Origin of the sequence: Campylobacter hyointestinalis subsp. lawsonii (assembly GCF_013372165.1) — a bacterium.
Classification (GTDB): Bacteria; Campylobacterota; Campylobacteria; order Campylobacterales; family Campylobacteraceae; genus Campylobacter; species Campylobacter lawsonii.
On sequence record NZ_CP053828.1, the window covers coordinates 460219 to 575561 of the forward strand.

At 32.6% G+C, this 115343-nt stretch carries 104 protein-coding genes, 6 tRNA genes and 4 pseudogenes (1 of these 114 running past the window's edge); 56 read left to right on the forward strand and 58 right to left on the reverse strand.

What is annotated here, in order from left to right:
* Positions 1 to 83 precede the first annotated feature (83 nt).
* The 5 genes from CHLWT_RS02385 to CHLWT_RS02405 all read left to right on the forward strand — a co-directional run bounded on the left by CHLWT_RS02385 (position 84) and on the right by CHLWT_RS02405 (position 4888).
* A complete protein-coding gene (locus tag CHLWT_RS02385) occupies positions 84 to 1673 on the forward strand; it encodes a DUF262 domain-containing protein (RefSeq protein WP_258521929.1) in 1590 nt (529 codons plus the stop codon).
* 77 nt (positions 1674 to 1750) lie between these two features.
* Positions 1751 to 2134, forward strand: coding sequence for a 30S ribosomal protein S12 (gene rpsL, locus CHLWT_RS02390; protein WP_086298233.1), 384 nt, complete (start codon positions 1751 to 1753; stop codon positions 2132 to 2134).
* Positions 2135 to 2203: 69 nt separating this feature from the next.
* Positions 2204 to 2674 carry a 30S ribosomal protein S7 gene (gene rpsG, locus CHLWT_RS02395; RefSeq protein ID WP_063998571.1) on the forward strand — a complete coding sequence of 157 codons (471 nt, stop codon included), beginning with the start codon at positions 2204 to 2206 and terminating at the stop codon, positions 2672 to 2674.
* 12 nt (positions 2675 to 2686) lie between these two features.
* Positions 2687 to 4762 carry an elongation factor G gene (gene fusA, locus CHLWT_RS02400; RefSeq protein ID WP_063998570.1) on the forward strand — a complete coding sequence of 692 codons (2076 nt, stop codon included), beginning with the start codon at positions 2687 to 2689 and terminating at the stop codon, positions 4760 to 4762.
* 49 nt (positions 4763 to 4811) lie between these two features.
* Positions 4812 to 4888, forward strand: a tRNA-Arg gene (locus CHLWT_RS02405).
* A gap of 271 nt (positions 4889 to 5159) precedes the next feature.
* Here CHLWT_RS02405 and CHLWT_RS02410 read toward each other — a convergent pair.
* From CHLWT_RS02410 to CHLWT_RS02420, 4 genes and pseudogenes are all read right to left on the reverse strand, one after another.
* Complete coding sequence (locus CHLWT_RS02410; RefSeq protein WP_112000185.1) at positions 5160 to 5474, reverse strand: hypothetical protein; 315 nt, start codon at positions 5472 to 5474, stop codon at positions 5160 to 5162.
* 460 nt (positions 5475 to 5934) lie between these two features.
* Positions 5935 to 6336: pseudogene (locus tag CHLWT_RS09665) on the reverse strand (methyl-accepting chemotaxis protein); the annotation flags it as partial.
* A gap of 777 nt (positions 6337 to 7113) precedes the next feature.
* A pseudogene (locus CHLWT_RS09670) lies at positions 7114 to 7893 on the reverse strand (PDC sensor domain-containing protein); the annotation flags it as partial.
* Positions 7894 to 8044: 151 nt separating this feature from the next.
* Positions 8045 to 8121, reverse strand: a tRNA-Arg gene (locus CHLWT_RS02420).
* Between the two features lie 186 nt (positions 8122 to 8307).
* On the opposite strand from CHLWT_RS02420, the gene CHLWT_RS02425 reads away from it, so the two are divergent.
* Positions 8308 to 9519 carry a multidrug effflux MFS transporter gene (locus tag CHLWT_RS02425; RefSeq protein WP_112000706.1) on the forward strand — a complete coding sequence of 404 codons (1212 nt, stop codon included), beginning with the start codon at positions 8308 to 8310 and terminating at the stop codon, positions 9517 to 9519.
* 243 nt (positions 9520 to 9762) lie between these two features.
* Here the strand turns inward: CHLWT_RS02425 and CHLWT_RS02430 are convergent.
* The 10 genes from CHLWT_RS02430 to CHLWT_RS02475 form a co-directional block, all read right to left on the reverse strand.
* Positions 9763 to 9849 (reverse strand) — tRNA-Leu (locus CHLWT_RS02430).
* Between the two features lie 80 nt (positions 9850 to 9929).
* Entirely contained in the window at positions 9930 to 10094 is a 165-nt protein-coding gene (locus CHLWT_RS09400; protein WP_244948807.1) for an HU family DNA-binding protein, read from the reverse strand.
* A gap of 143 nt (positions 10095 to 10237) precedes the next feature.
* Positions 10238 to 10978, reverse strand: coding sequence for a YaaA family protein (locus CHLWT_RS02440; protein WP_112000707.1), 741 nt, complete (start codon positions 10976 to 10978; stop codon positions 10238 to 10240).
* Positions 10975 to 11463, reverse strand: a complete 489-nt coding sequence (locus tag CHLWT_RS02445; protein WP_111975572.1) for an HIT family protein — start codon at positions 11461 to 11463, stop codon at positions 10975 to 10977. Before CHLWT_RS02445 ends, CHLWT_RS02440 begins: the two co-directional genes overlap by 4 nt.
* Positions 11460 to 12242, reverse strand: coding sequence for an indole-3-glycerol phosphate synthase TrpC (gene trpC, locus CHLWT_RS02450; protein WP_111968435.1), 783 nt, complete (start codon positions 12240 to 12242; stop codon positions 11460 to 11462). The genes CHLWT_RS02445 and trpC overlap by 4 nt, the downstream gene beginning before the upstream one ends.
* Positions 12239 to 13531, reverse strand: a complete 1293-nt coding sequence (locus CHLWT_RS02455; RefSeq protein WP_112000708.1) for a tetratricopeptide repeat protein — start codon at positions 13529 to 13531, stop codon at positions 12239 to 12241. The genes trpC and CHLWT_RS02455 overlap by 4 nt, the downstream gene beginning before the upstream one ends.
* Positions 13504 to 13890, reverse strand: coding sequence for a YkgJ family cysteine cluster protein (locus CHLWT_RS02460; RefSeq protein ID WP_063998561.1), 387 nt, complete (start codon positions 13888 to 13890; stop codon positions 13504 to 13506). The genes CHLWT_RS02455 and CHLWT_RS02460 overlap by 28 nt, the downstream gene beginning before the upstream one ends.
* On the reverse strand, positions 13881 to 14579 hold the full coding sequence (locus CHLWT_RS02465) for a tRNA1(Val) (adenine(37)-N6)-methyltransferase (protein WP_112000709.1): 699 nt from the start codon (positions 14577 to 14579) through the stop codon (positions 13881 to 13883). Before CHLWT_RS02465 ends, CHLWT_RS02460 begins: the two co-directional genes overlap by 10 nt.
* Entirely contained in the window at positions 14576 to 16495 is a 1920-nt protein-coding gene (locus CHLWT_RS02470; RefSeq protein WP_112000710.1) for a coiled-coil domain-containing protein, read from the reverse strand. The genes CHLWT_RS02465 and CHLWT_RS02470 overlap by 4 nt, the downstream gene beginning before the upstream one ends.
* 9 nt (positions 16496 to 16504) lie before the next feature.
* Positions 16505 to 17455, reverse strand: a complete 951-nt coding sequence (locus CHLWT_RS02475; protein ID WP_112000711.1) for an NAD(P)-binding domain-containing protein — start codon at positions 17453 to 17455, stop codon at positions 16505 to 16507.
* Positions 17456 to 17534: 79 nt separating this feature from the next.
* Here CHLWT_RS02475 and CHLWT_RS02480 point away from each other — a divergent pair, with 79 nt between their 5' ends.
* The 4 genes from CHLWT_RS02480 (at position 17535) to CHLWT_RS02495 (ending at position 19829) form a co-directional block, all read left to right on the forward strand.
* Complete coding sequence (locus CHLWT_RS02480; protein ID WP_112000712.1) at positions 17535 to 18758, forward strand: glutamate-5-semialdehyde dehydrogenase; 1224 nt, start codon at positions 17535 to 17537, stop codon at positions 18756 to 18758.
* Positions 18759 to 18924: 166 nt separating this feature from the next.
* Positions 18925 to 19521 carry an outer membrane beta-barrel protein gene (locus CHLWT_RS02485; protein WP_112000713.1) on the forward strand — a complete coding sequence of 199 codons (597 nt, stop codon included), beginning with the start codon at positions 18925 to 18927 and terminating at the stop codon, positions 19519 to 19521.
* A 142-nt stretch (positions 19522 to 19663) separates the two neighbouring features.
* Positions 19664 to 19738 (forward strand) — tRNA-Gln (locus CHLWT_RS02490).
* A 16-nt stretch (positions 19739 to 19754) separates the two neighbouring features.
* Positions 19755 to 19829 (forward strand) — tRNA-Met (locus CHLWT_RS02495).
* 60 nt (positions 19830 to 19889) lie between these two features.
* Here the strand turns inward: CHLWT_RS02495 and CHLWT_RS02500 are convergent.
* The 9 genes from CHLWT_RS02500 to CHLWT_RS02535 all read right to left on the reverse strand — a co-directional run bounded on the left by CHLWT_RS02500 (position 19890) and on the right by CHLWT_RS02535 (position 27458).
* Positions 19890 to 20753 carry a tyrosine-type recombinase/integrase gene (locus CHLWT_RS02500; RefSeq protein ID WP_151062163.1) on the reverse strand — a complete coding sequence of 288 codons (864 nt, stop codon included), beginning with the start codon at positions 20751 to 20753 and terminating at the stop codon, positions 19890 to 19892.
* Positions 20743 to 22218 (reverse strand): replication endonuclease, encoded by a 1476-nt coding sequence (locus tag CHLWT_RS02505; protein WP_112000766.1) that lies wholly within the window; start codon positions 22216 to 22218, stop codon positions 20743 to 20745. The genes CHLWT_RS02500 and CHLWT_RS02505 overlap by 11 nt, the downstream gene beginning before the upstream one ends.
* A 1-nt stretch (position 22219) precedes the next feature.
* Positions 22220 to 23386 carry a type II secretion system protein GspD gene (locus CHLWT_RS02510; RefSeq protein WP_034961458.1) on the reverse strand — a complete coding sequence of 389 codons (1167 nt, stop codon included), beginning with the start codon at positions 23384 to 23386 and terminating at the stop codon, positions 22220 to 22222.
* Positions 23319 to 24464 (reverse strand): zonular occludens toxin domain-containing protein, encoded by a 1146-nt coding sequence (locus CHLWT_RS02515; protein ID WP_112000764.1) that lies wholly within the window; start codon positions 24462 to 24464, stop codon positions 23319 to 23321. The genes CHLWT_RS02510 and CHLWT_RS02515 overlap by 68 nt, the downstream gene beginning before the upstream one ends.
* Positions 24465 to 24472: 8 nt before the next feature.
* On the reverse strand, positions 24473 to 24886 hold the full coding sequence (locus CHLWT_RS02520; protein WP_112000763.1) for a hypothetical protein: 414 nt from the start codon (positions 24884 to 24886) through the stop codon (positions 24473 to 24475).
* 9 nt (positions 24887 to 24895) lie between these two features.
* Entirely contained in the window at positions 24896 to 26269 is a 1374-nt protein-coding gene (locus CHLWT_RS02525; RefSeq protein WP_143211769.1) for a hypothetical protein, read from the reverse strand.
* Positions 26270 to 26400: 131 nt separating this feature from the next.
* Positions 26401 to 26529, reverse strand: a complete 129-nt coding sequence (locus CHLWT_RS09530; RefSeq protein ID WP_255199062.1) for a hypothetical protein — start codon at positions 26527 to 26529, stop codon at positions 26401 to 26403.
* Between the two features lie 244 nt (positions 26530 to 26773).
* Positions 26774 to 26986, reverse strand: coding sequence for a hypothetical protein (locus tag CHLWT_RS02530; protein WP_112000761.1), 213 nt, complete (start codon positions 26984 to 26986; stop codon positions 26774 to 26776).
* A gap of 70 nt (positions 26987 to 27056) precedes the next feature.
* On the reverse strand, positions 27057 to 27458 hold the full coding sequence (locus CHLWT_RS02535; RefSeq protein ID WP_034961470.1) for a hypothetical protein: 402 nt from the start codon (positions 27456 to 27458) through the stop codon (positions 27057 to 27059).
* 305 nt (positions 27459 to 27763) lie between these two features.
* On the opposite strand from CHLWT_RS02535, the gene CHLWT_RS02540 reads away from it, so the two are divergent.
* Positions 27764 to 28000 carry a hypothetical protein gene (locus CHLWT_RS02540; protein ID WP_059425349.1) on the forward strand — a complete coding sequence of 79 codons (237 nt, stop codon included), beginning with the start codon at positions 27764 to 27766 and terminating at the stop codon, positions 27998 to 28000.
* Positions 28001 to 28504, forward strand: coding sequence for a restriction endonuclease (locus tag CHLWT_RS02545; RefSeq protein ID WP_112000760.1), 504 nt, complete (start codon positions 28001 to 28003; stop codon positions 28502 to 28504). It begins immediately after the preceding gene.
* A 24-nt stretch (positions 28505 to 28528) separates the two neighbouring features.
* Here the strand turns inward: CHLWT_RS02545 and CHLWT_RS02550 are convergent, their stop codons facing one another.
* The 7 genes and pseudogenes from CHLWT_RS02550 to CHLWT_RS02575 all read right to left on the reverse strand — a co-directional run bounded on the left by CHLWT_RS02550 (position 28529) and on the right by CHLWT_RS02575 (position 33934).
* Entirely contained in the window at positions 28529 to 28804 is a 276-nt protein-coding gene (locus CHLWT_RS02550; RefSeq protein ID WP_086248962.1) for an addiction module antidote protein, read from the reverse strand.
* Positions 28798 to 29094 carry a type II toxin-antitoxin system RelE/ParE family toxin gene (locus CHLWT_RS02555; protein ID WP_086248961.1) on the reverse strand — a complete coding sequence of 99 codons (297 nt, stop codon included), beginning with the start codon at positions 29092 to 29094 and terminating at the stop codon, positions 28798 to 28800. Before CHLWT_RS02555 ends, CHLWT_RS02550 begins: the two co-directional genes overlap by 7 nt.
* A gap of 158 nt (positions 29095 to 29252) precedes the next feature.
* A complete protein-coding gene (locus CHLWT_RS02560) occupies positions 29253 to 29855 on the reverse strand; it encodes a tyrosine-type recombinase/integrase (protein ID WP_425321210.1) in 603 nt (200 codons plus the stop codon).
* Positions 29832 to 30181 (reverse strand): annotated as a pseudogene (locus CHLWT_RS09675) (helicase-related protein); the annotation flags it as partial. The gene CHLWT_RS02560 and the pseudogene CHLWT_RS09675, both read right to left, overlap by 24 nt.
* Before the next feature lie 372 nt (positions 30182 to 30553).
* A complete protein-coding gene (gene feoB, locus CHLWT_RS02565) occupies positions 30554 to 32665 on the reverse strand; it encodes a ferrous iron transport protein B (protein WP_112000333.1) in 2112 nt (703 codons plus the stop codon).
* Positions 32662 to 32895 (reverse strand): FeoA family protein, encoded by a 234-nt coding sequence (locus CHLWT_RS02570; RefSeq protein ID WP_059432757.1) that lies wholly within the window; start codon positions 32893 to 32895, stop codon positions 32662 to 32664. The genes feoB and CHLWT_RS02570 overlap by 4 nt, the downstream gene beginning before the upstream one ends.
* A gap of 133 nt (positions 32896 to 33028) precedes the next feature.
* Entirely contained in the window at positions 33029 to 33934 is a 906-nt protein-coding gene (locus CHLWT_RS02575; RefSeq protein ID WP_112000332.1) for a cation diffusion facilitator family transporter, read from the reverse strand.
* Positions 33935 to 34004: 70 nt separating this feature from the next.
* On the opposite strand from CHLWT_RS02575, the gene CHLWT_RS02580 reads away from it, so the two are divergent.
* The 3 genes and pseudogenes from CHLWT_RS02580 (at position 34005) to CHLWT_RS09685 (ending at position 36560) form a co-directional block, all read left to right on the forward strand.
* Positions 34005 to 34277 (forward strand): metal/formaldehyde-sensitive transcriptional repressor, encoded by a 273-nt coding sequence (locus CHLWT_RS02580; protein WP_034963273.1) that lies wholly within the window; start codon positions 34005 to 34007, stop codon positions 34275 to 34277.
* A gap of 318 nt (positions 34278 to 34595) precedes the next feature.
* Positions 34596 to 35438: pseudogene (locus CHLWT_RS09680) on the forward strand (nitrate- and nitrite sensing domain-containing protein); the annotation flags it as partial.
* A 513-nt stretch (positions 35439 to 35951) separates the two neighbouring features.
* Positions 35952 to 36560 (forward strand): methyl-accepting chemotaxis protein, encoded by a 609-nt coding sequence (locus tag CHLWT_RS09685; RefSeq protein ID WP_235598100.1) that lies wholly within the window; start codon positions 35952 to 35954, stop codon positions 36558 to 36560.
* A 35-nt stretch (positions 36561 to 36595) separates the two neighbouring features.
* Here the strand turns inward: CHLWT_RS09685 and argH are convergent, their stop codons facing one another.
* The 4 genes from argH to CHLWT_RS02605 form a co-directional block, all read right to left on the reverse strand.
* Positions 36596 to 37984 (reverse strand): argininosuccinate lyase, encoded by a 1389-nt coding sequence (gene argH, locus CHLWT_RS02590; RefSeq protein WP_111970559.1) that lies wholly within the window; start codon positions 37982 to 37984, stop codon positions 36596 to 36598.
* A 108-nt stretch (positions 37985 to 38092) separates the two neighbouring features.
* Positions 38093 to 39670 carry a phosphoenolpyruvate carboxykinase (ATP) gene (pckA, locus tag CHLWT_RS02595; protein WP_258521930.1) on the reverse strand — a complete coding sequence of 526 codons (1578 nt, stop codon included), beginning with the start codon at positions 39668 to 39670 and terminating at the stop codon, positions 38093 to 38095.
* A 147-nt stretch (positions 39671 to 39817) separates the two neighbouring features.
* A complete protein-coding gene (locus tag CHLWT_RS02600; RefSeq protein WP_112000330.1) occupies positions 39818 to 41623 on the reverse strand; it encodes a biotin/lipoyl-containing protein in 1806 nt (601 codons plus the stop codon).
* Positions 41624 to 41648: 25 nt separating this feature from the next.
* A complete protein-coding gene (locus tag CHLWT_RS02605) occupies positions 41649 to 43028 on the reverse strand; it encodes a sodium-dependent transporter (RefSeq protein WP_244948792.1) in 1380 nt (459 codons plus the stop codon).
* A 298-nt stretch (positions 43029 to 43326) separates the two neighbouring features.
* Here CHLWT_RS02605 and CHLWT_RS02610 point away from each other — a divergent pair, with 298 nt between their 5' ends.
* Positions 43327 to 43530, forward strand: a complete 204-nt coding sequence (locus CHLWT_RS02610) for a YqaE/Pmp3 family membrane protein (protein ID WP_111947861.1) — start codon at positions 43327 to 43329, stop codon at positions 43528 to 43530.
* A 256-nt stretch (positions 43531 to 43786) separates the two neighbouring features.
* Here the strand turns inward: CHLWT_RS02610 and CHLWT_RS02615 are convergent.
* The 3 genes from CHLWT_RS02615 to ciaB form a co-directional block, all read right to left on the reverse strand.
* Positions 43787 to 43872, reverse strand: a tRNA-Leu gene (locus CHLWT_RS02615).
* 37 nt (positions 43873 to 43909) lie between these two features.
* Positions 43910 to 44212 carry a F0F1 ATP synthase subunit C gene (locus CHLWT_RS02620; RefSeq protein WP_063998532.1) on the reverse strand — a complete coding sequence of 101 codons (303 nt, stop codon included), beginning with the start codon at positions 44210 to 44212 and terminating at the stop codon, positions 43910 to 43912.
* A gap of 110 nt (positions 44213 to 44322) precedes the next feature.
* A complete protein-coding gene (ciaB, locus tag CHLWT_RS02625; protein ID WP_112000328.1) occupies positions 44323 to 46143 on the reverse strand; it encodes an invasion protein CiaB in 1821 nt (606 codons plus the stop codon).
* A gap of 137 nt (positions 46144 to 46280) precedes the next feature.
* Here ciaB and msrB point away from each other — a divergent pair, with 137 nt between their 5' ends.
* Positions 46281 to 47300 carry a peptide-methionine (R)-S-oxide reductase MsrB gene (gene msrB / locus CHLWT_RS02630; RefSeq protein ID WP_176320853.1) on the forward strand — a complete coding sequence of 340 codons (1020 nt, stop codon included), beginning with the start codon at positions 46281 to 46283 and terminating at the stop codon, positions 47298 to 47300.
* A gap of 80 nt (positions 47301 to 47380) precedes the next feature.
* Positions 47381 to 47791 (forward strand): acyl-CoA thioesterase, encoded by a 411-nt coding sequence (locus tag CHLWT_RS02635; protein WP_063999012.1) that lies wholly within the window; start codon positions 47381 to 47383, stop codon positions 47789 to 47791.
* A gap of 36 nt (positions 47792 to 47827) precedes the next feature.
* Here CHLWT_RS02635 and CHLWT_RS02640 read toward each other — a convergent pair whose 3' ends face one another.
* From CHLWT_RS02640 to CHLWT_RS02670, 7 genes are all read right to left on the reverse strand, one after another.
* Positions 47828 to 49444, reverse strand: coding sequence for a cation acetate symporter (locus CHLWT_RS02640; RefSeq protein WP_112000327.1), 1617 nt, complete (start codon positions 49442 to 49444; stop codon positions 47828 to 47830).
* Positions 49441 to 49773 (reverse strand): DUF485 domain-containing protein, encoded by a 333-nt coding sequence (locus CHLWT_RS02645; protein ID WP_112000326.1) that lies wholly within the window; start codon positions 49771 to 49773, stop codon positions 49441 to 49443. Before CHLWT_RS02645 ends, CHLWT_RS02640 begins: the two co-directional genes overlap by 4 nt.
* A 242-nt stretch (positions 49774 to 50015) precedes the next feature.
* Positions 50016 to 50198 (reverse strand): hypothetical protein, encoded by a 183-nt coding sequence (locus CHLWT_RS02650; RefSeq protein ID WP_059432467.1) that lies wholly within the window; start codon positions 50196 to 50198, stop codon positions 50016 to 50018.
* 61 nt (positions 50199 to 50259) lie between these two features.
* A complete protein-coding gene (locus tag CHLWT_RS02655; RefSeq protein WP_170253201.1) occupies positions 50260 to 51978 on the reverse strand; it encodes a Na/Pi cotransporter family protein in 1719 nt (572 codons plus the stop codon).
* A gap of 51 nt (positions 51979 to 52029) precedes the next feature.
* On the reverse strand, positions 52030 to 52764 hold the full coding sequence (locus CHLWT_RS02660) for an EI24 domain-containing protein (protein ID WP_112000324.1): 735 nt from the start codon (positions 52762 to 52764) through the stop codon (positions 52030 to 52032).
* Complete coding sequence (gene dut / locus CHLWT_RS02665) at positions 52761 to 53456, reverse strand: dUTPase (protein WP_112000323.1); 696 nt, start codon at positions 53454 to 53456, stop codon at positions 52761 to 52763. The genes CHLWT_RS02660 and dut overlap by 4 nt, the downstream gene beginning before the upstream one ends.
* Positions 53457 to 53519: 63 nt before the next feature.
* On the reverse strand, positions 53520 to 54035 hold the full coding sequence (locus CHLWT_RS02670) for an ATP/GTP-binding protein (protein WP_111947869.1): 516 nt from the start codon (positions 54033 to 54035) through the stop codon (positions 53520 to 53522).
* Positions 54036 to 54122: 87 nt separating this feature from the next.
* On the opposite strand from CHLWT_RS02670, the gene CHLWT_RS02675 reads away from it, so the two are divergent.
* Positions 54123 to 54536 (forward strand): pyridoxamine 5'-phosphate oxidase family protein, encoded by a 414-nt coding sequence (locus tag CHLWT_RS02675; RefSeq protein WP_111968410.1) that lies wholly within the window; start codon positions 54123 to 54125, stop codon positions 54534 to 54536.
* Here CHLWT_RS02675 and CHLWT_RS02680 read toward each other — a convergent pair.
* The 5 genes from CHLWT_RS02680 to CHLWT_RS02700 all read right to left on the reverse strand — a co-directional run bounded on the left by CHLWT_RS02680 (position 54519) and on the right by CHLWT_RS02700 (position 61125).
* The gene (locus CHLWT_RS02680; protein WP_244948793.1) at positions 54519 to 54956 is read right to left on the reverse strand and encodes a response regulator; all 438 of its coding nucleotides are present in this window, start codon (positions 54954 to 54956) and stop codon (positions 54519 to 54521) included. The two genes, CHLWT_RS02675 and CHLWT_RS02680, sit on opposite strands and share 18 nt — an antisense overlap.
* Positions 54957 to 54977: 21 nt before the next feature.
* Positions 54978 to 58070, reverse strand: coding sequence for a histidine kinase dimerization/phospho-acceptor domain-containing protein (locus CHLWT_RS02685; protein ID WP_112000322.1), 3093 nt, complete (start codon positions 58068 to 58070; stop codon positions 54978 to 54980).
* On the reverse strand, positions 58054 to 58809 hold the full coding sequence (locus tag CHLWT_RS02690; RefSeq protein ID WP_063998521.1) for a hypothetical protein: 756 nt from the start codon (positions 58807 to 58809) through the stop codon (positions 58054 to 58056). Before CHLWT_RS02690 ends, CHLWT_RS02685 begins: the two co-directional genes overlap by 17 nt.
* A gap of 71 nt (positions 58810 to 58880) precedes the next feature.
* The gene (uvrC, locus tag CHLWT_RS02695; protein ID WP_112000321.1) at positions 58881 to 60689 is read right to left on the reverse strand and encodes an excinuclease ABC subunit UvrC; all 1809 of its coding nucleotides are present in this window, start codon (positions 60687 to 60689) and stop codon (positions 58881 to 58883) included.
* Positions 60676 to 61125, reverse strand: coding sequence for a hypothetical protein (locus CHLWT_RS02700; protein ID WP_063998519.1), 450 nt, complete (start codon positions 61123 to 61125; stop codon positions 60676 to 60678). Before CHLWT_RS02700 ends, uvrC begins: the two co-directional genes overlap by 14 nt.
* A gap of 226 nt (positions 61126 to 61351) precedes the next feature.
* On the opposite strand from CHLWT_RS02700, the gene guaA reads away from it, so the two are divergent.
* The 7 genes from guaA (at position 61352) to CHLWT_RS02735 (ending at position 70682) form a co-directional block, all read left to right on the forward strand.
* Positions 61352 to 62884 (forward strand): glutamine-hydrolyzing GMP synthase, encoded by a 1533-nt coding sequence (gene guaA, locus CHLWT_RS02705; protein WP_112000320.1) that lies wholly within the window; start codon positions 61352 to 61354, stop codon positions 62882 to 62884.
* 19 nt (positions 62885 to 62903) lie between these two features.
* The gene (locus CHLWT_RS02710) at positions 62904 to 63671 is read left to right on the forward strand and encodes a uroporphyrinogen-III synthase (RefSeq protein ID WP_373924814.1); all 768 of its coding nucleotides are present in this window, start codon (positions 62904 to 62906) and stop codon (positions 63669 to 63671) included.
* A 257-nt stretch (positions 63672 to 63928) separates the two neighbouring features.
* On the forward strand, positions 63929 to 65176 hold the full coding sequence (gene purD / locus CHLWT_RS02715) for a phosphoribosylamine--glycine ligase (RefSeq protein ID WP_112000319.1): 1248 nt from the start codon (positions 63929 to 63931) through the stop codon (positions 65174 to 65176).
* Positions 65173 to 65628, forward strand: a complete 456-nt coding sequence (locus CHLWT_RS02720; RefSeq protein ID WP_063998515.1) for an RDD family protein — start codon at positions 65173 to 65175, stop codon at positions 65626 to 65628. Before purD ends, CHLWT_RS02720 begins: the two co-directional genes overlap by 4 nt.
* Positions 65618 to 67807, forward strand: coding sequence for an LPS-assembly protein LptD (locus tag CHLWT_RS02725; RefSeq protein ID WP_112000318.1), 2190 nt, complete (start codon positions 65618 to 65620; stop codon positions 67805 to 67807). Before CHLWT_RS02720 ends, CHLWT_RS02725 begins: the two co-directional genes overlap by 11 nt.
* Positions 67804 to 68484 carry a sodium:proton antiporter gene (locus CHLWT_RS02730; RefSeq protein WP_112000317.1) on the forward strand — a complete coding sequence of 227 codons (681 nt, stop codon included), beginning with the start codon at positions 67804 to 67806 and terminating at the stop codon, positions 68482 to 68484. The genes CHLWT_RS02725 and CHLWT_RS02730 overlap by 4 nt, the downstream gene beginning before the upstream one ends.
* Before the next feature lie 11 nt (positions 68485 to 68495).
* Positions 68496 to 70682 (forward strand): polyribonucleotide nucleotidyltransferase, encoded by a 2187-nt coding sequence (locus CHLWT_RS02735; protein ID WP_111970540.1) that lies wholly within the window; start codon positions 68496 to 68498, stop codon positions 70680 to 70682.
* Positions 70683 to 70940: 258 nt separating this feature from the next.
* On the opposite strand, the gene CHLWT_RS02740 is transcribed toward CHLWT_RS02735, so the two are convergent.
* Complete coding sequence (locus CHLWT_RS02740; protein WP_034963832.1) at positions 70941 to 71300, reverse strand: histidine triad nucleotide-binding protein; 360 nt, start codon at positions 71298 to 71300, stop codon at positions 70941 to 70943.
* 117 nt (positions 71301 to 71417) lie between these two features.
* Between CHLWT_RS02740 and pheS the strand changes: the two genes are divergently transcribed.
* The 8 genes from pheS (at position 71418) to efp (ending at position 81265) form a co-directional block, all read left to right on the forward strand.
* Positions 71418 to 72410 (forward strand): phenylalanine--tRNA ligase subunit alpha, encoded by a 993-nt coding sequence (gene pheS, locus CHLWT_RS02745; RefSeq protein ID WP_112000316.1) that lies wholly within the window; start codon positions 71418 to 71420, stop codon positions 72408 to 72410.
* A complete protein-coding gene (gene pheT, locus CHLWT_RS02750; protein ID WP_112000315.1) occupies positions 72407 to 74746 on the forward strand; it encodes a phenylalanine--tRNA ligase subunit beta in 2340 nt (779 codons plus the stop codon). The genes pheS and pheT overlap by 4 nt, the downstream gene beginning before the upstream one ends.
* Positions 74743 to 76020 carry a 3-phosphoshikimate 1-carboxyvinyltransferase gene (aroA, locus tag CHLWT_RS02755; RefSeq protein ID WP_111970538.1) on the forward strand — a complete coding sequence of 426 codons (1278 nt, stop codon included), beginning with the start codon at positions 74743 to 74745 and terminating at the stop codon, positions 76018 to 76020. Before pheT ends, aroA begins: the two co-directional genes overlap by 4 nt.
* Positions 76010 to 76846, forward strand: a complete 837-nt coding sequence (locus CHLWT_RS02760) for a 4-hydroxy-3-methylbut-2-enyl diphosphate reductase (RefSeq protein ID WP_063998508.1) — start codon at positions 76010 to 76012, stop codon at positions 76844 to 76846. The genes aroA and CHLWT_RS02760 overlap by 11 nt, the downstream gene beginning before the upstream one ends.
* Before the next feature lie 98 nt (positions 76847 to 76944).
* Positions 76945 to 78621, forward strand: a complete 1677-nt coding sequence (locus CHLWT_RS02765; protein ID WP_151062162.1) for a 30S ribosomal protein S1 — start codon at positions 76945 to 76947, stop codon at positions 78619 to 78621.
* Positions 78622 to 78624: 3 nt separating this feature from the next.
* On the forward strand, positions 78625 to 79098 hold the full coding sequence (locus tag CHLWT_RS02770) for a hypothetical protein (protein WP_063998506.1): 474 nt from the start codon (positions 78625 to 78627) through the stop codon (positions 79096 to 79098).
* A gap of 3 nt (positions 79099 to 79101) precedes the next feature.
* Positions 79102 to 80679: a phosphoglycerate dehydrogenase gene (gene serA, locus CHLWT_RS02775; RefSeq protein WP_063998505.1), complete on the forward strand. Its 1578-nt coding sequence runs from the start codon at positions 79102 to 79104 to the stop codon at positions 80677 to 80679.
* Between the two features lie 16 nt (positions 80680 to 80695).
* Complete coding sequence (efp, locus tag CHLWT_RS02780; protein ID WP_034963843.1) at positions 80696 to 81265, forward strand: elongation factor P; 570 nt, start codon at positions 80696 to 80698, stop codon at positions 81263 to 81265.
* A gap of 32 nt (positions 81266 to 81297) precedes the next feature.
* On the opposite strand, the gene CHLWT_RS09540 is transcribed toward efp, so the two are convergent.
* A complete protein-coding gene (locus CHLWT_RS09540; RefSeq protein WP_258521927.1) occupies positions 81298 to 81537 on the reverse strand; it encodes a SelT/SelW/SelH family (seleno)protein in 240 nt (79 codons plus the stop codon).
* A 395-nt stretch (positions 81538 to 81932) separates the two neighbouring features.
* On the opposite strand from CHLWT_RS09540, the gene CHLWT_RS02790 reads away from it, so the two are divergent.
* The 13 genes from CHLWT_RS02790 (at position 81933) to CHLWT_RS02850 (ending at position 98215) form a co-directional block, all read left to right on the forward strand.
* Positions 81933 to 82475, forward strand: a complete 543-nt coding sequence (locus tag CHLWT_RS02790; protein WP_111985176.1) for a DJ-1 family glyoxalase III — start codon at positions 81933 to 81935, stop codon at positions 82473 to 82475.
* Between the two features lie 636 nt (positions 82476 to 83111).
* Positions 83112 to 83357, forward strand: coding sequence for an RNA-binding regulator (locus CHLWT_RS02795; RefSeq protein ID WP_111999956.1), 246 nt, complete (start codon positions 83112 to 83114; stop codon positions 83355 to 83357).
* Positions 83358 to 83513: 156 nt separating this feature from the next.
* Complete coding sequence (gene dnaE, locus CHLWT_RS02800; protein ID WP_111999951.1) at positions 83514 to 87506, forward strand: DNA polymerase III subunit alpha; 3993 nt, start codon at positions 83514 to 83516, stop codon at positions 87504 to 87506.
* 527 nt (positions 87507 to 88033) lie between these two features.
* The gene (locus CHLWT_RS02805; RefSeq protein ID WP_111999950.1) at positions 88034 to 89932 is read left to right on the forward strand and encodes an FTR1 family iron permease; all 1899 of its coding nucleotides are present in this window, start codon (positions 88034 to 88036) and stop codon (positions 89930 to 89932) included.
* Between the two features lie 2 nt (positions 89933 to 89934).
* Positions 89935 to 90456: an iron transporter gene (locus tag CHLWT_RS02810; RefSeq protein WP_034960820.1), complete on the forward strand. Its 522-nt coding sequence runs from the start codon at positions 89935 to 89937 to the stop codon at positions 90454 to 90456.
* Between the two features lie 91 nt (positions 90457 to 90547).
* On the forward strand, positions 90548 to 91918 hold the full coding sequence (locus tag CHLWT_RS02815; protein ID WP_111999949.1) for a Fe-S-containing protein: 1371 nt from the start codon (positions 90548 to 90550) through the stop codon (positions 91916 to 91918).
* Positions 91919 to 93163 carry an ABC transporter permease gene (locus CHLWT_RS02820; protein ID WP_111999948.1) on the forward strand — a complete coding sequence of 415 codons (1245 nt, stop codon included), beginning with the start codon at positions 91919 to 91921 and terminating at the stop codon, positions 93161 to 93163.
* Complete coding sequence (locus CHLWT_RS02825; protein ID WP_111974842.1) at positions 93150 to 94277, forward strand: ABC transporter permease; 1128 nt, start codon at positions 93150 to 93152, stop codon at positions 94275 to 94277. Before CHLWT_RS02820 ends, CHLWT_RS02825 begins: the two co-directional genes overlap by 14 nt.
* A gap of 3 nt (positions 94278 to 94280) precedes the next feature.
* The gene (locus CHLWT_RS02830; RefSeq protein ID WP_104064056.1) at positions 94281 to 94943 is read left to right on the forward strand and encodes an ABC transporter ATP-binding protein; all 663 of its coding nucleotides are present in this window, start codon (positions 94281 to 94283) and stop codon (positions 94941 to 94943) included.
* Positions 94940 to 95437, forward strand: a complete 498-nt coding sequence (locus CHLWT_RS02835; RefSeq protein ID WP_104064055.1) for a TlpA family protein disulfide reductase — start codon at positions 94940 to 94942, stop codon at positions 95435 to 95437. The genes CHLWT_RS02830 and CHLWT_RS02835 overlap by 4 nt, the downstream gene beginning before the upstream one ends.
* Before the next feature lie 71 nt (positions 95438 to 95508).
* Positions 95509 to 96483 (forward strand): agmatine deiminase family protein, encoded by a 975-nt coding sequence (locus CHLWT_RS02840; protein ID WP_111969086.1) that lies wholly within the window; start codon positions 95509 to 95511, stop codon positions 96481 to 96483.
* Positions 96480 to 97349 carry a cation diffusion facilitator family transporter gene (locus tag CHLWT_RS02845; protein WP_111947896.1) on the forward strand — a complete coding sequence of 290 codons (870 nt, stop codon included), beginning with the start codon at positions 96480 to 96482 and terminating at the stop codon, positions 97347 to 97349. The genes CHLWT_RS02840 and CHLWT_RS02845 overlap by 4 nt, the downstream gene beginning before the upstream one ends.
* A complete protein-coding gene (locus CHLWT_RS02850; RefSeq protein ID WP_111970529.1) occupies positions 97346 to 98215 on the forward strand; it encodes a carbon-nitrogen hydrolase in 870 nt (289 codons plus the stop codon). The genes CHLWT_RS02845 and CHLWT_RS02850 overlap by 4 nt, the downstream gene beginning before the upstream one ends.
* A 366-nt stretch (positions 98216 to 98581) precedes the next feature.
* Here CHLWT_RS02850 and gltS read toward each other — a convergent pair whose 3' ends face one another.
* The 5 genes from gltS to CHLWT_RS02875 form a co-directional block, all read right to left on the reverse strand.
* Positions 98582 to 99802 (reverse strand): sodium/glutamate symporter, encoded by a 1221-nt coding sequence (gltS, locus tag CHLWT_RS02855; protein ID WP_082858087.1) that lies wholly within the window; start codon positions 99800 to 99802, stop codon positions 98582 to 98584.
* A gap of 84 nt (positions 99803 to 99886) precedes the next feature.
* On the reverse strand, positions 99887 to 100507 hold the full coding sequence (locus CHLWT_RS02860) for a M48 family metallopeptidase (RefSeq protein ID WP_111999947.1): 621 nt from the start codon (positions 100505 to 100507) through the stop codon (positions 99887 to 99889).
* Positions 100483 to 101805 carry an MATE family efflux transporter gene (locus tag CHLWT_RS02865; protein ID WP_111999946.1) on the reverse strand — a complete coding sequence of 441 codons (1323 nt, stop codon included), beginning with the start codon at positions 101803 to 101805 and terminating at the stop codon, positions 100483 to 100485. Before CHLWT_RS02865 ends, CHLWT_RS02860 begins: the two co-directional genes overlap by 25 nt.
* Positions 101802 to 102749 carry a sensor histidine kinase gene (locus CHLWT_RS02870; protein ID WP_111999945.1) on the reverse strand — a complete coding sequence of 316 codons (948 nt, stop codon included), beginning with the start codon at positions 102747 to 102749 and terminating at the stop codon, positions 101802 to 101804. The genes CHLWT_RS02865 and CHLWT_RS02870 overlap by 4 nt, the downstream gene beginning before the upstream one ends.
* Positions 102743 to 103402: a response regulator transcription factor gene (locus CHLWT_RS02875; protein ID WP_111947902.1), complete on the reverse strand. Its 660-nt coding sequence runs from the start codon at positions 103400 to 103402 to the stop codon at positions 102743 to 102745. The genes CHLWT_RS02870 and CHLWT_RS02875 overlap by 7 nt, the downstream gene beginning before the upstream one ends.
* Before the next feature lie 151 nt (positions 103403 to 103553).
* Between CHLWT_RS02875 and CHLWT_RS02880 the strand changes: the two genes are divergently transcribed.
* The 9 genes from CHLWT_RS02880 (at position 103554) to CHLWT_RS02920 (ending at position 114015) form a co-directional block, all read left to right on the forward strand.
* Positions 103554 to 105050, forward strand: a complete 1497-nt coding sequence (locus CHLWT_RS02880; RefSeq protein WP_244948794.1) for a SulP family inorganic anion transporter — start codon at positions 103554 to 103556, stop codon at positions 105048 to 105050.
* 112 nt (positions 105051 to 105162) lie between these two features.
* A complete protein-coding gene (locus CHLWT_RS02885; protein WP_111999943.1) occupies positions 105163 to 106464 on the forward strand; it encodes an MFS transporter in 1302 nt (433 codons plus the stop codon).
* 3 nt (positions 106465 to 106467) lie between these two features.
* On the forward strand, positions 106468 to 108396 hold the full coding sequence (gene abc-f, locus CHLWT_RS02890; protein WP_111995572.1) for a ribosomal protection-like ABC-F family protein: 1929 nt from the start codon (positions 106468 to 106470) through the stop codon (positions 108394 to 108396).
* Positions 108397 to 108418: 22 nt separating this feature from the next.
* Positions 108419 to 109792, forward strand: a complete 1374-nt coding sequence (locus CHLWT_RS02895) for a sodium-dependent transporter (RefSeq protein WP_176320877.1) — start codon at positions 108419 to 108421, stop codon at positions 109790 to 109792.
* 54 nt (positions 109793 to 109846) lie between these two features.
* Entirely contained in the window at positions 109847 to 111046 is a 1200-nt protein-coding gene (locus CHLWT_RS02900; RefSeq protein ID WP_111999942.1) for a M48 family metallopeptidase, read from the forward strand.
* A complete protein-coding gene (gene prmC, locus CHLWT_RS02905; RefSeq protein ID WP_111999941.1) occupies positions 111033 to 111833 on the forward strand; it encodes a peptide chain release factor N(5)-glutamine methyltransferase in 801 nt (266 codons plus the stop codon). The genes CHLWT_RS02900 and prmC overlap by 14 nt, the downstream gene beginning before the upstream one ends.
* 8 nt (positions 111834 to 111841) lie before the next feature.
* Positions 111842 to 112315 (forward strand): DUF4149 domain-containing protein, encoded by a 474-nt coding sequence (locus CHLWT_RS02910; protein WP_111995569.1) that lies wholly within the window; start codon positions 111842 to 111844, stop codon positions 112313 to 112315.
* 61 nt (positions 112316 to 112376) lie between these two features.
* Positions 112377 to 113672: a UDP-N-acetylmuramate--L-alanine ligase gene (murC, locus tag CHLWT_RS02915; RefSeq protein ID WP_063998485.1), complete on the forward strand. Its 1296-nt coding sequence runs from the start codon at positions 112377 to 112379 to the stop codon at positions 113670 to 113672.
* Position 113673: 1 nt separating this feature from the next.
* The gene (locus tag CHLWT_RS02920) at positions 113674 to 114015 is read left to right on the forward strand and encodes a hypothetical protein (protein ID WP_111999940.1); all 342 of its coding nucleotides are present in this window, start codon (positions 113674 to 113676) and stop codon (positions 114013 to 114015) included.
* Positions 114016 to 114055: 40 nt separating this feature from the next.
* Here CHLWT_RS02920 and CHLWT_RS02925 read toward each other — a convergent pair whose 3' ends face one another.
* The gene (locus tag CHLWT_RS02925) at positions 114056 to 114799 is read right to left on the reverse strand and encodes an ABC transporter ATP-binding protein (protein WP_063999007.1); all 744 of its coding nucleotides are present in this window, start codon (positions 114797 to 114799) and stop codon (positions 114056 to 114058) included.
* Positions 114786 to 115343 carry the 3' portion of an ABC transporter permease gene (locus CHLWT_RS02930; protein ID WP_111968671.1) on the reverse strand. Its footprint extends 177 nt past the window's final position, so 558 of the gene's 735 nt are visible here — the last part of the coding sequence; its start codon lies beyond the right edge, outside the window — the gene reads right to left on this strand; the stop codon is at positions 114786 to 114788. The genes CHLWT_RS02925 and CHLWT_RS02930 overlap by 14 nt, the downstream gene beginning before the upstream one ends.

A 115343-nucleotide genomic window follows, 5' to 3' on the forward strand; every position in this document is an offset into this window, starting at 1 on the left:
AGAGTCAAAAATTTCTTATACCAGAGTATCAAAGGCCTTATAGATGGAAAATTGATGAGTGTCAAACGCTTTGAGATGATATTATAAATGCGTTCTATGAAAAGAAAGACAATAAGAAATTTGAATATTTTTTGGGCTCAATTGTAAGTTTTGAAAATGATCATGGTGATTTAGAAATCATAGATGGACAGCAAAGAATTACAACTTTAACCTTGCTTTTTAGAACATTTTTTGAGAGCCTAAAAAGCGAAGGTAAAAAAGATGAATTCCAAGATGATTTTGGTAAATTTATTTGGAAAAAGATTAGAAATGAAGGCTTTGTTTTTGATGAGCCCTATTTAAGTTCGCAGGTTATTACTGACAAAGATAAAAAAGTATTAGAATATATTTTAATAGAAGATATTGACATTGAAAAATTAAAAAGCTTCAACTCTAATTATGCTAAAAATTTTATCTTTTTTCATGATGCTATAAATGATTTTAAACTAAAAAACGCCTCTGGGTTTCCAAATTTATGTGATACTATTTTATCTGATACATTTTTTGTATTGTGCGTGACCTGCGATAGTAAAGAATCAGCAATGACTATTTTTAATACTCTAAATTCTCGTGGTATGCCACTTTCAAATGCCGATATTATAAAGGGCCACATTTATGAAAATATAGAAAATAAAGAAGAATTTGCTAAAAAATGGCAAGAAATTAGCTCAAAATTTGAAGAATACAGCCCCAAAGAAGATATGAGCGTGCTTTTTATTCAGGCAATGCACGCAATAAGAGCTTTACACAATCACACAGACAGCACTACTCCAAGCGTGTTAGACTTCTTTACCAAAAATAAAAAGTTTAATTTTGGAGCAGAGGATAAATATCTTGTAGAACAAGAAAAAATAAAAGAACTTATGAATTTTATAGAAATTCTAGTTTATTTTTGGGGAGCACCTGAAGCATATTTAAGCCAAAAAGCTTACAGATATTTTAAAATTCTTTGTTTGTATCAAAATGATATGTGGAGATTTTTTGTGGCTTTTTTGGTTTGGAGAAACAAGAATAATTTTATAAAAGATGAATTTAATGAGAATTTTAATAAAGAATTCGAAATTTATCTACTTGAACTGCTAAAAGCAATGACTGTTAAAATTCTAAATAATAAAACAAATGCAAATGAAATTAAAGATTTAGTTTTTAAAATGAACGCAGAGTTAAATCAAAATATAAATTTTTCTTATAGTAAATTCTTGCCAGAGGGATTTTTAAATAATTTTTCTAGTAGTGATAAGAATATCAAGCCAGACGCTAGAAAAGTAAAATATCTTTTATATTTATATGCTCATCTTTATGATGATTTTTCTAGTGATATAGAAAGCCATAAATTAGAAGTAGAGCATATTTTACCTAAAACTTGGCAAAATACGAATTTTGATGAGTGGAACGAGATAAGTCACTCACAATATTTAGAACAAATAAGTAATAAAATTTTGCTTAACAAACTAACAAATATTAAATGCGCTAATAACTTTTTTTCTTTAAAACAAGAAAAATATAAAGAGAATCATAACTCACAAGAGGTAAAAGAGCTTGGCAATAGAGAAGATAAAATTTGGTCAAAAGCTGATATAGAATCTAGAAATAAAGCAATAGAACAGGCTTTAAAAAATTTTATAAATAAATAGAATATATTTCATCTTTAATTAAGTAAAATTTGAGTAAAATAGCGACTTTTTAGTAAATTTAGTTGAAAGGAAAAATTGTGCCAACCATTAATCAATTGGTCAGAAAAGAACGCAAAAAAGTGATCGTAAAATCGAAATCACCAGCGTTAAAAGAGTGTCCTCAAAGAAGAGGAGTTTGCACCAGAGTTTATACAACAACTCCTAAAAAACCAAACTCAGCTTTGAGAAAAGTTGCCAAAGTAAGGCTAACAAGTGGATTTGAAGTTATCAGCTATATAGGCGGTGAAGGTCACAATCTACAAGAGCACAGCATCGTGCTAGTGCGTGGTGGTAGGGTAAGAGACTTACCAGGTCTTAAATATCATATTGTCCGTGGTGCGCTTGATACAGCTGGCGTGGCTAAAAGAACTGTTTCACGCTCTAAATATGGTGCTAAACGCCCAAAAGAAGCTAAAAAGTAATCTTTTAGGACGCAGACTAGCCCTTAGATATGGCTTAGTTTGAGTAAAATTTAAATTTGAAGGAAAGTTATGAGAAGAAGAAAAGCCCCTGTTAGGGAAGTAATGCCTGATCCAATTTATGGCAATAAAGTTATAACTAAATTTATTAATTCACTTATGTATGATGGCAAAAAAAGCGTAGCTACAGAGATTATGTATGGTGCGTTAAAAGCTATAGATTCTAAAGGTGGAGAGCTAAAAGGTATAGATGTATTTAATAGCGCTATTGATAATGTAAAACCTATTATGGAGGTTAAATCTCGTCGCGTTGGTGGTGCTACATATCAAGTGCCAGTAGAGGTCCGCCCAGCTCGCCAACAAGCCCTAGCGATCCGTTGGATTATCAGCTTTGCTCGTAAAAGAAGTGAGAGAACAATGATAGAAAAATTAGCCGCTGAGTTGCTAGATGCATCAAATTCAAAAGGTGCTTCATTTAAGAAAAAAGAAGATACCTATAAAATGGCAGAAGCTAATAAAGCATTTGCTCACTATCGCTGGTAATAAGGAGAGTTTATGTCAAGAAAAACTCCATTAAATATGGTTAGAAATATCGGTATCGCTGCGCATATCGATGCTGGTAAGACTACAACTAGTGAGAGAATTCTATTTTTTACTGGTATGAGCCATAAGATCGGTGAGGTTCATGATGGTGCTGCTACTATGGACTGGATGGAGCAAGAAAAAGAGCGTGGTATTACGATTACTTCTGCTGCGACTACTTGTTTTTGGAAAAACCATCAAATCAACCTTATAGACACTCCAGGACACGTTGATTTTACTATCGAAGTTGAAAGATCTATGCGTGTTTTAGATGGCGCTGTAGCTGTATTTTGTGCTGTTGGTGGCGTCCAACCTCAAAGTGAGACTGTCTGGAGACAAGCTAATAAATACCGTGTTCCAAGAATGGTATTTGTAAATAAAATGGATAGAATCGGTGCGAATTTCTACAATGTTGAAGAGCAGATCAAAAACCGCTTAAAAGCAAATCCAGTGCCTATCCAAATTCCAATTGGCGCTGAAGATGAGTTTAAAGGCGTGGTTGATCTAATCAAAATGAAAGCTATTGTTTGGGAAGATGATACTAAACCAACTGATTTTGTAGAAAAAGATATCCCAGCTGAACTGCAAGAAAAAGCTAATGAATATCGTAATAAAATGATCGAAGCCGTTGCTGAGACTGATGATGCTTTGATGGAGAAATTTTTTGGTGGCGAAGAGCTAAGCAATGAAGAGATTAAAAAAGGTCTTAAAGCGGGTTGTCTAGCTATGACAATTATCCCTATGCTTTGTGGAACTGCATTTAAAAATAAGGGCGTTCAGCCACTTCTTGATGCGGTTGTTGATTACTTACCAGCTCCTGATGAGGTTGAGGCTATTAGAGGCGAGATGGAAGATGGAAGAGAAGTTATCGTAGATAGCACAGATGATGGTGAATTTGCCGGTCTAGCCTTTAAGATTATGACTGACCCATTTGTTGGACAGCTTACATTCGTAAGGGTTTATAGGGGACAGCTTGAGAGTGGAAGTTATGCTTATAACTCAACAAAAGATAAAAAAGAGAGAATCGGCCGCTTACTAAAAATGCACTCAAATAAGCGTGAAGAGATTAAAGTGCTTTATGCCGGTGAAATCGGTGCTGTAGTTGGTCTAAAAGATACTTTAACAGGTGATACTTTAGCTAGTGAAAAAGATAAAGTTATTCTAGAGAGAATGGACTTCCCAGAGCCAGTTATTAGTGTAGCTGTTGAGCCAAAAACTAAAGCAGATCAAGAAAAAATGGGTATAGCCCTAGGCAAATTAGCTCAAGAAGATCCAAGCTTTAGAGTTAGCACTGATGAAGAGAGTGGTCAGACAATCATCGCTGGTATGGGCGAATTGCACCTTGAAATCATCGTAGATAGGATGCTAAGAGAATTTAAAGTAGAAGCAGAAGTAGGCCAACCGCAAGTTGCTTATCGTGAAACTATCAAAAAGACAGTTGAGCAAGAGTATAAATACGCTAAACAATCAGGTGGTCGTGGTCAATATGGTCATGTATTTTTACGCCTTGAGCCACTTGAGCCAGGAAGTGGATTTGAATTTGTTAATGATATCAAAGGTGGGGTTGTACCAAAAGAGTATATCCCAGCTGTTGAAAAAGGTTGTAATGAAGCACTTCAAAGCGGTGTATTAGCAGGATATCCGGTTGAAGATGTTAAGGTTACACTATTTGATGGTAGTTACCACGAAGTGGATTCATCTGAAATGGCATTTAAACTAGCTGCATCTATGGGCTTTAAAGAGGGTGCTAGAAAGGCTGGTGCTGTTATTCTTGAGCCTATGATGAAAGTCGAAGTAGAGACTCCAGAAGAGTATATGGGTGATGTAATAGGCGATTTAAATAGACGCCGTGGTCAAATAAACTCAATGGATGAAAGAGGTGGAAATAAGATAGTTACTGCTTTCTGCCCACTTGCTGAGATGTTTGGTTACTCTACAGATTTAAGAAGTCAAACTCAAGGTCGTGCATCATACTCAATGGAATTTGATCACTATGAAGAAGTTCCTAAAAATGTTTCTGATGAGATAATTAAGAAAAGAAACGGTTAAATTTAACTCTAAACCGCCTAGCTTTTAGGCGGTTTTTCCGCAGTTTTTTGTCCTCATAGCTCAGCAGGATAGAGCGCAGAATTCCTAATTCTGAGGTCGTGAGTTCGAATCTCGCTGGGGACACCATTCTATTCAATTTTTATTATTAGGACTTTATTTGACACGGCATTCAAATGGTATATTGGTTCTTGATTCTATTAAATGACTTCTTTTGATGCATATGTTCATAGATCATTTTATTTGGGCTAACCTGTCTCAAAGTATATCTATGAGTGTTTTGTATTTTTCTGTAGCGGATAGTTTTTTATTTTTATCTGTATGCTGGCTGTGATCAGCAAAACAAAACGTGGGCTTAATACATCGTGGATGAGAAAAAGGGTATTTAAATATGGCTATTTCATATAGGTACGATTTTGTTGCTTACGGTTTTTTCTGTTTTGTTTTTGCATGATTTACACGGTAGTCTAGCTATCGTTGTTAAGCACGAATTGACAGGTTGAGCATTGACTTTGATCTTGGCAAATGCTCCGTCATGGCTAGATGTTTTGCCTATATATATGTTTTTAATGCTGTTTTGATCGTTTTTTCTATCAATGTTTGTTAGCAAATTTGGACTGATTTTATGTCTATTTTGATTGATTCTTATCAGCTCTTGGATGGGAGTTAGGGAATTTATACTTGATATATATCCTAGTGAGTCTTGGATATTCAAGCTTTTATTTAGGATCGCTTCGTTGTATAAACGTCATAGCTTTTTGCTTTGTTCATATCTTATAGTATCAAAATAGTACTAAATTTGCTAAATTTTAATTTTTCTTCAGTTGTCGGTAAACATAGCTTGGAGTTTTATTCGCTTCTTCTTTTATTTTGGATAAATTTATAGAGCAAGTTTAATATCACTTATTATAGTTTCAAAAGTAATACAGCCCTATATGCTATAAATACGAGCACTCAAGCAGGGCAAATATACCATAACAAGATTAAAATAGCACATTTCCAGCTGCTAGATTTTCATATAAAATTTCTAATAAGCGTTATAGCTACCAAGAGTTGTACTGCGTAAGCTCTTGTTAGTAGAGTATTTGTTCATATTGTCGTTGGTAGCCAAGACCTATTTTTAGGCTAAGTTTGATAATAAATTTTCAATAAGTGCCAAAAAAGGCACTTATTTCTTAAAATTTCTTCTTCTTAACTTCATTAACTATAATATCAGCAATACCTTCTACTTCTTTAGTAACTCTATTAGTATCACTTGCTATAGTAACATTTTGTTTAGTTAGCTCATCAACACTTACTACGCTATGACTTATTTGATTTATAGCTTCTGTTTGCTCATTGATACTTTGAGATACTTCATTTATGCTTTGACTTAAGATATTTACATTTGCTTCAATCTCTCCTAGAGATTTTTGAGTTCTCTCAGCTAGTTTTCTAACCTCATCTGCAACTACTGCAAATCCACGTCCATGCTCTCCAGCCCTAGCTGCTTCAATGGCTGCATTTAGTGCTAAAAGATTTGTTTGATCAGCAATATCTCTTATGATAGTTATGATGTTTTTGATATCTTCGCTTTGTTTTATAACTTCAGCAGTTCTTTCATTTATAGCTTCCATAGAACTACTCATCTCTTCAACAGCGGCTGCACTTTCTTGAAGACTATCTGATTGAGATTTGGTTGAAGTATTTAGATTATCTACTAGAGTTTTTAGACTATCTGCTTTTTCTTCTAGATTATTTGCTTGAGCTAGGTTATCGTTTAGCATCTTTGTGATCTCATTACCAAGTAGATTAGTTACTTTTTCTACTTCACCTTTAGCATCTGGTATCTTGCTAGTGAAGTCTAAATTTTTAAAGCTATCAAATGTGTTTTGAATAACGTTTATATCGCTTCCTATCTTTTGTTCTAATGTAGATAGCATTTTATTTAATACATCTTTTAATTGATTTAATCCTGGTGATGCTGGTTTAGAAGTTATTCTTACACTTAGATTTCCGTTTTCTACCTCTTTTGCTCTTTGAAGAGACTCATTTACAGCGATAGAGTCTTGATTTAAATTCTCTTTGACTAAATTTATGTTTTCATTGATCATTTTAGCCATTACTCCAAACTCATCATTAGAGTTTATTTTTATATCTTTTGGATTGTTATTTTTGTTGTTTAGGAAGTCAAAGAAGTTTTTGAGACCGTTTTGGATAATCTGTATAGGTTTTAAAAATCTTTTTACTAAAATATATATTATTAGTGTTCCCAATATAATAAATATTATAGATATGATAATATTTTTGTAAAGTATATCATCAGTCTTTTTGCTAAAAAACTCTACATCTACATTGCTACAAATAATCCAATCGTTTATTCCAAATGGAACACATCTGCCAAGTTTTTTAGATCCGTCTTCATGTGTGTATGGAAGCCTACCGTATTCATCTATATTGTTAGCTTTGTAATTTTTGAGAATTTCTTTTGTAGCATTTAATATTTTTCCTCTAAAATCGCTAAGTGGATGCATTAGTAGTTTTGCATTTTTATCCATTAAAAGCATATATGCTCCTTCGGCGTTTCCTAGTTCATTAAACTCTTTTTGTATCCCATCAATCGTAAAATCTGCACCTACTACGTATAATAGTTTATTATCCTTATAAAAAGGAGTCGCTGCCGTTATTATCTGTTTTTTTGTTACGTTATCGATATACGGTTCTGTAATTAACGTTTTTCTTAAATTTGCTGCTTCTTGATACCAGTTTTGTTTTCTAGGATCGTACTCATCAGTCGGGAGCCCAGAATTTCCATCCGAAGCTACAATCATTCCGTTATCTTGATATGCTATATACATTGCTTCAAAATCCATTGAGCTATTGATATTTTTGAGTATATTTTCAACTTCTTTATAATCATAGTTATTTGAGCTAAATAGCTTTGATAAATTTTCAATACCTACAATGGCTTTTTTAAACTGTGTATCTAATAACATCTTACCAGCTTGTATGGATTTTGCTCTTTCACTTGATAAGAGTTGAGTCGTATTTACTTTTGAATTTGAATAGTTTATATATGTTAAAACTATAAGCAGAATCATAAATAATATGGATACTCCAATCGATACTTTTGTGGCAAGCCCTCTTTGTTGCATATATTATTCTCCTAATAAATTTGTATAATTACAAGCAAATAAGTAAGTAAGACCATCACATTTTAGTTAGACCACTGATAAATTTTGAATTTTCAATTTATCAAGTCTCAAATTTGCTTGTAATTATATAAAATTTATTAAAATAACAAAATGGTGCGCCCTAGAGAATTCGAATCTCTGACCTTTTGAACCGCAATCAAATGCTCTATCCAGCTGAGCTAAGAGCGCACTAATAAAAAAGAATGCAAATTATATACAATACTTCCTTAAAAAAAGCAAAAATATAGCTATAAATTTGATTTTTGCATATAACATAGTTGATATGTAATTATAAATGATTTTATTTATCAAAATATCAAATTATTTTAAGTAAAAAGTGATAAAATCGCACTCAAACTTTGACTAGGATCATGAATGAAAGAGCAATCAAGTGCATTTTCTAAATTTAAACTCATAATAACCTTAGCTTTTATGTCTTCTCTAGCTCCACTATCCACTGATATGTATCTACCAGCTCTTAGCGAAGTCCAAAAAAGCTTTGCTACAAGCTCATTTCTAACTCAACTCTCTTTAGCTTCATTTTTCATAGCATTTTCGCTTGGACAACTGATATATGGACCTATAAGCGATGTCTATGGACGCAAAAAATCTCTTTATATAGGCGTTTTAGTTTTTATACTTTCGAGTGCGGCATGTATTAGCTTTGATTCTATTTATGCTTTTATATTTTTTAGATTCACTCAAGCATTAGGCGGATGTGTTGGCGTAGTCATTGCTATTGCTATAGTCAATGATAAATTTAACGTCAAAGAAGCCGCTGGAATATTTGCTTTGATGATGGTAATATCGTCTTTAGCACCTATGCTTGCTCCTACCTTTGGTGGTATATTTTTAGAATATTTTTCTTGGCAATTTATATTTGGTGTGCTGTTTGGGCTAGGAGCAATACTGCTTTTAATGATAATATTTTGGCTAGATGAAAGTGCAAAAATAGATAAAACACTTAGCCTAAACCCAAAAGCACTATTGCAAAACTATAAATTTATACTAAAAGATAGAAGATTTAGGATATACATATTTTCAGCCGGATTTGCGATGGCTGCAATGTTTGCGTATATTACTGGATCTGCTTTCGTATTTATAGAACACTTTGGATTAAGTGCAAGAGATTATGGAATTTTATTTGGAATAAATGCCTTAGGATTTGCGATATTTGCAAATATAAATGCAAAAATAGCACAAAAAATCTCGCCTTATCAAATTTTACCATATGGATTTTTAGCGATGCTATCTCTAAATATTTTATTGATAATTTTTGGTTTTATGAGACTTGGATTTGTTTATGTAGAAATTTGCTTATTTTTAATCATCGGCTCACTTGGCTTTATAGTGCCAAATACAACAACTCTTGCAATGGCAAGATTCAAGCAAAAATCAGGCTCTGCATCGGCCGTTTTAGGTACGGTAGAGTTTGCTATGGCCGGGATTATATCCTTTGTGGTAGGAGCACTTAAGGCAAATCATCCACTATCCCTTGCCATAGTGATGGCGTCTTGTGTTTTGATGGCTTGCGTGGTCTATTTTTCTTTGAGAAAAAAGAAATTTAGTATAAAAAATAGACAATAATATTAAATTTATCGCTACTAAGTATTTAAATTTAATTATCTAATAAATGAAAAATGTTTATATAAATAAGACTTTAATTGCTTATTTATAACCTTATCTTAAAGAAAGCTTATATCAATCAAATTATGTTTTTACCATTATATAAAAAGCATAATGATTTATTTTGTGGAAAATCGTAAGGAAAAGTTCGAACCCTTAATTAGCTCAAATATCTGTAAAATTCGGGGTTAATAGAGAAGTTAATGGTGCCCAAGGTCGGACTCGAACCGACACACGGTTGCCCGTACAAGATTTTGAGTCTAGCGCGTCTACCAGTTTCACCACTTGGGCTAAAAATTTAGAATGGCTATTCTACTATAAGATAGATTAAATTTTGTTTAATCTATCTTAATTGCTAACAGCCTAATTAACTATTTTTTATTTCCGCATTTTTTAATGCAAACACTAGAAACTGTCTCTTTCAAACCTTTTCCAACTTTAAATTTAATAGATTTTGTAGCAGGAGTTTTGTAGGTTTTGTTACTTCTATGAACTCTAGCAACCTTATTAACAACGCTAAAAGAGCTAAATCCTATAAAATTAACTCCATCTCATTTTGCTAAAGATTTGGTTATCGTCTCTATATAACTGCATCAACTACGCCAGCCGTAGATTTTGTAATTTTGTTGCCTATTTTCATAATTTTTTTTAAATTTTCTATTTATAATATTTACTAAATTTATGTAGTAATATCAAATACAATTTCGCTCTTTAAGCCTTTTCTTATAATACTGCAAACTTTTAAGCCATCAATGTTAAGATCATAAAAATCCTTGATGGTTGAAACAGAATTTAACGCAACACTTCTTAAAACTATACCTCTATACGCTTTTGCCCAGTGGCTTACAACCTTACTATCTTTTTTAAATTTAAGCGTCAGATACGGCTTTTTTATCTCATAAAATTTATCATAGAAACCTGCTCTTAAATCCAAAATATCCTCGTCTTGTAAATATTCATCTAAAGCTAGACTAAAATTGTCTTTATAAAATTTATCAAAAATAAAACCGGGGGTATTTTCTCCTTGTTTTAGCTTGTAATCCACAACTTCGTCTTTGGCTAAAATGGGACCATATAAATTTGAAAATATAATAACATTTTCATCTATAAATTCTTTTGAAATTTGAGTTAAACTTCTGTATTTTAGATAGTCGTACGCCACGCCATCGTATCTTAAAACTGCTTTCATTACAGGTTTTAAAAATATATCTTCGGTGTATTTTTGGATATCAAAATCTTTTTTAAGCCCAAAAAGTTTTGACACTTCATCTTTTGAAGCAGTCTTTATAAACTCATTGTATAAATTTAAAACATAAAGTCTTTTATCGTATAAATTTGAAAATAAAAACGCTTTATCGTCTAAATTTTTAAGCTCACCGCCGGGTGTTTTAGACTCGCTTGGCGAAAATAAAATTTTCATTTTATTATCTCTTTGAACGCATCTTTTAAAGCTTGATATTGTTCATAAAACGGAACTCCATGGATCCTAGTATGACCGATAGTAGTTATGAAATTCGTATCTCTGTTCCACCTAGGAACAAGATGATAATGTATATGTTCTGCGATCCCAGCCCCAGCAGCAGCACCTAAATTCATACCTATATTTACGCCATTAGCGTTTAAGTATTTTTTCAATATACCAACACCGATTTGAACAAAATGGCTCATTTCGTGCCACGTCTCATTATCTAGTGTCTCTACGTTGTCGATATGCTCATATGGGATCACCATAAACTCGCCTAAAGTATAAGGATAGCGGTTCATGACGCCAAAGCAGTGTTTAGCTCTAAAAATAACAAAATTCTCATCATCTTTGTTATCACTGCTTACTATGTCACAAAAAGCACAACCCTCTTGCTTATTTTTAAAATATTCACTTCTCCAAGGTGCAAACTCATGTTTCATTTTTTACCCCTTATATTATTTACTGCTGCATAAATATCTGATTGTCTCATAAAATGCTCACCTATCAAGAAAGCATCGACACCTAAACTCTCTAAATTTACAATATCTGTGTGTGTTCTAAGCCCACTTTCTGCTACTATGATCTTATCTTTTGGGATAAGCGGGATTAGCTTCTTGCTAAGAGACATATCCATCGTAAAATCTTTTAAATTTCTATGATTTATACCTATTATATTTGCACCCACAAATAAAGCTTTATGAAGATCGTCTTCATCGTGTATTTCGACCAAAACTTCAAGATCAAGATGGCGTGCGTAATCAAATAATTCTTTTAATTTAAATTTATCCAAGGCTTTTGCTATAAGCAAGATAAAATCAGCTCCATAAACCCTAGCTTGGGCTATTTGATACATATCTATTATAAAATCTTTTCTAAGAATCACAGTATTAGTAAATCTCCTAATAAGCGTTAAATACTCTAAATCTCCTAAAAAATATAACGGCTCAGTCAAGATAGAAAACGCACTAACTCCAGCTTTTTCATACTCAAGTGCTATAGATAAAGGGTCAAAATCAGCTTTGATAACTCCTTTACTAGGACTTGCTTTTTTGATCTCAGCTATGATATTTGCGTAGCTATTTTTCTCGCTTAGAAACGGTTTAACGTCCCTTGGTTTAAACGATGAGATTATCCCTTTTTCTAAGAGCTCAAATGGAAATTTGGCTTTGTATATATTTAAATTCTCTTTTGTCTTAGAAATAATCTCATCTAAAATCATCGTTTTCCTTTTTTATAGCATTTATCTATGGCTATTTTATGATCTTTTGCCTCTTTGGTATTCATAAATTTAGTATCATCTCTGATCTTATCTAGCCAGATCTTAGCTTCAGTGCAATTACCTAGCTTGTAATATCCCCACGCGATAGAATCAATGATATAAGGCGAATTTGGCTCTAATTCATAAGCTTTTTTTACGAGCTCTAAACCTTTTTTTATATCTATATTATGATCTATAAGCAAATATCCATAATAATTATAATACACACCACTATTTAAAACATACACAGATTCTTCAAAAAGCCTAGTTATCATAGAAAGTTCAAATTTACCAGTATTTTTACCATTTTTTTCATATTTATACACCGCCATTTTGGCTAAAAACTCGGGATTTTTCGTCTCTTGATATATCTTTTGAGATAAGGTATAAGCATGCTCAAACTCACTTAAATGTGAGTAAATTTCTATTAGAGCCAAATTATTAAAGCCATACTCTTCTAAAATCCTTTTTGCATTCATAAAATCTTTTTTATAAACCAAAATTTCAAGCTCTTTTTCTAAGAATTCAACTTCCCTAAAAGCCTTATAAAGCTCTTCATAAAGTTCCGCCATTGAATCAAGTTCGCCACTAGATGAATATAAATTTAAAAGCGTAAAGCAAGCCGGCTTTGAGCATCCATTTTCATATATCCAGTCTTCTAAATACTTTATAGCTGCTTTTGTATTATCAAATTTATTTTCTAATACATCTACTAATTTTAGAAGATTATTTTCACTTGCGTCTAATTCATAAGCTTTTTTAAAGGCATTTAAAGCCTTTTTAGGCTCATCTGAAAAGATATAAACTCCACCTAAAATAGCATAATTCGTAGCATTTTTCCCATCTTTTTTAATCAGTTCATTTGCCAAAGACTTTGCAGAGTTTATATCGTAAGTCGATACAAAATATCCTATTTGCATTCTTAATATATCAAGATCATTATTTATATAAATCTTTGCTTCGTTCATAAGCTTATCTAATATCTCATCTTTTGTGACAAATGCAAGCTTTAAAGCCTCTTTTAGATAGCTTATATCATCTGTTATCTTATAAAGTTCATAGAATTTTCTTATCGCACTCGCATTTTGCTCATCACTGACTAAATAAAACGCATTGAATGTTTCTAGATAAATAGTATTATTTACATCTACGTTATTATAAATTTGTACTTTATTTGCGTTTATAACAGCTTTATTAGAGCAACCAACCAAAAATAGAGCAATTACTGCAATTGCTTTACACCAATACATTCTTTCTCCAATTCTTTAAAATTTTTCTTAAAATAATCCCAAAATGGAAATGTCATACACTGCTTAGGTCTAAGCTCATAAATTCCGCAATTTTTGTGAGTTTCATCAAAAAAGATACAAGCATAGCCGTTATTATACTCTTTTTCCTTTAAACTATAGCGATTGTTGGCGTTATAACAAAATATTTTCTTAAATTCATCATCGCTCATTCCAAAAAAAGTCGCTATCTTAGATATCTCATCATTGCTTATCCAGATATATCCACTCTCTCCAGTGCAGCATTTTCCACCGCATATCTGACAAAATGATGGATCAAATTCATACTTAAAACCATCTTTTTTCTCTATGTTTATTTGCATACAAAAATCCTACTTTGAGTGTTAGCTTTATCAAATACCGCTTTTGCTTCTTTGCTATATCCAAACTCATCAAAAACTATCAAAGGCGGCTCTATCTTAGTCATTGATTTTGAGCTTTTTTTAGCCTCAAAAAGCGCTAACTTAGACTCTTTTGATATTTTAGAATGCACCAATCTAAATCTAGTAAGATTTAGTTTAAAGCAAGCAAGCCCACTTACGACTTCTCCAAGTCTCCTTGCATCATAACAAAAATAAAAAACTCCGCGTGGCTTTAAGAGAGAATTTACGCTTTTTAGCAAATCATCAAATTTAAGATTTCCGCTGTATCTGCTGATATTTATATGCTCATTGCCACTTTTTGTGACTTCATCTATATAAAAAGGCGGGTTTGAAACTATAAAATCAAACTTATTTTCGCTTTTAAATTTAGAAATATCATCACAAATAACGCGAATTTTCAGTCCATTTTCATCTGCATTAAATTTTGTAATATCGCGATTTATCTCTTGAATATCTAAGCTAGTTAGACTTAGTTTAGAAAAATCTCGTTTTAACAAAAGCCCAAGTATCCCAGAGCCGCATCCCACATCTAAAAGATCGCCAAAAAGTCTATTTTTTGAGATAAAATCATACAGAAACAAAGAGTCGCTGTTGTATCTATATCCATTTTCTAGCTGATACAGCGTCATTTATAAACTCTAATCAAAAATCCATATCCGCTTTTTTCAAATTTGATCTCTTTAGCATAAACTATCTTTAGTTTTGAGCCAAATTTAGATTTTAATGGTTCACTTGCCAAACTCATAATGCTAGTAGTAGATCTAAGCTTTATAGACGACAACAAGGCTGTTTGATTAGAATCTATATGTTTGAACTCAGGGATAAGAGATATTATTTCGTAAGTCGCCTCAGCGCCATATTTTTTAATCAAATCATTAAATTTACTTTGACATTCTTTTGTCATAGCATTATCTTCAAGCTCACATTTTATCTCATAAATGCTTTTTTTACCATTCAAAGACGAAGTGGAAGTCATATTAAAATCAACGATTTTCAAATCCTTAATAATGCTTTCATAATGCTCTTTTAGCTTGTCAAGTTCCATTTTCATATCTTTGTCTTTTTGTAAGACAAGTTCTTTTGACTTTTGTAAATTCTCTTCTGCAAATCTTTTTAAATTTTCATTTTCAAGTTTTAGTTTTGTGATATCTTCGTTTAAGATCTCGTAATTTTTTATCATTTTACCATCGGTTTGACTTTTTATAAGATCTTGTATTTGGGCGTTTAACTCTGATATATTCGCATCTTTTTGTTTAAGAGTTTGCTTAAAACTACTTACGTTTTGATCAAATTCAGCTTTTAGTCTATTTTCATTTTGTTCTATAAATAGAGCTTTATCCTTCAATGCTTGTAAAGATTTTGCATACTCTTTATCTTTAGCTTCTAAATCACTTCTAAATTTAGTTTCCATACTAGAAATTCTAGCATTAAGTAGCGATATAGTAGCGTTTTGCTCTACTATGACTCTTAAAAAATCATTTTTTATATCATTCACCTTTTTTTCTTCGGCGTCTTTATGTGTTTTTGCTAAATTTTGCTGAAAGATAGCAAACTCTTTTTGCTTATCTTCTTTATAATTTTCATACTCATTTGCCAGTTTTAAATACTCAGAACTTTTTAAATTTAACTCGTCAAAATACTCTTTTTTTTGTGTTTCAATCTCATTTTTAAGATCTTTTAGATCTTGTAAATTTTTCTTTTGAAGTTCTAAAATTTCATTTGTGTGAGATGCTAAAAGGTCATTTATCTTTGCTTCTTTTTGCAAGATACTTTGTTCTAGCTCGTTTTCTCGTATCTTTTTTTCTTCTATCTGTTTTGTTAGATCATTTATACTAAATGCCATTGATTTTTTAAGAGATTCTATCTGTTCTAACAAATAACGATTTTTTTGTGATAAATCAGAGTTTTTAAGCCTTTCTTCTTTTGTAGAAGTCGCGATCTTATCATCAAAATTAAGAGCGGATTGCTGTAATTTTTTTTGATAAGTATCGATTTGATTCTCAAGGCTAACTATCTTTTGGTCATAAGCTTTTATGGTTAAAAGATTTTCTTTTTGAACTTCATTTATCTTTTTTGTTAAATCGTTGATATTTTTGTAATGCTGCTTTTCGACATCATTCATAATCTCTAAATTTTTTGCATTGATCAGTTTTTTTTCATTATCAAAACTATTTTGCTGCTCTCTTAATTTTGTCATTATAGCCCAGTTTTTATTCATAAACTGAGCGTTATCTTCAAACAAAAGTCTATTTTTCTCTCTTAGCAGACGGATCTGTGCTTTAAGCTCGTCTATGCTTCCTTCTATGCTTTGATTATCATCTATATTGAAATTTTTAGCATAGCTATCTACTGTAAAGTACTCACCATATTTGTCAAGCTCATCTTTTTTGATATACCAATCTTGCTCGGTTTTTGGCAGATCAAAGAAGTTTAAAGTTCTAGTTTGCGTATCTTGCTTTTGACTAGAATCACTATCACAACTGACTATGGCGACGCAAAACAGAGCAAAAAACGTAGTTCTTATAACAGTTTTTTTAAATTCCAACATATAGCCTTATTTTGATTTCATTATATAGCTGATCACCGTGTGAGCATCGTTTAAAGCTACAACTATACTTCCGCCACTTTTGCTTGCTATATCTCCACCTACAAAAAGACCTGGGGTTTTAGTTTGTAAATTTTCATCGAGTATAGGCTCATTATCCTTAAGCTCAACGCCACATTTTTGTAAGAAATCAACCGGAGTTGAGCCACCTATTGCATAGATTATTCTATCATAAATTTCATTAGTAGAGTTATTAAATTTAACATTTACTTTTCCATTTTCATTGTCTAACCCTACTATATCTACACCAAGTTTCAGCTCTAATTTGCCAGCTTTGTTATACTCAAAAACCCCAGCTTCGTTTATCTCATTTAGTCTAGTAAATTTATCTTTTCTATAGCATAAAGTTACTTTGTTGCATTTACTAAGCTCAAGTGCGTACTCAGCAGCTGAGTTTCCGCCACCAACTACAAGAATTTTCTCACCACAATTACAGCTATTTAAGTTGAAATTTACAACTTGAGTAAGTGAAGGCGGGATCTTATACTCTGGTTTATTTGGTCTGCCCATTTTACCGATACCAATCATCACGTTTTTAGATTTAAAAGTTCCTTTTGAAGTCACTACTTCAAATATTCCGTTATTTTTTTTGACGCTTTCGACTTCGCTATTAAACATAGCATCTATTTTTCCATCATCAAGCAATCTATCAAAGTAGTTTAAAGTACTCTCTTTTGTACCATCGAAAAACTCTACACTTCCTTTGGTTTCGCTTTCTAGACCTTTATAGACTTTATCAACTCTTTTTCCGTCTTTGTAAAACTTACGAATGGTTTGTGAGTGATTGTCACCTTTTTCTAAAAGTAACACGTTTTCAAAACCATTGTGCTTAGCCTCGACTATCGTAGCTATACCACAAGGTCCGCCTCCTATGACGATGATATCATAAACATTTTCCATATTTGTCTCCGTTATTATTTATTATAAAGCATATAAATTGTAAAATTTAACAAAATTTCCTTAAAGAATAGGTAAATAAATGAAAAATTTACTCAAAAATTTAAAAAACACTTCAAAGTCATTATTGTCATTAACACAAAATGAGAGAAAAGCAGTTGTTTTAGAGATAGCTAGGCAAATAGAGTTAGAAGCAGACAACATAAAATCCGCAAACGATATAGACTTAAGCTTAGCTTCAAATCTATCATCTGCTCTATTAGAAAGACTTAAATTTGATAGATCTAGAGTGCTTAGTTTAGCTCAAAATATAAAAGACATAGCAAGTCTTCCTGAAGTGATCGGGATAGTTGAACGCGGATGGTGTGCAAAAAGTGGTATAAATATCGAAAAGATAAGCATACCTATAGGAAATATCTGCACTATTTATGAATCTAGACCGAATGTAACAGCCGAAGTCGCCGCTCTATGTATAAAAAGTGCAAATGGATGTGCCCTAAAAGGTGGAAAAGAAGCTAGAAATACAAATTTAGCTTTGATTAAAGCCATCAGTACGGCTTTGAAAAACTGCGATCTAGATGAAAACTGCGTTGTTTATCTAGATATTGATAGAAATGAAGTAGGCGAACTTATAAAAATGGATAAATACTTAGATCTGATCGTTCCAAGAGGCGGAGAAAGCTTAGTTAAATTCGTAAGTCAAAATGCGACAATACCAGTCTTAAAGCACGATAAAGGGCTATGCCATATCTATGTAGATGAATTTGCAGACTTAAATAAAGCTTTAAAAATTTGCGTAAATGCGAAATGTTCGCGTCCTAGCGTATGCAACGCCGCTGAAACCATGCTGGTACATAAAAATATAGCCGAGTATTTTTTACCACTTTTAAAAACTGAGCTTGATAAATTTGGCGTAGAAATTTTTGGATGCGAAAAATCAGCAAAGCTAATCCCTTGTAAAATCGCAAACGAACAAAACTATTCTACAGAATATCTTGATTTTAAACTAAATTTAAAAATAGTAAATGACCTAGATACCGCTTTAGAACATATAAGTAAATTTAGCTCAGGACATAGCGAAGCGATCATTAGTGAAAACTACAGCATTTGCGAAAAGTTTTTAAAGCTAGTAGATAGTGCTTGTGTTTATGCGAACGCTTCTACTAGATTTAGCGATGGGAGCGAGTTTGGGTTTGGCGCAGAGATAGGGATCAGCACAAATAAACTGCACGCAAGAGGCCCAGTAGGACTAAAAGAACTCACTACTTATAAATATATAATCCGCGGAAATGGGCAGATAAGATAAGTCTGCCTTTGGAAAAATTTACATTTTTTTACTACTTCGAATATAAAAAAACTTAAAGCTAATATTTTTTATTAAAAATTTATTATAAATAATCATATTTTAAGCTTAGATTAATGGGGGGGGGTATAATTACATTTCAATATTTTAAAATAAGGAGATAGATAGAATGAGAAATTCTACTTTAAAAATTTGTCTTGTTGCCTCTATGGCCTGCTCGTTTGCACTTGCTGAGGGTGCATTTATCGGTGTTGAGAGTGATTACTCTTTTAAATCAAATTTAAAAATAAAAGGCGATGATGGAGAAAAAGAAACTTTCAAAAAAGCTCAAACTGGAATTGGCATAAAAGGCGGTTATGATTTTGATATGTATAGAGTTTATGGCTCTTATGTTTATGATTTTCAAACTAGCAAAACAAAAGTCTATGAAGACGGAACAAGTTTGGAACTAAAATGGCTAACTCATAAATTTATCGTTGGAGCCGACTATACTCCATCTATAACAGATAATTTTAAACTAGCAGTTGGTCCATATACTGGCTATTCTAGATTGAAATTAAAAGACGACGAAGGAGAAAAATATAACACAAATGGCTGGATAATAGGTGCAAAACTAGGTGGAATTTACTCAATCGATAAAAATAACGAGCTAGAGTTTGGCTTCAAAACAGACAGAACAGATTACAAAAAAGTATCGAAATTTGAATTAAAAGATGTAAAAGAGACAAACTATGGCTTATATTTAGGATATAACTATAAATTCTAATAGCCAACTGGATCATAAAACTATGATCCAGCCAAACTAACTTTATAATACAAGTAAAATTTATTTTAAATTTTGAATATTTTTTGCCAAAATGCTTGACAAAGCATAAAAGATATAGTATAATTCCTGCTCATTTTGAGATTGGGGTATAGCCAAGCGGTAAGGCAACTGGTTTTGGTCCAGTCATTCAGAGGTTCGAATCCTCTTACCCCATCCACTCAAATCATTCTTATCGCGAGATAGAGCAGTGGTAGCTCGTCGGGCTCATAACCCGAAGGTCGGAGGTTCAAGTCCTTCTCTCGCAACCAAATAAGCATAAAATCATCTTTTAAAGCACATTGTTTTAAAGCTTAAAATAATCTTACTTTTTATTTTACAGAATTTAGTATATTTTCGATTGTTTCTTTTGATTTTTTAATATTTGTAGTGATGTATTTTTGTGTAGTAGTTATATTTGTATGACCCAAACTTACTTGCTCAACTGGTAAATTTAAATAATTGATAGAATAAGTAGCGATTAAGTGTCTTATATCGTGTAATCTTATTTTAGGTAAATTATTAGATTTTAATAAAGTATTCCAAGAACGGCGTAAATCAACAAATTTATTATTAGTATCTGGATTAAGAAAAACATAGGTATTTAGTAAATTTAACTTTTTAGCTTTAATATATCTTTTATAAAGTCTGTTATAAAGCTCATCACTCATAGTATAAAACATATCACGCTTAGCTTTATTAATTTGGCAAGGTATTTTATAAGTTCTATTTTTCAAATTTAAATCAGACCACTTAAGAGATAAAACTTCGTTTTTTCTTCTACCATGCAAAAGGAAAAAGAAGATATCAGCAGTTGGATTTATGTTATTAACAATAGCATTAATAATCCTTTTTTGAGTTTTTACACCATAGTCAAAATATACTTTATTATCAAATTTAGGAAGTTCTACAAAATCACAAGGATTTTTATCTATAAGTTCAAGTTTCATAGAAAATTTGAATATAACCCTTAATTTTGTAAGTATATTTTTAACAGTTTTTATCTTATAATCTTGTTTGATAAGATCATTACAAAACACTTGAATATCTAGAAAAGATATTTTACTTACATCTCTTAATCCCAAATTTGGTTTAATATGTTTATTATATGTAGCAACATCGCTTCTTAAGGTGCTAGGACGTAAAAGAAGCTCATAATATTTTATATACTGATTAAAAACTTCATTAAAAATCATAATATCTTTTATTCCTTTCAATAAAACTCTCAATAACAGGCTTATTGAGATTATGAATTTCGTTTGTTCCTACGATAAATCCTAAATCACGCTTAATAAGCTCATTTTCAACATAAGCTAAATGTTGTAAATTTGAGTTAAAAGTATCAAGGTTTTTATAATAAGTAATAAGAGTGTAATCTTTCATTCTTTTTATTGGAAGTTCTGTAGGTTTAATAAATTTATACTCTTTTTTAGCTTTTATAGTAGGTTTATCAGTAATTTTATATGGAGTTGGATTTTGTTCTTTAGTCTCTTTTTGATAGATATGTATAATATAATCTTTGATTGTATGTTTCATAATGCCATTTTCATAAAGTATAGTTTCTGTAGTTTGTATGTTTTCAAGGCGAAAATATTGTTTATCATAGCTCCACTCGCAAACCCAATCAGGATTATCTTTCAAAGTACAAAGATTATAAAAATCCCTAAAAAAGAAGTTAATTTTACGATATATCCAAAGCGGAATTTGGTGACGTGAGCTAATAAATTTGCGAACTTTATATTTTATATACCAAGCAGAATTAAGATCTAATTTATCATTTTTATCAAAGTTAATAAAACTTTTATTTATATATTTTAAAACATATCCAGTAGGATTACTTAAAGTCCATTGAAAGCCATTTATTTCGCCATTTTTAATCTGCTCTTTAGAGAGATAATTAACTTTTAAATTTTGTGGAGCATAAAAAACATCTTTAAAAGTTTTATATATGAATTCGTGTGCGTATTCAGGATAAGAAATAAGAGCGTGTATGTGTGGAACACCGTCGTTTTTATGCGGTTCAAAAGCTCTTATATAATATTTTTCAATACCTTTAAATTTAGTATGAATACGCTTTATAAATATATTCCATTGATAATTTAATAAATCAATTAAATCTTTTATACCGATAGAATAAGGATTAAACATCATCTTGTATTTAAAATCATAGCTTAAAAGGCTTCTATCTTTAGGCTTAAAACGGCTAAAATCGCCTTTGAGAGCGTCACGAAAGCAACCATTTAGAGTTATTGTTAAAAATGATGATTTTAAGCCTTTATTGAATGCAAAATCAGTAATGGTATTTACGCGGTTATTAAGTTCGGCGTAATATTTTGGGCTTAAATTTGAAGACATAGAAACATCAAGAAGAGTTTTTACTTCGCCAGTTTCTTTGTTTATTTTATAAATTTGATTTTTAAGCCATTCTTTTTGATTTTGTATTTTTAGATTTGATATTTTTAAATCATTTTTTGATACTCCAAAAGGTATTTTAATGTATGGCTTTATGTTTTTCGCTACGCTCAAACTTAAAGCTGAGAGTTTTTTATTAATTTGACAAGGCGCCCCCTGTTCGCACGCAGTCGCAGGCTCCTGCGCGCTCATTGTGGCGCTTGGGGCGCCATAATTAAATAAATTTATATCAGTATTTAAGTTATTCATTTTAAAAAACTTCTATTGTAATAGTAAGTATTGAATTTACAAATTCTTTTTTAGTAGTAGAAAAAAGATATTTTAAAAGCCAAATATCTTTTAATAGTGGAACGCCAGAAGTATAAGTAATTTCATTTTCTTGATTAATGCCACTTAGAACAAGGATATCGCCTTTTTTAAGTTTATAAGTTGATTTTAACTCTTTTTTGCTTGTAGTAGGTGTCAAAGTATCAGAATTGCTTAATAAATTTTCAAAGATTAGATGAATATCAACGTCAATGTTGTCATTTATAATGATAGGCTTTAAAGTAAGCTTTAAGCCGACATCTTTATAGCTATAATTGCTTTGTTGCTGAGTTTGAGCATTTGTGATATTTGTAGAAGTAGTAAGATATGGAATTGTCTTAACATTGCTAAAAAATACTTCTGTATTATTTTTAGCAACTAAAAAAGGGCTAGATTTTATTTTAGTGATATTATTTGTATCAAGAAAATTCAAAACACCATAAAATTGATCTGATTTATTTGTTACATTAGTATTTTGAGTATAAGGAACCGTCATAAGATTAAAAAAATACCTAAAATCTACGCTATCAACACCTTTTATAAGTGAATTTATCTCTGTGCCACGACTTTTTAAATCACTTAAATTTGTTTCAAGTATAGTTACTTTAAAATTAACCTGTTTTGCTACTTTATTATCAAAATTATCTGAATATGAAAGTATTTCAGAATAAATTTTATCAGTACTTTTAAAAACGACTGCGTTATCTTGACTTATGTATGTAGAGTTTTTATCGTATTGATTTAGCATAGCATCAATCTCCTTATGGCTATTATTTTTAAGTTTTATGTAATAAAGATTTTCTGGCTCTTCTTCTTTGTTGGTTGCGTTTTCATCGATTATAATAGGCTTATCGACGTAATAAAAAGAGCCTAGTTTTAAAAAGCGTAATCCTTGAAGCTCAACCATTTTTTTAAATATTTGCAAACTGATATTAGTTGTTTCTTTAGGAGTAAAAAAGTAAAAATCAAGCGGATTTATATCGCCACTTATCAAAATTTCGCTTTGTGTAGAACTAGAAACGATATTTGCAAATTCTAAAAGGTTATTTTTGATTTGATCTGCTTGTATTGTTAGAGCCAAAGCCACTAAAAAGGCTATTATCTTTTTCATCGGTATTTCCTTTATCATTAAATTTGATATTAAGAATTTTAAAAACATCATCTTTTAAAAAATAGATAGACGTTTCAACATTTGAAATATTGTATTTTTTAGTTTCATACAAAATTTCAGTCTGATTTAGAAGAAATTTGATAGCTCGTTTATCAAATTTATCATTTGAATTTGGAAACGAGCAAGTTAAATTTATACAATTAATCTCATAGTAAAATATTTCTGAAGTATTGATTTTTTTAGAAATTTGACCAAAAGTATTATTTTTAGTAATAGGAAATGCAGTATCTGTAGTATTTTGGATATTTGAATTTTGTATATCTTTTTTAGGAGTATCTGGAGTGATAGAATTTACAAAAATAGCAAATGCAACAATACAAAAACCAAATATTATAAGAGAGATAAAAAGGTATTTTTTAACAAAGCTTGTTCCTAGTCCGTTTTGTCCAGAATGGTATAAATTGAATATTTCTTGATTAAAATCTATATGAAAAGTTTTAATAATGTCTTTTTGATAAAGTTTGTAATTTGAGTATTGTATATATCTAAATTTCTTTGAAAAGAAGCGTTTTGAGCTATCAACAGCACGGTAGAAAAACTCAGCTATTCTTTTGTATTCGTTATTTACAAGGCTTAAATCCTGAGTAATGAAATATAATTCTTGGTATAAATGGCGATGATAAGTAAGCCACCAAATAAGGACTTCGTTTTCTTTTTCGTTAAAAAAGTTGTGTATTTCATCTATAACAAATATAGCATTTAGTAAATTCAGTTGTTTTGCAGTTTTGATAAGTTCTTCATCAGTAGCTTTTTCAAATTTGTATCTGTTAAAAAGTATAGTCAAACTAGATAATATATTCTCAAAGTCGAAAGGAATAATCTTATCTGATTTATCAAATTTAAACTCATTTATATTTGTATAAGCAATATCATAAATTTTAGTAACTTTTGGTTTTATAAATTGTTTTAAAAATCCTTTTGGCTCTTTAGTTTGTTTTATGAATTTATCCCAAAGAATATAAACGCCATAATAGCTCTTACCGCTTCCAGGATTACCAACTATATAGTGGATAGCCATTATTTGACCTATGATAATTTTGATATAACAAGAGATAAAATGCTTTCACGCATAAACAAAAGTCCTCTAACGGCATATTTTGATGCGATGAAAGAAAGCATAGTATTAAAAGGAACGGAAAAAATAACAAAAGCATCATAAAAAGCATTTAAAAACCCAAGGCTAGACAATATATCAACAAAATAACCGACTATTCCACCGCTATTAATCATTTCATTAATATATTTAATAATATTATTAACATTGTGATAAAAAAATAAAATAATGTCTAAAAGAAATTTAACGTAAGTTAAAAACAAGCCAAAAATCATACCATTGATAGTAAGAACAGCTAAAAAAGCAGAAATTGAAGTTATTTTATTAAATAAATATGTTATAACAAAACCTATTAAACCAAACAAATATCCGATTACTTGAAGCATGTTTAAATCCTAAATAAAAAATAACAATATAAATCTATATATAACGCTTAAGAACATATAGCTAAACAATAAGAAAAAAATAGCATACGTTAAAGGTTTAACATCAACCATTAATTTACAAACATCAAAATTAATATTAGGAACATTAGATATTTTTAAATCTAAAGTTTTTGGACAACTAGTTACGACGGTTTTTTTATTTATAGATTTAACACCGCCACCTAAAACATTTATAAGACTTAAATAATTTTCTTTAAAACTTTTTAAACTATCAGTAACATTTTTAACACCTTTAGAGAATTTTTTATTTATTTCTTCGAGTTCATCACTATATTTTTCTAAATCTTCGCTATAATCTACAGGTTCGCTATCACCTTCAAGTTCGCTATCACCAGCAGAAGAACTACCGCCACCAAGATTATTATTATTATCAGGATTTTTTGGTTTATCATCTGGTTTCGGATCTGAACTGTCTGGTTTATTTCCCGGATCTGTTGTAGCGCTACCGCCTGGAACTGGTTTAGGATCTGTTATATCGCCACCGCTTGAACCACTACCAGGATTTATAGGTTTATCAGGATTTGTTGGTTTTGTAGGATTATTAGGATTTGTTGATTCTGTAGGTTTATCATCAAAAATGTTATCAGGTGTTTTTATCTGAGTAGCATTATCACAATTAGAATAAATAGAACCTTTATTATCTCCAACAAAAGCACCGCTTGAAAAGGAAGAACCTGAAAAATTACAAAGACACTTATACAAATCATTATAATTTTTAGAAGTAGAGCAATCAGCGCAACTGCCGTCAGAAAAACCTATCTTAATCACTCCGTTTTTAAAATCATATTTAGTACAATCAGTATAACACATACCCTCCGAATTTAATTTATCACCTTTATTGCAGGTTTTACAAGTTCTAGTATTAGGATCAAAAGTACCGCCATTAGGACAACTATAATATCCACGAGATGCATAATACCTCTCTTGAACTCTAATGGCTGGAGTTGCCACAAATTGACCTTTACAGTTATAATCAGTGAATGTAGGATCAACTTCATACTTCTTAATAATAGAAGAAGAACCTAGATAAAAGGAAACAACGACTTTACCATCTAAAGAAGAATAACGAGAGTAAAAAGGGGAACAATCTTTGTAAGTAGAGTAAGTATCGTGAGGATAAGAAGATTCGATAGGGAAAAATTTATCCCCTAATACAAAATAAAAAAATCTTTCATCTTTACTAGTAATGATTTCACCTTCTGTTTCGAGAGGAATTTTATAACCAGTGTAAGAAGGTTCTGAACCAACAGGCAAATAAGTTGCGCAATAAGCAAAATTTACAAATAAAAAAGGGAAAATAATTATTTTAAAAATAGACTTCATACTATTTACTTCATAATTTTATTTGTAAAAATAGTAAAAACAAGCAAAATAGGAATGCAAGATAAAGTAAAGTAAATAAAAATAGTAAAGAAATAATCAAAACTTGGCACACTAGTTATTTCAAGCATTATTTATCCCTTTAAATTTGATATTATTAAAAAGGTTACAAGCATTACACAAAAACCGCATAAAATAGCAGTTTGAGCCATAAGAAAATGATATTCATTTAAAGGCAAATTTGTAAGATTATGTATATCCATTTTTGAAGCCTTTTATTCTTTATTGAAAACGGAAAAAGCAAATAAAGTAGATTTAACAATAAAACAAGCAACGATAAGAACTCCAAAGTAAGAATTTATAAAAATAGCTAGTTTTGTAAAATCAATATCCATTTTATTTACCTTTTTTTAAGACTGACGCCCTGCGGTTGTCTGCTGAAATTCGCCTTAGTTGTTATTTCAGAGAGAAACAAATTAGGGCGAATTTCCAGCTTGAAATTTGGAATTATCTTCCAAAAAGAGAAAGAGCTTTTTTAGCACCCCACATACCAGCAACAGCGATAATAACAAGCCCAAAAACAGACATAAAAGGACTTGCATCAAGAGAACCGCTAACTTTACCAGTGGCCTCATCTACTGTTACGGCAGCACTTGCAAGACTAGATAAACTCATAAGACCAAAAACGCCTGTTATTACCTTAGTTTTAAGATTCTTCATCTTAAACTCCTTAAAAAAATATTTGAGATTAAATCTCTATCAAACCCCTAAAAAGGGGCTTTGTAGAAATTTACTTTTTAACTTCTTTTAACTTTTCAAGTTCTTTATCTAAGCCTTTGATTTCTATTACGCTTACTTCAAATGAACCATCATTTTTACGGATAGGTATGTCACCATTAATATAAATAGGAGAATTTGAAATTAAAGAAGTTTGTATTAGATTTGCGATTTGTCCTGCTTTGGTATCAGTTTCACAATTGATTTTAAAGCAAAGTTGTCTATCGTAACTATTTGCAAAGCCTGTTTTTTCATTCTCAGTAGTAGCTTGGTATATGTTTGTAGCAAAAATACGAACACTCGGACCATATTCTATTACTTCACCATTGTCGTTTTTCATACTTCCGCTAGAAGTAGCTTTGACAAAGCCTTTTGTGACCTCATAACTTATGCTGTATTGTTGTTGAATAATCACGGTAAATCCTTTAAAATTTATTTTTCGGTATAAATTAGGGCTAGAGATCTACCGATAAAAAACTAGCCCAAGCAGTTTAAAGCCTTACTTAGGGCTGGTTAATATCGCTCAACCAAACGCAAAAGGAAATTACCAAAAAGCGGCTTACTCTCATCTCTTTACTCTGACTGCGTTTTTTGGTTGGTTTGTAAAAATTTCATATTTATGATAGAATTTAACAAATATGAAATATATTCAAATATCACAATGAAATTATTTCATAAATAAGCTTAATTTAAAATAAAACAATGAAAAGTTTTCATATAATGGTAAATAAAACAGAATTAGCAAAAGAGCTACAAATAGAGATTAGAACACTGTATAACTGGGAAAAAAATAGACCAGCATTATATAAATTTTTAATAAAAAATTTTCAAAAAGAAAATGAAAGTAATTCAAAAATCAAAGAATTAAATGAATATTTTTCAAGATTAAGCGAAAAAGAACAAGAATTTTATATATCAGATATAAAAACAAGACTACTAAAAAAGGAAATAGAATAAATGGTTGAATATATTATATATTTCGGACTTGGAAGTATATTAACTAGTGGATATTTTTATATAGAGATAAAAAAATTAAACAAACAAAAAGAACAAGAAAAAATAGAAAAAGAAAAATATATAGAAGAATTAAAACAAGCAAATATAGACAAAGGGATTAAATATGAATTTCAGATAGGAAGACATTTTAAAGGGTTGGGATACAAAGTATATATGAAAGGGGTGAAAGAAGGAAAAAAAGATATGGGAATAGACATAATAGCATATAAGGATAAAGAAGTATTATTAATACAATGCAAAAATTCAATATATCCACTAAAGCAAGATATAATAAGAAAATTTATAGGAGATTGCCATATGTATGAAAAAGAAAATAATAAATATTTAAATAATAAAATTATAAAAAGAGTGATAGTTTCTAACTCAAATATGGATAAAGGATGTGAATTATACTTTCAACAACATAAAGTAGAGTGTAATTTTTTACAAATTAAAGAAAATTAACGGCTTATATGATTTAAATAAGAACTAATTGCAACTAAGTTTATAATCAAGTGCATTTAGGATTTTAAATATACTTTCAAATCTAGGTTTAGAATTAGGTTTAAACATCTTATAAAAGCTTTCCCTATTTAAATTTGCTTTTTTTGCTACATTCTCTAAGCCTTCGGCTTTGGAAATATAAAATATAGCTCTTTTAAGCTCCTCGATATCGCCATCTGCCAAAACTTGATTTAAATACTCCTTTCTCATTTCTGAATTATTCAAAAAATCAATAGGATCAAATTCTTTCAATGCTAGCATTTTAATTCCTTTAATAAATTTTTAGCTTTTTGTATATCTCTATCTTGACTTGATTTATCACCACCACAAAGAAATATAACTAAAACACCATTTTGGATAGTATAATACAATCTTATCCCACCTGAAACAAAAATCCTAAGCTCATATAAATCAATATCTATACTCTTAAAATCGCCCAAATAATCATCATTTTTTATCTTGTCAAATCTACGCAATATAGCCGATTTAACTTTATAATCAGATAAAGAAAGATACCATTTTTCAAACTGCTTAGTATATTTTATTTCCATAACAAAAGTGTATAAAAATATAGCTTAATAGCTAATTATATAAGCTCAAAAAACTCATAACCCGAAGGTCGGAGGTTCAAGTCCTTCTCTCGCAACCAAATAAGCATAAAATCATCTTTTAAAGCACATTGTTTTAAAGCTTAAAATAATCTTACTTTTTATTTTACAGAATTTAGTATATTTTCGATTGTTTCTTTTGATTTTTTAATATTTGTAGTGATGTATTTTTGTGTAGTAGTTATATTTGTATGACCCAAACTTACTTGCTCAACTGGTAAATTTAAATAATTGATAGAATAAGTAGCGATTAAGTGTCTTATATCGTGTAATCTTATTTTAGGTAAATTATTAGATTTTAATAAAGTATTCCAAGAACGGCGTAAATCAACAAATTTATTATTAGTATCTGGATTAAGAAAAACATAGGTATTTAGTAAATTTAACTTTTTAGCTTTAATATATCTTTTATAAAGTCTGTTATAAAGCTCATCACTCATAGTATAAAACATATCACGCTTAGCTTTATTAATTTGGCAAGGTATTTTATAAGTTCTATTTTTCAAATTTAAATCAGACCAATTAAGAGATAAAACTTCGTTTTTTCTTCTACCATGCAAAAGGAAAAAGAAGATATCAGCAGTTGGATTTATGTTATTAACAATAGCATTAATAATCCTTTTTTGAGTTTTTACACCATAGTCAAAATATACTTTATTATCAAATTTAGGAAGTTCTACAAAATCACAAGGATTTTTATCTATAAGTTCAAGTTTCATAGAAAATTTGAATATAACCCTACCGCTTCTTTGTTCTAAATCGCTCGGACGCCAAGGACAATCTAAAGGTGTAAGGCTACAATTCTTTTTTGCACATTTGTTCCAGCACCCATTTTTTGTGTTGATCCAATTAAAATTCTAGCTTTTCATGAATTTATATCTGCAAAAAGTTGCCCTTTTTGTAAATCGGTTTTTGCATCATGAATGAAACAAATTTCATTTTGTGGAATACCTTTTGCGACAAGTTTTTTTAAGATATCAGTATATACATCAAATTTTGCTTGTTCTGCTAAGAGTTCATCAAGGCTTTTAATCCAATAGAGCTAACCCGCCTTAAATTTAAAAAAGTAAAGTAGCCAAAGCCCATTAAATCTCTATTCTAAATTTCATCAAGGAAAATGACTACAAAAATGCAAGTTCAAATATGATGAAATCTTTGTGGGCAAAGCAGACTCCAAATAGAGCCAAAAAGCTTGCAGACATAATAAAAAGAGCTTAAAAGCAGATGCAAAAACCGCTGTTTATATGTAGCCTACCTTGCTACTAGCAAAACTTTTATATTTGTGAGCGAGAATTTGCGGGTGAGAATTTAAAGTTAGGATGAGTATCTAGTGTTTTTCATTAATTATCATTTTTTATTGATTATTTTAACGATAAATAATAGATAAAGGATCTTGATTAACTCACGTTATATTTAAAAATACGATTACTTTATAAGTTGCAAAAGATAGTACCCAAGCAGTGCAAAACGTAAAGGTTATCAGATAAAACGTGTATTTTTTGCTTTCTGCTTCTTTTGAAAATACGGCTGTTGCAGCTAAACAAGGCAGATATACCATAACAAATACTATAAACGCCATAGCCGAGGCAAATGGTATATTTTTGGCTAAGGTTTGCTGTAAAGTGGTATTGTTTTCGCTAACTTCTCCGCCTAAAGAGTATAAAACTCCTAAAGTAGAAACAATAACTTCTTTTGCCGCAAGCCCACTTACTGTGGCAACAGACATTTTCCAGTTAAAACCAAGCGGTGCAAATACCGGCTCTATGGCTTTACCGAACATTCCTAGATATGTATTTTCCATAAGTTCTTGATCTTTTTGATGAGTAAGTTCTAGTTTTAGCTCGTCGCTTGATGCTAATTGAATTTGTTGTTGGTATTTCTCTTCTATATTTGGATTTTGCGGAAAAGTACTAACAAACCAGACTAAAATGGAAGCTGCTAGTATAAAAGTACCAGCTTTTTTTAAATACATCATAGATTTTGAGTATATGGTTAGCCAGATGAGTTTTACGCTTGGAAGTCTGTATTTTGGCATCTCCATAACAAATGGTTCATCATCTCCTTTAAAAACTAAAATGCGTAAAACCTTAGCTGCTATAAGTCCTAAAAGAGCTCCCGATATATAGATGAAAAATAGTACGTTTCCCGCATTTTCGGGTTTAAAAAATGCTCCGGCAAATAGCACATACACAGGAAGCCTAGCACCACAGCTCATAAATCCTATGATAAACATAGTAAGAAGTCTGTCCTTTTGACTTTTTAAAGTGCGCGCTGCCATATACGCAGGAATAGAACATCCAAATCCAGTAACTAGAGGTATGAAGCTTTTGCCATGAAGCCCAAATTTATGAAAAAATCCATCTAGTAAAAACGCGACTCTTGCCATATATCCTGTTGTTTCTAAAAGTGCTATACCTAAAAATAAAATGATAATGTTTGGTAAAAATAGTATTACTGTGCCAACTCCGGCGATGATGCCATCTACTATTATGGATTTTAGCATATCGTCATTTAAATTTGCAGCTACACTATCTCCAAACCACGCAAATACCATTTCTATATACTGCATCGGAACTTCGCCAAGAGTAAATGTGGCTTGAAATAGTAACCACATAAAAAATAAAAATATAGGTAGTCCGAAAAATCTATGTATAAGTATGCTATCTATCTTTTTTGTTATATCTGTACTTTTTTGGGCTTTTATATTTTGAGTTTCTAAGGCTGCACCTTTTGCAAACGAGTGATATTCATCGATGAGCACGTCTTCTATGGAGCTGTTTTGTGTCTTTTGCTTGATATTATCAAATACTTTTTTAATCTCAGGTATCAAAAATAGCATTTTTGGATCTTCATGAGACATAGTGTAGAATTTCTTATCTTCTAGTAAAAATAGTATAGCGGCTTGTCTTGAGCAAATCTCATCTTTTTTAAAATTTGCTTCATCGATTTTTTGTGCTAGATATATCAGCTCTTCTTCTATCTGATCGCTAAATTTGAGTTTGTTTGGCGTGTATGGTTTTGAGAGAACATCTATAATTGTATCTAGTAAATTTGAAAAATTCGTCTTTTTTACGGAGGATACTTTGACAGCAGGGATATTTAGTATGCTACTTAGCTGTTTGTCATCTATCTCTATGCCTTCGCTTTTGGCTTCATCGTCCATATTTAAAGCGACGACCATCTTTTTACCTAGCGCCATGAGCTCAGATGTTAGAAATAAATTTCTTTCTAAATTTGTGGAATCTACGACATTTAGTATCATATCGTATTTGCTTTTCATCAAAAAATCTTTTGCTACGCTTTCATCTTTTGAAAAATCATCTAAACTATAAAGTCCAGGCAGATCGATGAAATTTAAAATGATATCGCCTTTTACTAGCGTGGCTTCATATTTATCTACAGTAACCCCAGCAAAATTTCCTATTTTAAGGTTTGCTCCACTAATAGAGCTTAAAAGCTGACTTTTACCTACGTTTGGTTGGCCGACTAATGCTACTATGAATTCTTTTTTCATTTACCATCTACTAACTTACAGCTTATCATCTTAGCTTCTTCGTTTCTTAATGCTATAAGTCCGTATTTGCTTGCTATTTCTATATTTGAGTTTGTTATGCTTTTTTGTTTGATTTCTATTTGAGAGCCGACATCAAGCCCAAATGAACGAAGTCGTTTTTTAGTCGCAGAGATACCTTCTATGCTAGTCAATACGGCTTTTTGGTTTATTTGTAGTTTTGAGAGATCCATTTTGCCTCTTTTATAAAAATAATTTTACGATTATATCCATAAAATGCTTAATATACATTTATCGATAATCAATACCATTAATGTAATGGAGTTAAATTTAAATATTAATTCAAATTTAGCCATTTGATTTTTGCTATTTTGGGTATATCTCTATGAGTATATGAACTAGCTCTTCGTGCTTTGATAGCTCTTTTTTGAGAAGATCTATATCTATGGGATCATCTGAGCTTAGAGAGATTATACAGGTGTATTTATCTTTTGCTACTTTTAAAAGATGTAGATCTTTGATGATTATGTCTTTTCTAAATAAGCGTAAAGCATCTATGACTTCATCAACGACTGGTTCGTTCATATTTGCGTCAAGTAATATTTTCCCTGATTGTTTTAACAATCCCACAGCCCACACTGAAACTAAAATAGCTCCGATTATCCCCATAAGTGGATCAAGAAAATCTGCTCCAAACATAAGTCCAAAACTTAGCGCTATGATAGCTAAAATAGAAGTAAGCGCGTCAGTAAGAACGTGTATGTAAGCGGCCTTTAAATTTAGATCGTTTTCATGTTCGTGATAATGAGCGTGATGATCACCTCTTAAGAGCCAAGCACAGATGAAATTTACTATAAGTCCTATAATAGCTATAAAAATAGCTTCTTTGTATGCTATAGCTTCTGGGTTTATAAATCTTTGAACAGAGTGATAAACCATAAAAAACGCAACCACTAAAAGAAAGATCGCGCTAGTATAACTAGCGAGAATTTCTATCTTGTATGTGCCAAAATTAAATCTATCATCGCTTTGGTATCTGCTTGACATAATGTAAGCAAAATACGCTAGTCCAAGTGCTAAGGCGTGAGAGCTCATATGCCAGCCATCTGCTAAAAGTGCCATAGAGCCAAAGTATATGCCACCTATAATTTCAGCTATCATCATAACCGCTGTAAATATCGTGGCGTATAATGTATTTTTTTTGGCAATATTGTTTGATGAATGAAAATTGTGCTCATAAGCAGATTGTTTTTGTATATCATTTAATATCATTTTTATCCTCTTTTAAAATAAATTATGATACTATACCCCAGTATAACTTATAAAAAAATAAAGGAAAATTATGGCTCACATAGTAGCAAATAAAGATAAGCTTCTTTTGCGTATTAAAAAGATAAAAGGGCAAATTTCAGCCTTAGAAAAGGCTTTAGAAGATGAAAAAGATTGTTTTAAAGTACTTCAGCAAATCAGTGCCGCAAGAGGAGCTATCACATCTTTGATGGCAGAAGTCATCGACGGACACATCAAAGAGCATCTTGGAAATAATGTCAGCGATGAACAAAGAGAAGAAGAGATTTTAAATTTAACTTCGCTTTTAAAAAGTTTTTTCAAATAAAGCTTTTAGCGATTTATTGTTTTTATTTAAAAATATTGTATTTTATGGCATTTAGTTTCTAAAATTTATTTATAATTAAATTTATATTTAGAGTCATAAAGACCATTTATTTTTTAAATAAATTTATTATTTATTTACTATATAGATATAGAATAAAGCACTTTATTATTGCAAATTAATTAAGTAATAGCTATTGTGTATATTTTATGTTATAAAACTATTTAAATTTACAAGTAGTATATTATCATTTATTAAGATTTAATAACTTATCTTTTGGAGGATATTATGTTTCTAAGCAACATTAGTATAAGAGTGAAAATGCTTATTTTTATTCTGATACCGCTTATTTTGTTGGTTGTTTTTTCTGCTTTTCTTATCGGCGATAGATATAGAATCTATAATGAAGCAAAGGTGCTAGATGAAGGTGTTATCTTATCTACAAAGATCTCTTTGGTAGTCCATGAGTTACAAAAAGAGCGTGGCACATCGTCTGGTTTTTTGGGTGCAAAAGGTGGCGGTAATTTTGCAGATATGCTAAAAAATCAGAGAATTCTTAGTGATAAACAGATAGTTTTGGTATATGATCTGCTTAAAAAATTTGATATGGAAGCCCATAATACTCTTTTAGATAGTAGCATTCAGTCTGCTTTAAAATACCTTGATAATCTAAAGTCTTTACGTGCGAGTATAGACTCTTTAAACATAGCTCCAAACGTGGCGATCGGTCAGTATACAAACACTATAGCATCTTTGATGAATATCATTTCTGAGATTACAAAGATCAGTACAAATACAGACATAACAAGAGAGCTTACGGCTTATCTTGGCTTTTTAAATGCCAAAGAAAATGTTGGTATAGAAAGAGCCATACTCTCAAATACATTCAATATGGATAAATTTGGCGATGGAATTTATGAGAGATTTTTGACTTCTATGGCATCTCAAGGAATTTATCTTAAGGTGTTTATGCAAAATGCAAGCGAGAAAAATATCGCTTTATATGAAGAAGCAAAAAAAGATGAAAGTTTTGCTACTGTAGAAAGTATGAGAAATACTGCTATGAAAAATAGTATCACTGGTGGCTTTGGAATAAGTGGAAAATACGCATTTGATACATTTACCAAAAAGATAGATATACTCAAAAATGTCGAGGATAAACTAGCAGCAGAGTTACTTACAAACAATAAAACAGTACAAGATAACGCATATACAAGCCTTATTAGTATGAGTATTTTGGTCATAGCTTGTACGCTATTTACTTTGATAGCAGGATATCTTATAATCCAAGATACTATATCTAGGATACTTAATATCCAAAAATATCTTTTAAATTTAAAAAACACAAAAGATCTTAGGCAAAATATCGAATTTAAGATAGGCAAAGACGAAGTAGGAGTGATATTTCAAGCAGTAGATGAGTTTTTGGTTCCTATAAGAGATATATTTTTAAATTTAAATTCGCAAAGCAGACAAAATATACAAATTTCAAAAGATATGCTAAATGGCTCAAACGAAGTTTTAAATCGTACAAAAGATGGATTTAGCATATCAAGCAAAGCTAACAAGATAGGTATGAAAGTCGAAGATTGTCTAGAAAGCAGTATAAAAAAGATAGATCAAGCGATGAATGATATCATCAAAGCACACAGCGATCTAAACAGCGCTTCAAATAGTATGACTAAATTTGCTACTCAAGTAAGCGAAGATGCGAAAAGTCAAGAAAAATTAGCTTCTGATGTGGCTTTGTTAAATCAAGAAGCGGCAAACATAAAAGGAATTTTGACTTCCATAACAGATATCGCAGATCAGACCAATTTACTAGCTTTAAATGCAGCCATAGAAGCAGCTAGAGCAGGGGAGTATGGAAAAGGTTTTGCCGTTGTTGCTGATGAGGTGCGAAAACTAGCTGAAAGAACTCAAAAGTCGCTAAATGAGATAGATGTTACCATAAATACAATAGTTCAATTTATAGACAATCTAAGCACACAAATTTCACAAAATGTTAAAAATTTCTTTGCTTTTGTTGATGATTCTAGTGATATAAAAGTCACTATGGATAGTGTTCTTGAAAAAATGAAAGAAGTAAGTTTGATATCTCAAAATAGCATAAATGACTCAAAAGAGCTACAAAATGAGACCAAAATGCTACTAGAAAACAATAAAATATTAAACGATAATCTCCAAGATATATCAGATGAGATGGATAAAATCAGCTCTAGAGCAAATGATCTTGACCAAAAAACTCTTGAGATAGGCAGTAAGATAAACGAGTTTAAATTCTAAGATCTAAAAGCCGTAAAAAAACGGCTTTTTTAAAATCAGCTATTTGCTTTTATAAATTCTTCTATCAGATCAAGCTGGATATCTACGCTTTGGTTGCTTGTGCCACCGATAGATTTTCTAGCTTCTTTTGAATTTAAGAGTTTTAATACTTCCAAAGCCCTGTTTTCTATACGCTCATCTATGCTTTTTAGCTCGTCTAAGCTTAGTTCGCTTATATCCTTGCCATTATCTTCCGCTAGTTTTACGCAGCGTCCGGTGATAAAGTGGGCTTCACGAAATGGGATTTTATGCTCCTTTACTAGATAATCAGCCAAATCAGTAGCACTTAAATGCCCTGTTTTACAAGCTTTGAGCATAAAATCTTTATTAAATTTGGTTGTTTTCAACATCTGTTCTAATATGACAAGTGAAGTTTTTGCTGTCTCAACGCTATCAAAAACGCCTTCTTTGTCTTCTTGCATATCTTTATTGTAAGCTAAAGGTAGGCTTTTCATAACCGTTAGTAGCCCTATAAGATTGCCATAAACGCGACCTGTTTTTCCTCTGATTAGCTCTGCTACATCGGGGTTTTTCTTTTGTGGCATTATACTTGAGCCGGTGCTAAATTTATCACTTATAGTTATGTATCTAAACTCGCTACTACTCCAAAGGATCAGCTCTTCGCATAGTCTTGATGTATGCATAAAAATAAGACTTATATTAAATAAAATTTCTAGTGCAAAGTCACGATCACTAACGCTATCCATAGCATTTTGAGTGACTCCTTTAAATCCAAGCTCATTTGCAACTATTTGGCGGTCTATCTGATGCGGAGTTCCAGCAAGCGCACATGAGCCAAGAGGGCTAAGATCATTTCTCTCATAACTAGAAAGCAGTCTTTCATAATCTCTTTTAAACATAAATGCGTAGGCTAGCATATGAAAACTAAGGCTTACTGGCTGAGCGTGTTGTAAATGAGTGAAGCCTGGCATAAGTATATCTTTGCTAGTTAGTGCGATATCTTTTAAGGTTTTTATTAAATTTAAAACGAGCTTTGAGATGTTTATAGTTTCTTGTCTTACAAATAATCTAAAATCAAGCGCTACTTGATCGTTTCTACTTCTTGCAGTGTGGAGTTTGCCACCAAGCTCTTTTCCTATGAGGTCTGAAAGCCTTTTTTCAACGGACATATGTATATCTTCGTCTTGCGTTTTAAACTCAAATTTGCCGTCTTCTATCTCTTTTAATACAGATTTTAGCCCATTAACAATGGCTTGGCTTTGCTCTTTTGTAAGTATACCAGTAGTCCCTAACATATTTGCGTGAGCTATGGAGCCAAATATATCTTGCTTATACAGAGCTTTATCGAAGTCTATAGAAGCGTTAAAAGATTCTAAAAGTTCGCTACTACTTTCGCTAAAACGCCCTTCCCACATTTTTTGCATTTTCATCCTTTTTTGTATTTTTAAATTTGGCAATCTCAACACGATTTTAAAGATTATTTATGGTTGTGACGATCCGCAAACACGTAAGTTCGTGTTGCGGAAATTTGATTAATTTTTTGGACCGGCTTTTGCGAATTGTACGCCTTCTTCTACGTCTTCATAGCGTTTGAAATTTTCTATAAACATATTTGCAAGTTTATCTCTAGCTGCTATGTATTCGTTTTTGTCATTCCAAGTATTTATAGGATTTAAGAGTTTTGTTTCAACTCCTTCAAGTTTTTTTGGTATCGCAAGATCAAATTTGTCAAAGTTCTCGAATTCGCATTTTTTTATACTTCCATCTAGTATCGCATTTATACAAGCCCTAGTAGCCTTGATACTCATTCTTTTACCAACGCCATATGCACCGCCACTCCAGCCGGTATTTACTAGATAGACATTTACATTGTGTTTATCTATTTTTTCGCCAAGAAGTCTTGCATAAACAGTAGGGTGAAGTGGCATAAACGGTTCGCCAAAACAAGCTGAAAATGTAGCTTGAGGCTCAGTGATACCACGCTCAGTACCAGCTACCTTAGCCGTATATCCGCTTAAAAAATAATACATAGCTTGTTCTTTTGTGAGTTTTGAAACAGGTGGCAATATACCAAATGCGTCTGCTGTTAAAAATATGATATTCTTTGGATGTCCAGCTTTTAAGCTTTGCTCATGGTTTTCTATATGCTCTATAGGATAGCTTACTCTTGTATTTTCTGTTTTACTAGCGTCATCATAATCTACACAACCGCATTCATCACAACATACATTTTCTAAAAGAGCATCTCTTTTGATCGCGCCGAAGATTTCAGGTTCGTTTTTTGGGTCTAAATTTATACATTTTGCGTAGCATCCACCCTCAAAGTTAAACACACCCTCATCGTCCCAGCCATGCTCATCATCACCTATCAAGGCACGATTAGGATCTGTTGAAAGAGTCGTTTTTCCAGTGCCACTAAGTCCAAAAAATAGTGCAGTATCGCCATTTTTACCAACGTTTGCCGAGCAGTGCATAGAGAGTTTATTTTCTAATGGAAGCCAGTAATTCATCATAGAGAATATACCTTTTTTCATCTCTCCGCCATACCAAGTTCCGCCGATTATGCAGATGTTTTCTTCTATATCAAAAGCTACAAAAACCTCTGAGTTTAAGCCGTCTTGTTTATACTCGTCATTTACACATTTGCAAGCATTATATACGATAAAATCAGGTTTGAAATTTTCAAGTTCTTCTTCTTTTGGGCGTATAAACATATTTTTTACAAAGTGTGCTTGCCACGCGACTTCGGTTATAAATCTTATACTTTTTCTACTTGCTAGACTTGAGCCACAATATACGTCTTGTATGTAAATTTCTTTATTGCTTAGTTGCTTTTTTGCTTTTGATAGTAGTTTGTTGAAAATCTCTTTGCTTATGGGTTTATTTACTTTACCCCAAGCTATGTATTTCTCGCTCGGTTCTTGCTTTACAAAGTATTTGTCTTTGGGACTTCTACCTGTAAATATACCAGTATCCACGCCAAAAGTTCCGTTGCTAGTTACATAACCTTCGTTATTGTTTTTTTCGTGTTCAAAAAGCTCTTCATAACTTAAATTGTGATAAATTTTTTTTATACCCGTGAGCCCTAATTTGTCTAGATCCTTTATCATCATTTTATTCCTCTTGTGAAATCTTTTTTTCTTAATTTGCTGAAATTGTAATAATTTTTTGCTTAATATATCTTTTATTTTTGTTTATATTGAGAAAAGAAATTTGAATTTGAAAATTATCCGTAGATTATCTACGGATAATAAATTTTATAATTTTAGAAGCACTTGTCCGTCTTCTACTGTTTCTCCTTGAGATACAAAAATTTCACTTACTACACCTGCAGTTGGCGATTCTATAGGAATTTCCATTTTCATAGCTTCTAGTATGATGAGAGTTTGACCTTTACCAACTGTATCACCGACTTTTACTAGTATCTTAAATACCCCTGCTGACATAGTGGCTCTTATCTCATTTTGGCTACTACTATCGCTACTACTTTTGATCTCTGCTTTTGGTTTGCTAGTCTCTACTTTTGTAACAGATTTTATCTCAAAATTATCAAATCCATCGCTAACTTCAACATTATATTTATTTCCATTTACAACTACGCTGTATTTGTTTGTATCTGCTTGTTTTGAATTTGGTTTGCAAGAATTCCCCAAATCGCCGATCTTTCTTACCATAACTTTGCCTTCGCCTTTTAAATAGGCTATTCCTTTTTCTTTACAAGCGGCTGCTATAAAGATATTTTCTTCGGTTTGTTCGATTCCTTCTTTTTCAAGGATAGCTTTTGTATAGGCGAGTGATTTTGTTTCGTCTTTATCTGCGATATCTATAGCACTCTCTTTTGTAGGTTCAAGACCGAGCTGTTTGCTAGCAAGCTCCACTATCTCATTGTTTGGTTCAACTGGTGTTTTTCCAAAGTATCCAAGAACCATTTTTCCATATCCGTCTGCTATCTTTTTCCATGGTCCAAACATCACATTATTAAATGCTTGTTGGAAGTAAAACTGACTAACAGGGGTCACGCTTGTTCCATATCCGCCTTTTTCTACTACTTCTCTCATAGCTTTTATGACTGCTGGAAATTTATCTAGTATGTTGTTGTCTCTCATCATCTGAGTATTTGCAGTAAGTGCGCCACCAGGCATAGGAGAGAAAGGTATTAGAGGGCTTACTTGAATGGCTTCAGGCGGCATAAAATAGTCTTTTAAACAGTCTTGTAATACCTCTTCATATTTTAGGATTTTTTCTACGTCAAGTCCGCCAAGATCGTAGTTTTTGCCTTTAACTGCGTGAAGCATAGTAAGGATATCAGGTTGGCTAGTTCCTCCGCTTACTGGAGATGCAGCTAAATCTATACCATCAGCGCCTGCTTCAAGTGCTGCAAGGTAGCAAGCTACACTTACGCCGGCAGTTTCATGGGTATGAAGACGGATATGAACACTATCACCAAGTAGTTTTCTAGCCATTTTTATAGTTTGATATACTTTTTCAGGACTGCTTGTTCCACTTGCATCTTTAAAACATACGCTGTCAAATTTGATACCAGCATCAAGTATATCTCTTAAACTTTTTTCATAAAATGCAGCATCATGAGCTCCAACGCAGTTTGGCGGAAGATCCATCATAGTAACTACTACTTCATGTTTTAGCCCGTGATGAACTATTCTTTCTCCGCTGTATTGTAAATTTTTTACGTCATTTAATGCATCAAAATTTCTGATTGTATTTGTGCTGTGTTTTGCAAAAAGTTTTGCGTGAAGATCGACTAGTTCGCGACTTCCGGTATCTAATGTAACGGTATTTACGCCACGTGATAGAGTTTGTAGGTTTGCTTCTTTTCCAGCAGCTTCTCTAAATTTATCCATCATCACAAAAGCATCTTCATTTAAATAAAAATACAAACTTTGAAATCTAGCTCCGCCACCAAATTCGAAGTGGTTTATACCGGCTTCTTTTGCCGCGCTAACTGCGGGTAAGAAGTCATCCATTAAGACTCTAGCCCCAAATACAGATTGGAAACCATCGCGAAATGTGGTATCCATAATGTCTATAAATTTTTTTGCCATTTTTATTTCCTTTTATAAATTTTTATTAGCTAAGCTTAACTATAAGTTGATAAACTCCGATAGTCAAAATAGCCATCGGTGCAACAAAACGAAGTGTAAAATACCAAATTTCAAACACATTTTTACTCATAAATCTTGAAAATAATATATAAATTCCTTCACGTTTTAATACCCAACCGACAAAAATACTAAATGTAATCGCTCCTAAAGGCATAAGAATATTTGAAGTCATAAAATCAAGTACGTCAAAAAATGGTATAGGTTTTTGTGTATTTAATAGCTCTTTTGGTAACGAAAACAGATTTGAAGTAATACCATAGTATGAAAATATACAAAAAAGACCTAATATATACACGACTATTCCGATCGTTACGAGTGCTTTTTTTCTAGTAAATTTGAATTTATTTATAAGATAAAGCGTAAATGGCTCTATCATAGAAACTGCGGACGTAATACCTGCAAATAGCAATGAGACGAAAAATAGTACCGCAAGAAAGTTTCCGACAAGCCCCATTTGTGCAAAAAGCGAAGCCAAAGAAACAAAGATAAGTCCAGCACCCTCACTTGCAGGCTGTCCATCGACGATAGGGATAAACGAAAAAACTACAAGCCCCATCATTATTCCTATTAATATATTTATAAATACTATCGAAAATGTGGATTTAACTAAATTTGTTCCATCAGGCAAGCTTGCAGCGTATGTAGAAACTGTTCCTACGCCCATCGACATAGAGAAAAATGCAAGTCCTAAAGCTTGTAAAATAATAGTCGGGTTTAAAATCTTGCTAAAATCGGGAATAAATATAAAGCTTAGAGCATCGCTAAATCTGCCACTCTCAAAAATAGAATATAAAAGCAATAAAATAAGCAATACAAATAAAGATGGCATCATCCATAAATTTAGTTTTTCTATACCGCTTTTTATACCTTTTGAAACTACGTAAAATACTATCAAAAATACTATACTAAAGCATATAAATACGCTCAAAAGATCATTTGTAACTAAATTTCCAAATGTTTCTCCGGCGCTTACGGCGTCTTTGGGAATGGAGCCAAAGCTCATAAAAGTATATTTTAATATCCAGCCGATAACTATCATATAAAATGAAGCTATAAGTACGGCCGTTATCATAAAAAATCCAGCTAAACTCCACTGCTTTTTATGATTTGGAGCTAGTTTGTGTAGCGAACTCACAAGATCGCTCTCACCTAACTTTCCTATACTAAGCTCTGCTAAAAACACGACTACGGCGATGCCAAGCGTAAGCACGATATAAAGCAGTATGAAAGCCGAGCCCCCGTTGTTTCCGACCATTGTTGGGAATTTCCAAGCATTTCCAAGTCCCACTGCACTTCCTGCCATAGCAAGAACGAAACCGATTTTAGAAAATTTTTCTATCATCATAAGCCTTAAATTTTAAATAATGAATAGTTTAACAAAATTTTCTTTGAAATGCTTTTATAATCGTATAAAAAAACATTTTTTTATATATAGTGTAACTTTTTGGAAATATTTTGATAGGTAGCTTATGTTTATACTATCTATATATTTAAATTTTTTATATACAAACTAACTTTTTACCATTTTTTTAAATTTGGTTTAAATTTCACTTAAAATATTTCACTTAAAATAACTAAATTTTTTAAGCTTTTTATTTGCTAGGGGGGGTATAATTCAAGTTATTTTATTAAAAAGGAAAAAAATGCGTTTTTTAATATGTTTAATTCTGCCATGGCTGGGATTTTTTACCATTGGTCGGCCTATTGCTGGCATTATATGCTTGATTTTACAATTCACACTTATCGGTTGGCTACCTGCTACCATATGGGCCATCTACTCTCTTAGTCAATACAAAACAGATAAGAAAATTGAAAAAATGGTGAAAAATAAGGAGGAAATGCGATAAAGGCATAGTAACCAAAAAATATAGAACTAATAAGGTCGGTAATCCTTTAACTAATTAAGCTAAATAAATTTGAAGTAGCGTTTATAGCTATTTCAAATTTGCCTAATTTTAGCTTATACCACTTGATATTTTAATAAATTTGATTAATAGTTAGTTTTTTTGTTTGTTTTTATATTTTATTACATTAAACTTTATCTTATGATTGTATGACAGATACTTTATTATTAAAATTATGAAAGCATCATCTAAGATTTAATGGTGCGATCAGCGAGACTTGAACTCGCACACCGTAGCGGCACTACCCCCTCAAGATAGCGTGTCTACCAATTCCACCATGATCGCAAAAGTAAATTTAAAAAAGCCCCAAATGGGGCTAAAATTAACCTAAAAATGGGTTAGCATAAAGTGCGATAAGAGCGATAACAAGTGCGTAAATAACTTGTGCTTCGATCATCGCAAGAGCGATAAACATCGTAGTTAAAAGCTTTCCGCCAAGACCTGGGTTTCTAGCTGTTCCTAGTATTGTTGCTGCTGCAGTATGTCCCATACCGATAGCACCACCAAGTGCTGCAACACCAAGACCGATGCCAGCTGCCACAACTGAAAATGCTTTGATTTGTTCGCCATCAGCACCAAAAGCAAAACTTGCTAAAGCCACTACAAGAAAAAGAATTTTTTTCATAAATGCTCCTAAAATTTTATGTTTAAGTTAGTTCGGATAAATTCCCTACTTAGAACTTAAAACGCGTAATTATATTTTAAATTTGCTTTGATTTGCTTTAAATTTAGCATTTATGCCTGCTGCCATTTTTGCCATTCGCCACTATCATCGATCTCGTTTGCCATTTTTTCATATTTTTGGTAGTAGAACTTCACAAATTCCAGTGTTTCTCTATCTTGCGGTAAGTAAATTTCATCTTCAAACTTAGCAAATTTAGCCAAAAACTCTCCTGCGTTAAGCTTGTTTGAATAATGCGTTGCTAGGTCTATGTAGTTTTGCATAGCTTGATTTTTAAAGCTTTCGTAGCTATTTTGAGTGAAGTTTATCTTTAGTTTTTTACCATCAAATTTTAAAACTCCTGATCTAAAAAGTAGGCTTAGATGTATGAGCCCCTCACAATAATACGCCCTTGTTTCGGTGACTTTTTGCCACGCTATTAGTCCTATGCTTCTTTTGATAAGTTCGTGAAATACGGCCATTTTATAAGTATCATCTTCATGCAAAAAGAAATTTATAAGTCCGCCAGTCGTAGCTTTATACTCTTCTATAAATTTAAATTCTCCGCTTTTGTTCATAGCGCTTTCCGTGTCGCTATCTATAAATAAAATATGCCCAAACTCATGTCCGATAGTTGAGATCTCATAGACTTTTTTCCAAATTTCAGGTTTTTTATACAAAATTTCCCTACCAAAATCCAAGAAATCTTTATCAAAAATCTCACTTGCTAGTTTCATAAAAGGCTTAGCCTTTGTGCTTTCATATACGAAATTTACAAAAGCAAATATCTTTTTGCCACACTCAAGACTTACTATTTCATCATTTGGCACGACTTGAGCAGAAAAAAGACCGTTAAACTCAGCAGCGTAATACACCATAGGCACAGATATATAAAGCTGAGTTTTATCTATGTTTGAATGTACTAAATTTACCATATTTTGGTTTTTTACACCGGTTTTTGAGTAGATCTCATCAAAGCTTTCTTTTATGCTATTTTTAAATTTAGTCTCATCAACGCTTAAATTATCAACTAGCCTGATGTCCCATTCGAGCGCTACTGCGTGTGTATAAGCGTCTTCGTAATACTCTAATGGATGACCTATTTGAATTTTGCCTTTAGTATCCATCCACGCACGCTCAGCATCTTGCCAGCTAGCTATCACAAGATCATTATCTGTTTGTAAAAATGCGTTTTTTAGTTTTGCTAAGTATATTACATAGCTTTCATCATCTTTTGTTTTGCTTAATTTTTCTAAATTTACTAGACTAGTTTCAAAAGCATCTTTTACGCTTTTCATCTCATCTTTAAAAGAGACTGCGTAAGGCACTAGCCTATAATTCTCACCGTTTTTTATCACTGCGCCATAAACCCTATCGCAGCGTGAATTATCCGGATTTATCTGATAAAGTCTGTTTTTGGTGATAAACTCGTTTGCTTTTGCGATACTCTCAAATTTAGTTTCAAATTCCTTGTTTGTAGTCTCTATGATGCTTTTTTGCCATGTTTTTTGCATTTTGCTTAGAGATATACCGATGCGATGTATTGACTTAATGAGCTCCAAATAAAACGGCTCTAAAATGCCTTTTTCTTCTATCTCGTTTATCAAATTTAAGTGGCGATTTATATAAAACTCGCTTACAAAATCATACATTTTAGCTTTTATGACATCTATCTCGTCCTCGTTTTTGCCACTATTTTTAAGTTCGTTTATGATCCCAGTTTCATTTAGATCTACAATACGTCTCAAAACCGCTATTTTATTGACATTAGAACTATCTAAAGAGCATAAATTTAAAGCTTTTGAAACTACCTCATTATCCATATTTTTATATAAATTATTTAGCTCGTTTTTTTGTTTTTTGACTAGCTCATTTAGGGCTACGAAGTCATTCATTGTTATCCTTTTTTTGATTATTTTTGATAAATTTTATCACTAAAATACTAACATCTGATATAAATTTGAAAAATATCTTTTATATGACACTAAAACCTTATTTACTAATAAGTGTTAAAATATTATAAATTTGACATATGAGGAAAAACGTGAAAAAATTATTAGTTTTTGTTATATTTATGACACTATTTTTAAATGCAAAGGAGAGCGATATGAGAAATTTAAAAGATATATATTTGGCTGGTGGTTGCTTTTGGGGGACACAGGCGTATTTCGATAAGATACGAGGGGTTATAAAAACTGATGTTGGATATGCAAACGGTAATAGCGACAAGACTGATTATTACTCACTTCATTACTCAGGTCATGCCGAGACTGTTCATATAACATTTGATAAAAACGTAGTGAGTTTGGCTGAGATTTTGGCTCATTATTTTAGGATAATAGATCCATTTTCAGTAAATAAACAAGGAAATGACGTCGGCTTGCAGTATAGAACTGGAATTTATTATAATGATAGCAGTTTGGAAAATGAGATATTTGAATTTATAAAACACGAACAGACAAAATACGATAAAAAGATCGCAGTAGAAGTAGAGCCGCTTAAGAATTATGTTTTGGCTGAGGAGTATCATCAAAAGTATTTGGATAAAAATCCGGGCGGTTACTGCCATGTTGATCTAAGCCTTGCAGATAAGCCACTTTATGATGAAAGTAAATTTAAAGTGCCTTCAAAAGACGAACTTAAGGTAAAATTATCTGATTTACAGTATGCAGTAACTCAAGAAAAAGCTACGGAGCGACCTTATAGTAGCGAGTATGATAAATTTGATAAAAAAGGAATTTATGTAGATATCGTGAGTAAAAAACCGCTTTTTAGCTCAAGCGATAAATTTGACGCAGGGTGCGGCTGGCCTAGTTTTACGAAGCCTATCACTACTGACGCACTTAGATATAATCGCGATTTTAGCCACGGCATGGATAGAATAGAAGTCATTTCAAGCCTTGCTAATAGCCATTTAGGTCATGTTTTTACTGATGGCCCAAAAGATAAAGGCGGGCTAAGATACTGCATAAATGGCGCTTCTTTGAAATTTATACCGCTTGAAGATATGGAAAAAGAAGGGTATAAGGATTATATAATCTATGTTAAATAAACTAGTATCAAATTTAAAGACAATTTAACTAACTTAGATAAAATACTCGGCTAAAAATTAAAATTATAAGGAAAAATATGATGAAAAATATGGGCGAGCCTAGGATCAAAATAGTAGCTATGCCTAGTGATACTAATCCTGCTGGAAATATATTTGGTGGATGGATTTTATCTCAGATTGACCTTGCTGGTTCAATAGCGGCTAAAGAGTTAGCGCCGACTCGTGTAGTGACTATATCTATGAAAGAAGTCATCTTCAAAGAGCCTGTTTTTATAGGAGATATAGTGAGTTGCTACGCAAAAGTCACAAATGTAGGAAACACATCTATAACTACTGCTGTAAAAGTTGTGGTTGAACGCTTAAATGACGGTGGTTTTTTAGAGTGCGTACCGGTAACTACAGCTGAGGTTACTTATGTAAGCGTTGATAAATCAGGCAATAAAAAGCCGATAAGTGCTGAGTTAAAAAGACTTCATGGTTTTTTAAATTAAATTTATATTCGGTCAGTTTATAGCTGACCGAATATATTAATGAGTAGCTTCTTTGTTAGCTCCTACTCCACTTTGTGCTCTGAAATATTGAGCTTCAAATCCGCTTCTGTCTATCTTTGCTCTGTATGAATTATCAAATTTAGATATCAAATATACAAATATGAAAGTTATAGGCATAGAAAAAATCGCTGGGTCTTTATATGGGAATATAGCAGTTTCAAACCCAAAACTTTTTACCCAAATTCCAGGACCTAAAATAGTTAAAGCAACAACAACGATAAGCCCTATAATCCCACCCCAAAATGCGCCTTTTGTAGTAAGACCATCCCAATATATGGAGTAAAAAAGTATAGGGAAATTTACACTTGCAGCTATAGCAAAAGCAAGTCCTACCATAAATGCTACGTTTTGTCCTTCAAAAACTATACCTAAAATGATGGCAAACAGACCTATACAAAGAGTAGAGATCTTGCTAATTCTTAGCTCTTTTTCCATACTAACCTTGCCATGTTTTATAACATTTGCATATAAGTCATGAGCTATGGCATTTGCTCCACTTATAGTTAGCCCAGAAACAACAGCTAAAATAGTAGCAAACGCTACAGCACAGATGAAACCATAAAATGCATTTCCACCAAGTATCCTAGCTAACTCTATACTTACCATATTTGCACCACCCATGACCTCTTTTCCAGTCAAAAATGCTATAGCGCCAAATCCTATGATAAACACTAAAACATAAAAATAGCTCATAAATATAGTCGCCCAAAATACACTTTTTCTAGCTTCTTTTGCAGAATTGACTGTAAAAAATCTCATTAGTATATGAGGCAAACCAGCAGTTCCAAACATAAGAGCCATACCTAAAGACACAGCACTTACCCAGTCTGTTATAAAGCCACCTGGATTTAGTATGGCTTCGCCTTTTGGATGTGCTTGTATAGCGTCATTGAAATATGTTTTTATATCAAAACTGCTAGATTTTAATACTAAAAACGCCAAAATACTAACACCAAATAAAAGAAGTCCAGCTTTGATTATTTGAACCCAAGTTGTTGCATGCATACCGCCAAATGCAACATAAATCACCATCAAAAGTCCGACTATAACGACTGCTATATTGTAGTCTAGCCCAAAGAGCATTTTTATAAGCTCACCAGCTCCTACCATTTGAGCTATGAGATAAAAACACAAAGTAGTAAGACCCGATATAGCCAAAACTGCTCTTATAGGGCGTTGTTTTAGCCTAAAAGCCGCCACATCTGTAAATGTGTATTTGCCAAGATTTCTAAATTTTTCAGATATTAAAAATAGCATGATAGGCCAACCAGCTAAAAATCCTATAGCGTATAAAAGCCCATCAAATCCATTTGTAAAAACTAATGCTGAAATACCTAAAAACGATGCTGCACTCATAAAGTCTCCAGCCATTGCCATACCGTTATTTAGCCCAGAAATTCCTCCACCTGCGGTATAAAAACTACCATCACTACTAGCTTTTTTAGCTGAATAATATGTTATAAAAAGCGTGCTTAATACAAATATCAAAAATAAGATGATTGCTGTTGGATTTAACTCGCTTTTTTCTCCTATGATAGGTTCTGCTGCATTAGCAAAAATAGATATTATGAGCGGTATTAAGATTTTTTTCATATCTCATCTCCTTTTAATTTTCCGTTTTCGTCTATTAAGTCTGCTTTTTCTAACCGTTTTATCGCTTCGCCAAACTCTTTATCTAAAAATGTATTTGCCACATAAGTGTAAAGCCATGTTAAGACTACGCAAGAGATTATGATGAAAATTCCCATCAATATCCCAAGACTTACTGGAAAATATCCTATTTTTAACCCTAAAAATTCTGGGGCTAGACCGATGAGTAACATCATAGAGTAGTATAAAACTACTACTACAGCCACTAAAAACCAAGCAAAATTGCTACGTATTTTTACTAAAATGTTAAAATTTGCTACTTCTGCTCTCATTTGTATTTCCTTTTGTTTCTAAATTAAACATATTATAGCAAGAATTTATGAATTTAAGCATGTAATCTGTGATATATATATTACTTAAAGTAGTAATAAAAATAATAAGTTACTTATAGTAACAAAAATATTATATTTAAAGAAAATAAGAGATGGTTTTTATCTGATTATCAAAATAAAGTGTGTAAATTTGGAAATTTATAGGAGTTGGCCGAATTTTTAAGCAAATTCGGCTATTTGAGTTATTCTACTTCGTTTTTAACTTCGGCATTGCTTTTTATAGCTGATCCTGAGCCGTGGATAACTGTAGGCATACAAGACGTGCAGATATCTACATTTTCACCTTTATGAATTGCTTGGATAAACACAGCGTTATCGTCGCTATCTAGACATATGTTGCAATATACTTTATTGTTTTGTTTCATCATTTTTCCTTTCGATTTTTGTTATTTTAACTATATTTTATAGAAAAATAGTTGAGCAAAATCAAGCTATCTTTATGCTATTTTTGATAACTTCGAAATCATCATTTTGGTTTGAATGAGTAAATATGATCTCTACTATTTTCAATAGCTTTTTAGTAACGCCTTGGATCAAAGCAGTATCATTCATAAGTGAAGTAGCCATCGTATTTGATATCTTTTTTCCGCCTAGTAGTGTGTCTAGAGCTAGTTCGTCATTGTTATAATCATTGTAAATTTCTTTTAATTCTTTTAGCTCAGTTTTTAGATCGTAGTCATCTTTTAAATTTGCCATTTTAGCCATAATCCTTAGACTTTTTAAAAGTTTTATTCTAAGTTTGTCATATTCTGCTTTTATGTATGGATTGTTAGAAGTGATAAATTTATATATGTTTGGTTGAGAGTTTTTTATATCTTTTAACGCCTCTGCAAGTAGCAGCGCGACCCTTCGAAGATCCATAAATTTACCCATATCTTCTTTTTTAGAATTAGAGCTAGCAAGTACTGCAAAGTCTATAATCTGACTATAAATTTCTTTAAATCTATTGTTATATAATTCATCGAAATCCATTTTTATAGGTTGTTGCCTTGATCTTATGACTTCTTCTGGGCTTAAGGGCGAGTTTATATCTTCTTTACTTATGCTTATGGATTTTGCGATGATTGAGCTTGCGTTTGAGTATAGATGTTTTACTTCTTTTACTAAAACCTCTGTTGCGCTGTCGCTAAATTGCGCTGAGTTTTCGTTTAGATAATAAGCCGTATCTACCTTGCTTCTTTTATGCTCTGATTTTATAAATTTATTTAAAAGTTTTTCCATCAAATTTGCTAAAGGATAAAAAAGCAAAACCCCAGTTACATTAAAATACGTATGAAAAATAGCTAATTTGATAGTATAATCATCATCTCTTACACCGGCTATTTTAGCTGTTTCATCTGTGATAAATATAAAAAAGTTGATAAAAATGAGCGTTATGATAGCACTTGTAACGTTAAATATCACGTGAGCTACTGTTAGCTTTTTACCATCGCTATTTGCGTTAAACGAGCCAATGATCGCCATTATGGTGCTTCCCACATTTGATCCTATGGCTATGGCTACTGAGTTTTCATATGTGATCTGATTTGCTCCTAGGGCGGTTATGGCTAATGTTAAAGTCGCGTGTGAGCTTTGCATCACCACAGTCATTACTAGCCCTATTAAGGTATAGACTAAAAGTCCAGATACACCGCTCATAGCGTATTTTGAAAGATCTATTGTATCTTTTATATTGTCAAATCCTGACTTCATATATGCAATACCTAAAAACAGGAGTCCTATGCTAAATAAAAAATATCCGCAACCTTTTATTTTGTCTGATTTATTGAAAATAAAAAGCATACCCACTACGATAAGAGGCATAGCGTATGAGGCTATATCGACTTTTAGCCCAAGTCCTGCAACTAGCCACGCTCCAGTTACTGTTCCTAAATTTGCTCCATATATGATAGCAAGACCTGAGATAAGGCTTATAAGTCCAGCACTTAAAAATGATATAGCAAGAACGCTAACTAGACCGCTAGATTGCATTATAGCAGTTGTTAAAAGCCCAAAATTAAAGCTAGATATTTTGCTACTAGTGGCTTTTTTAAGAAAACTTTCGATCCCCGCAAACATAGAAAAACTATTTTCTAAAACTATCATAGCGTATAAAAATATACATACGCCAAAGCTTATCACCAAAAAACTTTTACTTATATACATAAGAGCACATAATACTAGCAATAATAGGAAAAATAAGATTTTATTCAATTTTTAAGCCCTGTAAATTTGATTTTTTCTAAGTAGTAAATGGGTAAAAAACATAACGAAAAATAGCTGAAAAAATAGTCCCACAAAAGGTATCAAAGACAATACGTAAAAAATTAGAGCGACAAATTTAAACTCAAATCCGCCATCTTTTCTCATCGTAAGTTCAAAACTAAGCTCATCAAGTGAGTTTGAAGCTACATCTATCAACATAAATTTATAAAAAAGATAAAAAAATGGCACGTTTATGATAAATAAATTTAAAAATGGAACAAATACAAAAGGTATCGTTATCAGTAATATAAGTATAAATTTAAAAAATACAGCTAGAGATATTTTTATCACCTTTGTGGTGCCTACTTGAGATTCTAATTTTGTGTTGTAGTATTTTTGATCTACAAATTTAGTTACTATAGGAGTTAAAAATCCTGCTATTATAGCTGCTATCATCACACTTAGAAGTATTCCTAATAATCCGCCTAGTGTGTAAAATATGCTCATTACAAGTATTCTAGTAATATCAAATGAGAGCAAAGAGACTAAAAAACCTTGTTTTGTTTCATCTATAAATGAAAAATCTGTGCTTATAAGACTCTGTTTTAGCAAATCAAATAATTCATTTGCCCCAAATATCAAAATAAGACCGATTACTAAAAGTGATGATATAAATGGTAAAATCGAAAGCAAAATGAACTTTTTTTTAAAAAAGTCATTTATGCATAGGCTAAGTATCTCTATCATTTAGCTTTTTCATATCTTTGCTGAAGTGCTTTGTAGATCTCATTTGGTGAGTGTAAACCGGAGTTTAATATCTCGTTCATTATGACATTATCTTCGATACCATTCCACTCTTTTTTATAAAGACCTTGTTTGTATCCGTTGTCTTGACGGAATTTATTTAGTACATTTTTACCCATATATATTTCAAAAAGCTTTTCTAAATTTATTCCGCATTTTAAAGCAAGTCTAAAGTAGTCTTTTAATAGATCAAAAAAGTTGATATCAAAACCGCTTGTGCGATTTATGATGACTTCTATATCGTTTATAATCTCATATATATTATACTGTTTGATACCATAAGCGTCTTTGCAAAATTCGCTAAATCCGCTACAAGAGCTTATGTCCATAGCTAAAGTATGGATATCGCCAAGCTTATTTGTGTGGTAATTTTCAAGCCCTAAACTCATAATAAAATGCCAAATATCGACGATCTCGACTATAACATTTTCTTCATTTGTGGGTTTATTTATGGATTTCCAATGTTTCCAAGCAAAGCTATCGACTAGCTCGGCACACTCCATATAAATGCAGCGTTTCCAGCTGATGAGCTTTCCTTCGCTAGTTGTTCCATCTTCCCAATTTTTACCATTTGTTTCATCGTTTAATTTTTGCTGGAGATTTAACATCTCTTCGACTAGTTTTATGTATTGCATAAATTTACCTTTTATTTTTTAGAATATTATATAAAAAATATTCTAATAATAAGATAAGTTTAGTTAAGCATAAATGCTAAAGCTTTGGAGCTGTTTTAGTATCTCATCAAATAAATTTTTAGAGCTTTGTAAAGTCTTTTCGTCTGCTTTATTTTGTTTTAAAAGATTGTCAAATAGATCTAAAACACTGCTACTTATGGCATTTTTTTGATTTTCATTTTTTATCTGCGGAAGATCTTTTTTTATAGAATTTGCTAAATTTGTTATAGCGTCATTTGAAAAAGGAGCGTTTTTGTCTGCTTGTTTTATAAACTCATCGATCTTAGGTGTGATATCTTCTAGTGCTTTTGCGATTTCTAATTTGTCTTGTTGGCTTAAACCATTGCTTTTAAACTCAAATTTATATCCATATTGATGGCTTAAAGTAAGCTCTGAAGTTTGGGTATTTTTATCACTTTGTTTTTTGTATTCTAAACTTTTGTTGTTATACATAGATAAATTTATCTCATCGCCCGAACTTGTTTTAAACTTAAAATCAAAGCTATTTAGTGATGAGTTTGCGTATGAATTTGATATCATTTTTGCTCCTTTAATGCCTATAAATCGGTATAAAGAAAATTTGATTAAGTGCTTTTATGATAATATAAAATAAAAAAGGTCTAATCTATGGATGAAAAGATAATCCAGTTTATAAAGCAGATGAATTTACTTACTCTTGGAGTTATAAATGAAGGTGTGCCTTACCTAAGCTCTTGTTTTTATGCTTATGACGAGGAAAAAAATTCTCTTTTTATCGCTAGTTCTAAAGATAGTACGCATATAAAAGCTATATCAAATTTAGATAAGGTTGCAATTTGCATAGCTTTAGACACAAAGATAATAGGTATGATAAAAGGAGTTCAAGCAAGTGGCGTCATATCCTTAGGAGATATCAAGGCTAAAACTGCTTATTTTAAAAGATTTCCGTATGCGCTGCCTTTAAATCCAGATATTTATGAGATAAAACTAAGCTGGGTCAAATACACTGACAACGCGCTAGGATTTGGTAAAAAACTTTACTGGCTAAAAGATCAAATTTAAAATATCATTTACCTTTTTATCGACGTCTTTTATATGAACCGGTTTTAGTAAAAAGTCATAAGCACCTTGTTCAAGAGCCGCTGTTTTTAGTGTGTCATCAGTGCTTGTAGCTATGACAAGCATAGTTGAGAGATACTTTATGGATTGTAGGTTTATCAGAAATTCTATGCCATTCATTATAGGCATATTTAGATCTAGGATTATCAAATCTATGCCAAATCTTTTTTCTAAGATGCTTAAACCATCTAGTCCGTTTGTCGCCTTTAAGACTCTACCTACATTTGGATTTCTCTCAAGTATCAACTCAAATAGTTTTAAGCTAACAGGATCGTCGTCTATGATTAAGACATTAATTTTTTTCATGCACCCCCCCCCCATAGACTTGTACGCGCTGTCATTTAGAACTCTGATTTTTTTCATAAATTCTCCTATTTTTTGCTATTACCCATTTTCTTTTTCATCATTTTGCGTTATGATGCAAATATCTTGCTCTTCTGTCTTAATGTATAAATTTATTATCGTTTCTAACTGCGTTTTGCTTATGTTTGATTTTACTATTTCATCAAATTTATCTCTAAGATCATCTTTTAAGGCGGTGTTTGGATCTACAAAAAGTATAGTTACAGTGTCTATATGGTGCTTTTGCTTGGCTTGATTTATCATTTGATAGACTTCATTTTCATTAAAATTTGGTATTTTATGGTCTATAAGTATGAGTTTATATGGGCTAAATTCAAGTTTTTCTTTAAATTCTTCAAAGCTATTTACCACATCTATATTTTGATAAAAACTAGATATCACACTGCTAAATATCTTATTTTCGATACTACTTTTCTTAAAGAGCAAAACATCTCGTAGGTTGAATGCTTCTATATTATAGTTAGTTGGTATCTTTTTATAAGATTGGATAGGAGAAACTAGGATATTTGTTATCATTTTATCAGGAATAAAGTTGTTTAAGGTATTTATAACATCGCTTTTATTTGTAGGTTTTACTAAAAAAGCATCAAATATATCATCTGCTAAATTTGTGCGATTTACCTTTACGTCGTAGTTTGCCATAGCGATAATATGCGTATGTTTGCCTATGTCTTTTTCGTGCTCTCTTATCTTGGTTGCAGCCAAAATTCCGTTCATTACAGGCATATTTATATCCATAAATATAAGATCATAATCGTTATTTTTGGCTTCTAAAACAGCTTGTTCGCCGTTTTCTACTATTTTTACGTTACATATATTTGAAAGAATGTCTAAAATAGCTTTTTTACTTTGCTCTCCTGCTATCAAAATATCTGCATTAAATTTGATATCTTTAAATGATTTTTCTTCATCTTCCTCATCTTTTGTCAAAAGATTTAGAGCGTTTATCATTTTTGACAATGTTACTGGCTCGCATATAGTGGCTGATTTTTTGAGACTCATCGATCCTTGAGCTAAGCGCTTGTTTGGCACACTAACGATAAGTTTTTTATCTTTAAGATCCAAAGGAATAGCATAATCTTTAAGTCTAAGTAAGACTATATCAAAGTCGCCGACTTGACTTGAATTTGTAAAAAACGTGACATTTACTCCTAGATATTCTAAATATTTGCGAATGAAAGAGTTGTAGATATTTGCTCTATCGTTTGTCAAAACAGCTATTTTTACGTTGTTAAACTCGGATTTGTGTGCAGGTTTTTTCTCTATATTTTCAAATTTAATGCTAAAGTTAAACTCTCCGCCACCATTTGGCAAAGATTTAGTTTCTACTTCTGCGCCCATCATACTTATATACTTGTCTGCTATACTAAGTCCTAGTTCGATACCGCTATATGCGTTTTTAGCATTATTTTTTAAAGATATGAAATCATCAAAAATATTACCTTGTTTAAGGGCTTCAATATTTGTGCCGTTGTCTTTTATGCTGAAAATTATGGTCGTATAGTAATCTGTTTGTTCAAATTTTGTTATCTTTACTATTATTTTTCTGTTTTTATTGGCAAAATTGATTGCTCCTGATATTAAATTTGCCAAAGAATCGTTTAGTTTTTCTATATCGCCATTTATCTTATATGACAGCTCTGGGTCTATAAAAGCGTTAAAATCTATGTTCTTTTCACGTGCTTTTTGTGCGTAAATTTCAATTATATTTTCAAATTCATTTACCGGTATGAAGTCGTTTGGTTGCAAGATTATCTCATCATTTTCTATTCTAGATATGTTTAGTAGATTGTTTATAGTTTTTAAAAGATCATTGCTACTTCTTTGAATAATGTCTATTATTTCGTTATCTTTTTCAGAAAGTTTGCTGGTTTTTAGTAGTTCTATGAAGCCTATTATGCCATTTAATGGCGTTCTTAGATCATGAGATATATGCGATAAAAATATGGATTTTGACTTGATTGCGTCAGGATTTTTTGACTCTTTGTATTGCATCTGATCTAGTGCGTTTTCTATGACTTCATACGCTTTTTGCAGTCCTTCATTTGAGTCTAGATCAAGCTTTATATCTTTGTTTTCTGATTTTATGATATTTAGTATATCATCTAGCTTTTTTAGGCTTATTTTGATTTTGATCCTAATCTTATAAGCAAGTATCAAAAATAATACAGAAAGTAGCCAAATTACCGATGAAATAAGTAAATTTAGCAGACACTTGTTTTTAAATTCATTAATACTGCTTATTATTTTTTCATCTACTAGGTTTATTATATCGCTATTTAAGAGCAGTTTTTTATTCATCATCTCATACCATTTTTGAGTATCTACTGAGTATCTACCTATATAAGACTCTCTGATGATCGCAGATGCGAAGTTGCTTGCGGTCGTATATAAATTTATATTATCCGTGCTACTTAGGATAGAGTTTATTTTAGCACTTAGCCTATTATCTGGGATATAAAACCCAAGAGGTCGTTCTTTGTTAAACATCTCAAGCCAAATTTTTAATTCATTATCTTTCATAGGTCTGCTAACCATCAAAAATCTAGCCACATAGTCTCTTTCTAGGCTTAGTAAATTTTCTTCTTTGTAGAGTTCTGCGTAAATATCTAACAATATTGCACCTTTTGGGGTGATACTATAATCTTTGAGATTTTCCATCTCTTTTTCTATGGCTTTATTTACATTAAAGTAGTAATCAAAAAAAAGATCGTCTATTTTATAGTCAAAATTATCTATTTTATTTCTTATAAAAGAGATATTTACTAGCTGTTTTTTTATCTCTTCTAGCCCTTCATCTGTATCTTGCAATGAGTATTGTTTTAAAAAGTGTTTTATTGCTAAATCGGTTTTATTTTGTTGATTAAGCATATCTTCTTTATTTATTTTATTATCTTTTTGTATATAAGAAGTGTTGATACTTCTTTCAGCATTTAGCTCTTTTGAAACTAGTAAAAGATTTTGCGCTGTTTTAAATTTAGCTTCTGAATTTTCTATATTTTTATAATTATTAAATGAATTATATATGTAAATACTTGAAAAAACAAACAAAAATAGAAGAGGGGTAGTGCTTATAATTCTAAATATATTTGTCATGCTAAATATCTTTTTCATGTAGCCCTTCTTTCATGATATTTTCTAGCTGAGTGATAAAAAAATTATATTTATCCAAAGAAAAATTTGAGTTTTGATTGTGTATTGATATCTGCTTTAGCGTCCTAGTAAATTCATCGAATTTTAACGCTTCGCAAAGAGGAAATAAAGACCTTATTATCTCACGAACCGTTGTTTCGTCTTCAAGTAACATTGCGTCGCAAAGTTTGTAGTAGCAAATTTTTGCATATTCTAAAAAATAAAGGACGTCTTTTTCAAATTTATCCATACTAGGGCTTACTAAATGGCTGAGTTTTATAAGCCATTCTTTAGATAATTTATACTTGTCGTTATGCTCTAAATTTGAGGTTTTTGATCCGTCTGCTATGCCGATATTAGGAAGTCTAAGCTCTGGTAGAGTGCTAGTAGAAAGATGGCATTTTATTTTGTCTTTTGCTATGCTGACTTGATATAGATAATCATCGTTGTCTTTTAGAAGTATGATATCTACGTCTATATTTATGTTTATGACTTCGGCGTTATCAAGTTTTAGCTCTATATTTTGTAAGTTAAACTCTTGATGATTTACTATGAGATCTATAAAATGTAAATTTTGGTTGTAGATGATGTTTTTTTGTATAAAGAAATCAGATATGTCTTTATGACTTTTAAAAAACGTATCCATGTCATTAAAACCAAATAAATTTAGATCTTCTCTACTCATACCTATCAATTCAAATTTGCGGTTATATAGCACCATAAAAATTCCTACTAAAGAACGTATTTTTGAATTTTAACTAAAAAATAATTTAAACAAGCTTTTAATGACTTCTATATTTTATTTTTGCCAAAAATTTTTGTCGCAGTACTTTTGTTTGTGACTTTTTGTATCTCTTCAAAATCAGCTTCGTAAATTTTTTCAAAATTTCCAAAATAGTCTAAAAGCTTTTTTATGCTTCCTTGACAAACGCCTAATTTTACAAGTTCGCTACTTGCTAAGTCAGCTTTTTTTCTGCTATTTTGATGAAAAGTTATAGCAAATCTATGCGCCTCATCACGCAATCTTTGAAAAAATTGTAATTTTTTATCGTTAGGACTTAAGCTAAATTTGGCTGTTTGTGTATAAATTTTATCATTTGCACTGCCTTTGGCTCTGTGTGCTTTAGCATCAACTTTTTCTTTTGAAATAGCCACTATATCTACATTTGCACCGCTACTTGAGATGATGTTATTTGCTAGTCTTAAGAGTGCTTCGCCGCCATCTATCACCCAAAGATCTGGCGGACTTAGTTTATCAAATTTAAGAGCTCTAGAAGTTAGCATCTCATTCATCTGATCATAGTCGTTTGAGCTATGAAGATGAACGTGGCGATAATGCTCTTTTTTAAAATTACCATTTTCCCAAGCAATCATACCGCCAACTGGTGCTTTTCCAAACAGATGAGAGTTGTCAAAACATTCGATTTTTAAAGGTAAATTTAAAAGCCCAAAATACTCTTTGATTTGCTCTAAAAACTCGTAATTGTGAGTCTTTAAATGCTTGTCGATAAAGTCGCTGCAGTTTTTAAAAGCTACTTCGCAGATAGACCTTTTATCGCCTGTTTTTGGAGTGGATATTTTGAATTTTTTCCCGTGTAAATTTGATAAAATACTCTCTACTAGCTCCATATCTTCAAACTTTGCATATGTATAAATTTTTACCGCATTTACCGGGATTTCATGCGGGAATGCTTCTAGGATAGCTTGTTTATAAATGTCATTTAAATCCGTATTTTGCATATCTTTAGCAGGAGTTATGCTGTGGTTTGCAAAAGCGACTTTCCCATCTCTTATAGAAAATCTTACGACGCACACAAACCCATTTTTAAATGAAGTAGCTATCACTTCAAAATCCTCTAGCTTAGCGATATCTATCTCTACTTTTACGCTGATATCTTTGATGGTAAGTATCATATCTCTTAGTTTTGCGGCTTCTTCGTAGTTTTGATTGGCTGCAAAATTATTCATTAAATTTGAAAGATTTTCTATAAGAAGTTCTGGATTTTTTAGTTTTTTTATAGCGTTTTTTACTATTTTTGCATACTCTTCTTTGCTTATGGCGCCTATGCAAGGAGCGTAGCATCTGTTTATCTGATGAAACAAACAGGCTTTTTTATCTTTTAAGCAAGACTTTTTTTGTACTAGTTTAAACTCAAGATACAACGCTTCTAGTATCTCTCTTGCGCCTTTAAAAAATGGCCCAAAATACTTGATATTTTTGCCTTTTACTATCTTTCTAGTTATCTCAAAGCGTGGAAAATCGCTACTTAGATCCACGTATATATAAGGATAAGTCTTATCATCTCTAAGAAGTATGTTGTATTTTGGTTTGAGCTGTTTTATAAAGGAATTTTCTAAGATAAGGGCGTCAGACTCGCTATTTGTCGTGATCCACTCTATGTGAGTTGCTTCGCTTATCATTTTTGCTATACGTGCGCTAAGACGAGCATTTGGGGCTAGGGTAGGTGTAAAACTAAAGTAGCTTTTTACGCGGTTTTTTAAGATTTTTGCTTTGCCTACATAAAGCAGTTTGGAGTTTGCATCAAAATACTGATAAATTCCAGGTTTATTTGGTAGGCTTTTTAGCTCATCTTTTAGCATTTATAAGTATCGCTTTTCTAATGTTTTCAAAGGCTTCATATATATCTTTATCTTTTGCTAAATTTAAAAAATTGCCGTCTGATTTTTCTATGATTTTGCTATGATTTGACAATTCAACTTCTTTAAATTTAACTATTTTGGCTATAAAAAATTTGATTTCATTTATCTCTTTTAAATTTGAGTTTGGATTAAATTTGACATATTGTTTTAATAGCGATTTTATTTGATTTATGTTATTATCGTTTTTTAGCTCTTGGAGCGCTAGTGGATGGGTTAGGGCGATAAACATTATGTTTTGTTTTTGATAAGCAAATTTGATAAGCGAAGATTTTGATCTGCCTAGCAAAGACAGCAAATTCCTTAATTCGCGGCTTGTTTTTAAATTTTTATACAAAGGATTTTGTAAAATATGATTTATAATCTCAAAACTTTTCATAAAGTTATTCTAGCATTTTTTTTATTAATTTTTCTTACTTCTTGCGGTTATAAAGCAGATCCGCGGTATGGAGTAGAATATGACAATGCTACAAATAACAAGACTATAAATTCAAAGTAGTTGATTTTTTAATTAAGTTTTTATTAAATTTGGCTAGAATGCCAAAGTTAATTATTTTTAGTTGCAAGCGCACCTTGCGAAAATTATAAAATTTAGGTTGGTATAAATGAAAAATGCAGATATTTTAGTGCTAGATTTTGGATCACAATACACACAGCTCATCGCTAGAAGACTTAGAGAACAAGGCGTTTATGCTGAGCTTTTGCCGTTTAATGTTGGTATTCAAACTATAAAAGCCAAAAATCCAAAAGGTATAATCCTAAGTGGTGGTCCAGCAAGTGTTTATGCTAAGGATGCGTATTTTTGCGATGATCAGATATGGGAGCTTGATATTCCTGTTCTTGGAATTTGCTACGGAATGCAACTAATGGCATTTAAATTTGGTGCTAAAGTTGCTCCTGCTAGTCAAAAAGAGTATGGAAAAGCAAAGATAAATATACTAAAAGAATGTGCTTTACTAAAAGGCGTGACAAACGGCAGTATAGTTTGGATGAGCCATTCAGATAAAGTTACTGCTTTACCGAGTGGTTTTGAGGTTTTAGCAGACTCTGAAAATAGCGAATTTTGTATATTTGGCTCTGAGAGTAAGAAATTTTATGCACTTCAATTTCACCCAGAAGTCGCTCATACTGAATTTGGCGACGTGATACTTAAAAACTTTGCTAAAATTTGTGGCTGCGAAAGCACTTGGAATATGGGAAGTTTTGCTAAAAAAGAGATAGAGGCTTTGCGTAATAAAGTAGGAAATGATAAAGTTTTATGCGCAGTAAGCGGTGGCGTGGATAGCTCTGTTGTAGCTGCTCTTTTAGCTAGTGCAATCCCGCAAAATTTGATAGCAGTATTTGTAGATAATGGACTTCTTAGACATAATGAAGCTAAGCAAGTAGAAGAGATGTTTAGACTAAAACTCGGTGTAAATCTCATCAGTATAGATGCTAGTGAGCTGTTTTTAGGAAGACTTAAAGGCGTAAGCGATCCTGAGAAAAAACGTAAGATTATAGGTGAAACATTTATAGAAGTTTTTGAGGCTGAGGCAAAAAAACACGCAAACGTAAAATACCTTGCTCAAGGTACTTTATATACTGATGTTATCGAAAGTAGCGTTGTTGGTGCTTCTAAGACTATTAAAAGCCACCACAATGTAGGCGGACTTCCTGAATGGATGAAATTTGAGCTGATAGAGCCTTTAAGAGAGATATTTAAAGATGAGGTTAGAAAGCTAGGGCTTGAGCTAGGACTAAGCCAAGATGTAGTTTTTCGTCATCCATTCCCAGGACCAGGTCTAGCCATACGCATAATGGGAGAGGTTACAAAAGATCGCCTTGAGCTTTTAAGAAAAGCTGATGTTATATTAAGAGATGAGTTAAAAAGTAGTGGTTGGTATGATAAGACTTGGCAAGCATTTTGCGTACTTTTAAACGTAAATAGCGTAGGAGTTATGGGCGATAACCGCACTTATGAAAATGCGGTCTGTATCCGCGTAGTCGATGCAAGCGATGGAATGACAGCTAGTTTTTCTAGACTTCCTTATGATTTGCTAGAAAACTGTAGCCGTCGTATAATAAACGAAGTTGAAGGCATCAACCGCGTAGTGTATGACATCAGCTCAAAACCGCCTGCAACTATAGAATGGGAATAAATTTTCTTAGCTTATCACTATGCAAATTTATCCATTTAAACCTATTTTTGATAAGAGCTCAAAGATACTTATACCTGGCTCTTTTTCATCGCTTAGATCACATTTAGATGGATTTTACTCTTGCTTAAAGAAATCATCTTGGAGTGAAGCTATGATATATCTTGTTTCAAATACTATTTTTAATGATGATGAGATTATAAATTTAAAAGTATGCGAAGTGGTTTTTAAGAAATTTAGTGTTGATTTAGACGATTTTGATGTTCTTGTTTTAACTAGTAAAAATGGTATAAATGCTCTTAAATTTAATGATATATCGCCTAGAAATTTAATCGTAAAAAGCATAGGGGAAGCCACCACAAAAAGTGCTTTAGATTTTGGATTTAGCGATGTAACCCAAGCTTTAAGCTCGCATGGCAAAGAGTTTGGTATGGAGATTGTAAATGATCTTAAAAATAAAAAAGTTTTGTATATAAGTGCAAAAGAGACAATGTCAAATTTAAGCTTTTTTCTTAAAAAAAATAGTGTTGATATCACCACCATAATAGGCTATGAAAATGTGATATTAAGCTTAGATAGTAGTTTAAAACCGCCTTTAAACTCAAAAATTATATTTACTAGTCCAAAAAATGTAGAAGGGTTTATACGAAATTTTGGCTGGGATAGTAGCTATAAAGCTATAGCCATAGGAAAAACGACTGCAAAATATCTAGAAAAATTTACTAACGCATTTCAAAGCAAAGTTCAAAGCATAAACGAATGCGTGGCTTTAGCAAAAGAGATAAAATAAATAAATATTCTTTGAATTTAAGCAAAATTTATATATAATCTTCGAGCCTGAATGGTTCGATAGCGTTTTTTATGAGGGTCCAACACATTAGTATAGGCGGAGATGTGCTTATGCGGTGAGATGCGACTTCGTTTGTAGCTCTTAGAGCGAGAAATCGCGACCTAAAGCATAAGCCTATCTGCAAGATTGGCTTTTTAGGGCCGATTCTACTACGTAACGGCCATTTGGGTTTTCTTACTTAATTTATTAGGAAAAATATGAATATTTTAATTATAGGAAGCGGTGGCAGAGAGTATGCCATAGGGCTTAGACTAAAACAAGACAAAAATGTAAAAAAATTATACTTTTCTCCTGGAAACGCGGCTACAAAAGAGCTTGGCACAAATATCATCCTAAAAGATTATTATGAACTAGCTGATTTTGCAAAGAAAAACGATATAACTTTAAGTGTGGTTGGCCCAGAAAATGCACTGAGTGCTGGAATAGTAGATATATTTAAAGAAAAAGGGCTAAATATATTTGGCCCTACAAAAGCCGCTGCTAGATTAGAGAGCAGTAAGACTTATATGAAGGATTTTTTGCATAAAAATGGCATTAGGACTGCAAGATTTTTAAATACTAATAATTTTGATGAAGCTAGTAAATTTATAGATACTCTAGGTCAAATTGTAGTCGTAAAAGCAGATGGACTTTGCGCAGGAAAAGGTGTAATCATAGCTCAAAGTCACGATGAAGCGAAAAAAGCAGCTCTTGATATGTTAAGCGGAGATAGTTTTGGAGATGCGGGTAAAAGCATAGTTATAGAAGAGTTTTTAGATGGTTTTGAGCTTAGTTTTTTTGCTATTTGCGATGGCAAAAACTTTGTAAGTCTTCCAGTTGCTCAAGATCATAAAAGATTGCTTGATAATGATAAGGGTCCAAATACCGGTGGAATGGGGGCTTACGCACCAAGTCCTTTGGCTAGTAAAGAGCTTATAAAAAGAGTAGAGCAAGAAGTCATAGCTCCAACTTTAGTCGGTATGCAAAAAGAAAATGCTCCATTTTGTGGAGTTCTTTTTGTAGGTCTTATGATAGTTGATAGTATTCCTTATGTTTTAGAGTTTAACGTGCGTTTTGGGGATCCAGAATGTGAAGTTTTGATGCCTTTGATAGATGGAAATCTAAGTGAGATACTATATAATGCAGCTACTGGAAAACTTATAGATATCACTTTAAAAGATGATGTAGCAGTCGGCGTAGTCATGGCTAGTAAAAACTATCCTTATGATAGTACTCCTAAAACAAAAATAACTATAAAAGATATACCAGATGGCTCACATATAGCTTATGCCGGAGTTAGCGAAGAAAATGGCGTTTTATATAGTAATGGTGGGCGTATTTTAGTAGCAGTAGGCGTAGGAAAAGATATAAAAGAGGCTCATAAAAAAGCTTATGAGCTTGTGCAAAATATAGATTTTGACGGCAGTAAATTTAGAAAAGATATCGCATATCAGGCTCTTAAATGAATGAAAATTTGTTAGATAAATTAGATAGGGAAAATATAAGTATAGCTAAGATAGATAGAAGAATTTTAGCTTATAGCGTTGATGAAATCATAGTTAGTGTTATATTTTTATTTGCATATTGGAACTCTTTGGTAAAAACTGCAGATAATATAGAACAACTAGCTATGCTTATATCAAATTTAATGTTTCAAATCACGCTTTTAAAGGTTATCTACCACGCATTTTTTGTCTGGTACTATGGCGCAACTCCGGGAAAAATGATATTTAAAATAATCACACTAGATACGCTTATGCTATCAAAACCTACATTTGGCACTAGCGTATTAAGAGCTTGTGTTAGAATACTGAGCGAATGGTGCTTTTATCTAGGTTTTATCTGGGCTTTTGGTAATATTTATAGACAAACTTGGCACGATAAATTAGCAAAGACAGTAGTTTGTAATGCTTATTAAAAAAACTTTTTTGACCGTATTTACCGCAACTTTAGCATTAGCTGCTGTGGAAAATGTCGAGTTTTTAGCCGATAACGTAGATAAAAACGGACAGATCATAGAAGCAAAAGGCAATGTTCTACTTTTTTCCCAAACATATTTAGTAACAGCAGACGAAGCAAAATATGACGAAGCAAACGAGATAGTTGAGCTTTTTGGAAACGTAAATATACTAAAAGGTGAAAACGAAACTACTAGATCAAATTATGCAAAAGTAAATTTAAAAACAGATGAGATAAACGCAGAAAGTAGTTTTGCTATGGATAAAAGTAAAGAGCTATGGATACAAAGCGATGAGAGTTGTAGCAACAATGACGCTTATGAAGTATCAGAATCGATAGTTTCTAGCTGTAATGTTCAAGATCCAGACTGGCATATAAAATTTACTAGTGGAGAGCTTAATAAAACAAGCAAATTTCTTCATCTTTATAACCCCGTTTTTTACGTGGGTGATATGCCGATATTTTATCTTCCTTATTTTGGTTTTTCTACGGATAAAACTAGGCGTAGTGGGCTTTTGATACCTCAAATTTCTTTTGGTAAAGGAGAGGGTCTTAGATATCTGCAACCTATCTATATAGCGACTCACGATGAATGGGATCTAGAGTTTGATCCTCAAGTTCGTACAAGTAGGGGAGCAGGGCTTTACTCTACATTTAGATTTGCGGATTCTCCTTATTCAAAAGGACTTATAAGAGGTGGAGAGTTTTGGGATAAATCTTCATACGTCCAAAAAGAAAAATTGAAAAACAACAAACATTATGGTTATGAGATAGAATATGATAGAGACAAGCTCGTAAAATACTTTTTAGAAGGGGATTATAACGAAGGATTGTGGCTTAAATATACTAATTTAAACGATATAGATTATCTAAATTTACGTGGCAAAGAAAATAACTTTGACTCATTAGTGCAGTCTAAACTCAACTATTTTCTTGCTACAAATGAGCATTATTTTGGTATGTATGCAAAGTATTATATAGACACCGCTAAAATCGGCTCTAAATACGGCAATGACGACACTTTGCAAGAGCTTCCAACTTTGCAATATCACAGCTTTTTAAACCAGTTTATACTTCCAAATTTAACATATTCGTTTGATACGCAATATCATAATTATACAAGAAGCGTTGGAGTGAGTGCATCTTCTTATGAGCTAAATTTACCAGTCGGTATAAATTTTAATATACTTGATGATTTTGCAAATTTTAGTATTACTGAAAATCTATATGCGACGCATATCCAGTATAATAATAATAAATTTTATAGTAACGGCTCTTTAAGAGATGATGAATTTGACGACTTTATAAACCATTATCATGATTTTGCGTTGCAAACAGATCTTGCAAAAGCTTATGACGATTTTTATCACACTATGAACTTAAGGCTTGATTATATAAAACCAGGATATTCAAGCGGTAAAATAAAACAAAAGTTGTTAAAATATTATCAAATAGCTGATGGAGCTGATATATCTAAGTTGCAAGATGATCTTTTCGAAGATAATTTTATCGGTAATTTAGGCGATGAATATACTACGGAAAATACATTTACAAATTTGACGCAGTATTTTTATGATAGAGACGGCAAAAAAATACTAAGGCATAGCGTCAAACAAGGCTATAATATCGACAATAGTGAGTTTTCAAATTTAGAACATAGAGTAAATTTATACCTAAATAACTTTACCATGGCAAACAAATTTGAATATTCACATATAAATAACCGTTTTCCTAAAGTTCAAACCGGAGTTGGATATTTAAATTCGCTGTTTAATACATCTTTATATCATACATATGAAGAAAAAGATAGTGAAAATAAGACTTATGAAAGAGAGAGTTATTTTGGCTCTTCTTTAAATATAAACGTATCTAGAAACTACTCGCTACTTGGCGGGTTTGATTATGATTTTGAAAGAAATTACACAAAAAGATGGAAAACCGGTATAAATTATAAAAGAAAATGCTGGAGTTATTCGCTCATTTATCAAGAAGACATAGAGCCAAAAAATACAAGCGGCGGTATAGAGTCTAAAAAAACTCAAGGAGTTTATCTGATGTTTGGTTTTTATCCGTTTGGCGAAGTAGGATATGATTTTTCTATAGAGCAAAACAATAATAATGGAGCTTCATTGCAATGATAAGTCCAAGTGAGCTTAAATTTGAAAACCAGCTTGATGCAGCTGATAAACTTTTTGAGATATTGCCTAAAAATGAGCTTATAAGTGGCGATTACGTGCTTATTTGCTCGTCTTTGGATTCGATCGTTTTAACAGATAGAGTGGCCCATGCTTTAGGTCTTAGTTATGAGTTGCTATTTAGTGAGCAGATAACAGCACCAAATAATCTAGAATGCGAAGTCGGTATGGTAAGCGAAACTGAGGAAATAGTCATAAATGAAGAGCTTATAAACGCTTTTAATATAACTTTGGATTTTATTTACGGTGAAGCTCATAGAAAATATGAAGAAAAGATCTTAAAAAATGTTTATAGATACAGAAAAGGAAAGTTACTTTGGGATTTACAAGGAAGAAATATCTTGCTGATCGATGAAGGTTGTGAAACTGGGGCTACTGCAGTTACTTGCATAAAAACACTTATAAATTTAGGGGTAAAGTCCATAACTTACGCAACGCCACTTATGCCACTTAGCATCGTTTCATACCTAAATACATTGATAGATAATATATTTTGTGTCAGAAAAATAGCAAATTTTGTCGATGTGGATTTTTATTATAACAACAAAATAGACTTAAATTCAGATTCTATTATGTCTATTTTAGAAGAAAGTCCATATTATTTACCATTACAAAAATAAGGAGTAGTATTATGCAGTATTCGATAGAAGTAAATAATCAAGTTGAAATTTTTGATTTAGATAAAGTAGCCAAACAAGCAGCCGGTGCAGTTCTTTTGCGTGTGAAAAATACGGTAATCTTAGCAACAGTAGCTAGAGAAGACGCTGTGGTAGAAGATGATTTTTTGCCACTTACAGTTCAGTATATAGAAAAACAATACGCAGCAGGAAGAATACCTGGTGGATATATCAAAAGAGAGACAAAGCCTGGGGAATTTGAAACTCTCACAAGTCGTATAATTGATAGAAGCTTAAGACCACTTTTTCCAAAAGGATATGCATATCCTACTCAAATAGTTGTAATGGTTTTAAGTAGCGATCCAGAAGTGGATCTCCAAGTAGCTGCACTAAATGCTGCAAGTGTGGCACTTTATCTTAGCGATATCCCTGTTGAACGCGCTGTTTGCGGTGTTAGAGTAGGCTATATAGATAAAGAATTTGTTATAAATCCTACTAATAGTGAGCTTAAAAATTCTAGTTTAGATCTTTATGTTGCTGGTGTGGGCGATGAGCTTTTGATGATAGAAATGAGAAGTTTGCCACAAATTCAAAACGAGATAGTGCCAGTCATAGCTATAGATCCTATGATAGATCCGAGTCTAAATGAGGGCTTTATACCAAAACAAGATATGAATGAATTTAGTGAAGATATGATGGTAGAAGCCATTAAATTTGCGGGTGAGGCTATTTTAAGAGGTAGTAGTGCTTATGAAGAAGCATTCTCACACCATAAAAAAGATAATGCAAATTTAGAATACAAACCTGAAATAGAAAATGAAAATATTGCTATTTATATAGATGAATTTTATAAAAACGATGTGAAATTAGCCATAAATCAAATGGCAAAAAGTGAGCGTGCAAGTGAGTTATCAAAGATAGCAAAACAGATAGCAAATAGCGATATAGCCATAAAAGAGGGTTGGAGCGAAGAAGTTATTTTAAATATTTTAGGAAAATATAAAAAGAAGATAGTTAGATCTCAGATCATAGAAGAAGCAAGAAGAGCAGATGGAAGAGGGCTAAAAGAAGTTAGACCTATCACTATCGAAACAAATATACTTCCAAGCGCACACGGAAGTTGTCTATTTACTCGTGGTCAAACTCAAGCTCTTGTAGTAGCTACTTTAGGTACTGATAATGACGCTCAGATGAATGAGCTTTTAACAGAAAAAAATGCCGTATCTGAAAAATTTATGTTTAATTATAATTTTCCTGGATTTAGCGTCGGCGAAGCAAGCCCATTAAAGGCTCCTGGTAGAAGAGAGCTAGGACATGGAAATTTGGCTAAAAGAGCACTATATCCAAGTGTTGATATAAATAGTCCTTACTCTTTAAGAATAGTTAGTGAGATATTAGAAAGTAACGGATCTAGCTCTATGGCTAGTGTTTGTGGTGGTTCTTTGGCTATGCGTGCTGCTGGCGTTGAAACTATAAAATTAGTAGCTGGAGTTGCTATGGGGCTGATTTTTGAAGGCGATAAACACGCAGTTTTGACTGATATCATGGGGCTTGAAGATCATGATGGCGATATGGATTTTAAAGTTGCTGGAAGTATAGATGGTATCACAGCACTTCAAATGGATATAAAGCTTGGAGGAATCAGTCTTGAAGTACTAAAAGAAGCTCTGTATCAAGCTAAAGAAGGAAGAGAGCATATACTTAAAATTATGCAAAGAGCAAATGATGATATAGTCATCAATGAAGATGTTTTGCCTAAACTAGAGCTATTTAGTGTCGATCCTAGCAAGATAGTTGATATCATCGGACAAGCTGGAAAAACTATAAAAGAGATTATAGAGAAATTTGAAGTTAGCATAGATCTAGACCGCGAAAAAGGCGAAGTAAAAATAGCAGGTGGTCAAAAAGGTAAAGTTGAAGCAGCAAAAGATTATATTATTAAAATTTTACAAAAAGAACCACGATCTGGAGACTTTAAAGGCAGAAAAGAAAATAAAAATGTATCTGCATTTAGTGTTGGAGATGAGTTTGAAGGAGAGGTAAAAAAAGTAGCTCAGTTTGGTGCGTTTATATCTTTAAGAGACGGCGTTGATGGGCTTTTACATATATCTAAAATGAGTGCTCCTTTACATGAGGGAGATAGGGTAAAAGTTAAAGTCGGCGAGATAAAAAGTGGAAAAATTTCTTTGGAGTTAAATTAGTTGATAATATGTAAGACGTTCTAAGCATTCAAAATGATCTGCTAAATATTTATCGTAAATGCTACATTCAAAACAGCATCTACGCACGGCTAAGCTTTACTAAATATACGCAAAACAGACATTTTGATATGATTTGCTAGTAGCCCCTAGAAAAGCTGTTTAAGAGAAATGTATCTTGATGAAACTACGAAATATTTATTGCAAAATATTTTAATTCTTATATAAATTTATTCTTTAGACAAAGAGCCTAAAGGCTCTTTAAAAACTATCTTTAGGATCATTTAAATGATCATCAGTCCATTTTAGCATAGTTCCGCCAAGTAGATGAAAATGTAGATGCATCACTTCTTGACCGCCGTTTTCACCGCAATTAGTAACAAGCCTATATCCGGTCTTATCTACACCGATCACACTAGCAACTTCTTGAATAAATTTTGTCATTTCACCCATTAAAGCTGGATCCATAACTTGAAAATTCTCATAGTGCTTTTTTGGTATTATCAATATATGTATAGGTGCCTTTGGATTTATATCGTGAAATGCCAAAAAATTTTCATTTTCTAGAACTTTGTTTGATGGAATTTCTCCGGCGACTATCTTGTCAAAAATGCAAGCCATAATCATCTCCTAAATTTAAATTTTGATCATAATTATATCTGATTATTTATTAATTTTATATCTACTTTAATGATTTTAGGGTACAATTGAGCAAAAATTTAAATTAAGGTAGTTAAGTTGCAAGAGATTATTGATAGGATTGAAAAGGCTAAAAATCTTGATGAGCTTGAAAAAATTAGAGTTGAGCTTTTTGGAAAAAAAGGTGTTATTACATCTCTTTTTGCAAAACTAAAAGATATAGCTCCAGAAGAAAAAAAGGCCTTTGCCGAGAATTTAAATATTCAAAGAGATACGTTTAATGCTAAAATCGCACAGAAAAAAGCGATTTTAGAAAGTGAGTTTATAAAAGCTAAAATGAAACGCGAAAGTGTTGATATCACGCTTTTTAACGAGCCTTTAAATAAAGGTGCTTTGCATCCTGTTATGGAGACTATGGATAAAATCATTGAGTATTTTGTTGCTCAAAACTTTAGTGTAGAGAGCGGACCGCTTATAGAAGATGATTTTCATAATTTTGAGGCTTTAAATTTACCAAAATATCATCCCGCACGCGATATGCAAGATACATTTTATCTTAAGGATTTTAGGTTGCTTAGGACTCATACAAGTCCAGTTCAAGTAAGAACTATGCTAAAACAAAAACCGCCTATTCGTATGATAGCTCCAGGATCTGTTTTTAGACGTGATCTTGATCTTACCCATACACCGATGTTTCATCAAGTAGAAGGACTAGTTGTCGAAGAAGAAGGAAAAGTAAGCTTTGCGAATTTAAAATATATATTAGAAGAGTTTTTAAGATATATGTTTGGCGATGTAAAAGTTAGATTTCGTCCTAGCTTTTTTCCATTTACAGAACCTAGCACAGAAGTTGATATAAGCTGTATATTTTGTGGCGGCAATGGATGTAGAGTATGCAAACAAACAGGCTGGTTAGAAGTCTTAGGAAGTGGGATAGTCGATCCAAATGTCTTTAAAGCAGTCGGTTATGAAAACGTTAGCGGATACGCCTTTGGACTTGGTGTAGAAAGATTTGCTATGCTTCTTCATCAGATACCAGATCTTAGAAGCCTTTTTGAAGGAGATATTAGACTTTTGGAGCAATTTAAATGATAATAAGTAAAAATTGGTTAAATGAATTTATAGATCTTTCGCATTTAAGCGCAGAAGAAGTATGTAAAAAACTAAACGAGATCGGACTAGAAGTAGATAGTCTAAATAAATTTAGTATTCCAAACCATGTTGTCGTAGGAAAAGTACTATCTTGCGTAGATCACGAAAACAGCGATCATCTACACGTTTGTGAAGTAGATGTCGGAAGTGAGATTTTGCAAATAGTCTGCGGTGCTCCTAATGTTGCTGCTGGACAATTCGTAGCTTGTGCGCTTATAGGCGCTATCATGCCTAGTGGTCTTGAGATAAAAGCGGCAAAATTAAGAGGCGTAGCAAGCTCTGGAATGCTTTGTAGTAGCACCGAGCTTGGACTTCCTAAATTAAACAACGGCATTATGCTATTAGATGATAGTATAGGCGAGCTTGTGCTAGGACGCGAACTAAAAGAGTATCCTATTTTAAATGATGAGCTCATAGAGATAGAGCTTACGCCAAATAGAGGCGACTGCCTAAGCATACACGGCGTTGCACGTGATCTATCTGCGGGATTTGATCTACCGCTTAAAGAGCGAGAGCCAAGAGTCGATGAAGAAAAGCTTCTTGGTATAGGTAGGATTATAAGTATTCGTTGTGAAGATAAAATAGAGGCTTCAGTAGCATATAGGGCTATAGAGCTAAAAGAAGAGCTATCTTTAAATTTAAAAACAGAACTAAGGCTTGCTTATACAGAGCAGACTAAAGAACATCCAGTAGAAAAGATTTTATCATATATGACTCACTCTACTGGTGTTATCTTTAGAGCTTATGATTATGAAAAATTAGCAACAAATAAAGAAGAGAAAATAGTCATAGATATAAAAGTCCTTGATAACGGATCTTATGGTGTTTATTTTGATTCAAGATGTTTGGGGCAATTAGGAATTTGGCAAACAAAAGAGGCAAATATAGACAATAACTCTAAGATTATTATCATAGAGGCTAGTTACGTAGATCCAAAAATAGTCTCTAAAGCAGCCTTTAAAGACAAAGAACAGCCTCGCGATGAAGCAGTCTATAGAAGTAGCAGGGGTAGCGAACCAAAGCTAAGTATGGCTATGGATTTTTTATTTGATATATTTGCTAAAAACAAGCACATTACTCCATATGCTGGAATGCAACAAATTTTACTCGAAAAAGATCAAATCATCATAAGCTTTAATTGCACAGAACTTTCAAATATGATAGGCGCAGAAATTTCTAGAAACGATGTTGTAAAGATCCTAAAAAGACTTGGATTTGATATAACATTTAACACTGAGCAAGAGCATATCTATGCAAAAGTGCCGTTTTATCGCCATGATATACTAAATTCTCACGATATTTGCGAAGAAATAGTAAGGATAATAGGTATCGACAATATCCCTTCTAAGCCTTTGATCTTTAGTGAAAAAAGTCGTATAAATAATAACACTTACATATCTTATAAAAACTCAAAACGCCTTAGACACAACGCCGCTACGCTTGGTTTTTTCGAGTGTGTGCATTACGTATTTGATAACGCAGGAGAGCTTGACGCTTTAGGATTTAAGCCTTGTAAAGCACAAATTTTAAATCCTATAAATAACGAACTTGCAGTTTTAAAACCGACTTTGATAAATCATTTATTAAATTCATGCGAAAGAAATATCAAAAATTCAAAAAAATCAGTTAAGCTTTTTGAATTTGGTGATGTGTTTAATGAAGACGGCGACCAAAGCGCTAAATTTGCTTTTTTAGCAAGTGGTTTAAAAAATGAACCTACGCTTTTAAATGGTGCAAAACCAAGTGAGATAAACTTTTTTGATTTTGCTAGTTTGATACAAAACTCAGTTGGAAAAATAGAACTCGTAAAAAGCGATGACATACCATTTTTAAGTGAATTTGAACAAGCTAAAGTTTATCAAAACAATGAATATATCGGATATATCGGTAGAGTAGATTTAAATTTAGAATTAAAAAGAGATTTACCAAAAACATATGTTTGTGAGCTTGATTTTGAGCGGATCAAATTTGAAAATAGGGTAGCAAAAACCTACTCTAAATTTCCTACTATAAGCAGAGATCTAAGCGTAATAATAGATAAAGATTTAGAGTATTTAGAGATCAAAAAATGTATTAATGAGCTAAAGATTGGTATTTTAAAAGAGTTTTTGCCCGTTGATATCTATGAGGATAAAAGTTTGAACTCAAAGGTAAGCTTGAGTATTAAATTTATATTTCAAGATATGCAAAAAACATTAGAAGATGAAGAGATATCTATTGTTATGGATCAAATTTTACAAGCTTTAAATAATAAACTAGGCATAGGATTAAGATGAAAATAGAAGCGCTTAAGCACGCGTTTGACGCTGAGTTTAAAAATATTTCTACAGACAAATCCATAAGTCATAGGTGCGCTATATTTTCACTTTTGAGTGATAAAACGAGCGTTATTAGTGATTATTTAGAGGCAGAAGATACCATAAATTCTCTAAAGATCATAAGCGCTTTAGGCGCTAAAGTCGAAAAGCAAGAAAATTCTTACTATATAACTCCACCAAAAAATATCTTATCGCCAAATAAGATTTTAGAGTGTGGAAATTCTGGCACGGCTATGAGAATATTTATGGGATTACTTGCTGGAAATGATGGTTTTTTTGTGCTTAGTGGAGATAAATATCTAAACGAAAGACCTATGAAAAGGATAGCTGATCCACTTGTTAAGATAGGTGCTAAGATAGATGGTAGAGACTTTGCAAATAAAGCGCCATTAGCCATTAGAGGCACTAAGCTGAAGTATTTCGAGTATGATAGCCATATCCCTTCTGCTCAAGTAAAAACAGCGCTTATTTTAGCAGGTCTTTGTGGAAATGGTTGTAAATTTAGCGAACCAGAGCTTAGCAGAGACCATAGCGAAAGAATGCTTTTAGGTATGGGAGCAGACATCAAAAGAGATGGACTTAGCTTACAGATAAATCCACTGAATGATAGAAAATTAAGACCACTAAATTTAAGCGTTCCAAATGATCCTAGTTCGTGCTTTTTTTACGCCGTTGCCGCAGCGATAACCCCAGGTGCGAAAATCAAAATCAAAAATATACTTTTAAATAAAACTCGCATAGAAGCATATAAAATTCTAGAAAAAATGGGCACTAAGATAAGCTATAATCTAACAAGTAGCGATTATGACGATATCGGCGATATAAGCGTTGAATACGCACCCCTAAAAGCAGTAGAAGTTACACAAAATATATCGTGGCTTATAGATGAAGCGCCTGCTTTAGCCGTTGCATTTTCAAGGGCAAGCGGAAAAAGCGTACTAAGAAATGCAAAAGAGCTAAGAGTAAAAGAGTGTGACCGCATAGCAGTAACTGTTAATGCACTTAAAAGTTGCGGTATAGAAGCAAGTGAGCTTGAAGATGGTTTTGAGATCATAGGCGGAGTTCCTAAAAAGGCTAGTATAGATAGCCACGGAGATCACCGCATTGCTATGAGTTTTGCCGTGCTTGGACTGCTTTGTGGTATGGATATACAAAAGAGCGAATTTATAGCGACATCCTTTCCTAAATTTAGTTGTTTTTTAAGGAGTTTAGGAGCAAATGTTGAAGATTGAATTAGCTAAAAGTTATGGGTTTTGTTTTGGAGTAAAAAGAGCTATAAAAATAGCCGAAAATTCAAAAAATGCATCTACGATAGGTGAGCTAATCCACAATAGCTTAGAGATAGATAGACTGAAAAAAAACTTTAATGTTAAAACCTTAAAAGATATAAATGAGTTAAAAGATGAAAAAAAAGCGATTATAAGAACTCATGGTATTACAAAAAGTGATTTAGCAAATTTAAAATCACGCGGTATCAAGATCATAGATGCTACTTGTCCATTTGTCACGAAGCCACAACAAATAGTCGAAAAAATGAGTAATGAAGGCTATGAAATCATCTTTTTTGGCGATATTAATCATCCCGAAGTTAAAGGCGTGATGAGTTATGCAAGTACGAAAGTTTATGTTATTTTAGATGAGAGCGAACTTGATAATATAAGGCTTGCGTCTAAAGTCGCTGTTGTATCCCAGACAACAAAAAAAATAGAAAAATTTATGCAAATAGTAAATTATCTAATGCAAAGAGTTAAAGAAGTTAGAGTTTTTAATACTATTTGTAATGCAACTCTTGAAAATCAAGAGGCCGTTAGAGAGCTTTCTAGTAGGGCTGATGTTATGATCATCATAGGCGGAAAAAATAGTTCAAATACAAAACAACTATATCTTATCTCAAAAAAATTATGCGAAGATAGCTACTTAGTAGAAAGTGGAGACGAGATAGAACAAATTTGGTTTAAAGATAAAAAATTATGCGGTATAAGTGCTGGCGCAAGCACTCCAGATTGGATAATAGAAAAAGTTATAGATAAGATAAATAATTTAAACTCAAATATTTGAATTTATTATGGTTAATTAAATTTAAAGCTAAATTAAGCTAATATATACCACTTTTCGTCATATGACACTAGGAAAAATCTATAGATAAAAGGACCAAGATGGCTGAGGTGAACAAAAATGTTCGTAACGACATAAGCGATAAAATAGATTATGAAGAAGATTTTGCCGCTATGTTTGAGGAGTCTTTAAAGGCTGAAGAGAGTACAGTTTGCGATGGTGTTATCGTCAATATAAAAGATACTGAGGTATTTGTTGATGTTCGTAAGAAGTCAGAGGGTATTATGAATATCTCTGAGATCACAAACAATGATGGCACTTTACAATACAAGATAGGCGATACTATCAAAGTTGCTATAACAGGATCTAGAAATGGTAGGCCGATCGTATCTCATAAAAAGGCTCTTAGAAAAGAGAAAGTTAAGGCTTTCATAGACAATTTCGATGAAAATGCAGACAATATCTATGATGCAAAAATCATATCTAAAAACAAGGGCGGATTTGTTGCGCTTAGCAATGATGATGTTGAGTTTTTTATGCCAAAATCACAAAGTGGCTTTAGAGATGCAAATCAAGTAATAAATAAAACATTCAAAGTAAAAGTTTTAAAAATAAATAAAGATGAACAAAGTATTATCGTATCTCGTAAAAAACTTATCGATGAAGATAGAAAAAAACGTAAAGAAGCTATAGAAAATATTATCGATAATACTGATATTATCGAAGGAACTATCAAAAAAATCACAACCTATGGTATGTTTGTTGATGTCGGCGGTATAGACGGACTTGTTCATTATAGCGAGATTAGCTATAAAGGTCCGGTAAATCCAAATACATTATATAAAGAGGGCGATAAGGTAGATGTTAAGATCATCAAATACGATACCGATAAAAAACACTTATCTCTATCTGTAAAAGCTGCTACTCCAGATCCTTGGGAAGAGATAAAAGATAGCTTAGAAGTAGGCGATACCATAAAAGTTACTGTTAGCAATATAGAACCTTATGGCGCATTTGTTGATTTAGGAAATGATATAGAGGGATTTTTACATATAAGTGAAATTTCTTGGGATAAAAATATCAAAAATCCTAAAGATTTTATAAAAGAAGGCGAAGAGCTAGACGTTGAAGTTATCGAAATAGACGCCAGTGATAGAAGGCTTAGAGTAAGTCTTAAAAATTTACTTCCAAAACCTTTTGATGAATTTAATGCTAAATTTAGTGAAGGTGATATAGTTAATGGAGTTGTAACAACTCTAACAAATTTTGGTGCATTTGTCAGAATAGGTGCTTTAGAGGGGCTATTACATAATGAAGATTCTTCATGGGATAGAAATGATAAATGCAAAGATATCTTTAAAACAGGCGATAATATTCAAGTAAAAATCATTAAAATTGATGATAAAAACCAAAAAATCTCACTTAGTCAAAAAGATCTAAAAGAGAGTCCTGTAACAAAATATGCTAAGACTCACGCAAACGGCGATATCGTATCTGGAACTATCAGGGATATAAAAGATTTTGGCGTGTTTGTATCTCTTGAAGATGGCGTTGATGCACTTATAAGAAAAGAAGATATCGGAAATTTAGATATCAACTCTTTAAAAGTCGGCGACAGCATAGAAGCTGCGATAGCTTTTATAGATGAGAAGAAAAACAGAATTCGTCTAAGCGTAAGAAGACTTGCTAAGCAAAAAGAACGTGAAGTTCTAAATGAGATAAACGACGAGGGCAAAATGACTCTTGGCGATATCATAAAAGAGCAGCTAGCTGATTAATAGATGAAGTTAAACAGCTTCTTTATAATAATATGCTTTTTAACCTTGCTGCTTTTTGGAGCCGGTGCGTTTTTGTGGAAATTTGCAGAAGTTCCCGCACCGAGATTTTACCAACCAAAAGATACAAATAGTAGCACAGAATTTACATATAAAGAAGCTGGAACTTGGTTTGAAAAAGTTGCTATGTTCGCAAAAAAAGACTATGTTTTACCTACAAATTTAATGCTTATCGAAATCGACGGCAACTCTAAATTTGCCAAAGGAGGAAGGTATTTTGAACTACTTCTTGATAAATGTGATTTTTACTCTATTTTTTGTATAAATAGAGTAACTAAAGAATTTGGCGTTGATTCTACTGTGATGAAAAAAGGTGATGAAAGTCTTATATATCTAAACACAGACAATAAAAATATAGCACAAAATATAGTTTTAAATTTAAAAAAATACAATATTCATTCTAGGATAAAGGAAGATTGAATTATGAAAACAGTTATAGTTTGTGACGCAATACATCCAGTTGGTTTTGAACTTTTAAATGCACAAAAAGATTTGCGTATCATAGATGCGGTAAATACTCCAAAAGACGAACTTCTAAATATTATGCATGAAGCAGATGTAGCTATTACTAGAAGCTCTACTGATTGTGATGCTAAATTTATATCGGCTTGCAAAAATTTAAAAGCATTAGTAAGAGCAGGAGTAGGCGTAGATAACGTAGATATCGAAGGATGCTCAAAAAAAGGCATTATAGTTATGAACGTTCCTACAGCAAATACAATAGCTGCTGTTGAGATGACTATGTGTCATTTGCTAAATAGTGCTAGAAAGTATATAAACTCTGTAAATGATCTACAACAAAACAGAACTTGGAAGCGTGAAAAATGGTATGGAAATGAGCTTTATGGTAAAACTCTTGGCATCATAGGTTTTGGAAATATAGGCTCAAGAGTCGCTGTTAGAAGCCTTGCTTTTGGTATGAAAGTAATAGCTTATGATCCGTATATAGACTCAAATAAAGCAACCGATATCGGTGCTACTTATACGACGAATTTTGATGATATTTTGGCGTGCGATTTTATAACAATACACACTCCAAAAAACAAAGAAACCATAAATATGATCTCTACTGAACAAATAGCAAAAATGAAAGATGGAGTTCGTTTAATAAACTGCGCACGCGGCGGTTTATATAATGAAGATGCTTTACTAGATGGTCTTAAAAGTGGTAAAATAGCTTACGCAGGCATTGACGTATTTGTCAAAGAGCCAGGAAATAACCATCCTCTTTTGGATCTAGAAAATGTGAGTGCTACTCCTCATCTTGGTGCAAATACTTTTGAATCTCAAAAAAATATAGCTATTGCTGCAGCAGAACAAGCAATGAGTGCGGCTAGAGGAATTTGCTATCCAAATGCACTAAATTTACCGATCAAAACAGAAGATCTACCTCCTTTTGTGGCACCTTATATAGAGCTTATATCAAAAATTTCATATTTTGCTGCTCAGTTAAACAAACGTCCGATCAAAGCTATAAGAGTGGAAGTAGAAGGTGGCATAAGTGATTATGCAAACTCAATGCTTACTTTTGCGATAGTTGGATCACTTAAAGAGACTTTAGGTGACACTATAAACTATGTAAATGCAAAATTTGTAGCACAAGATAAAGGCATAGATATCTCAGCTACGGTAGTTCCAGAAAGTGGATATAAAAATAAACTTACTGTCAAACTTATCTCTGATAAAGATGTTATAAGTATTAGCGGAACTGTATTTGGCGAAACAGAGCAAAGAATAGTCAATATAAACGGCTTTAAGACAGACTTTAAGCCAAAAGGTAGAATGATAGTGTTTAAAAATAGAGACGTTCCTGGTGTTATCAGCAGTATCAGCTCTATTTTAGCAGAAGCTAAGATCAATATCGCGGATTTCCGTTTGGGTCGTGATGAAAATGGTTTTGCACTTGCTGTGATATTAGTAGATGATGATATCCAAAAAGAAATTTTAGCAAAGCTAAACGCACTAGATACTTGCGTTTGGGCTGAGTACGCAGTTTTATAATTTTTAAGGAGTACAAATGGCTTCATATTCAATGGGCGATTTAAAAAAAGGTTTAAAGATAGAGTTAGACGGAGTTCCATATAAGATAGTTGAGTATCAACATGTAAAACCTGGAAAGGGTGCGGCGTTCGTTCGCGTAAAGATAAAGTCGTTTTCTACAGGTAAAGTTTTAGAAAAAACTTTTCATGCGGGTGATAAATGCGAATCTCCAAATTTAGTAGAAAAAGAGATGCAGTATCTTTACGACGATGGCGAATTTTGCCAGTTTATGGATGTAGAGAGTTATGAGCAAGTCGCTATCTCAGATGAAGATATCGGTGAAGCTAAAAAGTGGATGATAGATGGAATGATGGTTCAAATTCTATTTCACAATGACAAAGCTATCGGTGTAGAAGTTCCTCAAGTCGTTGAGTTAAAGATAGTCGAAACTCAGCCGAACTTTAAAGGCGATACCCAAGGAAGTAATAAAAAACCAGCTACTTTAGAGAGTGGTGCTGTTGTCCAAATACCGTTTCACGTATTAGAAGGTGAAGTTATCCGCGTAGATACTGTAAGAGGTGAGTATATAGAAAGAGCGAATAAATAAAAAAATAAAAGCCCTAAAAAAGGGCTTTTGTCTTAGAGATTAAATTCTTGTTTTATGATTTTGGTTACTTCTCCATGATCTGGAAATCTTGGTCTTGGAAAATCGTGATTGTTAAAAACTGCTTTTCCATCTACTTCGACTATAAAGTCACCTTTGTTGCCTATCTCTTTAGAAACTTCCACACCTGGAAAATTATTTTTTAGTTCTTCTTCTAAACTAGAAGCTTTTGGGCGGAAATTTCAAGAATTGCAATAAAATATTTTTACTTGCATATTCGAATCCTTTCGTTAAAATGTTTTATGGTATCATCATAATGTAAATAAATTTTTTATGATTTTGATATAAATTTGATATTTAAAGATGAAATAGTGATAAGCATTTAAATAAATTTAAATGCTTTTTTTAAACTAAAGATTAAAGTCTTTTTTGATCGTAGTAACGATTTTATTTTTTCTAGAAACCTTTACATCTAGAAAACTTTTATTTAGCTACTTTTCGACGCTTAAAGATTCGGCGGTGATTTTAGGGAAAATATCGCAGTAAGAAATGTTGATTTACATATTATTATTTTATAAAATATTTAGAATCATAGCCCAAACTACAAAAATATTTTATGAAGTTTGATACAATTAGCTATAATTTTTTAAATTTAAAATAAGGAGCAGGTATGAAAAATGTTGCGATCATTTTAGTAGATGGTTTTGAAGAGATAGAGGCGATAAGTATTTTGGATATTTTACGAAGAGCTGACATAAATACCGTTGCAGTAGGACTAGAAGCTCTATATATAAGAGGAGCTCATCAGCTTAAATTTGAAGCGGATGTTGAATTTGATAAAGTAAATTTTGATGAATATGATATGATAGTTTTGCCCGGCGGACTTCCTGGAGCAGAGTATTTGGCAAAAAGCGAAAAACTTCAAAAAGTTTTGAAAGATTTTGATGCTAATGGTAAATTTATAGGAGCTATTTGTGCTGCTCCTTGGGCTTTGAATACTGCTGGTGTTTTAAAAAATAGCTATACTTGCTATCCTGGATTTGAAAAGATTGTAGCAAAAAATGGTTATGTGTCAAATTCTGATGTCGTGATAGATGAAAATATCATAACTTCAAGAGGCCCTGCTACGGCTATGAAATTTGCTTTAGAGTTAGTTAAGATTTTAGAAGGAGATGGCAAATATACCGAAGTTAAAAATGGACTTTTGTTTTAGTCCAGCTTGCATTTGCCACTTATGGCTAAGCATTTATAAAAGCCAGACCCCTGATGAAGTCTGGCAAAATAAGCTTTTAAGAGATTATTTTTTATCTATAACGCTATGGTTTTAAATTCTTGTCATCTTCTAAAAGATTAGAATGTGGCAAATAGACAGATAGCTTCGTTGCTACTTTTTAGAGTGCGACGATTTTAGATAGTCGTTGTATGTGTCATTCATTATATGATAGTTGCCCGCTATCATCGCTAAATCATAAAGTGCTTTTGGCATTATAAAACGTATAAAACCCAAGCCAAATAAAATGAAAAAACAATACAATCAATATGCCAAAAAGATTTGTGAATGTTTTTAATTTACCATACCCAGGTATTAGTTTTTTGTTTAGTGATGATTATTTAGCAATATAACAATTAAAATATAATAATAAATAATAATAAATTAATTTTTTTTAAATAACAATATAAATATTTTAAAGCCCAAAAATATAGTTTTTTGCTGGTCGATATAACAGATTTCTACAAAATTTAAAAATATTTATGATAAATTTAGAATTTTTATAGCTTTTTATCTATATTTTAGGTATCATATCCACAACCGATTAAACCGGAATAAAAATTAAGGAAATGTAGTTTGATTAACATTTATGTAGGCAACTTGTCTTATCGTATGAGTGAAGCAGAGCTTAGAGAAGCTTTTAGTGAGTTTGGTGAAGTATCGCGTGCAAAAATTGTAAAAGATAAAGAAACAAATCGTTCAAAAGGCTTTGGTTTTGTTGAGATGAGTGTTGATGACCAAGCAAAAAAAGCCATAGAAGCGTTAAATGGAAAAGAAGTTTGCGGTAGAGCTCTTAGAGTAAATGAGGCTAGACCAAGAGATTGATTTTTTGAGGTTTTTAAAAAACCTCACCCATTAAATTTTACATTCTTATATTGATCCATAACTAAATTTAAAGTTATAAATTTAAAAATCTTTCAGATAATAATAAGTTTGTTTTTAGTGCTTATATGATAGAATTTATCAATAAAGGAACTGAAAATGAGCGAATTTACACATCTACATTTACATACCGAATATTCACTACTTGATGGTGCAAATAAAATAAAAGTTTTAGCAAAAAGACTCAAAGAAATGGGTATAAAGTCATGCGCCATAACAGATCATGGCAATATGTATGGTGCTATCGAATTTTATAAAACTATGAAAAATGAAGGCATAAAGCCTATCATAGGTATTGAAGCATACATACACAATCACGAAGATATAAGCAACAAAGAAAGTAGGCAGAGGTTTCACCTTTGTTTGTTTGCAAAAAATGAAATAGGATACCAAAATTTGATGTATCTTAGCTCTATGTCTTACATAAAAGGCTACTATTATTATCCAAGGATAAATAAAAAGATTTTAAGAGAGCATAGCGAAGGTTTGGTGTGTAGCTCTGCTTGCTTAGCAGGAGAAGTAAATTTTCATCTAAATTTGAGTGAGAGAAATTTAAAAAGAGGAGCTGGGGGTTACGAAGCTGCTAAAAAAGTCGCTTTGGACTACAAAGAGATATTTGGAGATGATTTTTATCTTGAGATAATGCGTCACGGTATAGGCGATCAACAGCGCATAGATGACGATATAATCAGGCTTTCAAAAGAAACCGGCATAAAGCTCATAGCTACAAATGATGCTCACTATACTACAAAAGAGAGTGCGATAGCACAAAAGATATTTGTATATATCTCAGCCAACAAAAACTTTGATGATAAAGTCAGAGGGCAAGTTTTAAGTCAATTTTACACAAAATCCCCTGAAGAGATGAGCGAAATTTTTGCTGATATTCCAGAGATCATACAAAATACTCAAGATATAGTAGAAAAGTGCAATCTAGAGATAAAGCTTGGCGACGCGACTCCACCGAATTTTAAATTTACTCAAGAGTACGCGAGAAATAAAAACTTAACCCTGCCAAATCCGGGCAATGAATATGATCTGCAAAATGATAGCTTTTTGTTTGAGTATGAGTGCAAACAAGGACTTGAAAAGAGGCTTGAGTTTATCGATCCTGCTAAACATCAGATATACAGAGACAGGCTCGAGCTTGAGATAAATACGATAAACAATATGAAATTTCCAGGCTATATGCTCATAGTCGCAGACTTCATAAACGAAGCCAAAAGACGTGGAATTCCAGTAGGTCCTGGACGTGGAAGTGCGGCTGGCAGTCTGGTCGCTTACGCTCTTCGCATCACTGATCTTGATCCGATACCTTATAACTTGCTTTTTGAGCGTTTTTTAAATCCAGAACGTATAAGTATGCCTGATATCGACGTGGATTTTTGTCAAAATAGACGCGGTGAGGTTATCGACTATGTTATAGAAAAGTACGGACAATACAACGTCGCTCAAGTAGCAACCTTTGGTAAGCTTTTGGCAAAAGGTGTTATAAGAGATGTGGCTAGGGTGATGGGTATGCCTTACTCAGAAGCCGACGCTATGGCAAAACTCATACCAGATGAGCTAGGTATCACTCTAAAAGCACATAAAAATAAAAAAGGCGAAATGGAAGACGGTGCCTTTGAAAAAGAGCCAAAGATCGCAGCTCTTATCAATCAAAACGAGCTTGCAAAGCAAGTCTGGGAGTACTCGTGTGAGCTTGAAGGCTTAAACAGAAACCCAGGAATGCACGCCGCTGGTATAGTTATAAGCAATGAAGAGTTATGGAAAAAAGCACCGCTTTGGAAACAAAGCAACGCAGAGGACGGACACTACGTTACACAATACACAAAAGACTATCTCGAAGATGTAGATCTGATCAAATTTGACTTTTTAGGGCTAAAAACTCTAACGGTTATCGATAATGCTAAGAAGCTTATAAAAGCTAGATTTGACGTAGATATACTTTGGGAAAAGGTAGATTTTAACGATCCAAAAACATATCAGACTATACAAAGCGGAAATACTTTGGGAATTTTCCAAATAGAGTCAAGCGGTATGCAAAGCTTAGCCGCAAAGCTCAAACCAGACTGCTTTGAGGACATCATCGCTATGATAGCACTTTATCGTCCGGGACCTTTGAATTCTGGTATGGTTGATGATTTTATAGATATCAAACACGGAAAAAAGAAAATAGAGTTCGCCTTTGACGTACTAAAACCTATACTTGAGCCGACTTATGGCGTTATAGTTTATCAAGAACAAGTTATGCAAGTAGTGCAAGCCATAGGTGGATTTAGCCTTGGTGGAGCTGATCTTGTCAGAAGAGCAATGAGTAAGAAAAAAGAAGACGAAATGCTTCGTTTAAAAGCTCAGTACTTAGAGGGAGCCAAAAGTTCGGGCTTTGATGAGAAAAAAGCTGACGCACTTTTCGAGCTTATTATGAAATTCGCCGAATACGGATTTAACAAATCCCACTCTGCAGCTTACGCTCTCATTACGTTTCAAACTGCTTATCTAAAGACTTATTATCCAGCTGAGTTTATGGCTGCTCTTCTTACTAGCGAAGAAAATAACGTCGATAAGATCATAAAATACATCGATGAGATAAAACGTTTAGATATTGGATTTTTGCCACCAAATGTCAATCATTCTATGCGTGAGTTTAGCGTTATCCAAAAAGACGGAAAAGACGCCATTATCTATGGAATGTCGGCGGTAAAAGGTGTCGGTGTAGGTGCCGCAGAAGAGATCATAAAAGCCAGAGGAAATGGAACTTTTACTAGCTTAAACGACTTCATCTCTAAAACAGATAGCACTTCGGTAAATAGAAGAGTTTATGAGTCTTTTGCAAAATCAGGCGCGTTTGATGATTTTGGATTTACTAGAAAAATGATAGTAGGCAATCTCGACAATATAGTAGAGGCCACAAAACGTGTTTCTGATATAAAGAGAAATGCGTCAAATTCACTATTTGGCGATGATGAAAGTATGAAAGAAGTAAATCTGAACTTAACTCATATAAAAGATGAATTTGAAAAAAAAGAGATGCTTGCTTTTGAGCAAGACATTTTGGGAGTTTATGTTTCAGGGCATCCGCTTGATGACTATAAAAATGAGATAGAAAGCATCGACTATGTGACTTGCGATAACTTTGAGAGCGTTGAAGACGGAAGCGAGATCTTAATAGTGGGTAAGATAGAAGATACAACTATAAAGATCACTAAAAGTGGAAAAAAGATGGCTATCATAACTATACTAGATATACACGGAAGTATCGAAGCTATGGCGTTTGACGAATACAAAAAGATAGACGCTATGAACAGCGACGATCTTAGCAAGCCATACGCGTTTAAAGTTACGCTAACAAGAGACGGACAGCAGTTTAAGATAAAGATAAATGATATCTTGAGTCTAGAAGATGCGATAAATCGTAGATATTCGCTAAAATCTAGTAAGCTAAGCACCGCAGATATAAAAGGCGTAGAGCAGTTCTTTGAGTCTATAAGTCATAAAAACATAAGCGAACTTTTGGCTACTAAAGATGCCGAAGTGCTGATCTTGGGTAAGATGAGCGACATAAATACAAGAACTACAAAAAGCGGTATGGATATGACTATCTTAAATGTAGCCGATATGAGCGGAAATTCTGAGATGATAGCCTTTGATGCTACTAGTAAATTTATCTCAAATATGCAAAGTGAAGAGCTAAATCAAATTTACGCTTTTAGAGTCGCTCCTAGCAAAGACGGTCAGTCAAAACCTATCATAAATCAGATCATCTCTTTAGAGGACGCAGCTAGTGGAAACTTCAGCCTAAAACGAAACAAAAGGATCTTTAAAGACGAGTCTGCGGTGGCTATACAATCTATAAAGGGGAACTTGCAGATAGACTTAGAGCTTGGGAATTTAGATAAAAGCAAGATAAATGAAATTTACAATTTAGCCCATAAAGAGCATCAAAAAAACGGCGATAAACGCCTAGTTTTGCGTATCACGAACGACTACAAAAGCGAAGTTATGCTATTTAACACTGAATTTGTGGTAAATGACGATTTTGAAGAAAAACTTGCAAATATCATAAGCGTTCAGCAGAGTCTTTGCTCGTAAAGCTTTTTGTTTCACTTCTTGTTGGGCAAAAGTGGCTGAGTTTAGCTTTATGTTTTTATTTTACACTTTTATATGTAGATTAAATTTAACCGCCAACTATATCTTATAAAGTAGAACAACTGCAAATAGCGGATATAAGGCGGATATGTCTGAAGTTTAAAAATCAATAACTTTACAAGCAATACTCTAAACATTCACACTAAAAGTATAGAGATATAGGAAAATTTGAATTTATGAATTTTTAATATAAAATCCAAGAGTTTTTCTACTTTTTTTAAAATTATACTTTGAATTATAGACAATTTTTAAAAAAGCATATCGGCGGTATAGCTGGGAATTTAACTCTATTTTTTATAAGTTAGTTATGCTAATTCGTGTATTTTTAGTTAGGACTCTGCTTGAGTTTTATCTATTATCAATAAATTCTATAATATTTATCTTATTTTAAGCTTTATCATTGTATATTTTCATCTCAGTTTATGAGAATAACTCTCATTAATATTATACTTTTAAGTAAGGTTAAATTTATGAAAGTAATCATTAATTTTATTTTGGTTATGCTTATGCAAGTTCATCTTTTTGGTATTGATTACGATAAAGAAGCAAAAAATATAGAAGATATCTTTATAAATGTTATGCAGCTGTATAAAGATGGAAAATCCAAAGAAGCAAGAGAATTGACCCAAAGTGCCTACTTTAGCCATTTTGAAAATTTAGAAAGTGGAATTCGTATAAATTTAGGTCAAAAAAAAGCTTATGCGATGGAGAAGCAATTTGGAGATATAAGAAAAGCTATAAAAGCTTCGCAAAACGAGCAAATTTTACAAGCTATGATAGATAACTTAAACGCCGAGATAAAAGAAGTTTTGCCAACTATCAAAGGCGGAGTTAAGCTGGTGGCAGAAAAAAGCGAAGATAATGGCCTAAGTGCTGCTGGTATAGAAGTGAGCGACAATCCATGGAGTGATACTTTAAAGCAGATAAATGCTGATTTGCAAATGGTCATTAGCGCCTATGATGCTAAAGATGCACAAGCTATAAAGGCAGCTATGAATAAAATCAAATTTGATTTATATAGAAATACTGGCTTAGAGATCGCTATTAGGAGATACGCAACTGGGCGAATGGATCAGATGATACAACAGATAATGGGCGCCATAATAAGTGAAAATATAAATTTAAATAAAGAAACGTTTATTCAATCCATAAAAGATATAGATGAGCTTATACAAACTGCTGTAAATAAGCTTCCAAAAGAGTCTTACGCGTTAGCGCCACAGACTGAAGTGGTAGAAGATAAAAAGGTTGATTACGCTCCTGTCGTGCAAAATATAAAGCAAAAAATGGCTGACGTGCTTAAACTTTATGAGAGCGGAAACGTGAGTGATGCTATAAGCGACGCTGGGGATATATATTTTGACGAATACGAAGCTAGCGGTATGGAAAACAAGATAGGAGCGATAGATAATCCACTTAAAACTGCTACCGAAGCTAGTTTTAGCAAGATAGTTTCTTTGATGAAAAGTGGGGCTAGTAGCGATAAAATAGCTCTTGAGCAAGAAGTTCTCTATTCAAAGCTTGAAGCTAGTTTGGAAAAAACTAGTGGCGAAATAGGCGGGATGGCTCTGTTTATCTACGCTCTTAGTATTATTTTAAGAGAAGGTTTTGAAGCTCTTATCATTATAGCAGCAGTCGTTGCATACTTGATAAAAACCGGAAATAAAGGGCATTTAAATTTAGTATATAGTTCAGTTGGAGTAGCTATTATCCTTAGTTTTGTAACGGCTTATGCTATCAATTTGATATTTGGCGTTAGTTTAGCCGGACAAAGCAGAGAGATCCTAGAAGGCGTTGTTATGCTTGTGGCTACATTACTTCTGTTTTACGTAGGATTTTGGCTACTTAGCAACGCTGGAGCTAAAAAATGGAGTCACTATATACAAGGTCATATCAGCGATAGTCTAAGTAGCGGAGATAGCAAAGCTCTTTGGTGGACCGTATTTTTAGCAGTATATAGAGAAGGCGCAGAGACGGTGCTGTTTTATCAAGCTTTGATATTTGATGCGAGTTCTAGTTATGACTTTAGTATGATAGGAGCAGGTTTTGTAACTGGTGTCGTAGCACTTCTTATAGCATACTTTATCATAAAAGTATTTTCTTTAAAAATTCCTATAAAGCCATTTTTCATAGCAACTTCTGCTATTATATTTTATATGTCTATAGTGTTTGTTGGCAAAGGAGTTATGGAGCTTGTAGAGGGTAAGCTTTTCGTGCCTAGTATAGCTGATGGAGTGCCTACTATATCATGGCTTGGAATTTATCCTTACTATGAGAGCTTAGTACCGCAATTTTTGATGATACTAGCTTTAATATCTGGAGTCTTTATAATAAAAAAACGAGAATTAAATTTTAATAAAGGAGAATAAGTATGAAAAAAATATTTTCAGGAATGTTGGCTTTAAGCCTTGCAGCAGTTTTATCTATGGCGGCAGAACAACCAATTGGTGAGCCTATAGAAAAAAATGGTATGGAAATAGCAGCAGTTTATCTTCAACCTATTGATATGGAGCCAAAAGGTATCGACCTAGCTCCTAGCCTAGCAGATATCCACCTTGAAGCAGATATCCACGCAGTACAAGGCAATGCAAATGGTTTTGGCGAGGGTGAGTGGATACCATATCTTAAGATAGCTTATACGCTTAAAAATTTAGATAATGGCAAAGTTATAAACGGAACTCTTATGCCTATGGTAGCAAGCGATGGTCCTCATTATGGCGCGAACTTAAAAATGACTTCTGGTGTTGGTAACTACGAGCTTACATTTCATATAGACAATCCAAGCACACAAGGTTTTGGACGTCACGCAGACAAAGCGACAGGCGTTGCAAAATGGTGGGCTCCTTTTGATGCAAAATATACATTTAAATATACAGGCGCTCCAAAGGAATAATCTTTGCGATTTTTAGATCCGGCTTCGGCTGGATTTAAATTTAAAAAGTATCTGCTTGAGGATATTTTTTAAATTTAAATAAGGTAGTTTTATGACGATATTTTTTTATCAAGTGGTTTTGGCTCTGTTTGGACCAAGCTTTATCCTTGCGTTTATAGATCACGAAAAACATATAAAAAACATACTTTTACCATCTATTTTCGGGCTTTGCTTTGGACTTTTTGTATTTGAACTTTTTAAAATATCTATAAACACCGATAGTGGCAAGATCATTTTTGATGCTCTTTGTATAATTATGCTTTTACTAACTCCTATTTGTATCAAATTTAAAAACTCATACTTTTCAAATATATTTAGCTTTTTCTTAGCGTTTGGATACGGCTATGAGTATGGATTTATAAGTATGAACTTTATGGTGTTTGCAGGAGATCTGCTAGATAGTCTTAGTTTAAGCAATCTTTTTATGGTTAGTTTAGCTTTACTATCGCTCATATCTGTTTATTTTGTATCAAGAGCTATTTTAAAAAATACCCCAAATTTATTTAGATATATATTTTTATATATATTAGTAATCTTGTGTTTAGCCGATAGAGTCTCATTTTTAACTCTTAGCTTGATGCAAGATGGTTTAGTGGGAGCGTATTCAAATTTACTTAGCGTCGTGGCAAAAACTATCTATTTTAATAGTTTTTTACCAGTCGTTTTGTCTATTTTGCTTATGCTTTTGGCTTTAATTCATCTATTTTGGTTACCAAAAAAGATAGACAAAAAAGATATCGTTTTATATAGGATAAATATCGCTAAAAGAACGGCGTATTTTAGAATGGTAACATTTTGCTTTTTAACATGTTTTTTGATCTCATTTTTTAGTTTGTTTTATCTCTTAGTGTCTTCAAAACCACCTAAGATCAGCGAACCAACCTTAGTAGAACCAGTCCGCGGCGAGTTTAAATTTGATGCAAATTTGGTTATGGATTATAATCTTCATAGATTTGCTTACATAACAGATGACGGCCATGAAGTGAGATTTTTCTTAGTAAATCGTTTTAAAGATAAACTAGCTCCAGTAGCTGTTTTTGATGCGTGTGCGATATGTGGCGATATGGGTTATATCAAAAGCGGCGACAATCTCATCTGCATAAGTTGCAATGTCCGTATATTTCTACCAAGCGTAGGAAAACCAGGCGGTTGCAATCCTATACCATTTGAGTATAAATTTGATGGAAAAGAGATTAGTATAAATTTAAAAACCATAGAAAAAGGCGCTACATTTTTTTCTAAGATCGTTAAAAAAGAAGTCACTGATCCAGTGAGCAAAAATAAGATTTTGAACGATTCTAAATTTACTTATGTTTATTATGGCAAGACGTATTTTTTTGAAGATGAGAAAAATCAAGCCGAATTTGAAGCATACCCTGAAAATTACGTTACCACAGATGGCTTGCTTAAGGAGAATAAATAAATGTTTATAAAGATCATTAGCTCGTCTATTTTACACTCGCAAGGTAGTAAAATGTTAGCGTTTTTGACCATATTTTTATCCGTAACACTTATAGCTTGTATGTTAAATATCACTTTAAATATAGGCGATCAAGTCGCTCGTGAGCTAAGGAGTTATGGCTCAAATATAGTAGTGCTTCCAAAATCTCAAAATCTTAGCATAGAGATAGGGGGCAAAGAGTTTTTACCGCTTAAAAATGAAGATTATCTTAAAGAGAGCGATCTTCATAAGATAAAAGAGATATTTTGGAGAAATAATATCACTGCATTTGCTCCGTTTTTAAATCTAAAAATAGATGGTTTTGATGTCGTAGGGACGTATTTTGATAAAAATATAAATGTAAGTGATGAACCTGATTTTAAAAGCGGAGTAGAAAGTTTGTATCCTTTTTGGGTGGTTGATGGCAGATATCCAAAAGATGATAGTATGAGCGAGGTTTTAGCCGGTGATGGACTTGGGCTAAAAGTGGGAGATGCTTTAAAACTAGGAGATATAAACGCTCAAGTCGTAGGAGTTTTGCACTCTAGTGAGCATGAAAGTAAGAAGATAATCGCTAGTTTAAAACTAGCTCAGAGCTTGGCAAATAAACCAAATTTAATAGACAAAGCAGAAGTTTCTGCGATGAGTATCCCTGAAAATGACCTTTCGCTAAAGGCAAGACGCGATCTTGATAGCTTAGATAGCGTGGCTTATGATAAGTGGTATTGTTCTGCTTATGTAAGCTCTATCGCTTATCAGATCAGCGAAGAGTATCCAAACGCTACGGCAAAAGCAGTGCTTAGCGTGAGCGAAACACAAAGCGGTATAACTAAAAAAATTCAGAGTTTAATGTGGGTAGCAAGCGTGCTATCTTTGATAGTTTCAAGTATATGTATCACTAGTCTTATGGTAAGTGAGATAAATAGACGCAAAAAAGAAATAGGGCTTTTAAAGGCTTTAGGAGCTACAAATTTTATCATTTATATGCAGTTTGTAGCCGAGATATTTGCAGTTTGTATATGCGCTTCATTACTAGGAAGTTTGGCTGGGTACGCTCTTAGCTTTGTGCTGTCTTATCAGATATTTGGAAGTTTTGCAGGTATCAGCATTATAGTTTTGCCTCTTAGTATATTTTTTGGGTTTTTGATATCTGTTTTTGGCTCTATCTTACCGCTTAAGAGCGTTATAAATTTACTTCCGGCTGAGGTGTTATATGGTAGAAAATAAAATATTTTTTATAAAGATTATCTTTAAAAGCATATTAAGCAGTAGTCGTGGAAGTTTTGTGATGTTTGTATCTATTTTATTTGGTGCGGCGATCACGTCTGCGCTTATAAATTTATATACAGATATTGATAAAAAAGTAAGCAGTGAGTTAAATAATTACGGTGCAAATGTTGTTATAAGTCCTTTAAATTTGGAAAATAATTACATAAACGAAAACGAATTAAACGCTATCTTAAACAATATAAAAGATCTAAAGGTATCAAATAAATATCTTTTTGGCGTAGCAAATATAGGAGTGAGTAACGCAGTTATTATGGGGCTAGACTTTGCTAATTTAAGAAAAATTATGCCTTATATAGATCTAAAAAGTGGTGAGTTTATAGCTAGTGATGATGGAGATAAATTTGCTCTCATCGGTGCTGATCTTGCTAAGATCATAGGTGCAAAACCAGGAGATATCTTAGAGATTACGCCATCAAGTAATGAAGTGTATAAAGTTCGCATAAAAGGTGTCGTATATGACGGACAAAAAGAAGACAACCTACTTATGGTATCTTTAGACTTAGCTCAGGATATGTTTGGTAAAGAAGATCTCATAAACTATGCAAATGCCATAATAAACGGGGATTTTGATAGTATCAAAAAGAGCATTGAAAATGTAAGTAACGAAAATATTAAATTTGAAATCATCGGTAAAATTTCAAAAGCACAGGGGCAAATCCTAGATAAGATCAAACTTTTGATGTTTCTCATCGGCGTGACTATACTTTTTATAACGACCGTTGGTATAAATACAACTTTGTCATCTATACTTTTTTCAAAAGTAAAGGAATTTGCGCTTATACGCTCACTAGGTTCAAGCAAAGCTTCACTTTTAAAGCTCATACTTAGCGAAGTTTTTACTATTTGTATAGTTGGGTCTATTTTAGGTGGATTTTTAGGATACGTTCTTGCTATATTTTTAGGACATATTATATTTTCAAGCGGAGTTGATTTTAGACTTGTCAGTCTTGTTTTGGCTATTGTTATAAGTCTTGTTTTTGCGCTTTTAGCAAGCTTTTATCCGATAAAAAAAGCGTTAAATCAAAATATAGCAAATTTACTAAGGGAATAAATAATGGAAGTTTTAAGCTTAAATAAAATATCTAAACATTTTGGTGATGTAAAAGCGATCGACAATATAAGTTTTAGCGTACAAAAAGGTGAATGGATAAGTATAATGGGACCTAGCGGAAGCGGAAAAAGTACTTTGGTAAATATCCTAAGCCTTATGGATAGTCCAACAAGCGGAGAGTATAGGCTTTGCAATAGCGATATAAACTCTTTAAGCCAAGAACAAATTCTAGAGTTTAGACGCAAAAAGATAGGATTAGTATTTCAGCAATTTCACTTAGTACCATACTTAAACGCTTTAGAAAACGTGATGATAAGCCAGTTTTATCATAGCTGTGTAGATAAAGATAGTGCTAAAGACGCTCTTGATAAAGTAGGGCTTGCTCATAGGATAAGTCACAAGCCAAGTGAGCTTAGTGGCGGTGAGCAGCAACGTGTTTGTATCGCAAGAGCTCTCATAAATAACCCAGATATTATAATAGCTGATGAGCCAACTGGAAATTTAGACGAAGCAAACGAAAAAATAATTTTACAAGCTTTTCAAAAACTAAAAAGCGAGGGTAAAACTCTACTTCTCATCACTCATAATGAGGAGCTTGGCAGATACGCAGATAAAGTAGTCTATCTAAGGCATGGAAAACTTGAAAGAATAGAGAATTTACGATGAAGAATTTGATATTTTCGCTTATATTTGCATTTATTTTGATAGGTTGTGGCGATGGCTCAAGACATCATATGACTTTAAATGATAAAAATGGCTTTGATACTACATATGATACTGCTAAAAAAGAGCTAAAAATAATAGGCTGGGATAAGCCATATATGTTATTTTTCTTTTCTACTATGTGTGGGGCTTGTGATAGTCAAGTGCCTATCATAAATGAGCTCATTAAAGAGTATGACGGAAAGATAAAAGTATATGGTGTGATGGGCGATACGACCGGATATGATAGCGATATATTTACGCTAAAAGAAAAAGGCGTCTCTTTTATGAGTACTTCAGCCCCTAAATCAGTTAGCTATTTATCTAACGTAGTAGGCGGGGTTATGGGGACTCCAGTCACTTATATATTTGATAAAAATGGAAAAAAGGTAAAGCAGTTTTTGGGGCTTTATCCAAAATCAGCTTTTGAAAATGAGCTAAAGCTTCTTTTGGACTAATTTTATAAAATATTAAATCCTTATATGCTATCCTTGCAAACTTCTAAATTTGTAGTTGCAAGGTAGCATTTATGATAAAAACTTACGCAGAATGGGACGATCAAGAGTTAATACTTCTTAGCATTCCACATGTTAATACAGACTGGAAGCCATATCTTGATGATATTTTAAAGTCATATGAAAACTTAGTAAGAGTCATTTCCAAATATCAAAAAGTGCTTTTAATAGCCCCAAATACAAGCGATTTTGTTAGATTTTCTAAATTTAAAAATGTAGAGTTTTTACGTATAGATACGAATGATACTTGGATAAGAGATTATGGTGCTATCGATGTTTTAGATGGAGCTAAAACTATAAGCTATGATTTTAAATTTAATGCGTGGGGCTCTAAATTTGATAGTATTTTAGATAATGCTGTAAATAAAAAGCTTTTTGAGACTCTAAAAGGCGAACTAAGAAGCATTCAGCTCATCTTAGAGGGTGGAAGCATCGAATTTAATGGCGATGGAGTAATGCTAACTACTAGCAAATGCCTACTAAATGACAATAGAAACAAGCTTAAAAAAGAAGAGTTGCAAAAAAAGCTAATTGATCTTTTTGGATTAAATAAAATAATCTGGCTAAATCACGGATTTATAAAAGGCGATGACACAGATAGCCATATTGATACCTTAGCGAGATTTATCTCAAAAGACACAGTAGCTTACGCCGCCTGTGATGATGAGAGTGATGAGCATTTTGGTGAGTTAAATTTGATGAAAGATGAGCTTGAAAAGAGTGGTTTTAACCTTTTAGCACTTCCTATCCCAAAACCATTATTTTATGAAGGTCGCAGACTAGCAGCGACGTATTGCAATTTTATCTTTATAAATGGAGCTCTTATAGTGCCGACATATGGAGATGAAAAAGCAGATAAATTTGCATTAAGAGCGTTACAAAATGCTTTACCAAATTTAGACGTGATCGGCGTAGATAGTAGTGTTTTTGTGCGTCAAAATGGCTCACTTCACTGCTCTAGTCAAAACAGATTTAAGGGCGTAAGATGAGTGCGCCTGTCGTTGCTGGTGCTGTTGCTATCATCTTAGCAATAGTTAAATTTATAGTAGGTATAACAAGTGGCTCTTTGGCTGTTCTTAGCTCTGCGATCGACTCTATGCTTGATTGCCTTGTATCGGCTTTAAACTATTTTGCTTTAAAAAAGTCAAATGCAAACCCAAATGATAAGTTTAACTTTGGCTATGGCAAAGTAGAAGCTTTAGTCGCTCTGTTTGAGGGTGCTTTTATCATCGGCATAGCTATTTTTATATGTTATTCTAGCATACAAAAGTTGCTAAATGGTACAAAAAGCGTAGAAACTACGAGCGCTATGCTAGTTATGGTTATATCTATGGTATTTACAGGGCTTTTGGTTTTATATCTTAGAGGGGTTTATAAAAAAACAGGAAATCTTATTATAAAAGCCGATGCTTTACACTATAAAACTGATTTGCTTACGAATTTAGCTATCTTCATAGCTTTATTTGTGATATGGATCACAGGATATGACGCTGTTGATGCGATCTTTGGTATAGTAGTTAGTATCTATATCGCATTTAGTGCATTTGGACTTGTAAAAGATGGGGTTTATATACTTTTAGACGGAGCGTTGCCTAGTGATGTTGTGTGTGCTATAATAGATATTTTAAATTCAAAAGAAGATGTTAAGAGTTATCACTATCTAAAAACTAGAAAAAGTGGCGAGAAGAGTTTTTTTAGCGTTCATTTGGTTTTTGATCCAAATATATCATTATCCAAAGCTCACAAAGTTGCAGATGATATAGAAAGTGATATAAAGAGTAAATTTAATACACAAAAATGGGTGTTTGATACGCATTTTGACATTGAAGACGACAGAGATAAGGAGGAGATATGAAAGTAGCACTTATCGCACATAAATTTTATGGTAGCAAAGAAGAGACCATAAGACAGAGCACAAAACGCATTGAAGAAGCAGCACAAAATGGTGCAAATTTGGTAGTTTTACAAGAGCTTCATCAAGGAAGTTATTTTTGTCAAGATGAAAATGTCGCAGTTTTTGATGAAGCATGCGACTTTGAAAGCGATGTTGCTTACTGGGCAGAAGTAGCGCGTGAGTTTAAAGTGGTTTTGGTAACTTCGCTATTTGAAAGACGCTCAGCCGGACTTTATCATAATACTGCAGTTGTTTTTGATAGTGATGGAAAAGAAGCTGGAAAGTATCGTAAAATGCATATTCCTGATGATCCAAACTTTTATGAAAAGTTTTATTTTACGCCAGGCGATCTAGGTTTTGAGCCTATAGATACTAGCGTTGGAAGGCTTGGAGTGTTGGTATGTTGGGATCAGTGGTATCCAGAAGCTGCACGTCTTATGGCTCTAAAGGGTGCTCAGATCCTTATTTATCCTACTGCGATCGGTTGGTTTGATGGTGATGAAGAAGACGAAAAATCACGCCAACTTGAGGCTTGGGTGGCAGTCCAAAGAGGACATGCAGTAGCAAATGGACTTCCTGTCGTAACGGTAAATAGAGTAGGCTTTGAAAATGCTCCAGATGCTAAGAGCGGTATAAGATTTTGGGGAAATAGTTTTGTTTTTGGATCTCAAGGCGAAGAGCTTTTTAGATCTAATGACTCTGATGAGATTGTCTCTATAGTAGATATCGATCTTAAAAGATGCGAGCAAGTTCGTAGATGGTGGCCGTTTCTTAGAGATAGACGCATCGATGCTTATGGCGGGCTTTTAAAAAGGTTTATTGACTAGAATTTTTACAATAAAAAACTCGTAAAAGTTTTTTGCTTTTGATATCTAGGTAATAAAACTAAATTTTTGATATTTTACAAAGCAACAACAAGGAGATAAAATGCTATATAATCTAAATTTTTTAGCGTAATTCTCTTTGATGATCAAAAAGAAGAATTAGAATTTTTAGCTAATGAATTTTCATTAAATGATTTTATAAATAATGCTAGATAAAATCTCTTTTGATTTTATCTATTCATCGGCTCAAGCTGATACCTTAGCACTCATAGAAGATGGAATTACCGCAAGTGGCAAAAAGTAGGTAGAAATTTGCTAAACTAATATAATTTTTTGAGTATTATAGCAGAGATAAGCTCTGCTATAAATTCAGCCTAAAAAGCCAAGAAATCCATTTATCACTAAAGCATTTACTAGATCTATGAAAAACGCTCCACAAAGTGGAACTATGATAAATGCCATATGGCTCATGCCATAGTTATTTGTGACTGTTTGCATATTTACCATTGCAGTTGGTGTCGCTCCTAGTCCAAATCCACAGTGTCCAGCAGCCAAAACAGCAGCGTCGTAATCTTTTCCGCATACTCTAAATGTAATAAATACCGCGTAGGCTACCATCAAGGCGACTTGTGCTACAAGTATAGTTAGTATAGGAAGCGCTAAAGATACTAGCTGCCAAAGGTTTATAGTCATCAAAGCAAAAGCCAAGAAAAGAGATAAACTAACATTTCCGATAACTGAAATTTCCCTATCAAAGACTTCGTGGATCTTTAGAGCTTGAATCAAATTTCTAAGAATGACGCCGGTAAATAGACAATATACAAATGTAGGAAGCGTAAAACCGATATTTAGCGATTTTATATGTTCTGCGACGAAATTTCCTATGTAAAGACAAAGTGCAATGAGAGCTAAAGAGCGAATGAATGACTCTTGAGTGATGAGCTTTGTTTTTTGCGGGGATTCGAAGTTTAGTATAGGCGTGGTGTTGCTTTCTTCATGGATATTTGGGGTTTGTAAGTTATTTTTTTGTATAAGATACTTTGCAACAGGTCCGCCTATAATACCACCTGCAATGAGACCAAATGTCGCACTAGCCATAGCTACTTCGTAAGCAGCGCTAAAATTATATGGTGCTTTTATAAACTCATTTGCCCAGGCTCCCCCTGTACCATGACCTCCGCTCATAGTAACAGATCCGCTAAGAAGTCCGATGAGAGGGTTTTCTCCTAGTCCAAGAGCAACTCCTATACCAACTACATTTTGCAAGATTAGAAGTCCGCTAATGACAAATAAAAATATGACTAATTTTTTGCCACCTTTTTTAAGTGACGTAAAGTCTGCTAAAAGCCCTATGCTAGAAAAAAACGCTAACATAAGCGGATCTTTGAGTGAGCTATCAAATTTAAGCGAAATACCGCTAAAACTATAAAGACATAAAAATAAAATTGCTGCGATGATACCGCCTACGACAGGCTCTGGGATATTATAAACTCGCAAAAATTTCACTCTTTTTATAACAAAAGCTCCGAGTAACAAAACAAGCACCATAACTACAAGAGTAGAGTATGAATCAACGTTTATCGTTTCCAAATTTAGTTCTCCTTTGTTGGTGTATTTTTAAAAATGGTTATAATTATGCCAAAATTTGGCTTAATAAAATATGCGTGCTAAAAACTACATTTTTTCTCTTATTTTATAATCTGGCATTAAGCCTTGTATGAAATCATAAAAGCTCTTTTGGTGATGAGGATAAATGAGATGCGCCATCTCGTGAAGTACGACATACTCAATAAAGCGTTCATCTTTTGCTATCAAATTTAAATTTAAGTTTATATATCCTTTTTTGGAGTTGCAACTACCCCAGCGAGAACTCATTTTTTTAATGCTTACGTGAGTTACTTGTCTAGGTATTTTTGGTTGATAAAACTCTATGTATTTTTGAAATATTTCTTTGGCTTTTAAGTATAGAAATTTATCAAACTGCGCTTTAGAAGAAGCTATAATTTGAGTATCTAAAACCAAAACTTCTTTGATATTTTCATCAAATTTAAGCTCATAAGCGTTTCCTAAAAATTTAATCTTATCGTCTTTGGATTTTATTTTTGCGAGTGTATTTTCTAGCCAACTTTCGTTTTTATTAAGTAAATTTAAGATATTTGTTTTTGATGTAAAAAATGGAGCAGATATACTTATATCACCATTTTGAGTGACTTTTAGACGTAGGTATTTTACAGGTTTATAGTTTATAGTTACGCTAAATTTACCAAATTTTAAACTAGACGATACGACTGCCATTTTTTACTTCTCCAACGCAGTGTATTTGCTAGAGCTCTTGCCCATTCATCTACACAAAATCCTATCCAAACACCGATTATTCCATATTCTAAAATTATACCAAGATAGTATCCTACAGGAAGTGAAACTCCCCACATAAACACGGCTCCTACTATAAAAGGAAATCTAGCATCTCCACTAGCTCTGAGCGAATTTACCATTATTATATTGAAAGTGCGTCCGCTTTCAAGCACCAAAGAAAGCGTAAAAAGCGGTCTCATTATGGCTTTTAGTTCTTCGTTTAAATTTAGAGCGCTCATTATCTCTTCTTTGCTAAGATAAAAGATAAAAAGCACTACTAAAGTTATAATCCAGCCAATTTTTAGCGTGTCAAACGCTTTTTTGTATGCTTTATCAAATTCGCAAGCGCCGACTAAATGCCCGATGATTATCTCATTTGCCATACTTATAGCGCTACTTGCTAAAAATATAAACATAGAAATTTGAAAATATATGGTTTGTACGCTAAGACTTGCTTCACCCATACTTGCTACAAAGCTAAAAGCTACAATGTATTGACCTATCCAAAGTAGGTTTTCACCTGCGCTAGGAAGTCCGACTTTTAGGATTTTTAGGATTATATCTTTAGAAAATTTGAAAAATAATCCGAAGTAGATATGCACTTTTGCTACTTTTACTAGTACAAAACCAAGCATTATCATACCTATTATCCTAGCAAATACTACTGATATGGCTACTCCGCTAAGCCTGTAATTTGGCAATCCAAAAAAACCAAATAACGCAATAGCGTTACCAAATATAGTAAGTAAATTCATAAACGCTGATATAAGCATAATGGCAAAAGCAAAGTTTTTTACCCTGATTATAGAAGCCATAACTATACCTATGGATTCTAAAAATAGCGCTATACAAAGCGTATGTAGGTATTTGTAGCTATCTTCTATGACGGCGCTTGGAATGTTTAATAACTCTAAAGCTTTATGCGTATTTGTAAATATCAAACCGGCACAAAATAGACCTAAAATAGCATTAAAACTAAGGCTTATATGGATGGCTCTAGTAGCCAAATTTGTATTTTTAGCCCCTAAGCTTTGAGCTACAAGGACGCTACAACCTATACTAAGAAAGCTAAAAACGGTTACGAAAAGGTTAAAAATTTGATTTCCAGCTCCCATAGCACCGACTAAATTAACATCTACTTTTGCTACCATAATCGTATTTATGATAAGAGTAAGCGTGCGAAGCAACATATCAAAAAATATAGGAGTTGCTAGCGTGGTGAGATTTAGCTTTTTCAAATTTGACCTTTTTTAAATTCTACTTCGTTTGTGTTTTTTTGATCTAAATCTTTTAGCCTAAACCCAGAAGTAGGTCTGTCCTTAAAGCCAAATGTAGAGCCTACGCCTTTAGTAGATCTGATGACAAACTCAAAACCATGCAGTTTAAGGATAAACTTAACTATATAAAGCCCAAGTCCTAAAGAGTTATTCCAGTCGTATTCTTTTGATTTATAAAACTTTTTTTGTATGAGTCTTAGCTCGTCTTCGCCTATACCTTCTCCATTATCTGTGATAAAAACTCCGTTTTCATTTAGGATAATTTTTACGTTTTGGTTTGAGTATTTTAGAGCATTTTCGCATAAATTTAGAACTACTTGATATATCATATCGTAGTCAGCTTTTAATATTTTTTCTCCAGTTATACTTATGGTTTTATTTGTGTATTTTTGATCTAGGTTGGTGATAACTTCTTTGCATAAAACTTTTGCATCAAATGTAGTCAAATTTGGTGTGATATCTCCGCCAAAGCCTATCCTAAGACGATTTATGATGTTGTTTAATTTATTTGAGTTTGAGATGATTTTGTTTATAAATTTAAGCCTAAACTCTTCGCTCATATTTTTATCTTCAAGTATCGTTTGAGCCGACATTTGTATGACTGCAAGTGGATTTTTAAACTCATGGCTCATACCACTTAGCAAATTTTCTAGCTGTAAATTTCTAAGTCTTAGTTTGGCGGATTGTTTTTTGAGCTTTTTATCTTTTTTTATGAGTAATTCTTTGATTTTTTTAATCCTATACATAGAAAGTTCATAAGATATATATAAAAAACTCATAGATAAAAATAGACTAACGATGATGATAAGGTATATTTTTTCTATAAACTCATTTCCTAAAACCAGCCAAAAGCAAAAGAAAAATATAGCTATGAAAACTATATAAAGCAGCGATAACCTTAGCAAAGTTTATAGCCCTCGCCACGTACTGATTTTATAAAATCCCCTGCTGCTCCTAGCTTTTGCCTTAAGCGTTTGACGGCGATATTTACTGTTTTTTCGTTTGCTTCATCATTATGCCAAACTTCATTTATGAGCGTGTCTCTATTTAACAGCGTATTTTTGTTTTTGATAAACTCTAAAAGCAAACAAAACTCAAGTCTAGTAAGCTCTTTTACCTCATCATCTACTATAACTTCGTTCGTATCTACATTTAGTGTTATATTTTTAAATTTATATACTTCGCTTTGACGTTTTGTACGTTTTAATAAAGCATTTATTCTAGCTATTAGCTCACTTATTTCAAAAGGTTTTGTTATGTAGTCATCTCCTCCACTCTCAAAGCCTTCTAGCTTATCTTTGCTTGAGTTTTTTGCTGTTAAAAAGATGACAGGTTCGTTGTAGCCTTTATGCCTTAGGTTTTGTATAAATTTAGCCCCTTCGACTCCGCCTAGGTTTCTATCTACTATGAGCAGATCCACATCCTCTTCTTCTAAAAATTGTTCAACCCGTTTCGTGTCTAAAAACGTAGTAACATTAAAGCCAGATCTAGTAAGATTATACTCTAAAAGTTCGCATAGATCTTCTTCGTCGTCTATGATGATTATATTTGCATTCATAGTTTGTATTTTATCAAAATGTATATAAATATTTGATTTTATTTATTAAATTTTTATTATTAAAGTATATTTAAGCAATTTAAATTTAATAAAAAATTTATTATCAAAGGAATAAAATAAAATCTTCAAATTTAAATTTAAAGGTTTTATTTTGAATATAAAAGGAGATATCGCCGGTGGGCTAACTGCTGGAGTCATAGCTTTACCGCTTTGCTTAGCCTTTGGTATAGCAAGCGGACTTGGGGCTGCTGCAGGACTTTATGGAGCTATTTTGTTAAGTTTTTTTGCGGCTGTATTTGGAGGAACAAAGACGCAAATTTCAGGGCCTACAGGGCCTATGACGGTAGTTACTGCTAGTGTTGTTGTAGCTCTTGGTGGTGATATGAGCTTACTTATAATGGTTTTTATTTTGGCTGGATTTTTTCAAATTTTGCTTGGAGTTTTTAAGATAGGTAGATTTATTAGATTTATACCATATCCGGTGATATCAGGATTTATGAACGGAGTTGGCGTCATCATCATCTTACTTCAAATTTCGCCTTTACTAGGCGGTTTAAATCCAAATGGAACCATAGAGGCACTAATAGCTTTGCCTAGTATAGATATAAACCCGCAAAGCTTGATGTTGGGTGCTTTAGCATTAATAGTCATCTATCTTACTCCTAAGAAAATAAGCGCGTTCATACCATCACCGCTTTTAGCGCTCATACTTTTTAGTTTATTGTCTTATTTTTTAAATTTAGATGTAAAAACAATAGGGCTAATCCCTTCATCTCTTCCGACATTTATCATACCACAGATTAGTTATTCTCACATAACTATCATACTTACTTACGCTTTAGTTTTAGCCACTCTTGGAAGTATAGATTCACTTCTTACTTCACTTGTTGCAGACTCTCTTACAAAGACGAAGCATAGCTCAAATCGTGAGCTCATCGGTCAAGGCATAGGAAATATGATGGCTGGATTCTTTGGTGGTTTAGTAGGTGCTGGAGCTACGATGAGAACAGTTACAAACATCAAACTAGGTGGAAACTCAAGGCTTTCAGGTGTAACTAGTTCAGTTTTTTTAGCTCTTGTTTTGCTATCTTTTTCAGATTTTGTATCTTATGTGCCTATACCTGTTTTGTCAGCGATACTTATAAAGGTTGGATTTGATATATTTGATTATCGACTTTTAAAAGAGTTAAAAACTGCTCCAAAATGCGATCTGAGCGTTATGATCTTAGTGTTTTTACTAACTGTTTTTGTAGATCTTATATTTGCTGTAGGAGTTGGAGTTTTAGTGGCTTCTTTGGTGCTTGTATATCAAGTAAATAAAGCAGTAAAGGTGGATTATAAAAAAGATGAGGATCTGACTATAGTGTCGATTTATGGTGCATTTTTCTTTGGGTCTAGCTCAAAAATAGCAAACGCATTAAGTCATTTGGCTTCAAAAAAAACTATCATAAATATCAAGGAGATGCCATTTGTTGATCTTAGCGGTATATACGCTCTTGAAGACGAGATCGATATGCAGTTAAAAAAAGGTTATGATATCTATATAGTGACTAATAAAGATCAAAATTTATATTCGCTTATAAATTTAGTAGGTAAAGATAGGATATTTGACTGCTTAAATGATGCTATAAAAACTGCAAAAAACTAAATTTATCAATAAAATTTATCAAAAAGTTACATAAGTGTCTGTTTTAATCAAACACTTATAAAACTTTTTGTATAATCAAAACTTTAAATTTTTAATTAAAAAGGTGCTTAAAATGAGAAAACGGGGCTTTAGTAATGACGAACTTAGGATTTTAAGCCTATCATCTTTAGGTGGAATGCTTGAATTTTACGATTTTATTATTTTTGTATTTTTTGCTTCTTATATATCTCATCTATTTTTTCCTTCTACTCTTGACTCTTTTTGGGCGCTTTTAAATACTTATGGAACATTTGCTGCAGGATATTTTGCTAGACCTCTTGGTGGAATTATTATGGCGCATTTTGGTGATAAAAATGGTCGCAAAAATATGTTTATGCTCTCAATACTTCTTATGGTTATACCGACGTTTGCTCTTGGTTTGATGCCTACTTATGAGACTATAGGATACGCAGCCCCTATATTTTTAGTGCTTATACGCCTTTTACAAGGTATTGCTATAGGTGGTGAGCTTCCTGGAGCTTGGGTTTTTGTGAGTGAGCACGCTACAAAGACTAAGCTATATTTTAGTGTTGGCGTTTTGACTTCAGCTGTTGTAGCAGGCATACTTTTAGGTAGTGTAGTTACTATGATAGTTAAAAATATCTATAGCGACGAGCAGATACAAAATGGTATGTGGCGCTTACCTTTTATAATAGGCGGTATCTTTGGTATCATATCTATATATCTAAGGACTTATTTAAGCGAAACTCCTATCTTTAAAAAGATGCAATCCATTAACGATATAGATAAAATGCCTATCAAAACAGTCATAAAATACCATAAAGTAGATAATATAATGTCGATGCTAGTTAGCTGGGTGCTAACTGGCTGTATAGTCGTGATGATACTTCTTATGCCAAATTTTATGCCAGCAGCATTTAAAGAAGCAGGTATTGAAGTAGGTAGGATAACTACTATCTATATGCAGATGGCTTGTATAGTTTTTATGTGTGCTGGATGCTTTGTTTATGGAAAAATATCAGACAAAATAGGAGTTTCTAAAGCGACTATAGGTTTTTCTGCTGTATTTATCGTGGCTGTTTTTGCTTATTTTAAGATTTTATATACCGGTGGTAGCTTTGAAGCAGTTCTTATAGCTTATTTAATAGCTGGATTCTTTGGTAGTATAGGACCTTGTGGTGCTCCGTTTTTTATGGTTGCTCTGTATCCAAATAAGATAAGATTTAGTGGAATTTCTTTTTCGTATAATATAGCTTATGCTATCGCAGGTGGTGTTACTCCGCCATTTGCAGTAGCTATGGTGCATAAATTTGATCCTATGTATCTTGGGTATTATCTAGTTGGGCTTGGGGTTTTATCTATAGTTTGTGCCGTATGGTTTATGAATTTTAGAAAAGATGTAAATAAAGGTTAAAATATGGCGCTAATAGATCTGATCTGTGTCAGTAAAAAATTTGGTGACAAAGAGATACTAAAAGAGGTAGATTTTAGCGTAAATGAAAAAGAAAGAATCGCTATCATAGGAAAAAATGGTGGCGGAAAAAGCACTATGATGAAGATCTTGTGTGGTGCTTATGAAGTAGATAGTGGCAGGGTTGTGACGCAAAACGGAATTTCTATCCAAATGTTAGCTCAATCACCGAAATTTGATGAACATTTGAGTGTGCGAGAAGCATTAAATAATGAGCTAAAAGAGATATTTGACGCTAGAAGTGAGTATGAGATGACTTTAAATTCTATCTCAAATGATCCTCAAAATAAAGAATTACTTCAAAAGCAAGATGAACTTATTAAATTTATAGAAAGCAAAGACGGCTGGAATATCGAAAATAAAATAGAACGTGTGCTAGATAGTTTTGTTCTTAGAGAGTATGAGAATCGCCCGGTTAGCTCTCTTAGCGGAGGCGAAATTCGCCGTGTAGCTTTGGGTGCTTTGATACTTAAAAAACCAGATATTTTGCTACTTGATGAGCCTACTAATCACCTTGATGTTTATATGGTCAGATTTTTAGAAGAACTGCTTCTTAGTTCAAATCAGACTATAGTTTTCATAAGCCACGATAGATATTTTATAGATAGACTTGCTACTCGCTCTGTAGAGATAGAAGATGGAAATTTGATGAGTTTTGATGGAGGATATGCAAATTATCTGACTAAAAAAGAAGAGATTTTAAAGTCTTTAGCTAAAAGCCACGAAACGCTTATAAAACAGCTAAAAAGCGAAGAAGAATGGCTAAGGCGTGGAGTAAAAGCTAGACTTAAAAGAAATGAAGGTAGAAAACAAAGAGTTTTTGCTATGCGAGAGGAGGCTAAGAAAAATCCTAGTCTTATTCGCAAAGTTAAACTTGAGCTTGAGCGTGCTTCAAAGAGCTTTAATCAAGGCGGACTTAACCAAAATCGTAAAAAAATGCTTTTTGAATGTAAAAATCTTTCAAAAACTCTCGCAGGAAAAGAACTTTTTAAAGATTTTAATGCACGTGTTTTGCAAGGTGAGCGTATAGGTATAGTCGGCCCAAATGGAAGTGGAAAATCTACTTTGCTAAAGATAATTTTAGGCGAACTTGAACCTAGTAGTGGCACTATAAACCGCGCAGATATAAAGATAGGATATTTTGATCAGACAAGACGCGGTATAGATGATGATAAATCACTCATAGAGCTATTTTGTCCAAATGGCGGTGATCACATCATCGTACGTGGGCGTAATTATCATGTGTATGGGTATCTGAAGAACTTTTTATTTCCAAAAGAGTTTTTAGACAAACCGGTTTCTGTTTTGAGTGGAGGAGAGAAAAATCGCCTAGCCCTAGCACTACTTTTTACAAAAGAATATGATTGTTTGATACTTGATGAGCCTACAAATGATCTTGATATCGCTACTATAAATATTTTAGAAGAGTATTTATTAAGCTTTGAGGGGGCTATACTTATAGTCAGCCACGATAGATATTTCATAGATAAGATAACAAACAAACTTTGGGCTTATGAACACGGCAAAATAGAACAAATTTATATGGAATATAGCGAATATTTAGATATCGAAGAAGAGCTTAAGCAGTTAAATGATATGGAAAAAGAATTTGAAGCAAATGATCAAGTCAAAGAAAAACAAAAAACGGCGCCTATAAAGCTTTCATATAAACAAAACCAAATTTTACAAAATCATCCAGCTCTCATTGAAGAGATCGAAAATCGCATAAAAGAATTAAATCACGCACTCTCTGTGCCTGAAATTTACCAAAAAGTAGGACTTCAAGTTTTATTTGAAGAACTTGAAGAGAAAAAAGGCGAGCTAAATTCGCTAGAAAACGAATATTTTGAAGTTCTAGAGCTTTCACAAAAATAATAAAATTAAGGATGGCATTTTGATAGATAGACAAACTTGGAGTTCAAGACTCACATATATTTTGGCAGTAGCTGGTGCGACGGTAGGCTTTGGAGCAACTTGGAGATTTCCGTATCTTGTCGGACAAAACGGCGGCGGTGCTTATGTTTTGACATTTTGTATAGCTATGATAGTGATCGGCATACCTATGATACTAGTTGAAAATGCTATAGGAAGACGTCTGCATATAAACTCAGTAGATGCTTTTGGAAGCAATGCAAATGGTAAAAAAATAAATAAAGCTTGGAAAATAGTAGGTTGGATGGGGCTTTGTGGAGCTTTTGGGATTATGGCGTATTATATGGTCATAGGTGGTTGGGTGCTTAACTATATCTATAATATCTTATTTGGAAATTTAAATTTATCCAGCGTAGTTACTGCACAAACCACCGCTGCTTTTTATGATGAAAATATCATAAATGCACCTTTTGCTATAAGCATAGCTACTATAGTTTTTGTTATTATAAATTTCGTGATTTTGGTTCGTGGCGCAGTTGCTGGTATAGAAAGAGCGGCTAAATTTTTGATGCCGATTTTGTTTTTACTAATGATAGGTATGGTGTTTAGAAACTTAACTCTTGATGGTGCTTTAGAAGGTATCAAATTCTATCTTACTCCTGATTTTAGCAAGATAAATGCCAAACTTTTTATAGATGTTTTAGGACAGGTGTTTTTTGCTTTATCTCTTGGTTTTGGAGTTATGATAACACTTTCTAGCTTTGTTAGAAAAGATGAAGATTTAATAAAAACTTCTATCATCACAGGGCTTTTAAATACACTTATAGCTGTTGTTGCTGGTTTTATGATATTTCCATCTTTATTTACTTTTGGCGTTGCGCCAGATAGTGGACCGAGCCTAGTTTTTAAAAGCCTTCCTATTGTGTTTTCTCATATGTATTTTGGCTCATTTTTTGCCATAGCATTTTTTAGCTTACTTATGATAGCTGCTCTTACGACTTCACTTCCTATTTATGAGGTTTTGATAACTGTTTTAGAGGAAAAATTTAATATAAAACGTATAAATGCGATAGTTTTAGTGCTAGGTGGTATATTTTTGCTTGGAAATTTACCTTCTCTTATGTCTACAAATATACTTAGCAATGTAACTATTTTTGGTAAAAATATTTTTGATGCTTATGACGCTATAAGTGCTACGATATTTTTTGTACTCACATCTTTGCTTTGTGCAATTTTTGTTGGTTGGGTACTCAAGGACGAAGCCAAAAAAGAGATACTTTATGGTAGTCAAAATTCGGTTAAAATAGTAAATATTTGGTTCTTTTACATAAAATATATAATACCATTTTTGATTTTAGTCGTTTTTATAAGTAGTTTTTATGATAATTTTATGAAATAAATTTACACATTTATGATAATATCTATTAAAATTATCAAAATTTAAAGGGATTTAATGCTATTTTTTTTAATCGGTATTTATATAATTTATACTATATATAAAATTTATCTAAGTTTTTTACAAATAAATTTTGTAAAACAAGCTGCCAAAAAACCAGCAGTAATACTAGAACAAGTTGGTTATGAAAAAGCCGCAAATGTAGCTATAATAAATGAGAAATTTAGCATAGTATCAAATTTATATTCTTGTGTCTTGCTTATTTTATGGTCGGTTTTTGGTGCATCTTTTTTGCAAAATTTAATAGTAAAAGATGATACGATTTTGCAAAATACACTTTTAGTAGTAGCTTTTTTGCTTATCTCTTTAGTCCTTGAGCTTCCTTTTGGCATATATAAGACTTTTGTAAAGGATAAAAAACTTGGTTTTTCAAATACCACTCCAAATATTTTTTTGCTTGATACATTAAAAACCTTTGCTTTGACTTTTGTGTTTGGCTCGCTTGTAGTATGGGCGATACTTCTTTGTTTTGAGTGGCTTGGAAAGGCTTGGTGGATATGGGCTTTCGGGCTTAGTTTTACTATAATTTTACTGATAAATTTGATATATCCTACCATTATAGCTCCACTTTTTAACAAAATGTCACCTTTAAATAATGATGAATTAAATAGCGCTATAAACTCTCTTCTTAATAAATGCGGTTTTAAAAGTAGCGGTGTTTTTGTGATAGATGCTAGTAAAAGAGATAAAAGACTAAATGCTTATTTTGGCGGACTTGGGGCTACAAAAAGAGTTGTGCTTTTTGACACTCTTGTGCAAAAGCTTAGTAAAAATGAGATTATAGCTGTTCTTGGGCATGAGCTTGGACATTTTAAGCATAAAGATTTACTAAAAAATATAGCTTTGATGTTTGTTTTATTATTTATTATTTTTGCTATTTTTGGCAATATACCAAGTTCTGTTTATAACTCTCTTGGATTAAATGGTGATGGCGGAAGCTTTTTTATATTTTTACTGCTTTACTCTCCGGTAGTTTCTGCATTTTTCGAGCCGATAATTTCGGCATATTCAAGATCTCATGAGTTTGGCGCTGATGAGTTTGGCTCAAACAACTCAACCAAAGAAGATATGATCTCAGCACTTAAAAAACTCGGCAATGAAAATAAAGCTTTTCCATTATCTCATCCGTTTTATAGCTTTGTTTATCACTCACATCCTAGTCTTTATGAAAGGATAACTAAGCTTGAAAATAACTGACGCGCTAAAACGTGCAAAAGATAGACTTGATAGCGCAAATCTTGCAAATAAATTGCTCTGTTATCATCTAAAAACTAGCAAAGAATGGATATTTTTAAACCAAGAAGCTCAGCTAGAAGACGAGCAAGGTTTTTTTGATATTGTTTCTAGATATGAAAACGGTGAGCCTTTTGAGTATATAACTGGCATTTGTGAGTTTTTAGATAGTGAGTTTTACGTAGGCAAAGGCGTTTTAATACCTAGATTTGAGACTGAAGTTTTAGTACAAAAATCGCTTGAGATCGCTAAAAAATTTGATAATCCTAAGATCTGCGAGATAGGCGTGGGAAGCGGTATCATAAGTATAAGTTTGGCTCTAAGACTAAAAAAGGCTAAATTTGTAGCTAGCGACATCAGCGATTTAGCACTTTTTTGGGCTAAGAAAAATATATCTAAATTTGACGTGGATATTGAGCTTTATCACACTTCTTTACTTGATGGGATAAATGGTGATTTTGATATTTTAGTATCAAATCCTCCATATATAAAGCAAGACTATAAATTAGATAAGTGGGTTTTGAGTGAGCCAAGAGAGGCTTTGTTTGGCGGAAAAAATGGTGATGAAATACTAAAAGATATCATAAATCTTGCAAAGAATAGAGCTAAATTTTTACTTTGTGAGATAGGCTATGATCAAAAACAAAGTCTATCTTTAGAGCTAGAAAAAGCTGGGTTTAGCTATGAGTTTTATAAAGATCTTGCCGGATTTGATCGTGGTTTTGTAGCAAAAAATTTAAATAAAAGTTAGGAAATATAATGAGAAATTTAAAAAATAGTTATCTGTTTTTGTTGGCTTTGATAATCGGCGTTGAGATATCTATAGGTGCTTTTTTGGCTCCTGTGCTGTTTTTTCCTGCAAAATACATAGGTGAGGGCGTTTTGAGTTTATTTCAAAGCGGTCAGCTTATGACTCAGGTATTTTTGAAATATAACACGCTCTTGATCGCTGTTTGTCTAGTATCCATAATCTACGAGCTTATAAATTTGATAAAAAACAAAGAAGATAGTTTTAATTTTAAATTTAGTGCATTTATGCTTAGCTTTATAGTTTTAGGGCTTGCTAGCTCATTTGCTTTTTATTTCACGCCATATATTGTCAATGCTCAAAGTTTAGGTGAGTTGGCAACTGCTACAAACGACTTTGCGAGAATACATAAAGCTAGTGAAATAGTTATGAAAATTATGATTATAGCTCAAACTATATTATTTTTCGTGCGCGCTAGAAGTTGAAAATTTAAAAAGTTAAGTCAAATTAGTTTAGTGTTATGAAAAAATTTTTATAAGGCTTGTAATGAAAAAAGTTCATTTTATAGGTATCGGAGGTATAGGAATATCTGCGATTGCTAGATTTTTGAAAGAGAAAGATTTTATCATAAGCGGTTCTGATATTAAAGAGAGTAATACGACTAAAGAGTTAAGACAGAGTGGTATGAAGATCACTGTTCCACACTGCATTAGTGCTATAGAAGATCCAGATTTCGTAGTTTATAGTGCGGCCATAAAGAGCGACAATGTAGAGCTCATAGAAGCTAGAAAAAAAGGTATAAAGTGTCTATCTAGAAAAGAGGCACTTCCTTTTATCCTTGAGGGTAAAAGAGTATTTGCAGTGGCTGGTGCTCATGGTAAGAGCACTACTTCTGCCATGCTTTGCACACTTTTAGATGGAAGCGTGATAATAGGTGCGATAAGCAAACAGTTTGGCTCAAATATGAAATACGAACAGAGTGAAAACGTGATATTTGAAGCCGATGAGAGCGACAGCAGTTTTCTAAACTCAAACCCATATCTTGCAGTAGTGACTAACGCTGAGCCTGAACATATGGAGCATTATGATTTTGATCTTGATAAATTTCATGCTGCTTATAAGGGATTTTTAGAAAGAGCTAAGGTTAGAGTTATAAATGCTGATGATGAGTTTTTAAATTCACTTAAAATGGACTGCATAAAACTATATAAAAGCGACATAACCGACCTTAAAATGGTGCTTAGAAACTATGAGCCATATACGAGTTTCAACCTAAAAGGGCTTGGCAAATTCGAAGCCTTTGGTATGGGCGAGCATATAGCGATCGATGCTAGTCTTGCTATTTTAGCAGCAAACTCAGAAGTTGGGCTTGAAACGATTAGAGTAAATTTGAAGAAATTTAAAGGCATAAAAAAGAGATTTGACATTTTGGTGGCAAATGAAAAATTTGCTCTCATAGACGACTATGGACATCACCCAACAGAGATAAAAGCTACGTTAAAAAGTGCAAAAGAGTATGCGAAACTCTTGGGGCTAGAAAAGATAACTGCTATATTTCAACCACATCGCTATACTCGTTTAAAAGCAAATTTAGATGGCTTTAAAGAATGTTTTAAAGATGTAGATGAGCTCGTCGTCTTGCCTGTTTATAGTGCTGGAGAAGAGCCAAATGATATAGTTTTAAAAGATGAATTTGAAAATGCGGTTTTTGCAGATTTTGTAAAAAGAGATGGCGAAACTATCGAATTTTTTGATAGTTTTGGTGTAAAACACAAGCTTAGTAGCGGTCTAGTCATAGGCTTTGGGGCTGGAGATATTACTTATCAATTAAGAGGAGCTTGATTTGCGTATAGTTTTATTTTTGATACTTTTATTATTCGTTATTTTGTTATTTGCTGTGGGTAATGAAAAGTTAAATTTAAAATCTAAAATTATTATTTTAGTCGGCGCTATGGCTCTGTTTTTGATAGTCTTTTTTTACAATGAAGGTATGCAAAATAAAGAAGAAGGTATAAATAGAATTTTAGAAGAATTTATGCAGGGCAAAACTGTGACTTGTAGTGGATATGAGGTCGATAAAAAACATTTTAACTATGAGTATGGAACGCAAAGTTTTGTAGCAAAGAGAGAATTTGACAACCTAAACGCAGTAATAATCCCTATAGAAAAGTGTATGGATAAATAGAGTAAATTTTATAAAATACCAAATTTACTCTATTTGACATTTATATCACGTATTCTATATTATCGTTTTCACCGCTTATGAGTCTAAAGATTTCTGCTTTTATCTCGAAGTATTTTGCGGAGTTTGGCTGAAATTTAGGATTTTTGATCTCTTTTATTATCTTTCCATTATGTAAAACTACTATTTTATATCCTAAAAACAGCGCTTCATCTATATCGTGAGTGACAAATATAACTTGCTTATTTTTAGTTAGTCCTTTAAGCTCAGTTTGTAAATTTGCTCTAACAACTGGGTCTAAAGCACTAAAAGGCTCATCTAAAAATAGCACTTGCGGATCAAGAGCTAAAGCCCTAGCTATCGCCACTCTTTGGCATTGACCGCCACTTAGTGAGTGGGGGTATTTTTTAGATATGCTATCAAGTCCGACTAAGCTAAGATATTTTTTTGATATATTTTCAAGCTTATTTTTATCTTTTATTCCAGAGCATTTTAAAGCAAATTTGATATTGTCTTCTGCGTTTAGCCACGGCATTAGTGAGTAATGTTGTGTTATGATTTGACGCTCTTTAGAGTTTGGGATTTTATTTTTGAACTCAGAATTATCAAATTTAATGCTACCGCTATCAAAACTCTCAAGTGAGCTTAATATCTTTAAAATCGTGCTTTTGCCACTTCCACTAGCCCCTAAAAGAACGCAAAACTCACCATTTTCAACACGCAAATTTATATCGTGTAAAACACAAATATCCTTAAAAGATTTTTTTAAATTACTAATTTCTATCATAGCCATACTTCCTTGATACTACTTTTTCTATATAGCCAAATAGAGCGTTGATAATCATACCTATCACACCGATAGTTATGATAGTGGCTATTAGGATATCGATTCTAAGCTGATTTCTGCTATCTATGATGATATATCCAAGCCCAGTTTGAGCCCCTAGCATCTCGCCAACAACTAAATTTATCCAAGCTAGGGCTGCAGCTAGTCTAAGGCTAGATATCAAAGATAAAAAGCTAGATGGAAATATCACGCTTTTTAAGATTTGCCACCTTGATGCGCCAAAGTTTTTTGCTACGATGATTAGCTCACTTGGGACCTCTCTAATAGCTTTTGTAGAGAGCAAAACCATAGGAAAAAATACAGAATAAGCTATGATAAATATAGTTGGCAAATCGCCAATACCAAATATTATTAAAACAATAGGAACCCACGCTATAGGCGAAATAGGGCGTAAAAGGTTAAATAGCGGATCAAAGGCGCTAGCAAATTTGGGATTAAACCCAAATATAAAGCCAACAAAAACACCAAAAATCACACCAAATAT

Excerpts from the sequence above, each read along its gene's own strand:
- rpsG (WP_063998571.1), top strand. The coding sequence starts at position 2,204 with ATGAGAAGAAGAAAAGCCCCTGTTAGGGAAGTAATGCCTGATCCAATT.
- fusA (WP_063998570.1), top strand. The coding sequence starts at position 2,687 with ATGTCAAGAAAAACTCCATTAAATATGGTTAGAAATATCGGTATCGCT.
- CHLWT_RS02425 (WP_112000706.1), top strand. The coding sequence starts at position 8,308 with ATGAAAGAGCAATCAAGTGCATTTTCTAAATTTAAACTCATAATAACC.
- CHLWT_RS02440 (WP_112000707.1), bottom strand. The coding sequence starts at position 10,978 with ATGAAAATTTTATTTTCGCCAAGCGAGTCTAAAACACCCGGCGGTGAG.
- CHLWT_RS02445 (WP_111975572.1), bottom strand. The coding sequence starts at position 11,463 with ATGAAACATGAGTTTGCACCTTGGAGAAGTGAATATTTTAAAAATAAG.
- trpC (WP_111968435.1), bottom strand. The coding sequence starts at position 12,242 with ATGATTTTAGATGAGATTATTTCTAAGACAAAAGAGAATTTAAATATA.
- CHLWT_RS02455 (WP_112000708.1), bottom strand. The coding sequence starts at position 13,531 with ATGTATTGGTGTAAAGCAATTGCAGTAATTGCTCTATTTTTGGTTGGT.
- CHLWT_RS02460 (WP_063998561.1), bottom strand. The coding sequence starts at position 13,890 with ATGCAAATAAACATAGAGAAAAAAGATGGTTTTAAGTATGAATTTGAT.
- CHLWT_RS02465 (WP_112000709.1), bottom strand. The coding sequence starts at position 14,579 with ATGACGCTGTATCAGCTAGAAAATGGATATAGATACAACAGCGACTCT.
- CHLWT_RS02475 (WP_112000711.1), bottom strand. The coding sequence starts at position 17,455 with ATGGAAAATGTTTATGATATCATCGTCATAGGAGGCGGACCTTGTGGT.
- CHLWT_RS02480 (WP_112000712.1), top strand. The coding sequence starts at position 17,535 with ATGAAAAATTTACTCAAAAATTTAAAAAACACTTCAAAGTCATTATTG.
- CHLWT_RS02485 (WP_112000713.1), top strand. The coding sequence starts at position 18,925 with ATGAGAAATTCTACTTTAAAAATTTGTCTTGTTGCCTCTATGGCCTGC.
- CHLWT_RS02500 (WP_151062163.1), bottom strand. The coding sequence starts at position 20,753 with ATGATTTTTAATGAAGTTTTTAATCAGTATATAAAATATTATGAGCTT.
- CHLWT_RS02505 (WP_112000766.1), bottom strand. The coding sequence starts at position 22,218 with ATGAATAACTTAAATACTGATATAAATTTATTTAATTATGGCGCCCCA.
- CHLWT_RS02510 (WP_034961458.1), bottom strand. The coding sequence starts at position 23,386 with ATGAAAAAGATAATAGCCTTTTTAGTGGCTTTGGCTCTAACAATACAA.
- CHLWT_RS02515 (WP_112000764.1), bottom strand. The coding sequence starts at position 24,464 with ATGGCTATCCACTATATAGTTGGTAATCCTGGAAGCGGTAAGAGCTAT.
- CHLWT_RS02520 (WP_112000763.1), bottom strand. The coding sequence starts at position 24,886 with ATGCTTCAAGTAATCGGATATTTGTTTGGTTTAATAGGTTTTGTTATA.
- CHLWT_RS02525 (WP_143211769.1), bottom strand. The coding sequence starts at position 26,269 with ATGAAGTCTATTTTTAAAATAATTATTTTCCCTTTTTTATTTGTAAAT.
- CHLWT_RS09530 (WP_255199062.1), bottom strand. The coding sequence starts at position 26,529 with ATGGATATACATAATCTTACAAATTTGCCTTTAAATGAATATCATTTT.
- CHLWT_RS02530 (WP_112000761.1), bottom strand. The coding sequence starts at position 26,986 with ATGAAGAATCTTAAAACTAAGGTAATAACAGGCGTTTTTGGTCTTATG.
- CHLWT_RS02540 (WP_059425349.1), top strand. The coding sequence starts at position 27,764 with ATGGTAAATAAAACAGAATTAGCAAAAGAGCTACAAATAGAGATTAGA.
- CHLWT_RS02545 (WP_112000760.1), top strand. The coding sequence starts at position 28,001 with ATGGTTGAATATATTATATATTTCGGACTTGGAAGTATATTAACTAGT.
- CHLWT_RS02550 (WP_086248962.1), bottom strand. The coding sequence starts at position 28,804 with ATGCTAGCATTGAAAGAATTTGATCCTATTGATTTTTTGAATAATTCA.
- CHLWT_RS02555 (WP_086248961.1), bottom strand. The coding sequence starts at position 29,094 with ATGGAAATAAAATATACTAAGCAGTTTGAAAAATGGTATCTTTCTTTA.
- feoB (WP_112000333.1), bottom strand. The coding sequence starts at position 32,665 with ATGAAAAAAGAATTCATAGTAGCATTAGTCGGCCAACCAAACGTAGGT.
- CHLWT_RS02570 (WP_059432757.1), bottom strand. The coding sequence starts at position 32,895 with ATGGATCTCTCAAAACTACAAATAAACCAAAAAGCCGTATTGACTAGC.
- CHLWT_RS02575 (WP_112000332.1), bottom strand. The coding sequence starts at position 33,934 with ATGATATTAAATGATATACAAAAACAATCTGCTTATGAGCACAATTTT.
- CHLWT_RS02580 (WP_034963273.1), top strand. The coding sequence starts at position 34,005 with ATGGCTCACATAGTAGCAAATAAAGATAAGCTTCTTTTGCGTATTAAA.
- CHLWT_RS09685 (WP_235598100.1), top strand. The coding sequence starts at position 35,952 with ATGACTAAATTTGCTACTCAAGTAAGCGAAGATGCGAAAAGTCAAGAA.
- argH (WP_111970559.1), bottom strand. The coding sequence starts at position 37,984 with ATGCAAAAAATGTGGGAAGGGCGTTTTAGCGAAAGTAGTAGCGAACTT.
- pckA (WP_258521930.1), bottom strand. The coding sequence starts at position 39,670 with ATGATAAAGGATCTAGACAAATTAGGGCTCACGGGTATAAAAAAAATT.
- CHLWT_RS02600 (WP_112000330.1), bottom strand. The coding sequence starts at position 41,623 with ATGGCAAAAAAATTTATAGACATTATGGATACCACATTTCGCGATGGT.
- CHLWT_RS02605 (WP_244948792.1), bottom strand. The coding sequence starts at position 43,028 with ATGATGATAGAAAAATTTTCTAAAATCGGTTTCGTTCTTGCTATGGCA.
- CHLWT_RS02610 (WP_111947861.1), top strand. The coding sequence starts at position 43,327 with ATGCGTTTTTTAATATGTTTAATTCTGCCATGGCTGGGATTTTTTACC.
- CHLWT_RS02620 (WP_063998532.1), bottom strand. The coding sequence starts at position 44,212 with ATGAAAAAAATTCTTTTTCTTGTAGTGGCTTTAGCAAGTTTTGCTTTT.
- ciaB (WP_112000328.1), bottom strand. The coding sequence starts at position 46,143 with ATGAATGACTTCGTAGCCCTAAATGAGCTAGTCAAAAAACAAAAAAAC.
- msrB (WP_176320853.1), top strand. The coding sequence starts at position 46,281 with ATGAGGAAAAACGTGAAAAAATTATTAGTTTTTGTTATATTTATGACA.
- CHLWT_RS02635 (WP_063999012.1), top strand. The coding sequence starts at position 47,381 with ATGAAAAATATGGGCGAGCCTAGGATCAAAATAGTAGCTATGCCTAGT.
- CHLWT_RS02640 (WP_112000327.1), bottom strand. The coding sequence starts at position 49,444 with ATGAAAAAAATCTTAATACCGCTCATAATATCTATTTTTGCTAATGCA.
- CHLWT_RS02645 (WP_112000326.1), bottom strand. The coding sequence starts at position 49,773 with ATGAGAGCAGAAGTAGCAAATTTTAACATTTTAGTAAAAATACGTAGC.
- CHLWT_RS02650 (WP_059432467.1), bottom strand. The coding sequence starts at position 50,198 with ATGAAACAAAACAATAAAGTATATTGCAACATATGTCTAGATAGCGAC.
- CHLWT_RS02655 (WP_170253201.1), bottom strand. The coding sequence starts at position 51,978 with ATGTATATAAGTAAAAGTTTTTTGGTGATAAGCTTTGGCGTATGTATA.
- CHLWT_RS02660 (WP_112000324.1), bottom strand. The coding sequence starts at position 52,764 with ATGATAGAGATACTTAGCCTATGCATAAATGACTTTTTTAAAAAAAAG.
- dut (WP_112000323.1), bottom strand. The coding sequence starts at position 53,456 with ATGCAATACATAAAACTAGTCGAAGAGATGTTAAATCTCCAGCAAAAA.
- CHLWT_RS02670 (WP_111947869.1), bottom strand. The coding sequence starts at position 54,035 with ATGATATCAAATTCATACGCAAACTCATCACTAAATAGCTTTGATTTT.
- CHLWT_RS02675 (WP_111968410.1), top strand. The coding sequence starts at position 54,123 with ATGGATGAAAAGATAATCCAGTTTATAAAGCAGATGAATTTACTTACT.
- CHLWT_RS02680 (WP_244948793.1), bottom strand. The coding sequence starts at position 54,956 with ATGAAAAAAATCAGAGTTCTAAATGACAGCGCGTACAAGTCTATGGGG.
- CHLWT_RS02685 (WP_112000322.1), bottom strand. The coding sequence starts at position 58,070 with ATGAAAAAGATATTTAGCATGACAAATATATTTAGAATTATAAGCACT.
- CHLWT_RS02690 (WP_063998521.1), bottom strand. The coding sequence starts at position 58,809 with ATGGTGCTATATAACCGCAAATTTGAATTGATAGGTATGAGTAGAGAA.
- uvrC (WP_112000321.1), bottom strand. The coding sequence starts at position 60,689 with ATGCTAAAAGATGAGCTAAAAAGCCTACCAAATAAACCTGGAATTTAT.
- CHLWT_RS02700 (WP_063998519.1), bottom strand. The coding sequence starts at position 61,125 with ATGAAAAGTTTTGAGATTATAAATCATATTTTACAAAATCCTTTGTAT.
- guaA (WP_112000320.1), top strand. The coding sequence starts at position 61,352 with ATGAAAAATGCAGATATTTTAGTGCTAGATTTTGGATCACAATACACA.
- CHLWT_RS02710 (WP_373924814.1), top strand. The coding sequence starts at position 62,904 with ATGCAAATTTATCCATTTAAACCTATTTTTGATAAGAGCTCAAAGATA.
- purD (WP_112000319.1), top strand. The coding sequence starts at position 63,929 with ATGAATATTTTAATTATAGGAAGCGGTGGCAGAGAGTATGCCATAGGG.
- CHLWT_RS02720 (WP_063998515.1), top strand. The coding sequence starts at position 65,173 with ATGAATGAAAATTTGTTAGATAAATTAGATAGGGAAAATATAAGTATA.
- CHLWT_RS02725 (WP_112000318.1), top strand. The coding sequence starts at position 65,618 with ATGCTTATTAAAAAAACTTTTTTGACCGTATTTACCGCAACTTTAGCA.
- CHLWT_RS02730 (WP_112000317.1), top strand. The coding sequence starts at position 67,804 with ATGATAAGTCCAAGTGAGCTTAAATTTGAAAACCAGCTTGATGCAGCT.
- CHLWT_RS02735 (WP_111970540.1), top strand. The coding sequence starts at position 68,496 with ATGCAGTATTCGATAGAAGTAAATAATCAAGTTGAAATTTTTGATTTA.
- CHLWT_RS02740 (WP_034963832.1), bottom strand. The coding sequence starts at position 71,300 with ATGGCTTGCATTTTTGACAAGATAGTCGCCGGAGAAATTCCATCAAAC.
- pheT (WP_112000315.1), top strand. The coding sequence starts at position 72,407 with ATGATAATAAGTAAAAATTGGTTAAATGAATTTATAGATCTTTCGCAT.
- aroA (WP_111970538.1), top strand. The coding sequence starts at position 74,743 with ATGAAAATAGAAGCGCTTAAGCACGCGTTTGACGCTGAGTTTAAAAAT.
- CHLWT_RS02765 (WP_151062162.1), top strand. The coding sequence starts at position 76,945 with ATGGCTGAGGTGAACAAAAATGTTCGTAACGACATAAGCGATAAAATA.
- CHLWT_RS02770 (WP_063998506.1), top strand. The coding sequence starts at position 78,625 with ATGAAGTTAAACAGCTTCTTTATAATAATATGCTTTTTAACCTTGCTG.
- serA (WP_063998505.1), top strand. The coding sequence starts at position 79,102 with ATGAAAACAGTTATAGTTTGTGACGCAATACATCCAGTTGGTTTTGAA.
- efp (WP_034963843.1), top strand. The coding sequence starts at position 80,696 with ATGGCTTCATATTCAATGGGCGATTTAAAAAAAGGTTTAAAGATAGAG.
- CHLWT_RS02790 (WP_111985176.1), top strand. The coding sequence starts at position 81,933 with ATGAAAAATGTTGCGATCATTTTAGTAGATGGTTTTGAAGAGATAGAG.
- dnaE (WP_111999951.1), top strand. The coding sequence starts at position 83,514 with ATGAGCGAATTTACACATCTACATTTACATACCGAATATTCACTACTT.
- CHLWT_RS02805 (WP_111999950.1), top strand. The coding sequence starts at position 88,034 with ATGAAAGTAATCATTAATTTTATTTTGGTTATGCTTATGCAAGTTCAT.
- CHLWT_RS02810 (WP_034960820.1), top strand. The coding sequence starts at position 89,935 with ATGAAAAAAATATTTTCAGGAATGTTGGCTTTAAGCCTTGCAGCAGTT.
- CHLWT_RS02815 (WP_111999949.1), top strand. The coding sequence starts at position 90,548 with ATGACGATATTTTTTTATCAAGTGGTTTTGGCTCTGTTTGGACCAAGC.
- CHLWT_RS02820 (WP_111999948.1), top strand. The coding sequence starts at position 91,919 with ATGTTTATAAAGATCATTAGCTCGTCTATTTTACACTCGCAAGGTAGT.
- CHLWT_RS02825 (WP_111974842.1), top strand. The coding sequence starts at position 93,150 with ATGGTAGAAAATAAAATATTTTTTATAAAGATTATCTTTAAAAGCATA.
- CHLWT_RS02830 (WP_104064056.1), top strand. The coding sequence starts at position 94,281 with ATGGAAGTTTTAAGCTTAAATAAAATATCTAAACATTTTGGTGATGTA.
- CHLWT_RS02835 (WP_104064055.1), top strand. The coding sequence starts at position 94,940 with ATGAAGAATTTGATATTTTCGCTTATATTTGCATTTATTTTGATAGGT.
- CHLWT_RS02840 (WP_111969086.1), top strand. The coding sequence starts at position 95,509 with ATGATAAAAACTTACGCAGAATGGGACGATCAAGAGTTAATACTTCTT.
- CHLWT_RS02845 (WP_111947896.1), top strand. The coding sequence starts at position 96,480 with ATGAGTGCGCCTGTCGTTGCTGGTGCTGTTGCTATCATCTTAGCAATA.
- CHLWT_RS02850 (WP_111970529.1), top strand. The coding sequence starts at position 97,346 with ATGAAAGTAGCACTTATCGCACATAAATTTTATGGTAGCAAAGAAGAG.
- CHLWT_RS02860 (WP_111999947.1), bottom strand. The coding sequence starts at position 100,507 with ATGGCAGTCGTATCGTCTAGTTTAAAATTTGGTAAATTTAGCGTAACT.
- CHLWT_RS02875 (WP_111947902.1), bottom strand. The coding sequence starts at position 103,402 with ATGAATGCAAATATAATCATCATAGACGACGAAGAAGATCTATGCGAA.
- CHLWT_RS02885 (WP_111999943.1), top strand. The coding sequence starts at position 105,163 with ATGAGAAAACGGGGCTTTAGTAATGACGAACTTAGGATTTTAAGCCTA.
- abc-f (WP_111995572.1), top strand. The coding sequence starts at position 106,468 with ATGGCGCTAATAGATCTGATCTGTGTCAGTAAAAAATTTGGTGACAAA.
- CHLWT_RS02900 (WP_111999942.1), top strand. The coding sequence starts at position 109,847 with ATGCTATTTTTTTTAATCGGTATTTATATAATTTATACTATATATAAA.
- CHLWT_RS02910 (WP_111995569.1), top strand. The coding sequence starts at position 111,842 with ATGAGAAATTTAAAAAATAGTTATCTGTTTTTGTTGGCTTTGATAATC.
- murC (WP_063998485.1), top strand. The coding sequence starts at position 112,377 with ATGAAAAAAGTTCATTTTATAGGTATCGGAGGTATAGGAATATCTGCG.
- CHLWT_RS02925 (WP_063999007.1), bottom strand. The coding sequence starts at position 114,799 with ATGATAGAAATTAGTAATTTAAAAAAATCTTTTAAGGATATTTGTGTT.